Origin of the sequence: Mesorhizobium sp. M1217 (assembly GCF_040318275.1) — a bacterium.
GTDB lineage: Bacteria > Pseudomonadota > Alphaproteobacteria > Rhizobiales > Rhizobiaceae > Mesorhizobium.
The window spans coordinates 53,628-163,012 of sequence record NZ_JAMYMA010000011.1 but is presented as its reverse complement, the minus strand read 5'-3'; the positions used below and the strand labels follow the sequence as shown (position 1 = coordinate 163,012).

Below are 109,385 nucleotides of genomic sequence, written 5' to 3'. Positions count from 1 at the left end.
ACGACGACCAGCTTGGCCAGCGTGAAGGCGAGCCTGGCTGGCATCGGCGGCAGGAAGCTGACCTCGAGGCCGAGCTGATCTACCTTGGCGCGATAGCGCGGCAGGTCGTCGCCGTCGCCGACCATCAGCGCTTTCAATGGGCGACCGAGCCGTGTTGCGGCTCGCCCCAGCGCATCGATGAAGATGTCCGGGCCCTTGAGGTCGCGCATCATGCCGATATAGAGGAGGTCGACGGCATTGTGCTCGGTCTGCACCGGCTCGAACTCGGCGGCGCGCAGGCCGTTGTGTACGAGAGCGTTCGGAATGGGCGGCTCGCCGACCTTCCTGCGATAAGTCCGCCGCTCATAATCGGAAACAAATAGCAGGCAATCGGTGAAGCGAGCCATGAAGCGTTCGAGCGCGAAGAACAGCTTCCCCATCGCCGTGGTTTCGTCATAGTGCAGTGAGCCGCCATGCGGCGAATAAAGGCGGGCTACGCGAGACCTGGATACCCGCAACAATGAGCCGAACAGACGGGCATAGGCGCCACCTTTGGCGCCATGCCCGTGCAGCACGTCCGGCCGCAATTCTTTTATGATCCTATAGGTGCGTCGGGCCGAAGCGAGATCGCCTGGCCCGACATGCCGCTGCATCGGTGTGCGATGAATGCCGAGCGCCAGGCTGCCTTTCATCTGTTCGAACAGCCGTTCCTCGAAATCGCCGCCAGTCGTCGAATCGCAGACGATGCCGACGGCATGGCCGGCGGCGACCTGAGCCTCGGTCAGGTCGCGCACATGCCGGAAGATGCCTCCGACGGGTGAGCGAAAGCAGTGGACGATCCTGAGTGTGTCCGCCACTTGGTCAGCACATCAAAACAGGCGTTCGCGAACATAGACTGTGTCGCCGGGCAACAGCGGGTCGGAGGTCACCACGCGTCCGGTTATAACCTTGCCGTTGATGTCGCGGGTAATGTCGACGCTTTCCTGGTTGGCGCGTGGCGTGAAGCCGCCGGCGATGGCGATGGCTTTCTGCACGGTCAGGCCCGGAACGTAGGAATATTGGCCCGCCGCGCCCACTTCACCCATGACGAAGATCGGCCGGTAGCGATCGATTTCGACCGAAACGTCAGGATCGCGCAAATAGCCCTGGCGCAGTTTCTCGGCGATCTCGCCCTCGAGTTGCTGGGCGGTGTGGCCGCGCGCCGGCACGTTGCCGACGAGCGGCAGCGAGAGATAGCCGGATTGGTCGACGCTGTAGGTGTTGGTCAATCCTTCCTGCTCGAACACGGTGACGCGGACGCGGTCGCCGGCACCGAGGCGATAGGGCTGGTCGAGCACTTCATGGAAGGCGGCCGGCGTCGGCCGGTAGCTTGAGCAGCCCGAAAGCATCGATACGGCAAGCAGCGCGCGGAAAAGGGGAGCAGTGCTTTTCATGAGCGGACACGTACCTTTGAATAGCCGGCGACTCTGCGGCAAACCTTAACGATCGAGCTCGGTTATCATCCTGTTAGGGTTAATGGCCGGTAAAGGCGCGCGGCCGATGCGGGCCCGATCGACAAATGCAGATGGTTTTCAGCCTCTTGTTTGCGGCTTGTTAGCAGAGCCTAACAGGTGCTTACCGCGTTATTAACGGCTGAGTTACCATAGTTGTTTATGGTGCATGCTGACTCAGTACCGGAGCAGGGATGCATGTCCGTTCAATCCGCGGCCGCAGATGTCGACGTCGATCTCAGGCAGCTTTTCGCCAGCCTGGCGCGAAACTGGCTGCGCATCCTTGTCGTCGCGCTGGCTGTAACCGGCCTGGCCTTTGCGCTCGCCTGGCTTGCAACGCCCGAATACAAGGCGGCAGCCAAGCTGGAGATCGGGCCTCGAGAATCGGAGTTCACGCGGCCAGCCGGTGCCAACGGCAACGAGCGGTCGATTCCCGACGAAGAGGCTGTGGCCACCGAGGTCCAGATCATTTCGTCCCCTGACATCCTCAAACAGGTGGCGGCGAAGCTCAACCTCGCGAAATTGCCCGAATTCGACGAGGCGCTGAAGATGTCGGCGCTGAGCCGCACCCTTGTCCTCGTTGGCTTGAAAAGCGATCCCTTCGAGATTCCGCTGGAAGAGCGCGTGCTGGACGCAATGCATGACAAGCTCAACGTCTATGGCGTTGAAAAAACCCGCGCGATCGCTATCGAGTTCTCGTCAGAGGATCCACAGCTTGCCGCCGCAATCCCGAACGCCATCGCAAACGCCTATATCGCCTCCAAGGGCAACGCCAAGCTCGAATCGAATTCCGCCGCCACCGACTTTCTGGCGCCGGAAATCGCGGACCTGCAGAACCGGGTGAAGGAGGCGGAGGCCAAGGTTGCCGCATTCCGTGCGCAGTCCGATCTTTTGATGGGCGGCAACAATTCGGTGCTTGCCACCCAGCAGCTGTCCGAATTGTCGAGCGAACTGTCACGGGTACGCGCCAACCGCGCTTCGGCGGAAGCGACCGCCGACAGTGTGCGCAGGGCGTTGCGCAATGGCGGCTCGCTGGATGCCGTTCCAGAGGTGTTGTCTTCCGACCTGATCCAGCGCCTGCGCGAGCGGCAAGTCGAACTCAAGAACAACATCGCCGACCTTTCCACCACCTTGCTCGACAATCATCCGCGCATCCGTGCGCTGAAGTCGCAGCTCGCCGATCTCGACCACCAGATCCGCAACGAAGCGGAAAAGATCATGAAGGGTCTGATGGCGCAGGCCGAGACGGCGAAGGCACGAGAGGCTCAACTCGTGGCCGACGTCAACACCCTGAAGGCGGCGTCCGCCCGCGCCGGCGAAGAGCAGGTGGAACTCGATGCCCTGCAGCGCGATGCCGCGACCAAGCGCCAGCAACTCGATCTCTACTCGTCCAGCTATCTCCAGGCGGCCGCACGCAAGGATCGTAACTACCTGCCTGTCGACGCTCGCCTATTTTCGGAGGCCCGGGCGCCGACCGAACCCTATTTCCCCAAGATTGGTCCGATTGTCGGTGCGGCCTTTGTCGGCTCGTTGCTCCTCATGGCGATCGTCACGTTGCTGCAGGAACTGTTTTCCGGCCGCGCCATGCGTCCGGCCGCCGGTGCCCATTTCGAACGCATCGAGCAGGTTGCGATGCCGGCTGTCCAGGCCGAACGCGTAGTGGCCGAGCCCGGCCCGCCGGTTGCCCGGCCCGAACCGGCAGTCGCCGTGATCGACCGGCTCGGTGAGTCCGACAACAGTGTCACTGAAACCAAACTGGAGCCGGAACCCGTCGCGGTGGCGGAAGCGGCTGCCGAGAAAATCGAACCGGAGTACTCTGAGATGGCTGCTGCAGACATTGAACCGGCACGTTCCACCCTCGGTGAGGTCGACATCGACAAGGCCGCGGAAAAACTGATCGCCACCGGTGCCGCCCGCGCCATATTCGTGTCGCCGGAAGGCGATGAGGCGGCTGCCTCGGCGGTGCTGGTGGCGCGCGCAGTCTCTGACGCCGGGCTACGCGTGCTGCTGCTTGATCTCACCGCTTCGGGTGCTGCCTCGCGGCCGATGCTGGACAGCGGGCTGTTTCCGGGCATCACCGATCTGCTCGCCTCGCAAGCGCAGTTCAGCGATGTGATCCACCCCGATCTCTATTCGGACTGCCACGTGATTCCCGTCGGCACAGCCGATCCGGTCCGTGCCATGCGCGCCGCCGACCGGCTGCCGATCATCATGCAGTCGCTGACCACCGCCTATGACCTGGTCGTTGTCGAATGCGGGCCAGCGGACGCGCAAGGCATCAGCCGCCTAGTGGGCGAGGGCACCGAGGTGCTGCTCTCCATGCTGGAGCCGGACGACGAGGTGACGCAAGCCGCAGTCGCGCTCATCGAGAGCGGCTATCCCGACCTGACGCTGGTCACGCCAATCGGCCATGTGGCGCCGGGGCCAATGCCGGGGCGGCGCTCGGCCGCCTGAGGCAGTTTTCTCAAATCGAAATCAGCTGTCGTCTTCGCCTGCGGCCGGTGCTGTCTGTCCCACAGCCTTGCGGCGCAGCAGCTTGGTCAGCTTCCAGACCATTGGGCTGTGCTTGATGAATGCTTTCAGGCTTGCGCCGTGCCTGAGCGCAAGCGCCAGCGCGCGGCCCTTCAGCGTCAGCGGAACCAGCACCTCGAAATGCTGCGTTTCGACATCGCACCACAATCGCTTATAGGGTTCGTCGCCGACTGAGAAATCATAGATTTCAAAACCCGTCTCGCAGGCTTCCTGGATGTTCTCGAAGAACAGGAAGTCGCCGGGGCTGGTGTGTGCGAGGTCGTCCTCGGCGATCGCCCCGAATTCGCAGATCAGCCGCTTGCCCGAGCGGCTCGACCCGGTGACCGCACGAAGCTTGCCGGCGACTTCCAGCCCATGCAGCACGAAGCACGGGTTTTCCTCTTGAAGCGCTTCGGCAAACAGCGAGCGGAAAAAAGCGCGCACCTCCGCTTCACCGAAAACATTGACGATGCCCATCTTGCGGAAGCGGAATTCCTTCATCTCGAAAAAGGCGTCGAGCAGCCTGTTCACCTCGTCCGCAGTCCTCGCCTCGATGCGACGATAGCTGCCGACGGCCTCGAACTTGCGCGCCTGCGAGCGATGCTTCTTGCGCCTGCGCTTGCCGCTCACGCGGGTGAGCAGTGCATCAAACCCTCCGACAAGACCGGCGGCCAGCGACAGATTTGGGCTCGAAAAATGCGGCAAGGCGGAGAGCGGGTTGGCAACGCCGTCGAGATCAGGCAGCAGCCGCTCTAGCGCGACAAGATCGATGTCGCGCCGCGCCTTGGCAATCGCGGCCAGCATCGAACGGATCGCCGCGATATCGGCATTCGCCAGCCATTGCAGGTCGGCAGCGGCAAAATTGCCGTTGGCATGGCGCCCGCCCATGAAGCGCGCAACGCGGAATGCTCCGCTGCGGGTGACCTCCAGCGCCAGCGAGAAAACCGGCCTGTCGTCGGCGCGCAGCGTCGCAACGACAACGTCGGCGCCGGTATGTGCGGCCCAGTTCAGGATCCAGCCTGCGCTCTGCGCCGGGGCAAAAAGCGCCGAACGGCAGAATTCGGCGTACGCCGCCAGCGCCGCACTATCGGCAACCGAGGTCGACAGGCCGGCTTTGCCGGCCGGCAAGGCACACGGCGACGCCTCGCTGCTTGCCAGCCGATTGCCGTCAAATGACGCGGTGGCGTCAACCATACCTCAATCCTTAGGGCGTATTCGTCGCGATTGGGGGTCCGCGCAGGCGCATTCCATGCTTGATGAGCTTAGGCGCAAAAGGTGAATGAATGATCGACGGGGGCGAGGCAATCCGCAAACTGGCGCTCAATCTCGCCCGCTATTCCGGTCTTGCGCCGCTGGCCAAGCCGTTCATCGGCGGCCTTGGCGCCATCCTGATGCTGCATCGGGTCACCGCGACGCCGGAAAAGCCGAACGGCGTCAACCGCCACTTGAACATCGCGCCTGGGTTCCTCGACATCGTGATCGCCGACATGAAGGCGAACGGCTACACGTTCGTTACTCTGGACGAGGCAATCGAGCGCATCAAGGCTGGCGACAAGGACGGCCAGTTCGCGACGATCACCGCCGACGACGCCTATCGAGACAACATGACCGAGGCGCTGCCCGTGCTGGAGAAGCACGGCGCGCCGATCACCATCTACGTCGCGCCGGGACTGATTGATGGCGCTGCCGATTTGTGGTGGGACGTGGTCGAGGACATCGTCAATGCGCGCGATCGCCTGACGCTGACGACGCCGGACGGCCCGGTGACGATCGATTGCTCGAACCCAGGAAAAAAGGTCCAGGCCAATGCGCGCCTGCACGCTCATCTGACGCTGAAGGTGCGCGAGCAGGACCAGCGTGCGGTATTGCGCGATCTGGCGCGTTCGAACGGCATCGAGTTGGGCGGTTCGCGCCCGAACACGCTGATGAACTGGGACGAGCTCCGCACCATGGCCGCGCGCCCGCTGGTGACGATCGGAGCGCATAGCGTCAATCATTGCAATCTGAAGCGGCTTTCCGAGAGCGACGCGCGGCATGAGATCGGCGACGTCAAGCGCATATTGCAGGCCGAACTCGGCGAGGAGCCGCGCCATTTCGCCTATCCCTACGGTTATGCCAGCGCCGTCGGCCGTCGCGAAGTGGGCCTTGTCCGCGATGCCGGCTATGCCTCGGCCGTGACGACCCGCCACGGCATACTCCGCGCCGAGCATGCCGGGTTCCTGCATGCCCTGCCGCGCATTTCGGTCAATGGCCGCTATCAGAGCGTCGCCCACATCCGAACAATGTTGTCGGGCGTGACGACGCCGCTGGCCAATGCCGGCAAGACGGTGGTGACGATCTAACTGTTGCCTCGGCCCTTCGGCCGCGGCTCCAGGATCAGCCATTTGATGATGCCCATCGCCGGCAGCACCCACAAAAGCCCGCTCAGCAGGAAGAAGATGAAGTGCGCCAGCGGCCCGGACTGTGACAATTGGGCGACTGCCACGATCGAGGCGACCATCGCATAGACGACGACCAGCAGTACCAGCAGGAAGCTTCCGATCAGCTTTTTCAGGCGAATGGGCATAACGCGATCTCGTTGATCGCTATCGCTTAAGCCGAACAGCCAATACGCGCAACCCGCCAGAAACGGCGCGACGGCGTGCCGCGCTGTCCGGTCTTGCAAGCCGGGTTGCGATGGTTCACCAATCCGCGACTTCAACTGCCGGGACAAAGCCATGGCTGCTGCCATATCCGATGCTGTGCCTTTCGCAGCCCGCGATCGCGACCTTCGCAACCGCGCGCTGGTACGTGGTTGGCTCTATGTCGTCCTCCTCGTGCTGTTTGCGCTGGTGGTGGTCGGCGGCGCTACGAGGCTCACCGATTCGGGCCTGTCGATCACCGAATGGCAGCCGATTCACGGCGTCATCCCGCCACTCAATGATGCCGAGTGGCAGGAGGAGTTCCTGCGCTACCAGCAGATCCCGCAATATGCCGAACTCAACAAGGGCATGAGCATCGAGGCGTTCAAGTCGATCTTCTGGTGGGAGTGGGTGCACCGCATCCTGGCGCGTAGTGTCGGCGTGGTCTTCGCCCTGCCGTTGCTGTTCTTCTGGGCGACGCGCCGCATCGAGCGCGGCCTCGGCACGAAATTGTCGGGCATCCTCCTTCTCGGCGCCCTGCAGGGCGCGATAGGCTGGTGGATGGTGGCGTCCGGGTTGGCCGACCGGGTTTCGGTCAGCCAATACCGGCTGGCGACGCATCTGACGCTGGCGGCGCTGATCTTCACGGCGACCATGGTGGTCGCGCGCGGACTGGCCCCACACTCCGAACCGGCCGCCGACCGATCGACGCAACGTCTGGCCGGCTTTCTGGTGCTGCTGGCGCTGGTCCAGATCTATCTCGGCGGGCTGGTCGCAGGGCTCGATGCCGGCTTGAGCTACAACACCTGGCCGCTGATGGACGGCAAACTGGTCCCCGGCGACCTGCTGCTGCTCGAGCCGGCATGGCGCAATTTCTTCGAAAACCCGAAGACGGTGCAGTTCATCCACCGGGTCGGCGCCTACACGATCTTCGCGGTCGCGCTCTGGCACATGATTGCGACACGCCGGCGTCTGCCGGGCACGACGCATGCCCGACGCGCGACGCTGCTGTTCCTGATTGTCGTGGTGCAGGCGTCGATCGGCATCGGCACCCTATTGATGCATGTGCCGCTGCACATGGCCCTGACGCATCAGGCATTCGCGCTGTTCCTGCTGGGTTTTGCCGCCGCGCACGGGCGCGGCACCAAGGGCGCTTATCCGCTGCCCCACGAGATTGCTCTCAGAGGCTGAGCCGCACCGTCCGGATCGCCATGGCGATCGCCAGCTCGCGGTCCTCGTCGACCGCATTGCGATCTTCATGATGCCATGCAGCCGACAGGCAGCCATAGGCGATGGCGTGGTCCAGTATCGCGGGCGGCGACTGGCCGAGCGTTGCGGCAAAGACTTGCGCCATATGGCCGATCCGCCGCGTATCGAGGCAAAGATCGTCTCGGTCGAGTGGGTTGTAGAACATGTTGGCCGCGTCGAAGCCGGGGTCGCCGAGAACGCCCTTCGGGTCGATCGCCAGCCAGCCGCGCGGACCGTGCATGACGTTGTCGTGGTGCAGGTCGCCATGCAGCGGCCGCACGTCATGCGGATTGGACAGCAGCCGTTCCGCGATTTCGGCTGCTTCGACATACAGGCTCTTTTCGCCGGCGGCGCGATCGGCCTTGGCCTTTTTGAACAGGCTGGAGAACCGGGTCCGCAACGGCTGGAGATCCGGCGGGGCAGGGTGCTTCGACGGCGAGACCAGTCTTGCCATTACCTCGGCCGCGATCGCGGTGGCGGCATTGTCGCCTTGTTCGGCAAGATGGTGTGACAGCATCCTGTCGCCGGCGTATTCGAGCAGCATGCGGTGGCCGTCGCGGCCGAGCAGCCGCACCGCGCCTTCGCCGCGTCGCCAGGCGAGGAAATGCTCGCCACGCAACTCGTCCTCGACATCGTCGAAAGGCTTTAGATCCTTGACGATTGCCGGTGAGTCGTCCTCGCGAGCAACCTTCCAGATGCGGCTGCTGAAGGTTTCGGCGATGAGTTCGGGCGCGCCGACCTTCCAGCGCTTCGGAAATGCCGGCGCATCCATTCAGAGGCCGAGCATCAGATCCATGTTCTGCACGGCTGCACCCGAGGCACCCTTGCCGAGATTGTCGTAGACGGCAAGCAGCAGCGCCTGCGCCCTGTCGTCATTGGCAAAGACATAGAGCTTCATCCGGTTGGTGCCGTTGTAGATCTCCGGATCGATGTCAGGCATGCGTTCCTGATGCAGATACGGCGCCACCTCGACCACGCCACGATCAATGGAAGCAAAATGGTCGGCGATCGCCGCGTGAAGCTCAGCGCCGGTCGGTACATGGTCGAGACCGCCGAGTTGCAGCGGCACTACCGTGATCATGCCTTGCGCGAAATTGCCGACCGCCGGCTGCATGATCGGATCCTGCGAAAGCCTGGCATAGGTCCTGAGCTCCGGCACGTGCTTGTGCTGCAGCGTCAGCCCGTAGGGCAGGAATTCCGACGCATCCTCGCCCTTGGCGACATAATCCTCGATCATCGGCCGGCCGCCGCCGGAATAGCCAGAAATGCCGTTGACGGTGACCGGAAAATCGGCTGGCAACAGCCCCGCCGCAACCAGCGGCCGCAGCGTCGCGATCGGTCCTTGCGGCCAGCAGCCCGGATTGGCGACGCGCTTCGCCGAAGCGATCTTCTTCGCCTGGTCCTTGTCCATTTCGGCGAAACCATATTCCCAGCCCTCGGCGACGCGATGTGCCGTCGAGGCGTCGATCACCTTGGTGGTGTCATTGGCGATCAGCGAAACGCTTTCCTTGGCTGCCGCGTCCGGTAGGCAGAGGATCGCGACATCGGCGGCATTGAGGAACTCGGCGCGCGCTGCCGTTTCCTTGCGGCGCTCAGTCGGGATGGAGATGATTTCCAGGTCGCCGCGCTCGGCAAGCAGCGCCCTGATCTGCAGACCGGTGGTGCCGTGCTCGCCGTCGATGAAGATTTTCGGTTTCATTGCCTGCCAAAATTCCTGTTAGCTATATGCCGCTTGCCTGATTCAATCCGGCAACGCTGTGATTGCCCTGGTTCATTTCCTCGAGCCGGGCCTTTCGTTCCGCCAGCAGCCCGAGATAGTGCATGGCCACCATCGAGCCGGCAATTGCCGTTATATCGGCGTGATCATAGGCTGGCGCAACCTCGACGACGTCGGCGCCGACGATATCGACCTGGTTGATCTGGCGCAGCACCGACAGGATCTTTGCCGAAGACGGGCCTCCCGCTACCGGCGTTCCGGTGCCGGGCGCAAAAGCCGGATCCAGGCAATCGATGTCGAAAGTGACGTAGGTCTTCTTGCCGCCCGTACGGTCGACGATGGCATAGGCGATGTCGGACGCCCGCATTTCCTCCACTTCATGGCCATACAGGATCTTGATGCCGAACGTATCGGGCGCGTGGGTGCGGATGCCGATCTGGATCGACCGGTCGGGGTCGATGATGCCCTCCTTGACCGCACGGCCGACGAAGGAGCCGTGATCGATGCGCTTGCCGTCGTCGGGCCAGGTGTCCTGATGAGCGTCGAACTGCACCAGGGCCAGCGGGCCGTAGATGGCGGCATGCGCCTTGAGCAGCGGCCAGGTGACGAAATGGTCACCGCCGAGCGATAGCAGAAAGGCGCCGGATTTCAGGATCCTCGCCGCTTCGCGTTCGATCGTGGCAGGGGTCTTCTGGTGATTGCCGCTGTCGAGCAGGCAATCGCCAAAATCGACCACGGCAAGCTGTTCGAACAGGTCGCGCGAAAACGGATATTGCGGATCGTTGTCGAGGATGGCCGACGCGCGGCGAATCGCCTGCGGTCCGAAACGCGCGCCCGGCCGATTGGTGACCGCCGCGTCGAAGGGAATGCCCCACACCACCGCATCGGCGCCCTTCACGTCCTTCGAATATTTGCGCCGCATGAACGACAGCGCGCCGGCATAGGTCGGCTCGAACGACGCGCCCGTCCTGGAGCGGGTGGTGAAGGCGTGATCGATGGTCCTTGGCGGCATGAAGCGATCTCCTGTGCGTCGACGCGCAACCTTATTGGCCATAATTCTCAGAATTGCGACCCCTTCGGAAGAACATGGCTATTCGGCCCGGTCACAAATCCTTGCTTGCCAGGAGAGCCCCGCATGGCTGGCCCGGAGATTGCCTAGTTAGCAACCGAAAGTAGCCGCTACGGCCGTTTCGGCCGGCATTAACCTGATTTTCCAGCGTTTGCGAAGCCGGCTTCGTTCACTAGGCTGTCACGAGCGTCGCTTAACCGGGTGTCGATCCGGTACGGAGCGATTCTCATGCGAACGACCTGTCTCATGCGAACGACTTGGCTGAGCCTTCTGCTTTCCGCGGCGCTGGCGGCCTCCCTTGGCCATGCATCGGCAGGCGAAACGCGCGCCAGGCAGATTCTCGACCGGTTCGAGCACGCCAACCAATGGCGCGACCATGTGATGGTGGCCGCGCACCGCGCCGGCGGCATGCAGGCCGGCAAGACGCTCTATCCCGAAAATTCGATCGCCGCCGTCGAGGCGTCGATTGCAATGGGCGCCGAAATCGTCGAGGTCGATATCAGGCGCTCGAAGGACGGACAGTTCGTCGTCATGCATGACAGCTGGCTCGACCGCACCACGAACTGCAAGGGCGAGGTGGTCAAGCGCACGCTGGCCGAACTCAAGACGTGCCGGTTGGTGATCGAAGGCACCGGCGCCTTTACGGGCGAGACAGTCTCGACGTTGCGCGAAATGTTGATGGCGACCAGGGACAGGATCCTCATCAATCTCGACAATAAGCTCGATACCGAAAGCCTCGCCGGCATGGTCGCGGTCGCGCGCGACCTCGGCATGGCCGAACAGGTGATCGTCAAGGAGAACCTGTGGGATGCGGAGAGGATCGCCACGGTTGCGGCCGCCATGGACGCGATCGACGGCGGCTTCCAGTTCATGCCGATCATTGCCGACGATGCGGTTCACGACGCCATGTTTGCCGAAAAAGTCAGCCGGGCGTTCCCGGTGCGGGCGATCGAACTGATCAATTGGCGGGCTGGCGCCGAGACACTGACCGAGACCGGCGGCCCGCTGTTCAGCCCGCGCATGCGCGCGCTGGCGGTGAGGGGTGACTGGCACATCTGGGCCGACACCTATGCCATCGTCAACAAGCCGGGTGGCTTCCTCGCCGGTGGCCGCGGCGACGAGCTGGCGGTCGCGGCCAGCCTGCCGCGCGAGACTTATGGCTTCTGGGTCGAGCGCGGCGCCACCATCATCCAGACCGACGAACCGAAGGCCGCCATCGATTGGCTGGCGGCGAACGGTTTTCGCGTGCCCTATGCCGGCCCGGCCGAGCCGGCGAATACGGCCAGCATTAACTAGGAGCGGCGGTCGCGCTGCCGGACATCTCCCCCACGAGGGGGGAGATTGGCTCATCACCGCCTTCGCTAGTCTCCAACACCGGCTGGCGGCACCTCGCGCCTCGTGCGCAGGTCAAGCGGCCATCGCCACGCCCTCTAGCGCCTCGAGCGCATCCTCCGGCAGCGCGAGATCGCCTGCGGCGAGGTTCTCCCTGAGATGCGCAACTGAAGACGTGCCGGGGATCAGAAGAATGTTGGGCGCGCGGCGAAGCAGCCAGGCGAGCGCGACCTGCATGCGCGTGGCGCCGAGGCGTGCGGTGACCTTGGACAAGGTCGACGACTGCAGCGGGTTGAAGCCGCCAAGCGGGAAGAACGGCACATAGGCGATGCCGCCGTGGGCCAGATCGTCGATCAACGCATCGTCGCCCCGATGCGCCAGATTGTACTGGTTCTGCACGCAGACGATCTCGCAAATCCTGCGGCCTTCGGCGATTTGTGCAGCGGTGACGTTGCTCAGCCCGATGTGACGCACAAGGCCCTGTCGCTGAAGCTCGGTAAGCGTTGCAAGCGGGGCCTCGATCGACCCTTCGGCGGGGCCATGCGCGTCGAACATGACTCGAAGGTTGACCACCTCCAGCACGTCGAGCCCGAGATTGCGCAGATTGTCGTGCACCGCCTTGGTCAGCTCGTCGGCCGAGAAGGCCGGCAGCCATGCTCCGTCCCGGCCGCGCCGGGCGCCGATCTTGGTGACGATAACGAGGTCGTCGCGATAGGGTGCGAGCGCTTCGCGGATCAACAAATTGGTGACGTGTGGGCCATAGAAGTCGCTGGTGTCGATGTGATTGACGCCCTGCGCAACGGCTTCGCGCAGCACGGCCAATGCCGCATCGTGGTCCTTTGGTGGGCCGAAGACGCCGGACCCTGCGAGCTGCATGGCGCCGTAGCCGAGCCGTCTGACTTTGCGGTCGCCGAGGATGAATGTGCCGGACTGGTCGACGCTGGACATAGTCTTTCTCCTTCAGGGAATGGTGCACAGATAGACGGTGTCCGATCTCGCGATAATTGGGTACAATTCGCACGGGCTGTGCGGAATGACGAACAATGCAGATTGATCTCGGGGATCTGAACGCCTTCGTGGCCGTAGCGCGCGCCAAAGGTTTTCGGGATGCGGCACGCGCCAGCGGCGGCAGTGCGTCCGGCTTGAGCGAGGCGGTGCGCCGCCTGGAGACGCAGCTCGGTGTCAGGCTGCTCAACCGGACGACGCGCAGCGTCGTCCTGACGGAGGCCGGCCAAGGCTTGCTGGCGCGGCTCGGTCCAGCCTTGACCGAGGTGGAGTCGGCGCTGGACGTGGTGAACGGCTTTCGCGACAGGCCGGCCGGCTCGCTGCGCCTCAATGTGCCAGTCAGCGCGGCGCGACTGGTCCTGCCCAGCATCGTGCCGCGGTTCCTTGCCGCCTATCCCGGTATCCGGCTGGAGGTGATCGCCGAGGAGAGCTTTGTCGACGTGCTGGCGGCCGGCTGCGATGCCGGCATCCGTTACGACGAGCGGCTGGAACAGGACATGATCGCCGTGCCGATCGGGCCGCGCGTGCAGCGCTTCGCCACCGCCGCCAGCCCGGCCTACCTGGATCGTCATGGCCGGCCGCAACACCCGCGCGACCTGCTCGGCCACGCCTGCCTGCGCGGCCGCTTTCCCAGCGGTGCGATAACGCCATGGGAGTTCGAGCGCGACGACGAGGTGGTGCGGGTCGATCCGACGGGGCCACTGATTGTGGGGATCGGCGGAGCAGCCGATTTAGCCGTTGATGCAGCGATCGCCGGCACCGGAATCGTGAAGCTGTTCGAGGACTGGCTTCGCCCGCATTTCGAGAGCGGTGCACTCGAACCCGTCCTCGAACCCTGGTGGCAGAGCTTCTCCGGGCCGTTCCTCTACTATCCCGGCCGGCGCCTCGTACCGGCGCCGCTGCGGGCGTTCGTCGACTTCATCAAGGCATTGCCGATGAACTCTGACATCACGGGCACGGCACAAAGAAAAAGGCCACCCGAAGGCGGCCTTTGAACTCTGTGTAGCTTCGCAGCGCTTAGCGCTTGGAGAACTGGAAGCTCCGGCGGGCCTTCGCCTTGCCGTACTTCTTGCGCTCGACCACGCGGCTGTCACGGGTCAGGAAGCCGCCCTTCTTGAGCACGGCGCGCAGCGCCGGCTCGTAATAGGTCAGCGCCTTGGAGATGCCGTGGCGCACGGCACCGGCCTGGCCGGAGAGGCCGCCGCCGATGACGGTGGCAACGATGTCGTACTGGCCGGCGCGGTTGGCAGCGATGATCGGCTGGTTGAGGATCATCTGCAGAACCGGGCGCGCGAAATATTCGGCGAACACCTTGTCGTTGACGACGATCTTGCCGGAGCCGGGCTTCACCCAGACACGGGCGATGGCGTTCTTGCGCTTGCCGGTGGCATAGGCGCGGCCCGATTTGTCGAGCTTCTGGACATGGACGGGTGCAGCCGGCTGGGTGTTGGTGTTGCCGGTGGCAGTTCCGAGTTCTGCGAGCGAGGAAAGCTCAGCCATCTTACGAAACCTTCTTGTTCTTGGCGTTCAGCTTGGCCACGTCGAGGACGACGGGCTGCTGGGCGACATGCGGATGTTCCGTGCCTGCATAGACGCGGAGATTCTTCATCTGGCGACGGCCGAGCGGGCCGCGCGGGATCATGCGTTCGACGGCCTTCTCAACGACACGCTCGGGAAAGCGGCCCTCGAGCAGCTGCCGCGCGGTGCGTTCCTTGACGCCACCGGGGTGACCGGTGTGCCAGTAATAGACCTTGTCGGTGAACTTCTTGCCGGTGAACACCACCTTGTCGGCATTGATGACGATGACGTTGTCGCCGTCGTCGACATGCGGGGTGAAAGTGGGCTTGTGCTTGCCGCGAAGATGATTGGCGATGACAGTGGCGAGACGGCCGACGACGAGACCCTCGGCGTCGATCAGCACCCACTTCTTCACCACATCCGCAGGCTTCTGCGAAAAGGTTGTCATGGATTGTTGCTTTCGGTTCGGACCTTCAAAAGAAGGCGTTTCTTGTTGCTTGGATTGGCGAAAGGCACTTGCCCGCCGCCAATAACAAAACGGCGGCCTTTGCGGGCCGCTGTTCCGTGAGGGCTTATAGGAGAGAGCGGCGACTACGTCAAGGCGCGTGAAAAGCCATCTCTGGGGTAAAATCAAGCAAAAACAATGATTTGAGCACAAGGTATTATTTTACCACATCTCCAATCCGCTTTGGCGGGATCGAATAGGTGCCCGTTGCGTGCGCTACCGTGTGTCCCTCCGGGCCGGCGACGATGTCGATATCGAACACCATCAGGCTCTTGCCGAGCTTGAGGATGCGGCAATGGCCGTCGATCGGCCCGGCCTCGGCCTTGCGGACAAAATTGATGTTGAGACTGGTGGTGACCGAAAGTGCATCCGGTCCGGCATGCGAGAGCACGCAGACATAACCGCCTATGTCGGCCAGCGTGAACAGCGCCGAACCCGATACGGTGCCGCCGGGACGCAAATGGCGCTCGTCAGCATTGAGCCGCACAACACAGCCGCCTGGAAACACCTCCAACGCCTCGTAGAAGGTGAACTGGTCGTTGAGCTGCGGGAAAACAGTCGCCACAAGCGCGTTGACGTCAGCAGCCGTCAGCACCGGCTTGAGATTGCTTTGAGCAGGCATGGCGGTCTCTCGTTGTGCCTTCCTGTTTGAGCGCAGCGTGCCGTTTCTGGCAACAGCCATTCATTATGGCAGAGGCGGAGTGTTGGACGAAGCGAGACCCGCATACTAGATTAGTCCATCACCGATCCGGAATCGCGGAGGAATGACCCATGGCCGAAATCGTCGCCATCAAGCCTGCCGTTGCTGAAGGGCCGGTCGCCGCCCGGCTGGATAAGGGCGTGTTGCGCCTGACGCTCGCCAATCCGCCGGCCAATGCTCTTTCGCTTTCAGTGATGGCGGCGCTGATGGCGGAACTCGACCGCGCCAAGGCCGACAAGTCCGTCCGCGTCATCGTCCTTGGGGCGGCCGGCAAAGTGTTCTGCGCCGGGCACGACCTCAAGGAGTTAAGCACGCACCGCGCCGATGCCGATCACGGCAGGGCCTTCTTCGAAAAGACGTTTTCCGCCTGCGCTTCACTGATGCAGGCGATCGTTCGCCATCCCAAGCCGGTGATCGCCGAGATCGATGGCCTGGCGACGGCGGCCGGATTGCAGCTGGTCGCCAGCTGCGACCTCGCCATCGCTTCGCACGAGGCGACCTTCTGCACGCCTGGCGTCAATATCGGACTGTTCTGCTCGACGCCGATGGTGGCGCTGTCGCGCAATGTCTCGCGCAAGCACGCCATGGAGATGCTTTTGACCGGCGAAACGATCGAAGCGGCAACCGCCAAGGAATTCGGCTTGGTCAACCGCGTCGTGCCGCGCGAATATCTGAATCAGATTGTTACCAAATACGCGCAAACCATTGCTGCCAAATCCTCCCTGGTCGTCAAGATCGGCAAGGAAGCCTTTTATGAGCAGGCGGAAATGGGGCTGGCCGAGGCCTATGATTACACCGGGCGCGTCATGGTCGAGAACATGCTGGCGCGCGATGCGGAAGAGGGCATTGGCGCCTTCATCGGCAAGCGCAAGCCGGAATGGCCGGAGGAATAGGAGGCGGATATGGAACCGCGCATCTCCATCATCACCATCGCCACCGACGATCTCGAGCGCGCCACGCGCTTTTATGAGGCGATGGGCCTGACCCGCCATGCCGGGATCACCGAGGGCGTTGCTTTCTTCCAGATGGGTGGCGCCATCCTTGCCCTGTTTCCGCGCCCAAGCGCCGAGGAGGATTCAGGCGTGACCTTCGGCAACGCGCCGTCGGCCGTCTACCTCGCCTACAACACCCGCTCCGACGCCGAGGTCGATGCAGTGTTGGCGCTGGCCAAGAAGGCCGGCGGCCGTATCGTCAAGCCGGCGCAACGGGCCTTCTGGGGTGGCTGGTACGGCTATTTCGCCGATGCGGACGGCCATGTCTGGGAAGTGGCGCACAATCCGGCTTTTCCGATCGCGGAAGACGGATCGATTTCGCTGCCGGCCTGACGAGGTTCCCCTCTGGCTCATCGCAAGCAACTGACGCGGCTGTTGGCACCTCACTCCGAAGCGCTGTATGACGAGGCATGAACCACGACGCCTACGACAACGCCTATATCGCCGGCATCCTCAATTCGGTGAAGACCATCGCCATGGTCGGCGCGTCGGCCAACGATGTGCGGCCGAGCTATTTCGTGCTGAAATATCTGCTCGGCAAAGGGTTTTCGGTGTTCCCGATCAATCCCGGCCAGGCTGGCAAGGCGATTCTAGGCCAGATGACCTATGCCAGACTCGCCGACGTTCCAGGACCTGTCGATATGGTCGACGTGTTTCGCGCTTCCGCTGCCGTGCCGGGCATTGTCGACGAGGTGTTGCGGCTCGATTCGCTGCCGAAGGTCATCTGGATGCAGCTTGGCATACGCCATGACGAGGCGGCCGCACGCGCCGAAGCCGCCGGCATCAAGGTGGTGATGAACCGTTGCCCCAAGATCGAATATGGCAAGCTGTCCGGCGAGATCGGCTGGACCGGCGTCAATTCCGGCGTTTTGTCGTCGAAGAAGCCGCTGATGCGGCCGGGATTCCAGAGCTTCGGCGTTCGCCAGAAGTAGGTAGTGAATAGTGAATGGTGAATAGAAGGATTTTTCTGGAAGGCGGGCAAGGCGGCATATGAGCCGCTTGCAATCAGGGTGGGGCTGGCCGACTTTGCCATTCACCATTCACCATTCACCATTCACCATTCACCATTTACTATTGAGGGAGGTTTTCGATGGCCCGCACGCCCGGTTTCAACACGCTCGCCGTCCATGCCGGCGCCAAGCCGGATCCGGCGACTGGCGCGCGAGCGACGCCGATCTACCAGACGACCTCCTTCGTCTTCGACGATGCCGATCATGCCGCCTCGCTGTTCGGGCTGAAGGCGTTCGGCAACATCTACACCCGCATCATGAACCCGACCCAGGCAGTGCTGGAAGAGCGCATCGCGGCACTCGAAGGCGGCACGGCAGGCCTTGCGGTCGCCTCCGGCCATGCCGCGCAGGTGCTGGTCTTCCACAATCTGATGCAGCCGGGCGACAATTTCGTTTCAGCGACAAAGCTTTACGGCGGCTCGATCAACCAGTTCGGCCACGCCTTCAAGAATTTCGGCTGGCAGGTGCGCTGGGCCGATACCAACGAGATCTCGACCTTCGAGAGCCAGATCGACGACAGGACCAAGGCGATCTTCATCGAAAGCCTGGCCAATCCGGGCGGCGTCTTCGTCGATATCGAGAAGATCGGCGACATCGCCCGCAAGCACGGCCTGCCGCTGATCGTCGACAACACGCTGGCCTCGCCTTATCTGCTGCGGCCGATCGAGCATGGCGCCGACATCGTCGTGCATTCGCTGACCAAGTTCATCGGCGGCCACGGCAACTCGATCGGCGGCGCCATCGTCGACGGCGGCACCTTCGACTGGTCGAAGTCGGGCAAATATCCGATGCTGTCGGAGCCGCGCCCCGAATATGGCGGCCTCGTCCTGCACGAAACCTTCGGCAATTTCGCTTTCGCCATTGCCGCCCGAGTGCTCGGGCTGCGCGATATCGGCGCGGCGATTTCGCCGTTCAACGCATTCCTTATCCTGACCGGTCTGGAAACCTTGCCGCTCAGGATGCAGCGTCACTGCGACAATGCGGCGGCGGTCGCCGGATGGCTTTCCAACCATCCCAAGGTTGCCTGGGTGTCCTATCCCGGCCTGCCCGGCGACAAGAACAACGCGCTGCAGAAGAAGTACTCGCCGCTCGGCGCCGGCGCGGTGTTCACTTTCGGGCTGAAGGGCGGCTATGCCGCGGGCATCAAGTTCGTCGAGGCGCTCGAATTGTTCTCGCACCTGGCCAATGTCGGCGACACCAAGTCGCTGGTCATCCACCCGGCATCGACCACGCATCGCCAGCTTTCCGACGAGCAGAAGATCAACGCCGGGGCAGGGCCGGACACGGTCAGGCTTTCGGTCGGCATCGAGGACGTCAACGACATCGTCGCCGATCTGGAACAGGCTCTCGCCAAGGTTTGATCGCCATGACCACGCCGAAATTTCTTTCCGTCGGCGTCGACACCGTCGAACCGGAACTTGGCGCACCGGCGCCGGATCGCCTGATTTCGGGCGATCCGAAATTCCGCACTTGGAATGTCGAGGAACAGGACGGCGGCCTCTATGCCGGCGTCTGGGAAGCGACGCCAGGCAAATGGCGCATCGAATATGATGAGTGGGAGTTCTGCCACATCCTGTCAGGGGTTTCGGTGATCGCCGAAGACGGCGGCGATGCACGCACCGTCAGGGCAGGCGACAGCTTCGTGCTCAGGCCGGGCTTTAGAGGAAGCTGGGAAGTGCTTGAAACGACGCGCAAGGAGTATGCAATCAAGCTTTGATCTTGCATCGCGCCGGACTTTACAAAAGGCGATCGATGTCCGTGTCGGAAAAATCCGTATCGGCTCATCATGTCGCGGTGCCATGAAACTTCAGGGTGAATGTGACCGTCACGTTCGATCCGTTTCCGGCCGCGGGCCGGTGTAGCGGAGAATCCAGAGCCCCTGGTTCTTGTCAGTTATGTAAATGAAGCCGCGCCGGTCCACGACCACGTCCTCGGTCTGAACAACCAGCTTGTCTTCCGGCATAGGGCCGTAGCGTCGGACTGGCTCCGGCGGGATGAAGTAGCCGACCTCGCGCGGAAGCCGAGTATTCGAGACGTCATAGACCCTGAGCCCAGCGTTGAAGTGCGCGATATAGAACAGATCGCCTTGTTTCTGGACATCGGGATGATGCTGGTGGTGGTTGATGTTGTGCGGTCCGCGCCAGCCGCCACGAGTTGTGAAATCCGAATAGGGAGCGCCTTCGGGTGGCACTGGTTCGGGCAACAGCGACAGCAGAAAGGGTTCACTGGAATCGGAAATATCGACGATCGAAGCGTGATGCATCGGACCAAGTCCATAGGTGACGTTCTCCGAATTGGCGAAGGCAATGCCGCGCTCTGGAATCGGCAGCACGCTATGCACACCGAAGCGCGAGTGAAACGGAGGGCTGAAGCTCAGGCCGCCGACCTGCCTCGGCTGGGAGACGTCGCTAATATCGAGCACAACGATTCCGGCCGCACCATAAGGCAAATAGACAAGATCGCCAGTGACATAAGGCGGGCCGTGCAGCGAGACATCCTCGCCCGTGCTGGCGCAGAAGGCGCCGCACATGCATTGCGGCTTCAGTCGCAACCGGTAGCGATCGGCGGTCTCCTGGTCGGCGGCGGGCTTCGCAGCCGCAAAGCTCTCGCCGCCGGCCTCGTGCTGGCCCGGCACCCACCAGCGTCCGGCTTCGCGCGGATTCGAGCGATCCGAAATATCGAGGATGACGTAGATGTTGCCCCTGTAACCCGGCATGCCGGCGGCAAGGTGGACATAACGTCCACCGGGATAGAGGTTGCGATGCGTGCCGTTTCCGCCGGTGCGGTAGTGACTGAGTTGTTTCGGATTGATGGGGTCCGCGATATCCCAGATCAGAACGCCTTCGCCGAACGGTGCGTCGGGGTCACCGCCGAAATTAGCAAAGGGCTTTTCGAGGGCGGTCACCATCGTGTCGCCGGACAAATCTATTTGTAGAGTCCAAGTATTCGTGCCGAGATAGGGCACGAACTTGACCGTCTCGGGCTTGGCCGGGTCGGTCACGTCCACGATGCTCCAGCCGGAGTGCCAGAAGTGCCCAGTGTAGAGATACCAACGTTCGCCAACCTGCCTGATCGCCATTTTGAAGGCTGGGCGATGATCGAGATCGGTATAGCCCACTGCTTCGACATTGTGGGCGAAAGCGCCAGGGGGCGCTGGCGACGAAGCTGGAACGGGTTGGGCAAGGGCCTCGCAGACAAGACCGGATTGAGATGTCGCGGCGATCGTCGCGCCGATGAGCGGCACTTTCAGCATCTGGCGGCGTGAAATCTCGGAATTTTTCAAAGCGCGTCTCCCGGATTTTGCAGCTTTCCGGATTTTGCAGATTCCGATACTTTCCGTCCAATATCGTTTGAGCCATGGGTAATTCTATTTGGGAAATTAAAGGCTGAAGATGAACCACAAGCTGATGCAGTCCTTCATGGCCGTCGCCGAAGAGCTGCATTTCGGGCGCGCGGCAGCGCGCTTGCATATCTCACAGCCGCCCCTGACAAAGCAGATCCAGCAACTGGAACAGGCGATGGGTGTGCGCTTGCTGGAGCGCACCAAGCGCAAGGTCGAACTGACTGCGGCGGGGCGTGTGTTCCTTGATGAGGTTAGGGCCGTGCTTCAGCAGACAGAGCAGGCGGTGGAGCTTGCTCGCAAAGCCGATCGTGGCGAAACCGGCCATCTTGCTGTCGGATTCATCGACGCGGCTATCTACAGCGTGGTGCCTTCTGTCGTCCAACGCTTCACCAAGCGCTATCCCGAGGTCGAGTTGAGCCTGACCGACCTACGCATTCCCAATCAAGTCAGGGCTGTGGCCGAACGCCAGCTCGATATCGGTTTTGTTCATCCTCCCGTCGTTCACAACGCATTGAAGGTCGAAAGCATACTGGTCGAACCCCTGATCGTGGCCTTGCCGGAAACGCATCGACTGGCCTCGGAAGCAGAGGTCGCGCTAGCCGACTTGGCCTCCGAAGCGTTGATTCAGTTCCCGCGCAGCATCAATCCATCCCTCTATGACGAGATCGTGGGGTTGTGCCGTTCATCCGGGTTCAGCCCGAGGATCGTTCGAGAAGCAACGCCGAAGCAGACAATCATCGGACTTGTATCCGTCGGGCTGGGCGTCTCGCTGCTGCCCGCCTGTCTGCAAAATTTGCGCCGGAGCGGCGTCGTTTATCGCCCTATCCAGGGACGAACCTTGTCTATCGACACTTCAATCATCTACCGGCATGAACAACCCTCGCCGGTGCTGAAGGCCTTCCTCGACATCGTCCGCGAGACGACGCAAAAAGATTCAAATCCCGTCTCTCTTCAAGCTTCATGACCGAATTTCTATAGGCATCCGGGATTGTTAGTGTGAGGTCCTGCTTCCGGCAGCTTCATCGTTCGATCAGCGATTATTTGGCACTCGCGACCCTTGAGATGTTACCTATTTGACCGGAATTCGCCGGAGCCGGCTTTCAAAGCCTGTCGTCGGAAGCCGTCCTCAGATTCTGACGGCAAGCGTTTCCAGCCCGTGGAAATGATACGTGTCACGGAAGCGCGGCTGCTCGGCAAGATGCAACTGCGGTAGCCGGTCGAACAGGGTTTTCAGCGACACCTGCAGTTCGAGCCGGGCGAGCGGCGCGCCGATGCAGAAATGGATGCCGGCGCCGAACGATACGTTCTTCTGGTCGGCGCGGTTCGGCCTGAAGGCGAGGGGCTCGGCAAAGGCGACTGGATCGCGATTGGCCATGCCGAGCAGCAGACCGATCGTCTCGCCCAGCTGGACGATGATCCCCGGCCCGGCCTCGACCTCCTGATAGGCGTAGCGCGTGAACATGTGTAGCGGCGCGTCGAAGCGCAGGCACTCTTCGACCGTCGCGGCTGTTGCTTCCGGTGAGGCGAAGAAGCGGCGCGGGTCGCCGCCTTGCGCAAGGATCGAGCGCACCGCATTGCCGGTCTGGTGGACAGTTGCTTCATGGCCGGCATTGAGCAAAAGGATGGCCGAGGACACCAGTTCGTCCTCCGACAGTTTCTGGCCGTCCTCCTGTGCCGCAATCAGCAGCGACAGAAGATCCTCGCCCGGCCTCTTTCGCCGCTCGGCGACGTAGCCGCGCAGAAAATCGGAAAAGTCGCGCGCGGCGCGATTGGCCGTGTCCTCCGTCTCGCGGGTGCGGCCATGCATGTACATGGCGACCATCCGATGCGACCAGTCGAGCAGCTGCGGCCCCATGTCGACCGGCACGCCGAGCATCTCCGCAATGATGGTGATCGGCAAGGGAGCTGCGAATGCCGGCAGCAGGTCGACTCCTCCTGGTTCGAAACGGTCGATCAGTTCGTTGGCCAGCGCCTCGACACGTGGCCTGAGCCGCTCGACCTGGCGCGAGACGAAGGCGCGGTTGACCAGCGTTCTGAGCCGTGTGTGGACAGGCGGCTCCAGCTCCAGCATCGAATTGGCCTCGATGCCGTCGAACGCGCTGAGGTGCGTGCGGTCCTGACCGATGCCTCGGCTGTCCGGAATGCCGGCCGGGTTCTGCCGGCCGAAGCGGCGATCGCGCAGCAGCCGGTTGACGTCGTCGAAGCCGCCAAAGCACCAGAAACCAAACTCCTCCCAGAAGAAGGCGTTCGATGCGCCATGCAGGAAGGCGTAGGCTTCGTACGGATTCTGGAAGAACGCCGGCTCGTGCGGACCGAGCCGCAGGCGGCGGGTGGCTGGATCAAAGGCAAGGTAGGGCGGCTTCAATTCGGTCATGCCGGATCATTAGCGCGGCTTGCCAGTCTGGTGCCAGACCGTATGTTGGCCCTCCCGTGAGGTGAGCCGCCGAAGCGGTTGCGGAAGGACGGTTTCATGAATGTGATCGTGATCGGTGCGGGCATTGCCGGGCTTTCGACGGCGTGGTCGCTGGCCAAGGCCGGTCACCTCGTCTCGATCGTCGAGCAGGGACCGATCCCCAATCCGCTCGCCGCCTCCGGCGATCATCATCGCATCATCCGCCGCGCCTACCGGGCCGGAACGGGCTACGGCCGGCTGATCACCGAAGCCTACGAGGCATGGGATGAGATGTGGGCCGATCTCGGCGAAAGCCATCTCGATCCGCGCGGCTTCATCTGTATTTCGCGCCAGCCGGGAGATGAGGCGGAGGAATACCGCGAAGGCATGGAAGCCGGGAACTACCCGTTCGAATTGTTCGAGCCGGATGCCGCTGTCGAACGCTGGCCGTTCCTAGAACCTGGTTCATTCCGCTATGCGTATTTTTCGCCGGACGGCGGCGCGCTGCACTGCCGCGAGATCGCTGCCGGCCTCGCCAGGTGGCTGCGCGCGAACGGCGCCAATGTCTACGAAAACAGCAAGGTGGTCGAGATCGACGCCGAGGCCGGGCATGTCGTGCTGGCGGGCGGCGAAACGATGCAGGCCGACCGGATCGTCGTCGCTGCCGGCGCCTGGGTGCTAAAACTGTTCCCGGAGCTGGATGGCGAGCTGAAAACCTGGCGCACCGCGCTCGCCTATGTCGAACCGCCGACGGACCTGAAAGCGGTCTGGCAGGCAGCACCGGTCGTCCTCAACATCGGCGGCACTGTCGACGGCTACGCCATCCCGCCCTCGGGCGGGGCCGGCATGAAATTCGGCTCCGGCCTGCACAGGGTGCCGACCAGCGATGCCGACTGGAACCGTCAGCCGGTGCCGGGCGAAGGCGAGGCGATCCGCAACCTGTTTTCGCCGCCGATTGCCCGTATCGAGGAGTACAAGGTCACCGAAGTGGTCACCTGCGCCTACACCTTCACCGCCGACGAGAAATTCCTGGCTCACCAGAAAGGCAGATGCCTGGTCGTCTCGGCCTGCTCCGGCCACGGCTACAAGTTCGGCGCGGCAGTCGGCAGAAGGGTTGCGGCCTGCGTCGGCAACGGCGATGTCGACGGCCTGAAGAAATGGCTCAGGGCGGAGGTGGCCTGAGCGCTAATACTGGCAATGCCTCGGAATATGCGCGCGGCGCCAGCTGGATGAGCCCTCCCTGACCACCACGCGGCGGGCCACTGTCTGATAAGACGCCGGAATGTCGATGATGCGCCGTTGCTCCGGCCGCACCAGCACTTCTTCGGCGACGTCCTCGTACTCGGCGGGGAGGACAACGCGCCGCCGGCGTTCCGGCTCAACCACGACGATTTCGGCCACGCGTTCATAGCGCGCCCTGTGCCTGACCTTGCACAGCACCTTGCGGCCATCGATGATGCGCCATTCCCAGGAATAGCCGCCGTCATCGACCCTCACGGTGCGGTAGATAGTGCGGGTGATGGCGGGCACGATCTCGTAGCTGACGCGCGCCGGTGCGATCTGCACCACGCGCTCGCGCGTCCCGTAGATTGGCGCCTCGTATTCCACCTGCTGGCCGGCTGGGCTGACGAGCACGTCCTCGTAGACGGTGTCGTAGACGGCCGGCCGATTGACCTGCTCATAGCATTCGACCGCGCGTCCGCCGGCCGCCGTTTCGGACGCCATGCCGAATACGGCGATGCTGGTAAGGGCCAAGGATGCAACTTTCTTGATCATCGCACTCCCCCTGTTTGAACTGCGTGAAGCGAGTTCAACGTTGAATTGTAGGGTAAGCCGTGGCCGGAAAAAGCGGTTTCACCACTTTTCGTTAAGCGATGCGGTTAAGAAACTGCTAAACAACGGCCAAGCATGAGCGCCCCTTCCCACGGCAGAAGAGGGGCTGCCGGCACGGCGACAGGCGAAACTGGTTTGGAAACCTTGATTCGACTTAACCGGATGGCTAGGAGAGGCGGCCTTGCGCTAGGGTGAGCCGGCATCCTATTTACACAATAACGATCCAGAACCGATTCTGCCCGATTGCAAATCTCCGGCGCCGGAATCCCATCCTCAAAAAGGGATAGTCCATGAAGAACCCCGTCGAAACCTACATGAACCTCGTTCCGATGGTGGTCGAACAGACCAATCGCGGCGAGCGGGCCTACGACATTTTCTCGCGGCTCCTCAAGGAGCGCATCATTTTCATCACCGGCCCGGTCGAGGATGGCATGGCGACGCTGGTCTGCGCGCAGCTGCTGTTCCTCGAGGCGGAGAATCCGAAGAAGGAAATCAACCTCTATATCAACTCGCCCGGCGGCGTCGTCACCTCCGGCATGGCGATCTATGACACGATGCAGTTCATCAAGCCTCCCGTGTCGACGCTCTGCATCGGTCAGGCCGCCTCGATGGGCTCGCTGCTCTTGACGGCGGGCCACAAGGACATGCGCTTCGCCACGCCGAACGCCCGCATCATGGTCCACCAGCCTTCCGGCGGCTTCCAGGGCCAGGCTTCCGACATCGAGCGTCATGCCCAGGACATCATCAAGCTGAAGCGCCGCCTCAACGAGGTTTACGTCAAGCACACCGGCAAGAGCTACGATGAGATTGAAAAAACGCTCGACCGTGACCATTTCATGACTGCCGACGAGGCCAGGGATTTCGGCCTCATCGACAAGGTCATTTCGTCACGTGAGCCGGTCGAAGGTATTGCCTTATAGGCCCGCGGTGGCCCCGCGGTGGCAATGAGTGGCGGGATCACGCGCTTTTGGCGCAGCTTGCGGCATTTCGGCCACAATTGGCTGTTCCCTCGACGGGTGCAATTGCCTACGTTAAGGCTATGTTGATTTTCGACGGCTTAGCTTTGCGTGGGGTTGTTCGAATCATTGCCCCGTTTTCCGATTTGTGTTTCGTACGGAATGCGTTGCGGGAGCCGGGGCACTGGCGGCAGCGGATTCCCGCGATAGATTGAATATGCGCCCTTTCAACCAGACCATCGGCGGGCGGCCATGAAAGGACAGGAAAATGAGCAAGGTCGGCAACAACAGCGGTGATTCCAAGAACACGCTTTATTGCTCGTTTTGCGGCAAAAGCCAGCACGAAGTGCGCAAGCTGATCGCCGGGCCGACGGTGTTCATCTGCGACGAATGCGTCGAACTGTGCATGGACATCATCCGCGAGGAGAACAAGACCTCGATGGTGAAGTCGCGCGAGGGCGTGCCGACCCCGCAGGAAATCCTCAAGGTTCTCGACGACTACGTCATCGGTCAGCCCTACGCCAAGCGCGTGCTGTCGGTGGCCGTCCACAACCACTACAAGCGCCTCGCCCATGCCGGCAAGAACAACGACGTCGAGCTGGCGAAGTCGAACATCCTGCTGATCGGCCCGACCGGTTGCGGCAAGACGTTGCTGGCGCAGACGCTGGCCCGCATCATCGACGTTCCCTTCACCATGGCCGACGCGACGACGCTGACCGAGGCCGGCTATGTCGGCGAGGACGTCGAGAACATCATCCTGAAGCTGTTGCAGTCGGCCGACTACAATGTCGAGCGCGCCCAGCGCGGCATTGTCTATATCGACGAGATCGACAAGATCTCGCGCAAGTCGGACAACCCCTCGATCACCCGCGACGTCTCGGGCGAGGGCGTGCAGCAGGCACTTTTGAAGATCATGGAAGGCACCGTTGCCTCCGTGCCGCCGCAGGGCGGCAGGAAGCATCCGCAGCAGGAATTCCTGCAGGTCGACACCGCCAACATCCTGTTCATCTGCGGCGGCGCTTTTGCCGGCCTGGACAAGATCATCTCGGATCGCGGCAGGAAGACCTCGATCGGTTTCGGCGCCATCGTCGCTTCGCCCGAGGATCGCCGCACCGGCGATGTTTTCCGCCTGGTCGAGCCTGAGGATCTGTTGAAGTTCGGCCTCATTCCCGAGTTCGTAGGCCGTCTGCCTGTCTTGGCGACGCTGGAGGATCTCGACGAGCCGGCACTGATCCAGATCCTGACCGAACCGAAGAACGCGCTGGTCAAGCAGTATCAGCGGCTGTTCGAGATGGAGAATGTTGACCTGACCTTCCACGAGAACGCGCTGTCGGCGATCGCCAAGCGCGCCATCGAGCGCAAGACCGGCGCGCGCGGCCTGCGTTCGATCATGGAAGCGATTCTGCTCGACACCATGTTCGAGCTGCCGGCGCTCGAAGGCGTGCGCGAAGTGGTTATTTCGGAAGAGGTGGTGTCAGGCAACGCCAGGCCGCTCTACATCTATTCCGAGCAGAAGGAAAAGAAGGGCAACGTCAGCGCCTGACGTGAGCCGGCAATGGATTTTTCTGAAACGGCGCCGCGGGGCGCCGTTTTGCTGTCGCACACCGCGTACGGCGCCGCGTAATGGCTGCGGATTGGAGGGACGGACCGTGTTGACCCTTGATCTTTACCCGCCGTGCCTCCAACTAAAGGCAGAAGGCCGTGGTGCCGAATTCTGTGCTGTAAAACTCCCGTCACAAACGGTGGTAGGCGGAACGATCCCCGGTCGTTAATATGAGATTCGCGGTTGGCCGATTGGCGGCCGCGACATGAAAGGTTGGACAATGGCCAAATTATCCAAGGCTCCCAGCGACGGCGTCTTCGCAGTCCTCCCACTGCGCGACATCGTGGTGTTCCCGCACATGATCGTTCCGCTCTTCGTCGGGCGTGAAAAGTCGATCAAGGCGCTGGAAGAAGTGATGGGTCAGGAAAAGCAGATCCTGCTTGCGACCCAGATGAATGCCGCCGACGACGATCCGGAGCCCGATGCCATCTTTGACATCGGCACGCTCGCCAATGTGCTGCAATTGCTGAAACTGCCGGACGGCACCGTGAAGGTGCTGGTCGAAGGCGCCTCGCGCGCGAAAATCGTTGCGTTCACCGACCGTCCCGACTTCCATGAAGCCCGTGCTGCGGCGCTGGTCGAACCGGAGGAGGAAGAGGTCGAGGTCGAGGCGCTGGCCCGTTCCGTCGTCACCGACTTCGAGAACTACGTCAAGCTGAACAAGAAGATCTCGCCCGAAGTGGTGGGTGCCGCCAGCCAGATCGACGACTATTCCAAGCTCGCCGACACGGTCGCTTCGCATCTTGCCATCAAGATCCCCGAGAAGCAGGAGATGCTCGCCACGCTTTCCGTCAAGGAACGGCTGGAGAAGGCGATGGGCTTCATGGAAGCCGAAATCTCGGTGCTCCAGGTCGAGAAGCGCATCCGCTCGCGCGTCAAGCGCCAGATGGAGAAGACGCAGCGCGAATACTACCTCAACGAGCAGATGAAGGCGATCCAGAAGGAGCTCGGCGAAGGCGAGGACGGCCGCGACGAGGCCGCCGAGATCGAGGCGCGCATCAAGAAGACCAAGCTCTCCAAGGAGGCCCGCGAAAAGGCGGAAGCCGAACTGAAGAAGCTGCGGACGATGTCGCCGATGTCGGCTGAATCGACCGTCGTGCGCAACTATCTCGACTGGCTGCTGTCGATCCCGTGGGGCAGGAACTCCAAGGTCAAGCAGGATCTGGCCTTTGCCCAGAACGTGCTCGATACGGATCATTTCGGCCTCGACAAGGTCAAGGACCGCATCGTCGAATACCTCGCCGTGCAGAGCCGCCAGAAGAAGCTGAAGGGGCCGATCCTGTGCCTCGTCGGACCTCCCGGCGTCGGCAAGACCTCGCTCGGCAAGTCGATCGCCAAGGCGACCGGTCGTGAGTTCATCCGCATGGCGCTGGGCGGCGTGCGCGACGAGGCCGAGATCCGTGGTCACCGCCGCACCTATATCGGCTCGATGCCCGGCAAGGTCATCCAGTCGATGAAGAAGGCGAAGAAATCCAACCCGCTCTTCCTGCTCGACGAGATCGACAAGATGGGCCAGGATTTCCGCGGCGATCCGTCATCGGCTTTGCTCGAGGTGCTCGATCCCGAGCAGAACTCGACGTTCATGGACCATTACCTCGAGGTCGAATACGACCTGTCGAGCGTGATGTTCGTGACGACGGCGAACACGCTGAACATCCCTGCGCCCTTGATGGACCGCATGGAGATCATCCGTATCGCCGGTTACACCGAGGACGAGAAGATCGAAATCGCCAAGCGTCACCTGATGCCCAAGGTGATCCGCGACCACGCGTTGCAGCCGAAGGAGTTCTCCGTCGGCGAGGACGCGATCCGCGGCATCATCCAGACCTACACCCGTGAAGCGGGCGTCAGGAGCCTGGAGCGCGAGCTGATGAAGCTCGGGCGCAAGGCGGTGACCGAGATCCTGAAGACGAAGAAGAAGACGATCAACATCACGGCGGACAATCTTGCCGATTACCTTGGTGTTCCGCGCTTCCGCTTCGGCCAGGTCGAGAGCGACGATCAGGTCGGCGTGGTCACCGGGCTCGCCTGGACGGAAGTCGGCGGCGAGCTGTTGACGGTGGAAGGCGTCATGATGCCCGGCAAGGGCCGCATGACGGTGACCGGCAATCTGCGCGACGTGATGAAGGAATCGATCTCGGCGGCGGCCTCTTACGTCCGCTCGCGGGCCATCGATTTCGGCGTCGAGCCGCCGCTGTTCGACAAGCGCGATATCCACGTGCACGTGCCAGAAGGCGCAACGCCTAAGGACGGACCGTCGGCTGGCGTGGCGATGGCGACGGCGATCGTCTCGGTGTTGACCGGTATCCCGGTCAAGGCCGATGTGGCGATGACCGGCGAGATCACGCTGCGCGGCAGGGTGCTGCCGATCGGCGGCCTTAAGGAAAAGCTGCTTGCCGCACTGCGCGGCGGCATCAAGAAGGTGCTGATCCCGGAAGAGAACGCTAAGGATCTGGCGGAGATTCCGGAGAACGTGAAGAGCGGCATGGAAATCATTCCGGTCTCACGCGTTGGTGAAGTGTTGCGCCATGCGCTGGTGCGCATGCCGGAACCGATCCAGTGGGTCGAACCCGTCAATGCGCCGGCCGTGGTCGATGTCGGAGACGAGGCTGGTAAATCGCTGGCGCATTAGTTCTTGCTAAAGTTGCAATGCACAAAGAGAGAGCCGGGCCTTGAGCCCGGCTTTTTCATGTGAAGAACCCCGGATTTCCGGGCTTTTTTCGACTTTCTTGGCGCTTTTCGACTTGGTTGCCGGAGCGCTTCTTTCTAAAGTCCGTTTCCTGCCGGATGAGTCGAGTGTTCCGGTTTTCTCATGGAAGGGAATTTTTATGAACAAGAACGAACTGGTGTCCGCTGTCGCCGATGCCGCGAGTATTTCGAAGGGTGACGCGCAGTCGGCGGTTGATGCGGTGTTTTCCGTCATCACCGGCGAACTGAAAAAGGGCGGCGATGTCCGGCTTGTCGGCTTCGGAAATTTCACCGTGTCAAAACGCGCCGCGTCGACCGGCCGCAATCCGCAGACCGGTGCGGAAGTGAAGATCCCGGCGCGCACCGTGCCGAAGTTCTCGGCCGGCAAGGGCCTCAAGGACGCGGTCAACTAAGCGCCTCCTTAAGTCTTTCAGAGAAAAGAAAAGCCGGCATATCCGGTTTTTCTTTTCTGTGCCCGCGGTGTCGTTGGAAAAGGCGGCGCTATGCCGTCGGCGCATCCGTGCGCATCAAGCCTTCTGTCTTGAGATCGGCCCACAGCGCTGATGGCAGCTTCGCGTCGAGCAGCGAGCGATTGCTTTCGACTTCGCCCGGCCGCTGGCCACCCGGGATTACCGACACGACCGAAGGATGCAACAGCGGGAACTGCAGCGCCGCCTCGATCAGGCGCACGCCGTGGCGCTTGCAGACGGCCTCGATGCGGGTGACGCGGTCCATGATATCCTGCGGCGCTTCCGAATAATTGTAGTAGGCGCCGGGCTTCGGCCCGGTTGCCAGAATGCCGGAATTGTACGGCCCGCCGAGAACGATGCCGATGCCGCGTTGCTGGCATAGAGGCAGGAAAGACTGCAGCGCCTCCTGCTCCAGCAGCGTATAGCGCCCGGCAAGCAGAAACAGGTCGAAATCGCCGCGCTCGGCCAGCGTCTGGGCAACCGGCCACTCATTGATGCCGCCGCCGAACGCCTCGATTACGCCCTGGTCGCGCAGTGCCAGCAATCCATAGTAGCCGGAGCTCATGAATTCCTGGATGCGCTGGTCCGAGGCTTCCTTGCTGCCATGAGTGAAGATATCGACATCGTGCACGAAGAGGATGTCGATGCGGTCGACGCCGAGCCGTTCCAGCGAGGCTTCGAACGAGCGCATGACGCCGTCATAGCTGTAGTCGTAGACCTCGCGGCGCGACGGCGTGTCGAAGAACTTGCCGATGCCGGTGCGCTGTTCCGGCGGGCAGGCGCGCATGATGCGCCCGACCTTGCTCGACAGCACGTAGTCGTCGCGCCTCTTCGAACGCAGGAACGGATTAAGCCGCGTTTCTGCGAGGCCGAGCCCATAGAGCGGTGCTGTGTCGTAGTAGCGGCAGCCGACCCGCCATGCCGCCTCCAGCGTGGCATTGGCATCCTCATCGGACACGGCGCGATAGAGATTGCCGAGCGGCGCGGTGCCGAAGCCGAGCTCGGTGAAGTTGATGCCGCCATTGCCGATGCGGTCGAAATGCCGTGTCTTCATATGCTGTCGTTTCCTCATTTACGATTTGCCGTGACACTATCACGGCTGTAGCGCATCAAAAGCACTGCGTGTCGTTGGACACCAATTTTCGCGGTGATAGCATGAATGAAAACAAGCTGTTCGGGGCAAATGTGACTGAGATGTTCATGTGGTTCTCCGGTACCTGCAAGCTGGTGCAAATGTCATGACGGACGACGGCGAAAACCTGTTTGGGATTGCGCTGAGCGAGCTTGGCACCGTGCTGGAGCGTATCAACGAAAGCCGCATTGACGCGGCTTGCGCCATCTTGGCCGGCGCGAAAAAGATCGTCACCTATGGCTGCGGCCGCGAGGCGCTGCAGGTCCAGGGTTTTGCCATGCGGCTCTACCATCTCGGTCTGCCGGTGTCGGTCGTCGGCGACATGACCACGCCGCCGCTGGGCGCGGGCGATGTCTTCCTCGCCAGTTCCGGCCCGGGCGAGACATCGACGGTGCTGACCTTGATGCGGGTCGCGCGCGAGGCCGGTGCCGTCGTCCTGCTGCTCACCGCGCAAGCCGACAGCACTGCCGCGAAGCTGGCCGACTTCACGCTGCTTATCCCGGCTCAGACCATGGCCGACGACCAGGGTCCGGAAAAGACATCCGTCCTGCCGATGGGCTCGGTGTTCGAAGGCGCGCTGTTCGTCCTCTTCGAAGTGATGGTGCTGAAGCTCAGGGATCTGACCGGCGTCTCGCCGGAAGCGATGCGCGCCCGCCACACCAATATGGAGTAGGTGTCATGCGCTACGAACTGATGCTGCCGCACCATATCCGCAAGGCGATCGCCGAGAACCGGCCGGTCGTGTTGCCGCTCGGTGTGCTCGAATATCACGGCGAGCACATGGCCGTCGGCATGGACACGCTGGCCGTGGTCAAGAGCCTGGAACTGTTCGAAACGGAGGCCGAAATCGTCATTCTGCCGCCCTTCTATTACGGCGCGGCAAGCTATGCCGTTGCGGCGCCGGAAGGCAGCGGCTCGGTGCAGGTCGGCGGCAATGTGCTGGCGCCATTTGCGGAAGAATTGTTCTACAGCTTGCTGCGCATTGGCTTCCGCAACATCCACGCCATCATTCACCACCAAACCGAGAATTTTGCTGCCGGCATGCCAACCGATCTCGCCTTCAAGGCCGCCGGCCGACAAGCGATCTTCCGCTTCCTGGAGAAAGAACGCGGCGAAGGCTGGTGGGGCTCTGCGGCGATGGCTGACTATTATGCCGAGCACGCCGAGGGCAGCAATTTCTTCAACTGGGTACAGGTGCATCCGCTGATGCCGGCTTCAATGCACAGCCAGTACCCGTTCGACCATGCCGGCACCGGCGAGACGTCACTCATGCTGGCGCTGTGCCCGGAAGCGGTGGATGCGGGCCGCTTCGCCGACAACACCGGCTGGTACACGGCAAGTGCGCCCGAAGCCTCGGCGGAACTGGGGCAAAAAGGGGTTGCCATGATCCTCGATCATTTGCGGGCAACACTTTTGGGTTAGTGCGGTTTTTCCTTCTCCCGGCGCAGTTATTTCACCGCGCCCGCGGTCATGCCCATGATCAGGTAACGCTCGAGCGCGATCCCGATGACGGCGAGCGGTGTGATGGCCGCGGTGGCAAGCGCTGCCATCGACCACCAGTTGATGCCTTGTGAGCCGGTCTGGCTCGCCACCATGACAGGAATGGTCTTGGCATCGGTCGAGGTCAAAAGCGCGGCGAAGAAATACTCGTTCCAGCACAGCACCATCGCCAGGATGAAGGCGGCGACCATGCCCGGCAGCGCGATCGGCATGACAATGCGCAAGAAGGCGCCCCAGATCGACAGGCCATCGACGAGTGCTGCCTCCTCCAGCTCGACAGGGATCGAATTGAACTGGTCGCGCATGATCCAGATGACGATCGGCAGCACCATCAGCGTGTAGAGCAGGATCAGCCCGACGCGCGTGTCGAGCAGGCCGACTTCCCGGTAGAGCACGAGGAAGGGCAGGGCCAGTACCACCGGCGGCAGGATCAGCTGCGACAGGAAGAAGAAGGAAATGTCCTCGTTCCTGAACCAGGCGAACTTGTAACGATAGCGGGTCAGCCCATAGGCGGCGAGGCTGCCGATGACGATGGCCAGGGTCGACGCGCCGACCGAAGTGATGACCGAATTCATGAAGCGCTTGATGAATTCGTCGCGCACCGTCGACGTCCGAAAGATCGAGTCCGGCGACAGGCCAAGCGAACGCCAGCCCTTCCAGTCGGGTTTGAAATCGACGAACGGGATCAGATGGCCCTGGGTGACGTCGACCGCGGTCTTGAACGAGGTGGTTATCGTCCAATAGATTGGGAACAGGCAGATGAAGGCCCAGAAGATGAGGGCACCGTAGATGAAGACGCGGTTGGCGAAGAACGCCGCCGGCGAGCGGATTTCGGAGGCGGCAAAGTCGGTGGTTTGAACGCTCATCTTGCCGGCCCGATCAGTTGACGTTGCGCACGAAGCGGCTGGCGAATTTCAGCAGCCAGGTCACGAAGACAATGATGATGACCAAATAGGCCATCGCCAGCATCGTGCCGTAGCCGACATTCGAGCGGTCGCGATATTCGCGGTAGATGAAGCTCGACACCGAATCAGTCGCGCCGCCCGGGCCGCCGGAGGTGACAGTGATGATGATATCGGCGAGCTTCAGCTTGAAGATGATGCGCAGGATGACCGCCGTCACCGACACCGGCAGCATCAGCGGGAAGGTGACTTGCCAGAAAGTCTGCCAGGCGGTGGCGCCATCGACACGCGCCGCCTCGAGCACCTCGCGCGACATCGCCTGCAGGCCGGCGAGCAGCATGATCATCATGAACGGGATGAACGTCCAGGCATCGAGCACCATGATCGAAATGCGGGCGGTGATCGGATTGGAGAAGAAGGCCGGGTTTTCCCAGCCGAGATGCCGCGCCAGCGTTGCGGCGGGCCCGAAGCGGTATTCCATCAGCGACTTGCCGATCATCCACGACACAGCCACCGGCGACAGCATCAGGGGCATGAGGAAGACGACGCGGAAGAATTTTCGCGCCCGGATCTGCGCGTTGAGCAGCAGCGCCAGGCCAAAGGCGATGACATATTCGACGAACACGGCCAGCACGTAGAGCACCATGTTGAACAGGGCGTTGCGATAATAGGCGTCGTTCAGCATCTGCCAGAAATTGTCGAGCCCGTTGAACTGCCGGCCGCTGAAGGAACTGAGGTTCCAGTCGGTCAGCGCGATGTAGAAGCCGAACAATGTCGGGAAGATCACCATGGCAATGGTGAACAGCAGCGCCGGCAGCAGGAACAACGCGCGCTGGCCATTCTCGCCGCGCGTCAGCACCTGGCCGATGCCGAGCGCGACACCCCACAGCACATAGGCGTAGACCACCGGCCGCCACGTCTCGAAGCCGATAGTGTCGACATCGCTCTTGTAAAGGATCTGCAGCGCAATCACCGCCAGAAGGCCTAGCGTTGCAGCAGCCATCAGCGCCCAGCCAAGCCGTTTGCGGCTCCGCGGTATCAGGTCGGATGGCACGGCGCCTGCCGGCCATTCACTTGTCGACAGAGTCTGGTCAGCCAGGGTCCGGTCAGCCACGCGTCTTGCCCGTTCACAGGAGGCTCGATGACCGGCCGAGCCGGTCGAGGCCAAGTCGGTCAAGGGGAGGTCCGGCGGCTGTACGCCGCCGGACCAAGTTTCACTATCTCAACCTACATGCCGAGTGAGGCCTTGTAGAGCTTGATCTGGTTGTCGCGGCCGATCTGGTCGGTCAGCTTCTCCCAGGCGGCTGCGATGGCGTCGGCGCCTTCCTGCGCCTTCATCTTGCCGGCAAAGGTGTTGGCCAAAATGTCCTCGGCGGCGCTGTAATACTGGAAGATGCCGGGGATACGCGGCTCGATCGCCGCGTTCGGATGGTTGTAGCTGTCGGCTTCCGACTTCAGATACGAGGTGATGAACGCCTCGTCGTAGCCCGCCGCCACCCATTCCGGAATGTTGAAATGCGAGTTGCGATAGGGCTGGAAACCCGACGGATAGGCCGCGCACCAGAGCGACAGGTCCTTGCCGCCGAGATGGGCGGCGGCAGACCAGGCCGCCTTCTTCTTCTTTTCGTCGCCGTCGACGCGGGCCATGACATAGACGCCCCAGCCGAGATAGGCGCAGTTCGGCGCATGGTTCGGCCCGCTGGCGAGCTTGTCCCACTGGCCGGTCTTGGAGTTGTAGACATCGTCCGAGCCCGGCAGGATCGAGAAGCCGGTGATGTCGCCGACGACCGAGGAATCGTTGGTCTTGACGTTCGAACCGACGTCGCCCCACCAGGTGACCATCGAACCGGTGCCTGCCAGGAATTGCTGGAAGGCGGTGGTATTCGGGTCGGCGTTGATCTGGTCGGCAGGTTCGGAGGGCAGGGCATCGATGACGTCCTGGATCGCCCGCACCCATGCCGGATTGTTGACGCGCGGCTTCATCGTGTCGGCATCGAACAGCCATGCCTTGTCATCGGGATGCTTGGCGTAGGCGCTGGCGCGGCTGCCGAGGAAATAGAAGCCGAAACCGCCCCAGGGCTTGGGCGCATCGAGGTAGCCAAAGACATCCTGGCCGTTCACCTGCTTGCCCTTGAGGAATTTCGTCACCGCCTGCACCTGCTGCCAGGTCTTCGGCACGCCCCATTCGCCTTCTCCGCCGCCGTCCTTCCAGGCTTTGGCGAGGTCGGCATCGGCGAACACGTCGGTGCGGTAGTTGAAGTTATGCGCGTCGCCGTCAACGGTGACGCGATATTGCTTGCCGTCCCAGGTGCCGACCGGCGGCTGCAGATAGGCCACGACGTCCTTCATGTCGATCTGGTCCTTGACCCAGTCCGGCATCTCGGAGGTGAGACCCTTGCCGCAGACGTCGCCTTCGAACGGTGCTCCCATTTCGATGATGTCGAAATCGACGGTGCCGGTCGCAATCGACTGCTGCAGGCGGGCGTTGTAGTCAGCCTGCGCCAGGTCGATCCAGTTGATCTTGGCGCCGGTATAGGTCTCCCACGGCTTCAGGAAGCCGCGAAACAGCACATTGTGCAGGTTCTGATTGTTGAGGCCCATGAAGGTGAGTTCGACACCGGCGAATTCGCCTTCCTTGACATTGGCCTTGGTGGCGCCCAGGCAAAGCTCGCCGACCTGCTGGAAATCGGCATCGGTCGGCTGACCCTTGCCGACGCCCGGGATCTGCAGGATCTGCGCGCGCAGGTCATCGGCGGCCGCAGCCGGGCGCGTCAGGGCACCAAGTCCGGCGCTTGAGGCCGCGGCGAGGGCGGCCATGCTGGCCGCTCCCTTCAGCACGTCGCGGCGGGTGGCCCCGGCGCGGACAAGTTGGTTATAAAGGCTGACTTTCATCTCGTTCCTCCCAGAAGATCAATCGTGAATTGGTTCAGATGGTGGAGCGCCGATTATGTTCCCCAACGACAGCGACTCCCGTAAATAGCGGCCCGAATTCTCCCTCCCGCGACGCTTGGCATTCAGTGCCGGACAAGCGTACCGGTGCGCCCGGAACAGGGTCATAGGCCGGGCACTGTCACTATTCGCACAACGAAGTGCGGTGTCAACGTGAATGGGTTTTTTATCTATAAGAGACCGACTTGCCCTCGCCGTTTGCGTTGTTTAGCTTCACGGCAACTGAAGGGGGAATGATGGCTCAAGTCGCGATCCGCAATGTGGCCAAGGCGTTCGGAACCGTCAAGGTTCTGCACGATGTCAGCGTCGACATCGCCGACGGACAGTTCGTGGTGCTGGTCGGGCCTTCCGGCTGCGGCAAGTCCACGCTGCTGAGGATGGTGGCCGGGCTGGAAACGGTTTCCGGCGGCACCATCGCCATCGGCGAGCGCGTCGTCAACCATTTGCCGCCGGCCAAGCGCGACATCGCCATGGTGTTCCAGAACTACGCGCTCTATCCGCACAAGACGGTCGAGCAGAACATGGCCTTTGCTCTCAAGCTGCGCAAAACTGATCCGGCGGTGGTCACTGAGCGGGTCAAGCGCGCCGCCGACATCCTCGACCTCAACCCCTACCTCAAGCGCTATCCGCGCCAGCTCTCGGGTGGCCAGCGCCAGCGCGTCGCCATGGGTCGCGCCATCGTGCGCAACCCGCAGGTGTTCCTGTTCGACGAGCCGCTCTCCAATCTCGATGCCAAGCTGCGTGTCCAGATGCGCACCGAGATCAAGGAACTGCACCAACGACTGAAGACCACCACCATCTACGTCACCCACGACCAGATCGAGGCCATGACCATGGCCGACAAGATCGTGGTGATGCGCGACGGTCGCATCGAACAGGTCGGCGCGCCGCTGGAATTGTTCGACCGGCCGGCCAATCTGTTTGTCGCCGGCTTCATCGGCTCGCCCTCGATGAACCTGCTCAAGGGCGTCGTGCGCAAGGGCGACAAGCCCGTCGTCGAGATCGCCGGGACGCCGTTCCCGATCGCATCGAGCAATACCGTGGAAGATGGCCGCAATGTCGTCTACGGCGTGCGGCCCGAGCATCTCGAAATCCATCCAGATGGTGTCCCAGCGAAGATTTCGGTGGTCGAGCCGACCGGTTCCGAGACTCTCGTGTTCCTGCGCTTCGGCGAGGGCGAGATGGTGGCGCTGTTCCGTGAACGCCACGAGTTCAAGCCGGGCGACACACTGCACCTGAAACCGCGGCTCGACCAGGTGCATCTCTTCGACGCAGAGACCGGCAAGCGGCTCTGATTTCGCCCCAGCAAACCTCGCGAGGAATACCATGCTCAAAGGACTCAATCCCCTGCTCAATGCCGATGTGCTGCAGGCGCTGCGGGCGATGGGACACGGCGACGATCTGATTATCGCCGACACCAATTTCCCGTCCGATTCGGTGGCGCGCCAGACCGTGCTTGGCAAGCTGCTGCGCATCGACGCATCGGCAGCGGAGGTCGTCAAGGCGGTGCTGTCGCTTTATCCGCTGGACACCTTCGTCGACGATGCCGCCGCGCGCATGGAAATCGTCGGCAAGCCGGACGAGATTCCCGCCGTGCAGCAGGAAGTGCAAAAAGAGATCGATGCCGCCGAGGGCAAGGCCTGGCCGATGATCTCGGTCGAGCGCTACGCCTTCTACGAGCGCGCCAAGAAGGCTTATTGCGTCATCCAGACTGGCGAGCGCCGCTTCTATGGCTGCTTCGCATTCCGCAAGGGCGTGGTGCCGCCGGATGCGGAGTAGCGACATGCCGGGCAGACCGATCGTTATGAAGCCTGTTGTCATATTGGGTGTCTTCGTCGCCGACACGGCCTACCGCGCCGCCCGCCAGCCGCGCATGGGCGAGACTATCCTGGGCACGTCCTTCGCGCTCGGCCCCGGCGGCAAGGGCTCGAATCAGGCGGTAGCGGCCGGCCGGCTCGGCGCCGATGTCACCTTCCTGACCCGCCTCGGCGTCGATCCCTTTGCCGATATGGCGAGACAGACCTGGTCGCAGGCCGGCGTGACGAGCGCCGTCATCGACACGCCGGAAAGCTACACCGGCGCCGCCTATATCTTCATCGAGGAGACGAGCGGCAACAACGCCATTATCGTCAGTCCCGGTGCGGCCATGCTGATTTCGCCCGCCGATATCGAGGCCAATGCCGGCCTGATCCGCGCGGCCGGCGTCTTCGTCACCCAGCTCGAGCAGCCGATCGAGGCGGCGCTATGGGCGCTGGAGATCGCGCGCGGGGCAGGGGTGACCACCATCCTCAACCCGGCGCCGGCGGCAAAGCTTCCGGATCGCATCTATACGCTGTGCGACTATGTCACGCCGAACGAAACCGAGGCCGAGGAACTGACCGGCATCAAGGTGTCCTCGATCGACGATGCCCGCCGTGCCGCCGACAGCCTGCTGGAGAAGGGCGTTGGCGCGGTCATCGTGACGCTTGGTGAAAAGGGTGCGCTGCTGCACACGGCCGATCGGTCCGAGCATGTCGCGGCGTTCGCTGCCGGCCCGGTCATCGAGACCACCGGCGCGGGCGACGCCTTCAATGGCGGCCTGGCGGCGGCGCTGTCGAGAGGGATCGAACCCGTGCAGGCGGTGCGCTTCGCCTGCGCCGTCGCCGGCATCTCGGTGACGCGCCCGGGCACCGCGCCGTCCATGCCGACGCTGCAGGAAGTCGAGGCGCTGCTGGCGAGGGGGTGAGACCGTATGGATTACATCATGAACGAAGACGGTTTTTGACAAATCAACGTCGACATTTCTCCGACACCAAGGGCCGTGGCCCGAAGGAGAAATGGCGCGAGTGACGGGGCTCGAACCCGCGACCTCCGGCGTGACAGGCCGGCACTCTAACCAACTGAGCTACACCCGCGCATGGACGAGCACGTGTCAGCCGTGTTCGTCGTTGGGGCGGTGGATAAGGGGTAAGCCACCGGGTGTCAAGCGGACCCGGACAGCATAACAGCAAACAGCAGAAGGTTTTTTGACAAGCGGAACTTTGTCGCCGAAACCGGCTCCCGGCCAGGCCGCTGGCCGCTCATTTGGCCTTGCGAAGCCGGTCCTAACTGCTTAAAGGTCCGGCCCGGAGCGGGCGATTAGCTCAGTTGGTAGAGCGCTTCGTTTACACCGAAGATGTCGGCGGTTCGAGCCCGTCATCGCCCACCATTTTCCTCAATGTGTTCAATCAGGGGCTACACCGCCCAAGCTGACCCGCCCGGCGCAACCTCTGATCGCAACCAACGGCTTCGCTGTTGTGCCGTATTTCCGCCCGCAAATGCTTCGCGGCCCAGGTGAGACACATGTGACCGCCACGCCACTAGGACTTTGGTCTGATCAAAAACGCCTTTCCGTAGGGGCTTAAGTCTGATCTGCTGTTTCGCCATAAGGCAAACGATTGCCGAAAGCTAAAACATGCAGTAACTTAACGGAGCACAAAAGAAAGCTGAATCTTACTTGCACATGGGCATGGGCGGGAGCGAAAATATTCCTGGATGGCTTACGAGTCATCTTCCGGATGATGCCGTGATCGCAGGAGATCTCGCGGATAAGATATCGAAGGAAGCTGAAAAAAACCGGCTTCCAGGCGAATGGGTTGTGAAGACAACGCGTAGCGAAGAAGACATTAAGAAAGAAAAAGTTGAGCCTTATCGCAGCACCACTGTTGCAGGAATTTTTGCCAATGGCTCATTCCTCGCGCTATTGGTATTAGCTATCTATCTGCTCTATGTGTTCTCGATTGTGGCGGGGGAAACGGTTGCGCATGTTCCTCTGCCGCCCACACCGAACTAGTAGGCACTCCGCCAAGACTGGAACTAGCCCGCACTGTGTTGAAACCTCCCGGTTCTATGCAACTTGAGCGATTGCTTGCCGCAGCTCAGCCTGCAATCGCCGGAGCCTGAGCAAGCCGTTTCGCCACATAAACACAACGCTTCGGCACCTGCACCACCTCAAACCCGATCGCCTTGTAGAACCTTAGCGCATCATCATTCTGCGGCATGACCTCGAGGTGAATGCCGGTTGAGCCGCTCGCGGCAAGGAACTGCTCGAGAAATTCCATCGCGCGCCTGCCGATGCCTTTCCCGCGCGCTTGCGGCAACAGGTCGATGTGGCCGTGCGACGGATAGGCGGCCACTGCAGACGGAACAGCGAAATCGGGATGATGGATCCGGTGCCGCGCCCAGTCGCTGCCGCGCCAGCGTGAGCTGTCGGGTCCGGGGTCGGTCACGCGCCGCTGCAGGTCGGGATACCAGTTCGATGCCAGGCTGGCATTGAAAGCAGCTGTGTCGGCTGCGCCAAGCAGATAGCCGGCGGCGCCTGAGGGGCTGTCGACTATGAAGGCCAGTTCGGGTTCGAGCACCTGGTAAGGAACGGTGTAGAGGATACCGAGCAGTTCCGGATCGTCCTCGCGGCCGCTGGCGTCCTTGCCGGAGTCGCCGGTCTTGAGACAGATTGCGGCAAGCGCTGCACGATCGGCGGCGGTCGCCCGGCGCAGGAAGAAACCGCCGCCGAAATCGACGATCATGGTGGCAGCAGCCGGAAATCCTTGCCCTCGGGCAAAAGCTGCCCGCCGTCGACGATGATGGTCGTGCCGGTGATGTAGCTGGCGTCATCCGAGGCCAGGAACAGGAAGGCGTTGGCCACGTCGCGCGGGCTGCCGAGGCGGCCGAGCGGGATGGCGTCTTCCATGTTCTTGATGAAGGCCGCACCGCGATGCCGCTCTATGCCTTCGGTGAGGATGTTGCCGGGCTCGACGCCGTTGACGGTGATGCCGTAGCCGGAGAATTCGAGCGCAGCCGAACGGATCAGCCCGTTGATGCCGGCCTTGGTCGCCGAATAATGGCCGTGGCCGGGACTGGTGACATGCGGGCCGGTGATCGAGGAGGTGAACAGCATGCGGCCAAAGTGCTGTGCCCTCATCGGCACCAGCGCCGCGCGTGCGGCGACAAAGCTGCCGCGCAAATTCACCGCCATGACCCGGTCCCAATCGTCGGGACTGGTGTTTTCCAGCAATTGCCAGGGATAGATGCCGGCATTCTGGACCATGATGTCGAGCCGGCCATGACGCTCCAGCGCCAGCGCCACGGCGGCTTGCGCATCGGCCATCTGCGAGATGTCGGTGCGAATGAAGGCGGCGCCGAGCTCGTCCGCAGTCGCTTGCCCGGCCTCAACCTCGGTATCGGCCAGGACAAGCGTCGCGCCCTCTTCGGCAAAGCGTTGTGCGATCGCCTTGCCGATGCCGCGGGCCGCACCGATGATCAGCGCCACCTTACCGAAAAGTCTACCGGTTTGCGGTCGGCCGGTCATGCGAGCCTCTGGCGGATGGTTTGCTTGAAGGCGTCGAGCAGCACGGCGGCGAGGACGAGCAGGCCGTGGATCACCTGGGTGAAGTTGGCCGGCAGGCCCATCAAATTAATCGCCGTATTGATGGCCGAGAGCAGCAGCACGCCGGCATAGACGCCGGGCAAGGTGCCGACGCCGCCTTTCAGGCTGACGCCGCCGATGACGACCGCGGCGAAGGCGTTGAACAACAGGCCGACGCCGAGATTGGCGGTGGCGCCGGAGGTGCGGATTGCCAGCAGCCAGCCGGCAAGGCCGGCGATGGCGCCGGCCAGAACGAAGGCTATGACCAGGTTGCGGTTGACGCGGATGCCGGCGCGGAACGTCGCCGTCTCGTTGCCGCCGATCATGACCAGGTGCCTGCCGAAGGGCGTCTTGGCCATGATCAGCGAGAACACCACGAAGCACGCAATGGCGATCCAGGCAGTCAGCGGCAGGCCGCCCAGGCGCTGGATGCCGAACCAGCGGATTGCCGGCGCAAGGTCTTGTGCCGAGCGGCCACCGGAGATGACCAGCACCAGGCCGCGCACCCAGATGTAGGAGGCCAGCGTGATGATGAAGGCGCTCATCTTCACCCTGACCACCAGATAGCCGTTGAAGGCGCCGATGAGGCCGCCGACGGCAAGCGCGATGAGCAGCGAAACCGGAACCATCAGCCATTGCGGCTGCAACTGGATGCCAAGGCCGATGCCCGACGAGCAGAACAGGATGCCGACCGCCATGGCGCTGAGCGCCGCCACCGACTCGACCGATAGGTCCATATGGCCGGCGATGATGACCAGCGCCAGGCCGATCGACATGACGCCGAGCACGCTCGAGGCCTCGATGATGTTGGCGAAGATGCCGAGCTGAAAATAGTTCGGGATGAGGATGGAAAAGACCACCAGCACGAAGACCAGCATGAACCAGACAAGATTGTCGAGGACGAACTCGAGGGTTTGGCGCGTGCGGGGGTTCATCTGCGGATCCGGTTGGCGCATGACCCGAAGAACCACTCGGTCGTCGGAAAGATCAGGCGCGGTTGAAAATTGCTGCAACGTTCCCGTGGGCGTCCGTTTGAACGCACCGGGCTGCAGGGCTGGGCTCCGGGCCTGCGTGGCCCGGAGCTTCTGGCGAGTTCGCTATTCGACCGGCTTTATGGTTTCGGTCGGCGGCTTCATGTTGCCCCAGAAGGCCGGGTTATCGACATTTTCCTTGGTGATCGCAGCGCCGGGGATCTTGATGTTCGGCCCCCACGCTTCCTTGGTCAGGGTCGATTTCAGGCCAAGCACATCATATTCGCCGGGCTTGATCTCCTGCTTGTTGACCACCTTGTCCATGAACATGGCGACCGCCGCGGCCTGGGCGTAGAGCGGCTGCTCGACTTCGACATTAAGCCAGCCCTTGCGGATCAGGTCGAGGCCGACCGGAGCACCGTTCGAACTCATCAGCATGACGTCGCCCGGTTTCTTGCCGGCGGCCTCGAGCGAGGCGACGGCAGCGACCGAAAGATGCGCGGCGTGGCTGAAGATCAGATCGATGTCGGGGTTGGCGAGCAGCTGGTCGTTGACGATGGTCCCGGCTGCATCCGCCGCCCATTGCATGGCCGGCAGCGAGATGATCTTGACGTCCGGGAACGCCTTCATCTTCTCCTCGAAACCCTTCTGGATGTCGAGCGTGTAGGGGTCGCCCGGATCGCCGAGCACCTGCAGGATCTTGCCTTTCACCGAGCCGTTCTTCGCGGTCAGGAGTTTTTGCGCCTGATCGGCGGCGACGTAGCCGATCTCGACGGTTCCGGCCACCGAGGTGAAGTCGGAAGGCGTCGAGGTGATCTGGCGGTCGAACTCGACGACCGGGATGCCGGCGGCACGGGCGGCCTCGATCGACGGTTTCAACGCATTGAAATCGACGGCGGCAAGGATGATCGCCGACGGCTTCAGCGCGATGACGTCGTTCATCTGCGATTGCTGAGCGTCGGTCTTGTTGTCGGCGTTCAGCGTCTTCATCTCGTAGCCGACCTGCTTCAGGAACAATTCCAGCGCGCTCACCGAGCCGGTCTGGAACTCATCGAGCAGTGTCGGCACCATGTAGTAGACGGTGCCCTTGGACTGAGCGAATGCCGGCGTGAGCGTGGCAAAGGCCAGTGCCAGGATACCGAAGACGGAAAGAAGTATTTTCTTCATGTCGTTCGCTCCTCTTGCGCCGGACCCCTCATTTGTCCCTCAGCTCGCCGGTCCGGCACCGGCAAGCGTCTCTCCGGTGATCATGTTGATCACCGCGTCGGGACTTGTTTTGCTGCGTGCGACATCGCCAGCCACGACGCCTTGCCGGATCACCACGATCCGGTCGGCGACCTGGAAGGCCTGTTGCATGATATGGGTGATGATGACGACGCCGATACCCTGGCTCGCCACCTGGCGGATCATGTCGAGGCCGCGCCGCGTCTGCTCGACGCCGAGCGCTGCGAACGGCTCGTCGAGAAGCACCAACTTGCCGCCAAAATGCACGAATCGGTTGAGCTCGATGGCCTGCCGCTGACCGCCGGAGAGGTGCTCGACATTGGTGCGAAGCGAGGGAATGCGGGTGCCGGCGCTGGCCAACGCCTTTTGCACCACCTGCTCCATGGCGCGCTCGTCGAGCACCGGAATGCCGAGAACCTTCCTGGTGATCTCGCGGCCCATGAAGAAATTGGCGACCACGTCGACATTGGTGCAAAGCGACAGGTCCTGGTAGACGGTCTCGATCCCCGCGGCCTTGGCCTCGGCGGGGGATTTGGCGAGGAATTCCTTGCCTTCGAACAGCATGCGGCCGGAGGTCGGCTCGAGCCCGCCGGCAATGATCTTGACCAGCGTCGATTTGCCGGCGCCGTTGTCGCCGAGCAGCGCCACCACTTCGCCCTTGCCGATAGAAAAGCTGATGCCTTTCAGTGCTTCGATGGCACCGTAATTCTTGGCAACGTTATCGAGCACCAGCAGCGGTTCGCTCATGCCGCGATCCCCTTGTTATGCAAGAGATCCCGCCCGCGTTCGCGTTCGGCGGTGAAGATCTGGCCGAAGCGTGGCGAAAGCACCCCTGAGACGGCAAGCGCTGCGGCGCCGCGCAACACCGCATGCTGGCCGCCGCGCGCGACGCTGACGCGGGGCGTCGTGCGGTCGCTTCGCGCCGAGACCGAGTTGGGCAGGTGCGCAGCTGCGCCGGCCAGTCTTTCGAGCAGGTCGGTGGACGCCAGCCCGCCAAGGATGATGGTTTCGGGGTCGAACAGGTTTTCGATGATGGTGATGGCGTTGCGGAAGATCGGCGCGATCTCGCTCACCCAGTCGGCGTCGGCGACGTTGCGGCGCCGCAGCGCCTCGAGCGAAAGATACCGTTCGAGGCAGCCGCGATTGCCGCACGGGCAGGGCTCGCCGCCCGGCACCACGGGAATGTGGCCGATTTCGCCGGCATTGCCCCAGGCGCCGCGCAATGCGGCTCCGTCATGCACCATGACGCCGCCGAGGCCGACACCGAAATAGAGATAGTAATATTCGGAATAGGCCGTGCCGAGGCCATAGAGGCGCTCGCCGATGGCAGCCGCCGCCATGTCGGTTTCGAAAAAGGCCGGCAGCCCGGTCGAGGCGGCCAGCCGCTCGCGCAGCGCCACATCCTTCCAGCCGGTCATGGTGGTCGGACCGACAAAGCTCATGGACTCCACGCCAAACGGCCCGGGCAACGCCATGCCGATGCCGAGGACGCGGCCACCGGGCCGCAGTGCTGTCAATTCGAGTACCATGGCGCCGATCAGCTCGAAGGCGTGGTCGGGCGTTGCATTTGGGGCCTCGCGGTAGCTGCTCTCGATGACATCGCCGCTGAGGTTGATCAGCGCGGCATTGATGCCCAGCGGGGTGACGTGAATGCCGACGGCATAGCCGCCTTCCGGATTGATCCGCAGCGTTGCCGGGGGCAGGCCGCGCCCCTTGGGCTCTTCGCGCAGCGACAGCACGTAACCGTGCTCTTCCAGCTCGCGAACGATGGTCGACACCGTCTGCACGGTGAGCCCGACCCGCCTGGCAATGTCGCCGCGGGCGATCGGCCCGTGAAGGCGGATAGATTCGAGCACGATGCGCCGATTATACGGCCGCCCGAACTCCTGATTGGTTCCCCGCAGTGCCATGCCTTGCGCCCTCGAGAGAGGCCAGACTGTCACTGAAGATTTATTCAGTCAAATGGAATTCAAAAATAAATTTACAGCCCGCGCCTGGCGGATGGCCGCTCGACGGAATGGTCAATAGCGGATGGCACGGCGCTCCAGCAGAACCACGATTGCGAACATCGCGATCGACAAGGACGACGACAGCACGATCGCCGCATAGAGCCGGTCCGACTGATAGTTGAAGGTCGCCTGGATGATGAGCGCGCCGAGGCCCTTATCCGACCCGATCCACTCGCCGACAATGGCGCCGATCACGGCCGTGGCCGAAGCGATTCTCAGCGAGGAGAACAGCATCGGCAATGCTCTTGGCAGGCGCAGGCTCCAGAAGATCTCCCAGCGCGTAGCCGATAGCACCCGGAACAGTTCGTGCTCGTTGTCGCTGGCCGAGTCCAGCCCGCGAATCATGTTGACCAGCGTCGGGAAGAAGCAGATCACCGCCGCGATCACGATCTTCGGCGTCATGCCGAGCCCGAAGATCAGGATGATGATCGGCGACAGCGCCAGGATGGGGATGGTGTTGAAGAACAGCACGATCGGAAAATAGGCGGCCTGCAGAATGCGGCTGTGCACGAACAGCACCGCCAGCAGCACACCGGCAAAATTGCCGATGACAAATCCCGCCAGCGCCTCGATCAGCGTCGGCCAGAGATTGCTGAGTAGCAAAGCAAGACTCTTCCGGAACACGCCTGATATGGCCGTCGGCGTCGGTACGATATAGGCCGGCACGCCGAGCCATGGCAGCAGGAACTGCCAGGCGAGCAGGATCGAGGCCGCGCCAAAAACGGGCAGGGCGACGGCCAGCGCCGATGGCAAGGGCGCCTGCCTCATGAGGCCTGTTCCAGCGCGCCGCGCAGTTCGGCCATCGCGGCAACGATCGCCGGATCCTCGCGCGAACAGCGGTTGCCTGCCTGCTTGAACGGCCGCATGTCGAGGTCTCTGGCCAGGCGGCCCGGATTGGCGGCGAGAACGATGACCCGTTCTCCGAGATAGGCGGCTTCGGCGATCGAATGGGTAACGAAAAGGATGGTCGCGCCGGTGCGCCGCCACAACGACAAAAGCTCGTCGTTGAGGCGGTCGCGGGTGATCTCGTCCAGCGCACCGAAGGGCTCGTCCATCAAAAGCAGCCTGGGTTGCCCGAGCAGTGACCGGGCGATCGCCACGCGCTGGCGCTGGCCGCCGGACAATTGGTGCGGCAGACGCTCACCGAACCCGGCAAGCCCCATCAGATCAAGCAGCTCGTCGGTTCGATCGTCTATTGTCCGGGTAAGCCGGCCTTGTCCGACATCGAGCGGCAGGCGGACGTTGTCGCGCACGGTGCGCCAGGGCAGCAGGGTCGAGTCCTGGAAGACGAAACCGACATCGCGCCGCGAACGGACAGCATGCGGTGTGTCGCCAAGCACGGTGATCGAGCCGCCGAGCGGATCGAGCAAGTCGGCCACCACCCTGAGGAACGTCGACTTGCCGCATCCCGAAGGTCCAAGGATCGACAGGAAGGAGCCGGCCTCGACCGACAGGTCGAGACCGGAGAGCACTTTCACCACCGGCTGCCGGCCGCTATAGCCGACATCCAGCCTGCGGGCCTCGATCGCCTTCGCCATCAAGCGGCGGGCGCGTCGAGCTTGGGTCGGTCGGCGGCCGACAATTCGAGTATCTTGGTGGTGTAGACATCGGCTGCCGCGGGCCGGCCGTTCGGGTATTGGCCGACCTTGTCCAGCAGCGCCAGCTGCTCCTCGATCGAGGCGGGATCGAAGGTTCCCCATCCGTCCTTGGCGGTTGCACCGTCAAAGGAGAGTTTCAGCACCAGATTGATCGTCTTCTGCTCCCAGCCAAGGTCCATTTCTGGATAGGCTTCGACCATCTTCTTGACTGCTTCCTGCGGATTGGCGTGCACCCAGCCCCAGCCCTTGGCGACGGCGCCGATGAATTTCGCCAGCGTTTCCGCATCCTGTTCGATCGCTGTGTCGGTAGCGAAATAGACGTCGGCATAGGAGTTCAGCCCGAGGTCGCGCACCAGAAGATCGATCCTGTCGTCGCCGACGACGCTCAGCGCCTGGGTGTTGGTGATCCATCCGCCAATCGCGTCGACGTCGCCGCGCACCAGCGGCGCCTTGTCGAAGCCGACATTGACGACGGTGACCTCGGACGGATCAATGCCGTTCTTGGCCAGGATCTCATCGATGACGAAGCGCGCCGTCGGCTGGATGCCGATCTTTTTGCCCTTGAGGTCGGCCACGCCGCGGATCGGCTTGGCAGGCTTCGAGGTGAAGGCATAGGGACCGGTGCGGAAGCCACAGGCGATGATCTTCACCGGCACGCCGCTGGCGCGCGCCGCATAGAGCTGCGGCGTCTCGGAAAACTGGCCGAGTTGTGCTGCCCCCGAAATCACCGGCGGCACCGTTGCCGCATTGGGACCGCCCGGGCTGAATTCCACCTCGAGGCCCGCGTCCTTGAAATAGCCGGTGGCGACCGCGGCGATGTCGCCGATCTGTCCGTTGGACATCAGCCAATCATACTGGATGACGACCTTTCCGGCAGCCTTGGCGCCCGGCGTCAGCACGAGCTGCATTCCGGCCGAAGCTGCCGCGACGGCGGCGAAGCCGGCTTTCACGAAGCTGCGGCGGTTCATGTCGTAGTCTCTGTTCCCACTCATTTTTCGCTCCTGTTGCAAGACGTTCTCGTCTCTTCATTGCGCGCCGTTCCCGTGGCGCGGCGTCGTCTACGGCTGTTCGTCGTGATAGTCGCCGGGGCCGCCGTCGAGCCAGGCGTATAGTTCCCAAAGCGTGTCGTCGGGATCGGTGAAATATGCGCAGCGCGCGTTCCAGACATAATCCTCCGGCGGGCCGTAGAAGGGCACGCCCTTGGCTGCCAGTTCGCCATGGAGCCGGTCGATCTCGCCGGGCGCGCCTAGCCTGACCGCCACGCAGACCTTGTGCGCCTGGCGCGGCGACCTCAATTTCGAGACGCCGGTGTGCCGGTTGATGTGGTCGATCTCCCACGCCGCCAGCGTGACGCCCTCGCCATGAAAGTCGGCAAAGCCCTCGGCGCGGCGCCGCAGGCGAAAGCCGAGTTTCTCGACGTAGAACTCAACCGTCCGCTCGATATTTTCGACGAGCAGGCAGACGTCCGAAATCGCATATGCGCCTCCGACCGGCATGGCTACCTCCCTGTGCTGTGCGCGGCGCGCGATGCTGGCAGCTTGATGCCGACGCGGTCGGCGGCGCCGACGATGTGGGCGCGCATCGCCGCCTCGGCGGCCGTGGGATCGCCCGCGACCAGCGCCTCGTAGATGCGCACATGCTCCCCGACATTGACTTCGATCAGGTCGTGCAGCGGATTGGTGAGGCGCGCGTAGTGGATCGAACGGCGGATCTGCTCGCAAACGAAGGAGATAAAGGTGTGGATGTAATTGTTGCCGGTCGCCCGCGCGATCTCGCGATGGAACAAAAGGTCGGCGTCGATGCTGCCTTCTTCCCAGCGCTCCTCGCCGCTCATCCGGTCTAGCGCCGCCTTGATTGCGTCGAGGTGCTCCTGTCCGCGCCGTTCGGCGGCGAGCGCAGCTGACTCGGCTTCCAGTATGCAACGCAGCTCGAACAGCCGCTCCATATTCCCGGTCGCTTTCAGCGCCTCGCCATCGATGCGGATCGACGCGCGCTGCTCCGGCGCCAGCACGAAGGCGCCGACGCCTTGCCGGGCTTCGATCATGCCATCGGCCCTGAGTTGAGCGATCGCCTCGCGCACCACATTGCGACTGACGCCGAATTTTTCCGAGAGCTGCTGCTCGGTCGGCAGCCGCGTGCCCGGATTGAGCTCGCCGGATTCGATCTCGCGGCTGAGGAATGCGGCGACGCGATGCGGCAGCGCCTCGACCGTGCCGATAGCGGCCAGTCTTTGCTTCATGGAAAGGTCTCCGTCGATGGCAGAAGGCAGCCGGGATTCATCAATCCCTGAGGGTCGATCGTTGTTTTGAGCGCCGTGACGAGCCGGCGATGGGCAGGCGCCAGGCCGGCCCAGAAAGTGCGATGACGGGTGCGGCCGATGCCGTGCTCGGCGCTGATCGACCCGCCAAGCGCGCCGACGATCTGGTAGAGTCCGGCGGTGATCTCCGCGCCCTGGGCACGAGCTTCACCCTCGGCGAGCCCAAGCGGTGGCAGGACGTTGAAATGGACGTTGCCGTCGCCGGCATGGCCATAGGCCTGCGGCAGCCAACCAGGATGTTCCAGCGCCACGAATTGGCGGGCCTGATCGATGAGGGCAGGGATGTCCGATATCCTGACCGCAAGGTCGGTGCGCACATGGTAGCCGCGTCTTGCCTGGCCCTCGACCAGCCCTTCGCGGATCGCCCAGAAGGCCCTGGCCTGTGCGACGCTTTCAGCAAGGACGGCCTCGGCAACCAGACCGCTCTCAATCGCTCCGGCCAGGAAATCGACCAGCATGGAGCGCAGATCGACCGTAGCACTTGCGGAGAGTTCGATCAGCACGTGGACGGGAGCTTCGACCGGCGAAACGATGTTGGCATCGATCAAGCGCGCGAGCGCGATGCACTCCGATCCAATGATCTCGAAGGCCGAAATCAGATCGGATGAGGCCCGGCGAGCCTGCCGGAACAGGGTGATGGCCGCTTCGAACGAAACGAGACCGACATAAGCGGTCTCGACCCGGGCCGGTTTCGGAAACAGCTTGAGCTCGACGCCGGTGATGATGCCGAGCGTTCCTTCGCTGCCGATGAAGAGCTGCTTCAGGTCGTAGCCTCGATTGTCCTTGCGCAGGCCGGAAAAGCCGCTCCACAACTCGCCATCGGGCAGGACGACTTCGAGGCCGAGGATGATATCGCGCGCCATGCCATAGCGCAGCACGTTGGTGCCGCCGGCATTGCTGGCCGCATTGCCGCCGATCTGGCAGCTTCCCTGCGCGCCGAGCGCCAGCGGAAACAGGCAATCCTCTGCTTCTGCCGCATCCTTGATGTGCTGCAGGATGCAGCCGGCATCGGCCTGCAGGACGAAATTGTCGGCGTCGACGAGACGGATGCCGTTCAACCGCTCCAGACTGACGACCACCGCGCCACGGGAGTCGATGTCGATTGCACCCGCCACCAGCCCCGTGTTCCCGCCCTGTGGGATGATTCCGAGCCCGAGCGTGCCGCAGAGCCGCGCCACAGCCTGGACTTCGCTGACGGAAGCAGGCTTCAGCACCGCAAGGGCTCCGCCGCGATGATCCCCGGACCAGTCCAAAAGGTATTTCGCCATGCCGGCAGCGTCGGCGGTCACGCCGCTTTGTCCGACAGCGCCCTCCAGAGCATTCAGAATTTCAGGCGGGATACCATGAACGGTCATTACAAGCCTGCTGGACTGAGGCATAGGCTTATACATATCATCCTACAACTGCGTCGGAGTCAACGCTGTGGGGCAGAGGCCCTCAAGGGCTGGAGCCGAATGTTTGCTGGGGAGAATAGAGCGAAGGGCGATCGCCCGAGGATACTTAGGTGAGGCCGCCTTGGCCTGGCTGCGCCGGCCCGATGCCGCTCAATTGCTGGGTCGTCTGAGGAGCAGCCCGGCTCCTAGAGATACCGCTCGACCTTCTTGCCGACGGTCAAAAACCGCAGCGGGTCGATCGCCTCGCCATTGTGGCGAACCTCGTAGTGCAGATGCGGGCCGGTCGAGCGGCCGCTGTTGCCGGTCTTGCCGATGATGTCCCCGGCATCGAGCTTCTGGCCGACGGCGACGTCGATTTTGCTAAGATGTCCGTAACGCGTCACAAAACCGTTGCCGTGGTCGACCTCGACCATGCGGCCGTAGCCGCCGTTCCAGCCGGCCTTGACGACGACGCCGGCTGCCGTGACCTTGGCCGGCATGCCGACCGGCGCCCTGAAATCCATGCCGGAATGCAAGGCGGCCGTGCCGAGGATGGGGTCGGTGCGCACGCCGAACGGGCTGGTGACGCTATGGCCGGGGGCGGGGTTGGCGAGCGGCAGCCGGCGCGCCTCCTTTTTCAGATGATCCAGCGCGTCAAGCGCCTCGTCCAACTCCTTGACCTTGCTGTCAAAGACCAACGAACTGTCGAGCGGTATCAGCGGGCCGCCGACATCGCTCTTTTCGAATTCGCTGTCGACCGGCAGGCCGGCGGCCTCGAGCGCCTGCGAGATCGCGTCGGCGCTCTTGTAGGCATTGTCGGCAAGTGCCGCGATGCGGGTGAGCTGCTGGCTCTCGATGGTCTTCAGCGAGTTGTTGATCGAAACGAAGAGCTTGTCTGCCCGGTCGGCCGCGCTTTCACTCGGCAGCGGATTGGCGCGGGTCGACCACAGCGAGAACGGCCTCGTGTCGTTGCTGGGAAGGGGGGCAGCAAGGCTGGCGACGGAATAGGCCATCGGCTGGATGCTGCCGGTCGCGTCGGCATGTTCGTCCGGCTTTGCCGTCGGCACGGGCGGCGTTGCGACCTCATTTTCTGCTCGTTCGAGGATCGGGCCGAGGCGGCCGTGACGCAGGCTGAGCTGGCTCTGCCGTTCCAGCAATTCGCTGACCTTGGTTTCCATCAACTGCTGATCGAGAAGCTGGCGGCTGGTGATGCGGTCGACCTGGCCGCGCAATGCCGAGATGCGGTCTTCATAGGCCTGCTGCATGCGCGCCTGCCGCGCCGTCGTGGCGCCGATCAGGTCGTCGCGCAGCACCAGATAAGAGGTCGCCAGCAGGTAGCCAATGACGATCGCCGCCAGCGCCGAGCCGCAAAATGCGGCCAGCCACGGACGTATGGTGAAATGCCTTATCTGGTCGCCCCGGGCGATGATGACGGTGTGGGGCTCTCTGCGTCTGCCGAAGACCGCTGACTGACTGGCTACGTTCACGGGACCAAGCTTTCGTTACGACACCAACGACGAGCCTGATTACACATTATTAGGGTTAACAAAGTTTTGCCGGACCGAACGACGGGCAAAGGTATTCGCGCAAAACGGGCATCGAATTGTAGCGGCGTGCCGCAGCTCTCAAAGGGCGCGAACCGCCTCCAGCACCGCTTCGGCGTGGCCTTTGACGCGGACGTTACGCCAGATCCTGGCGATGCGTCCGTCCCGGCCGACCAGGAACGTCGCCCGCTCGACGCCCATATAAATGCGGCCGTAGAGCTTCTTTTCGACCCACAAATGGTAGGCCTCGATCACCTTGCGCTCTTCGTCGGCGACCAGGTCGATGCTCAGATCGTATTTCGCCTTGAACTTGTCGTGCTTCTTGACGCTGTCCGGCGACAGCCCGATGACGACAGCGCCGGCCTTTTCGAATTCCGGCTTCAACTGCGAAAAGCCGATCGCCTCGCTGGTGCAGCTTGTGGTGTCGTCCTGTGGGTAGAAATAGAGTACGATGGGTTTTCCCAGCAGTGCGGCGAGGCTGAGTGAACCGCCGCCGTCGCGCGGAAGATCGAATTGCGGCGCAACATCGCCCACGTCGAGGTCAGCCATACCGATGCCCTTGTTTGAGGTTACGCGCCAGGCTGCATCGATATAATGTCGAGCGGGGATTCGTCCACGATCGAATTCGTTTCAACGGAAGATTGCGTGGATCAGGAGCTACCGCAGCACGAGAAGATCAGGTTCAGGCGTGACGAGATCACCGACCTGGGAACCTTTCCGTCCGCGTGCCGCGTCCCGCCGCTCGGCCAGGCGTCGATCGGTCGCGGCGTTCGTTTGATGGCGCGGCTGTTTGCCGGCCTCGTCGCCCTTGTGCTGCTGGCTGCGGCCGGTGTCTATGCGATCGGCGTGTCCGGTTTCGGCTCGGAGCGGCTTCGCGCGGAAGCCGAGACGGCAATCGAGAAATTGGCCGGCTTCGATGTCGATGTTGCCGTCGGGCCGGCCCGGCTGACGCTTGACGGGTCGAGCTTCATTGCGCTGCAGGTCAGCGACGTCAGCCTCAAGACCGCCGACGGCAAACCGATGGCCGATGCCGGCCGGGTCCGCTTCGGCATCCGGCTCATCCCGCTGCTTTCGGGCGAGGTGCGGCTCACCAGCGCCCGGATTTCCGACGCGCACATCGTCATGGCGGCAATGCCGTCCGGCGGCGACTGGACGGCCGGGCTGCGCAACCAGGACGGTCTCATCGATCCGGAAAAACTTTCCGTCGCCGTCTTCGCCAACGTCAACCGCGCGCTCGATGCGGTGCGCGAGGATTCGGTGCGCCAGATCGATCTGCGCAACGTCGAGCTGGCACTGCCCGAGACCGGATCGGTCAAGTCGGTCACCATCGCCGACGCCTCCGTGTCGCAGTCAGGACCGGGAAGCATGGAGTTTTCATCCGACGCGGATGTCGACGGCAGGGCGCTCACCATCGCCGCTTCCGCCACCCGCGATCCGGCGACGCGACGCATCACCACGCTGGACGCCAGCATCCAGGCGGCCGACGCCGACACTGCGGCTGCAGGTGGCAAATTGGGCGCAATCGCCTTGAAGCTGGCGGGGTCGGAAGCGGCCGGCGACAACGGCTCGCGGCTGACCGCTGCCCTGTCGCTGACCGGATCGGTGCTCGATCTCGGTTCGCGCGGCCTGCTTCCGGCCGACGTCGATCTCGATGCAACGCTCGTCGCCGGTTCGAACAAGATCCAGGTCGATGGATTGCTGGTGAAGACCGGCCGCTCGACCTTCGATTTTGCCGGTTCGATCGGGCCGAAGCCGGCGACCGGCACAGCGGGCGAGGAGCCATCCTATCGCTACGACCTGACCAGCGACGGTTCGACCTTGGCGCCGTCGGATTCGCCGGAACCGGCGTTCAGCTTCATTGCCCGTATTGCCGGCATCTACCAGCCGACGAGCCAAAAGCTGGTCGCCGAGCAGATCGGCGTCCGGTCCGGACCGGGCAGCGAAGTGCTGGGCACGGCTTCGGTTTCATTCGTCGCCAACCAGGCGCCGGGCATTTCGGTGGCGCTCAATGTCCACGACATGCCGGTCTCGCACGTCAAGCAATTATGGCCGTGGTTTTCGGCGCGCAATGCCAGGCTGTGGGTGCTTAAGAACCTGTTCGGCGGCCGCGTCGTCGATGGCAGCCTGCAATTCCAGGTCGTACCCGGACGGCTCGGCAACGGCGTGCCGCTTTCCGCCGATGAAGTCTTCGGCCGATTCCAGGTTGAAGGATCGCGCTTCGACACGGCCGGCCGTATTCCGCCGATCCGCGATGCCGTCGGCGTTGTCGGCTTCCACGGCAACGACGTCGACGTCGCGCTGTCCTCGGGCAGCGTCTATATGCCGAGCGGCCGTACCGTGGCGGCAAGCAACGGCACGCTCACCGTCAAGGCGGCGAACCATCCGCCGGTGATCGGCGCGCTCGACATCGATGTCGCCGGCGAGGCGCCGGCGATCGCCGAACTGGCATCTTATGACCCGATCAACGCCATGCGCCATGTCGGCCTGCTGCCGGACGACCTGTCCGGCACGGTGACCGGCCACGTCAAGGCCGATATTCCGCTGCAGTCCGGCGTCGACTCCTCCAAACTCGATTGGCTGGTGGCGCTCGACTACAAGGACCTGTCGCTGGCCAAGCCGTTCGAGGGCCAGACGGTCAGCCATGCCGACGGCTCGATCACCGTCGCACCCGACCGGGCGGTGATCTCGGCCAAGGCGCTGCTCAACGGCATTCCGGCCGAGCTCGACCTGATCGAGCCGCTCAGGGATGGCGGCCCGCCGCGCAGTCGTAAAGTAGCGCTGGTGCTCGACGACAAGACCCGCGCCACCGCCATGCCTGGCCTGTCGACGCTGCTTTCCGGAACCATCAAGGTGGCGATCGACAAGAGCGGCACCGGCAACCAGAACGTGTCGGCCGACCTGACCAATGCCAGGCTGGACATTCCCTGGGCCGGCTGGAGCAAGGGCCCCGGCATTCCCGCCAAGGTCACCTTCGCCATGGCGAAGACCGGCGACACCACGACGCTGTCCAATTTCGAACTCGACGGCAAGACCTTCTCCATCGACGGCAGCGCGGTGCTGGTCAACGGCGCCTTGTCCTCGGCCCGGTTCAGCAAGGTCACGTTGAACAGGGGCGACGACGTCGCCGTCTCGGTGAAGCGGTCGGGCAAGGCCTATGCGGTCGAGGTTAGCGGCAGCGCGCTGGACGCACGCTCGCTGATCAAGCAATTCACGTCCGACGTCGACACCGCCACCAAGACCACCGGCGTCGATACGATCTCGGTCAGCGCCGACGTCAGTTCCCTGACCGGCTTCCATGACGAGGTGCTATCGAATCTGAAGCTCGACTACAGCGCCGCCGGCTCCAGGGTGAACGGGCTCAAGGTGAGCGCCACGGCAGATTCGGGAGCCGCGATCACCATCAGCAATACGACCGGCGGCGGCCTGCGCGCGCTCAACATGAAGTCGGCCGATGCCGGTGCCATACTGCGCTTCCTTAACATCTACGAGCACATGGAAGGCGGCTCGATCACGCTGGCACTCACCGGGGCCGGCGACGGGCCGATGAAAGGCCAAGTCGACGCCAAGAACTTCTTTATCGTCAACGAGCCGAAGCTCGCCTCGATCGTGTCGACGACGCCGGCTGGCGACAGCCGTAGCCTCAACGAGGCGGTCAAAGGCAATCTCGACACGTCGAGGGTGAAGTTCGAGCGCGGTTTCAGCGAAATCGAGAAGGGCAGCGGCTATCTGAAGCTGCGCAACGGCGTGCTGCGCGGCTCGCGCATCGGCACCACCTTCCAGGGCACGCTCTACGACCAGAACAACAATATGGACATCACCGGCACGTTCATGCCGGCCTACGGCGTAAACCGCATCTTCGGCGAACTGCCGCTGATCGGCGAGCTGCTCGGCAACGGCCGCGACCGCGGCCTGATCGGCGTCACCTACAGGCTCAAGGGCAACGCCAACAAGCCCAACCTGGAGGTCAATCCGCTATCGGTGATCGCGCCCGGGATATTCCGGTCGATCTTCGAGTATCGGTGAGGCGGCCAGGGTAGGCGGGCAGGGTAGGCGGGTGGACACCGACGCTCTGTAGTGATCCTTCGCGCCCCCCTCTGTCCTGCCGGACATCTCCCCCACAAGTGGGGAGATTGGCAGCTTCCACGCTGCGCTCTTCCTGCAACGTTGTAGATTGGCGAAAGCCGGCGCGAAAGCCGATCTCCCCCCTTGTGGGGGAGATGTCCGGCAGGACAGAGGGGGGCGCTGTCCCGCCGGCACCAACGGTTGCGCGTCAAACCGGCCGCACCAGAACGTGCTTCTTCTTGCCGAGCGACAGCTTTGCGACATTTTCCAGGCCCATATCCTGCAGCGTCACCATCCTGCGATCGTCGGCAACGAGCTGGTCGTTGAGGCGCACGGCGCCGCCCTGGATATGCCGCCGCGCCTCGCCGTTTGACCCAGCCAGCCCGGCGGTGACGAACAGCGACAATATTCCGACGCCGGCTTCGAGCTCGGCCCTGCCCACCTCGACGGTCGGCAGTGTTTCGGCGAGCGCGCCTTCCTCAAATGTCTTGCGCGCCGTTTCGCTGGCCTCCTCCGCCGCCTCGCGGCCATGCAGCATGGCGGTGATTTCGGTGGCGAGGATCTTCTTGGCCTCGTTGATCTCCGAGCCGCCGAGCCGTTCGAGGCGCGCGACCTCGGCGAGCGGCAAGGTCGTGTAGAGCTTCAGGAAACGGCCGACATCGGCATCCTCGGTATTGCGCCAATATTGCCAGAACTCGTACGGGCTCAACATCTCCGCATCGAGCCAGACCGCGCCCGAGGCCGACTTGCCCATCTTGGCGCCGGACGAAGTGGTGAGCAGCGGCGTCGTCAGCGCATAAAGCTGCGCGCCTTCCATGCGGTGGCCGAGATCGATGCCGTTGACGATGTTGCCCCACTGGTCGGAGCCGCCCATCTGCAGCCGGCAGCCGAGGCGCTTGTAGAGCTCCACGAAGTCGTAGGCCTGCAAGATCATGTAGTTGAATTCGAGGAACGACAGCGACTGCTCGCGGTCCAGCCGGAGCTTGACCGAATCGAAGGCCAGCATGCGGTTGACCGAAAAATGCCTGCCGACATCGCGCAGGAAATTGACGTAGTTGATATCCATCAGCCAGTCGGCATTGTTGATCATGACGGCGTCGTTGGGGCCGCTGCCGAATTTGAGGTAGGGAATGAAGTTGCGGCGGATGCCGGCCAGATTGTTCTCGATGTCCTGCGGCGTCAAAAGCTTGCGCGCCTCGTCCTTGAACGACGGATCGCCGATCATCGAGGTGCCGCCGCCCATCAGCGCGATCGGCCGGTGGCCGGTCTGCTGCAACCAGTAAAGCATCATGATCTGGATCAGCGACCCGGCATGCAGGCTCCTGGCGGTCGCGTCGAAGCCGATATAGGCGCTCACCGTTTCCGTGGCGAAAAGCTGGTCGAGGGCGGCATCGTCCGAGGTCTGGTGGATGAAACCGCGCTCGCTCATCGTGCGCAGGAAATCGGATTTGAAGGCGGACATTTTTCTTTCCTGAAAGGCTTCCGGCCGAACGTGGCTCGGCTATGCATGAAGGCGGGCGTTTAGCACTCAAGCGCGATCAGCAAAAGTGGAATCCGGTTTTGCGTCACCCTCTTGCCTTCTCCCCTTGTGGGAGAAGGTGGATTGGCGCGCAGCGCCAAGACGGTTGAGGGGTGTTGGACGGAGTGCCGTCGTTGCCAAGCTGGAACACCCCTCATCCGACCGCGCTTCGCGCGGCCACCTTCTCCCACAAGGGGAGAAGGGAGAACCCCAAGCGTGCGGCCTGCTTGCGTCATCGTTTCGGCTGGCGTAATGAGGCGCCGCCAACGGGTCTCATCCGCTGGACCGCACGGCATCGATCGAATGCCATATCCTATGACAGAGTCGAGATGCCGGAGATATCCATCGTCATTCCTTGCCGGAACGAGGCGGCGAACCTGCCGCTTCTGCTCGACGAGATCGGCGCCGCGATGGCCGGGCGCGACTTCGAGGTCATCGTCGTCGACGATGGCTCGACCGACGACACGCCTTCGGTGCTTGCCGCACAAGCAGCGCTTCGCCGGTTTCCGCTGCGCCATCTCAGGCATCAGAAATCCGCTGGCCAGTCGCTCTCGGTGCGTTCGGGCGCCTGGGCGGCGCGCGGCGATATCGTCGCCACCATCGACGGCGACGGCCAGAACGACCCCGGTTATATCCCAGTGTTGATCGACGCGCTGCGGCAGGCTGGTCCCGATGTCGGGGCCGCGCAGGGACAGCGTCTGAAGCGCCGCGACAGCAAGATCAAGCAGCTGGCGTCGCGTTTCGCCAACGGGCTGAGAAAGGCCATCCTGCACGACGAGACGCGGGATACCGGCTGCGGCCTCAAGGCGATCCATACCGACATTTTGAGGAAATTGCCGTTCTTCGACGGCACCCACCGCTTTGTTCCGGCGCTGGTCATCCAGGAGGGCTACCGCGTCGTCCATTGCGACGTCGTCGATCGCTCCCGCCGTCACGGCAAATCGAATTACGGCATCTTCGATCGCGGCCTGCAGGGCGTGCTTGATCTTGCCGGCGTCTGGTGGCTGCGCCGCAGGCGCCGCAGAATGCCCAAAGTAGAGGAAATCAGGCATGGGTAACGTGCTTCAGGAATTGGCGACCTGGCTTCACGATGTTTTCGTCAAGCAATTCGATGCCTGGGTTCTGCTCGGCTTCGTCGCCCAGTTCTTCTTCACCATGCGCTTTCTGGTGCAGTGGGTGGCGTCGGAAAAGGCGAAGCGCAGCGTCGTGCCGATCGCCTTCTGGTTCTTTTCGCTGTTCGGCGGCGGCCTGCTGCTGATCTACGCCATCCAGCGTCAGGATCCGGTGTTCATCGCCGGCCAGGCCATGGGCCTGTTGATCTATATCCGCAATCTCTGGCTGATCGCCAACGAGCGCAAGGCGGCGATGACGAAGGTCGATTGAGCCCTCGACCGGCCTGAAACCGGTCGAGCAAGCAATCCAGATTACTGGCCGTCCAGCCCGCCGTAGGACCTTACCAGCCGGACCATATCGGCCGAATCGGCAGTCTCGCTCTCGAGCCCCTCGGCGACACCGACGCGGTCGGCGGCCGGGCGGTTCTGGCTGACTTTCCATTTGCCGCTGATTTCGGTGATTTCGATCTCTAGGCCGACGATGCCTTTGATCTGCGACTGGATGAAGGGTGCCGGCGCGTCGGTCACCGCCCACGGCGCCGAGCGGCTGCCCTCCTGCGACATCGTCAGATCGGAAATCTGCTCGGCCAGCCAATCCTGGTCTTCGATCACCGTGACGATGCCGCGCACCTGGACGATGGCGTAGTTCCAGGTCGGTACCACCTTGCCGGTTTCACGCTTGGTCTCGTACCAGGACGGCGTCACATAGGCATCGGCGCCCTGGAAGACGACCAGCACCCGCGCCAGGGGATTGTCGGCCAAAAGCCGCCATTGCGGATTGGCCTTGGCCAAATGGGCGCGCAGCCTGCCGTTCGGTGGCACATCCGCGTCTAGAAGAAAGGGAATCGCGTTGGCGACCGGCCCCTCGACGCCGTTCGACACCAGCAGGCCAAGCGGATGCGCCCGGATCAGCCCGTGCAGGACGTCCTGCCGTGTTTCCTGGAAGTGAGGCGGTTGGTACATCGCCGATTATCTCAGCCGCTTCGGCCGTGGGTCGGACAATTCCCCGGCCAGCCGGCGATCGAGGTAGTCGGCGCATTCCTCGATCAGAAGCTCGGCATGGTTGGCAAAGAAATGGTTGGCGCCGGGCAAGGTCTTCTGGGTGATGGTAATGCCCTTTTGCGTGTGCAGCTTGTCGACCAGGCCCTGCACGTCCTTGGGCGGCGCGACCTTGTCGGCGTCACCGTGGATGATCAGGCCGGACGACGGGCAGGGTGCCAGGAACGAGAAATCATAGGTATTGGGCTGCGGCGCGATCGAGATGAAGCCTTCGATCTCGGGCCGGCGCATCAGAAGCTGCATGCCTATCCACGAGCCGAACGAATAGCCGGCGACCCAGCAGCTCTTGGAATCCGGATGCAGCGACTGCACCCAGTCGAGCGCCGCGGCGGCGTCGGACAACTCGCCGGTGCCGTGGTCGAATTCGCCCTGGCTGCGGCCGATGCCGCGGAAATTGAAGCGCAGCGTGGTGAAATTGCGCTTCTGGAACATGTAGAAGAGGTCGTAGACGATCTTGTTGTTCATCGTACCGCCGAACTGGGGGTGCGGGTGCAGGACGATGGCAATCGGCGCGCTCTTTTCCTTCGAGGGCTGATAGCGACCCTCCAGGCGGCCGGCCGGACCGGTAAAAATGACCTCAGGCATGAAATACTCCACTTGGCATAAACTGCGCGGCGCCCGGAACAACTCTTCCTCTGGCCCAGTCTTCCCTAGGCCCCAGTCTTCCCTAGGCCTTGACGCAGGGCGAGCGTCTTTCTAGAAGCTAGTTTAGAATTGTTCAAAACTGGGCGGCCAAAAAATTGTGGCTCGGCCACCCGCGCCGCAAGCCGCGTAAATAGGACGTCTTGCCTTGCAATTTCAAGGAAATAACGCGCTATCTTCGCGAAACGGCTTTTGAAGGGACCAGTTGGACGGAAATGGCCGGAGCACGCGCCTATCTCGACTACAACGCCAGCGCGCCGCTGCTTGCCTCGGCGCGCGCGGCCGTGGTCGCTGCGCTCGACGTCGCCGCCAACCCGTCCTCGGTCCATGCCGAGGGCCGCGCTGCACGGCGGCTGATCGAGGATGCTAGGCGCGACCTGGCACGACTGGTCAGCGCCAAAGCAGAGCATGTCGTGTTCACCTCCGGCGCTACGGAAGCGGCCTCGACGCTGCTGACGCCGGACTGGCATATGGGGCGCGGCGCCATCCGCATGAGCCGGCTTTACGTGTCCGAGGCCGATCATCCTTGCCTGCTGAATGGCGGGCGCTTCCCGGCCGCGCAGCTGACGCGGATCGGCGTCGACGCCGATGGCATCGTCAGGTTCGACGCCTTGGCGGCAGCGCTCGGTGCGCATGACAAGGCCGACGGCTTGCCGCTGGTAGCCATCCACGCCGCCAACAACGAGACCGGCGTGATCCAGCCGGTTGGCCGCATTGCTGAAATCGTCAAGGCGGCGGGTGGCATCCTGGTGGTCGATGCCGTGCAGGCGGTCGGCCGCATTCCGCTCGATATGTCAATGGGTTACGCCGATTATCTGATTCTCTCCTCGCACAAGATCGGCGGCCCCAAGGGCGTCGGCGCCATTGTCGCGGCGTCGGACTTGATGATGCCGAAGCCGCTGGTCAGCGGCGGCGGCCAGGAAAAGGGCCATCGCGGCGGCACCGAAAACCTGGCGGCGATTGCCGGGTTTGGCGCGGCGGCGCGTGAGGCGCTTGCCGGCTTGCAAACGATCGATGCGGTGCGGCAACGTCGCGACGAAATCGAGGCGATCGTGAAAACGCTGGTTCCGGATGCCGAATTCTTCGGGACCGGCGCGCCAAGGCTTGCCAACACCACATTCTTCGCTATTGCCGGCATCAAGGCCGAGACGGCGCAGATCGCCTTCGACCTGGCCGGTGTGGCGCTGTCGGCCGGATCGGCCTGTTCATCGGGCAAGGTCGGGCCTAGTCACGTGCTGAAGGCCATGGGTTATGGCGACAGCCTTGGCGCGTTGCGCGTGTCGATCGGTCACGCGACCGGCGCTGAAGACATCGAGCTGTTCCGTTCGGCGCTGGCGACGATCGTCGCGCGGCGGGCAAACAGGGAAAAGGCCGCCTGAGCGCGGCAACGTGACATTTGGGCCTTACGGCCTGGTAGAGCCGTCGTTCGCATTTGGCCGGGTGAATTTCCGGCATGAACGCACTATATGAAACTTACGCCACTTCGGGTGCCCAGGGGTGCTCGCTTGCGGTGCCATAGTTTGAAAACTGCCGGGCCTTGACCCCGGCGTGGATGGAGAACGCTGATGCCTGCTGTGCAGGAGACGATCGATCGAGTTCGAAAGATCGATGTCGACCAGTATAAATACGGATTCCAGACCGAAATCGCGATGGACAAGGCCCCCAAGGGCCTGAGCGAAGACATTATCCGCTTCATTTCGGCGAAGAAGGACGAGCCGTCCTGGATGCTGGAATGGCGCCTGGAAGCCTATCGCCGCTGGCTGACGCTGGACGAGCCGAAATGGGCGCGCGTCCACTATCCCAAGATCGATTTTCAGGACCTCTACTATTACGCGGCGCCCAAGAGCACGCCCGGACCGACCTCGCTCAGCGACGTCGATCCCGAACTGCTGAAGGTCTACGAGAAGCTCGGCATTCCGCTCAGGGAACAGGAGATCCTCGCCGGCGTGCAGAAGACCGATGCCTCGGAGCTCGAGGAAGCCAGCGACAATGTCTACAAGTCGGGCCGTGTCGCTGTCGACGCGGTGTTCGATTCGGTCTCCGTCGTCACCACCTTCAAGAAGGAGCTGGCGCAGGCCGGCGTCATCTTCTGCTCGATCTCGGAAGCGATCCGCGAGCATCCGGAGCTGGTGAAGAAATATCTCGGCTCGGTCGTGCCGACCTCCGACAATTTCTACGCAACGTTGAATTCGGCGGTGTTCACCGACGGCTCCTTCGTCTTCGTCCCCAAGGGCGTGCGCTGCCCGATGGAATTGTCGACCTATTTCCGCATGAACGAGAAGAACACCGGCCAGTTCGAGCGCACGCTGATCATCGCCGAGGAGGGTGCTTACGTCTCCTATCTCGAAGGCTGCACGGCACCGCAGCGCGACGAGAACCAGCTTCATGCCGCGGTGGTCGAACTGATCGCGCTCGACGATGCCGAGATCAAATATTCGACGGTGCAGAACTGGTATCCTGGCGACGCCGAGGGCAAGGGCGGCATCTATAATTTCGTCACCAAGCGCGGCGACTGCCGCGGCCATCGCTCGAAGATTTCGTGGACGCAAGTCGAGACCGGCTCGGCCATCACCTGGAAATATCCGAGTTGCATCCTGCGCGGCGACGATTCCAGCGGCGAGTTCTATTCGATCGCCGTGTCGAACGGCTACCAGCAGGTCGACAGCGGCACCAAGATGATCCATCTCGGCAAGAACACGTCGAGCCGCATCATCTCCAAGGGCATTGCCGCCGGTTTTTCGCAGAACACCTATCGCGGCCAGGTCTCGGCGCACCGCAAGGCGACCAACGCCCGCAACTTCACCAATTGCGATTCCCTGCTGATCGGCGACCAGTGCGGCGCACACACCGTGCCCTACATGGAAGCCAAGAATTCGACGGCGCAGTTCGAGCACGAGGCCACCACCTCGAAGATTTCCGAGGACCAGAAGTTCTACGTCATGCAGCGCGGCATCCCGGAAGAAGAGGCGATCGCGCTGATCGTTAACGGCTTCGTCAAGGACGTCATCCAGCAACTGCCGATGGAGTTCGCGGTCGAGGCGCAGAAGCTGATCGGCATCAGCCTCGAGGGCTCGGTCGGCTGACCGGATAAGAATTTTCAGGAAAAAGAAAAAATGCTTGAGATAAAAAACCTGCACGCCCGCATCGTCGATGACGGCACCGAGATCATCCGCGGCCTGAACCTGACGGTCAGGGCCGGCGAGGTTGCCGCCATCATGGGCCCCAACGGCTCGGGAAAGTCGACGCTGTCCTACATCCTCGCCGGCCGCAAGGACTATGAGGTCACCGAAGGCGACATCCTCTACAACGGCCAGTCGATCCTCGAAATGGATCCGGCCGAGCGCGCAACCGCCGGCATCTTCCTCGCCTTCCAGTATCCAATGGAGATACCGGGCGTGGCGACCATGGAATTCCTGAAAGTGGCGATGAACGAGCAGCGCAAGGCGCGCGGCGAGGAACCGCCGAAGATCCCGGAATTCCTCAAGCGCGTGAAGGAAGCGGCCGCCTCGCTCAACATGGATATGGCGATGCTGAAGCGGCCGCTCAATGTCGGTTTTTCCGGCGGCGAGAAGAAGCGCGCCGAGATCCTGCAGATGAAGCTGCTCGAGCCGAAACTGTGCGTCCTCGACGAGACCGATTCCGGCCTCGACATCGATGCTCTGAAGATCGTCGCGGATGGCGTCAACACGCTGCGCTCGCCGGACCGGGCCATCGTTGTCATCACCCACTACCAGCGCCTGCTCCAATACATCGTGCCGGATACGGTGCACGTGCTCTACAGAGGCCAGGTGATCAAGTCGGGCGACAAGTCGCTGGCGCTCGATCTCGAGGCCAATGGCTATGCCGGCGTGATCGGGCAAGCCGCGTGAGATGCCAGCAGGCCCGGAAGGCAAGCCAAACAAGGCGATACTGATGAACATGCACACGACACCCCAGCGAACATTGGCCGAAACGGCGCTGATCGACGCCTTTGGCGAGCGGCTGTCGCTGCTGCCCGGCGACGGCGCGGTGATGCTGAAGCGCGACGACGCCATCGAGGCGATCAAGGGCGGCCTGCCGACGCGGCGCATCGAATCCTGGCATTATACGGACCTGCGCCGGCTGCTGACCTCGGTGCCGGACTTCGATCCGGCAGCGGTCGCGAAAGCCATTGCGCCGATCGTCGAAGACTCCTCGGTTTTGCCGGTCCTGAACGGGGTTTCGAGCGCGAAACTGCCCGGTATCGATGGCGTCGCCGTACAGCGCCTGTCGGAGAAGCTGACCGACGGCAGCATCGCGCCGGGGTTGGATCCCTATGGCACCGATGACGCGATCGGCGCGCTGAACACCGCCTTTGTCGCCGACGGCTATTTCGTCGACATCGCCGACGGTGCCGAACTGGAAAAGCCGCTTGAGCTGCAGAATTTGCAGGCCGGTGGACAGACGCATGTACGCCTGGCCGTCCGCGTCGGTGCCGGCGCCAAGGCTGTCATCGTCGAGCGCCAGGCGGGCGAGGGGGCGGCGCTGGTCAGCTCGGTCAGCCAGCTTGTGCTTGGCGAGGGCGCCGAAGTGACATGGCTCATCGTGCAGGAGCAGCCGGATACGGCAACACATCTCGCCCAGTTCAAGGCGCATCTCGGCAAGAATTCGAAACTGACGCTGTTCGTCATGAATGCCGGCGGCAAGCTGGTGCGCCAGGAGGTCGTCGTGAGGACGACCGGCGAGGGCGCCGACTTCACGCTGCGCGGCATCAATCTTTTGGCCGGCGACACCCATACCGACGTCACCATGGTGCTCGACCATGCCGTGCCGCACACCGCCTCGACCGAAGTCATCCGCAACGTGGTGACCGGCAAGGCGCGCGGCGTCTTCCAGGGTCGTATCAACGTCCACCAATATGCGCAGAAGACCAACGCCAAGATGGCCTGCAACACGCTGCTGTTGTCGGACGACGGTGAGTTTTCGACCAAGCCGGAGCTTGAAATCTTCGCCGACGACGTCGTTTGCGGCCATGGCGCGACCGTCACCGAGATCGACCACAGCCATCTGTTCTACCTGATGGCGCGCGGCATCGACGAGAAGACCGCGCGCGGCCTGCTGGTCAAGGCCTTCGTCGCCGAAGTGATCGAGGAACTGGACGACGAGGCCATCGTCGAGGCGCTGGAACGACGGCTCGACGATTGGTTTTTGACGCACGGGTAGAATTGGCCGAGGGGTGCTGGACGGAATGAGGCGATGCCTCGAGAGAGCTTGTGATGGACCAGAAAGTCGAAAACATTCCCTACGACGTCGAGGCGATCCGCCGCGACTTCCCGATCCTGTCGCGGCAAGTCTACGGCAAACCGCTGGTCTATCTCGACAATGGCGCCTCGGCGCAGAAGCCGCAGGCTGTGCTCGACGCCATCCAGCACGCCTATTCCCAGGAATACGCCAACGTCCATCGCGGCCTGCATTTCCTGTCGAACGCCGCGACCGACGCCTATGAGAACGCGCGCAAGATAGTACAGAGATTTCTCAACGCGCCGAGCACCGACAACATCGTCTTCACCTCGAACACCACGGCGGCGATCAACACCGTCGCCTATGGCTTCGGCATGCCCAATATCGGCGAAGGCGACGAGATCGTGCTGTCGATCATGGAGCACCACTCCAACATCGTGCCGTGGCATTTCATCCGCGAGCGGCAGGGCGCAAAACTGGTCTGGGTGCCGGTCGACGATCTCGGCGTCTTCCACATCGAGGAATTCGAAAAACGGCTGACCGACCGCACAAAGCTGGTCGCTATCACCCATATGTCGAATGCGCTGGGCACGGTCACGCCGATCAAGGAGATCGTGCGCATTGCGCACGCCCGCGGCATTCCGGTGCTGGTCGACGGCAGCCAGAGCGCCGTGCATATGCCGATCGACGTGCAGGATCTCGACTGCGATTTCTTCGTCTTCACCGGCCACAAGGTCTATGGCCCGTCGGGCATCGGCGTGCTCTACGGCAAGAAGGATATTCTGGAGCGGATGCGCCCGTTCATGGGCGGCGGCGAAATGATCGAGGAGGTGACGCAAGACATCGTCACCTACAACGACCCGCCGCACCGTTTCGAGGCCGGCACGCCGCCGATCGTCCAGGCGATCGGGCTGGGTGCGGCGCTGGAATACATGGAAAAGATCGGACGCGAGCGCATCGCCGCCCATGAGGCCGATCTGAAGGACTATGCGCATGAAAAACTGCGCGCCATCAACTCGCTGCGCATCTTCGGCGATGCGCCTGGCAAGGGCGCCATCATCTCGTTCGAGCTGCAGGGCATCCACGCGCATGATGTGTCGATGGTCATCGACCGGCAGGGCGTGGCGGTGCGCGCCGGCACGCATTGCGCCCAGCCGCTGTTGAAACGCTTCGGCGTAACATCCACATGCAGGGCGTCGTTCGGCATGTATAATACCAGGGCCGAAGTCGATGCTTTGGCCGATGCGCTGGAAAAGGCGCGAAAGTTCTTCGGGTGACGACCATGGATGATGCCAGCCACACCGCCGAGACCAATTCGGAAACGACGACCAATGCGGCGGTTTCCGGATCGACAATCCCCGCCGACGAATTGGCGCGGCTGACAGACGACATCGTCTCGGCGCTGAAGACGGTCTATGACCCCGAAATCCCGGCCGACATCTACGAGCTCGGCCTCGTCTACAAGATCGACATCGAGGACGACCGCTCGGTCAAGATCGACATGACGCTGACCGCGCCGGGCTGCCCGGTGGCCGGTGAAATGCCGGGCTGGGTCGAAAACGCCGTCGGCGCCGTCGAAGGCGTTTCCGGCGTCGAGGTCAACATGACCTTCGACCCGCCTTGGTCGCCCGACCGCATGTCGGAAGAGGCACAGGTAGCGGTGGGGTGGTACTAGCATCCGACCAGCCAAAGGCTGGCGCACTTGCGCCGGGTACAAAACTTCACCATTTTAGGTGAGGAATCATTCGGCAGACCTTGAACCTGCGCGCAATGGAGAAGGAAAGAATGGGACGCTTTGCCGTCATCACGATGACCGAAAAGGCTGCCGACCGGGTGCGCGAGATCGTCGCGACCCGTGAGAATGCGCATGGCATTCGCCTCGGCATCAAGAAGGGCGGCTGCGCCGGCATGGAATATACGGTCGACCTGGTGACCGAGCCCAACACCAAAGACGACCACATCGAGCGTGACGGCGCCCATGTCTATGTCGCGCCAGAGGCAGCACTTTTCCTGTTCGGCACCGAGATGGACTTCGAGCAGACCACGCTGCGCACCGGCTTCACCTTCCGCAACCCGAACCAGAGCTCGGCCTGCGGCTGCGGCGAATCGGTCGAGTTGAAGCCCGCCGATTTGAAGGCACTGGCCGAAGCCCGCGCTTCGGCCTGAGGCTTTTCCTTCGGCGTCCCCGGCGGCAATCGCATATGGGAGCCCCCTCATCCGGCCCTTCGGGCCACCTTCTCCCCGATGGGGAGAAGAGGCTGGCGCCAGCGCTGGCGACTTCCTCTCCCCTCGGGGAGAGGTCGGATTGCCCCGAATTGCCCTTCGCAATTCGGTTGGCAATCCGGGTGAGGGGGCGCTTGCCCATACGCGATAGCGAACGGGGAGAAGAAACGCTAATCCACCCACATCCCGGTTCGTTTGTGCCAGTCGGCGATCGACTCTTCCGGGTAGACATCGAAGACCTTATCGCCCTTGCCGATATCGGGCTCGACCCAGTTCGCCTTGTATTTCAGCATCAGATGCACCTTCTCCGGCGGCTTCGGCAGGTTTGTGTCGATCGCCGAGGCAAACGGATGCACCAGCTCCGGCCAGGTTGGATCGTAGAGCCAGAGTGCCGTCCCGCATTTCGTGCAGAAATTCCGTTCGCCCGTCGAGATCTCGCGTTGCGGGTGCTCGTCGTCCTCGATCTCGGCCCGGTAGACGCCGAGATGGCGCTTGCCCTCGATTTTCAGCGTCTCGTAATCGGCGCCGAGATTGATGGCGAAACCGCCGCCGCCCTGCTGCTTGCGGCAGATCGAGCAGTAGCACAGCATGAACGGCACCGGCGTATGGCTTTCCACCTCGAAACGCACGGCATTGCACCGGCAGGACCCTTTGAGCAGAAGCGGCATGAAAAACTCCGATGAAACTGATTCTGAACTTGTCAGGATGGTGCCGGTAGCGGCGATGACAAGGGGAAATCCCGGTGACATGATCGCGCCATGGACAACGAGCGCATAGAAGAGCTTTTCGAAGGCCTCGGCCCGGTCAGCATCCGCAAGCTGTTCGGCGGCAAGGGCATCTATTTCGATGGCGTCATCGTCGCCATTGTCATCCGTGGCGAATTGATGCTGAAGGCCGACGCCGAAAGCGCCCCGGATTTCGAAGCGGCCGGCTGCCGGCAATGGACCTATACCGGCTCGCGCCACGGAAAGCTGGTGTCGATGCCCTATTGGAGCGTTCCCGACAGCGCGTTCGACGATCCCGACGAGATGGCGATCTGGGCGCGCCGCGCCTACGAGGCAGGACGGCGCGCCGGCAAATAGGCTGCACCATGCTTCGGCAATTCTGGGCCGCATTTCACGCCAGGTTCCGCGCCTCGGGCACGAGCGCCAGCGCTTCGGCAAAGCCGGCGCTGGTGAAAGCGGCGCTCTCGACGGTGAGCATAGCTGCGGCAACGCCTTCGCACAGTGCCGCGCGCAGCGTCAGGCCGCGCAGCCGGGCGGCGATCGTGGCACCTGCCAGCGCGTCGCCGGCGCCGCTCATATCCGCCCGCTTGTGTATCGGCGGTGGCAGGATCGAAAATGCGCCGGTTTCGTCGAAACCGAGCACTGGATCATCGCCGGCGGTCACCACGCCGCTTTTCAGACCGGCGCGTCTCAGGCCGTCGACGATGCCTTGATCATCAGCATCGATGTCGACGCCGGCGAGCACGCCGGCCTCGTGCCGGTTCATGAAGGCGAGTGCCAGAAGGTTAAGCACCGGCGTCAGCCGCGCCGCTTTGCTGGGCGAGACGGCAAGCGCAAACACCGGCTTGCCGGCGGCGAGAGCAGCCAGCCGCGCCACTGCGGAAGACGGCAGGTTGGCGTCGCACAACACCGCGTCGGCTGAATCGATCGCTTCGCGCACCTTGGCGCGGCGGATCTGCTTGGGAAGCGCCAGCTCGTAGAGCACCATGTCGGCAAGGCCGGCGATCAGCCCGCCGTCGCTATCGACCAGCATCGTATGGCTTGGCGTCGCGCGGTCGAGGAACACCGCCGACAAATCGGCAATGCCGGCGTCGGTGACGGCGCGTAAAACCGTGTCGCCCAGGGCATCGCCGCCGCGCACCGAAAGCAGCGAGGCCGAGACGCCGCGCCGCACCGCACAGCGCAAGGCGTTGAAGGCGGCGCCGCCGACATGCTCGCGCATCGTGCCGGGGTTGGAAGCGGCCGGCACGAAGGCGCCGGCAACCCGGCCGCGCCGCTCGATATAGGCGCCACCCACGGCCAGGATCGTCGGGGATTTCATCATGCCGGCAAAATGCCCTTTGCTGTTGCCCGGGAGGAGACTAGGTCGCCGGGCGGAACCCTGCAATCGCGGGTGCGATTCGGATGGTGACGGCAACGGCGCCGCATGCGAGGCGGGAGACGTCCGGAAGCAAAATTGTGAAACAAAAATAGAACAAATGTAGATATCCCTTATTTTTCAAACCCTTGGGGCTCATTGACAAATGAGAACAAACGAGGTACATTCTTTTAAGGATTGCGGGATTGTCCGGCCTCCATTGACGACCACGGGGTGATGTATCATGGCTCAGAATTCTTTGCGGCTTGTAGAGGACAAAGCGGTGGACAAATCAAAGGCTCTGGATGCGGCGCTGTCGCAAATCGAGCGTGCCTTCGGCAAGGGTTCGATCATGCGGCTCGGCGCGAACGAGCAGGTCGTCGAGATCGAAACGGTGCCGACCGGCTCGCTTGGGTTGGACATCGCGCTTGGCGTCGGCGGCCTGCCGCGCGGCCGCATCGTCGAGATCTACGGACCGGAAAGCTCGGGCAAGACGACGCTGGCGCTGCACACGGTGGCCGAAGCCCAGAAGAAGGGCGGCATCTGCGCCTTTGTCGATGCCGAGCATGCGCTCGATCCGGTCTATGCCCGCAAGCTCGGCGTCGATCTCGAAAACCTGCTGATCTCGCAGCCCGATACCGGCGAACAGGCGCTGGAGATCTGCGACACGCTGGTGCGCTCCGGCGCCATCGACGTGCTGGTGGTCGATTCGGTGGCGGCGCTGACGCCGCGGGCCGAAATCGAAGGCGAGATGGGCGATTCGCTGCCCGGCCTGCAGGCCCGCCTGATGAGCCAGGCACTGCGCAAGCTCACCGCCTCGATCTCGCGCTCCAACACCATGGTCATCTTCATCAACCAGATCCGCATGAAGATCGGCGTGATGTTTGGTTCGCCCGAGACGACGACCGGCGGCAACGCGCTGAAATTCTATGCCTCGGTCCGCCTCGACATCCGCCGCATCGGCTCGGTCAAGGATCGCGACGAGGTCGTCGGCAACCAGACCCGCGTCAAGGTCGTCAAGAACAAGCTGGCGCCGCCCTTCAAGGTGGTCGAGTTCGACATCATGTATGGCGAGGGCGTCTCCAAGACCGGCGAGCTGGTCGATCTCGGCGTCAAGGCTGGCGTGGTCGAAAAGTCGGGCGCCTGGTTCTCCTATAATTCGCAGCGTCTCGGCCAGGGCCGCGAAAACGCAAAACTGTTCCTGCGCGACAATCCCGACACGGCGCGCGAGATCGAATTGGCGCTGAGGCAGAATGCCGGATTGATCGCCGAGAAATTCCTTGAGAACGGCGGCTCCGAAAGCAGCGACGACGGTTTCGAGGACGACGCCGGGGCGATGTAGGAAAAGCGACGTCTCCCGGAGCGTCAGCCAGGTTTGGATTTGATGTTTTGATTTTGAGTTTGCGTAATCGGTACATTTTGAACCGCCGGCCCCGTGCCGGCGGTTGGCGTTTGACGGCGAGTCAGACGCATTTCAAAGCGCCGGTGAAAGCCGGGATTTGAGCCCATTTGGTGTTTCTGGACAGGCTGCGGTGCGACCGCTAAAAGGCCATGTCTATTTTCCGCCGGCAGCCGGCGGTTCTCTCGAAAAGGCAGTATTCATGAGTGGCGTCAACGAGATCCGGTCGGCATTTCTCGACTATTTTCGCAAGGAAGGTCACGAGGTCGTCGCGTCGAGCCCGCTGGTGCCGCGCAACGACCCGACGCTGATGTTCACCAATGCCGGCATGGTGCAGTTCAAGAACGTTTTCACCGGTCTGGAGAAGCGGCCCTATTCGCGTGCGACGACTGCCCAGAAGAGTGTTCGTGCCGGCGGCAAGCACAACGACCTCGACAATGTCGGCTACACCGCGCGACACCTGACTTTCTTCGAGATGCTCGGCAATTTCTCCTTCGGCGATTATTTCAAGGAGCGCGCCATAGAGCTTGCCTGGAACCTGATCACCAGGGAGTTCGGGCTGAAGAAGGACAAGCTGCTGGTCACCGTCTACCACACCGACGACGAGGCCGCCTCCTACTGGAAGAAGATCGCCGGTCTTTCCGACGATCGCATCATCCGCATCGCGACCTCGGACAATTTCTGGGCAATGGGCGACACCGGACCGTGCGGGCCGTGTTCGGAGATATTCATCGACCGTGGCGAGCACATCTGGGGTGGCCCTCCCGGCAGCCCCGAGGAGGATGGCGACCGTTTCCTCGAATTCTGGAACCTGGTGTTCATGCAGTATGAACAGGTGACGAAGGACGAGCGCGTCGACCTGCCGCGTCCGTCGATCGACACGGGCATGGGCCTCGAGCGCATGGCCTCCATCCTGCAAGGAGTTGATAGCGTCTTCGAAACCGACCTGTTCCGCCACCTGATCGACGCTGCGTCGTCGGCGCTTGGCCGCGGTCCGGATGCGGACACCGTCGCATCGTTCCGCGTCATCGCCGACCACTTGCGTTCGTCCTGCTTCCTGGTCGCCGACGGCGTGCTGCCGTCCAACGAAGGGCGGGGCTACGTGCTTCGTCGCATCATGCGCCGCGCCATGCGCCACGCGCAGTTGCTCGGCTCGAATGAGCCGCTGATGTGGAAGCTGGTGCCGGCGCTGGTCCGCGAGATGAGCCAAGCCTACCCGGAACTGGTGCGCGGCGAGCAGATGATCACCGAGACGCTGAAGCTTGAGGAAACTCGTTTCCGCAAGACGCTGGTGCGAGGCTTGGGCTTGCTTTCGGAGGCGACGGAAAAGTTGGTCTCCGGCGACATGCTGGATGGCGAGACAGCGTTCAAGCTCTACGACACCTATGGCTTTCCGCTCGATCTGACGCAGGACGCGCTGCGCCAGCGCAACATCTCGGTCAACCTTGCCGGCTTCACCGAGGCGATGGAGCGGCAGAAGGCGGAGGCGCGCAAAAGCTGGGCTGGTTCCGGTGAGGCCGCAACCGAAACGGTATGGTTCGCGGTGCGTGAGGAGAACGGCGCCACCGAATTCCTGGGCTATGAGACCGAGCAGGCGGAAGGCCTCGTCCAGGCGCTGGTCAGGGACGGCAAGACCGTCGACAGTGCCGGCAAAGGCGACGCCGTTGCCGTGGTTGTCAACCAGACGCCGTTCTATGGCGAGTCCGGTGGCCAGATGGGCGATACCGGCGTCATTTCAGGCGACGGGTTCTCGATCGAGATATCCGATACGCAGAAGAAGGCCGATGGGCTTTTCGTCCATGTCGGCAAGGTGGCCAACGGCACCGTCAAGACGGGCGCGACCGTCGAGCTGAGGGTGGACCACGCGCGCCGCTCCAGGCTGCGCGCGAACCATTCCGCCACGCATCTGATCCATGAGGCGCTGCGCGAGGTGCTGGGTACCCATGTGGCGCAGAAGGGCTCACTGGTCGCGCCCGAGCGTCTGCGCTTCGACATCTCCCACAACAAGCCGATCTCGCCGGACGAGCTCGAAGAGGTCGAGCGCATGGCAAACGAAATCGTCGTTCAGAATAGCCCTGTAACCACGCGCCTGATGTCGGTCGACGACGCCATTGCCGAAGGCGCCATGGCGCTGTTTGGCGAGAAATATGGCGATGAAGTGCGCGTCGTTTCGATGGGCACGGGCCTGCATGGCGCCAAGGCCAACCGGCCCTATTCGGTCGAGCTATGCGGCGGCACCCATGTCAGGGCGACCGGCGATATCGGCCTGGTGCGCATCGTGTCCGACAGCGCGGTCGCTGCCGGCGTGCGCCGCATCGAGGCGTTGACCGGCGAGGCGGCCAGAAAGCATCTCGACGAGCAGGACAAGCGGCTGAAGGCGGCCGCCGCCGCGCTGAAGATTTCGCCGGCCGATGTGCCGGCCCGCGTCGAGGCACTGCTCGACGAGCGCAAGAAGCTCGAAAAGGAGCTGACCGAGGCGCGCAAGAAACTGGCGCTCGGCGATCGCTCGCCAGCCGGTGTGCCTGCGGAAAACGAAACGATTGCCGGTGTCGGTTTTCTCGGCAAGGCGGTATCGGGCGTCTCGCCAAAGGATTTGAAGCCGCTGGCCGATGCCGGCAAGAAGTCGCTCGGCTCCGGCGTCGTCGTCTTTGTCGGCGCCGGCGAGGACAACAAGGCGAGCGTCGTCGTCGCGGTCACCGATGATCTGACCGGCCGCTTCAGCGCAATCGATCTGGTGCGCGTCGCGTCCGCGGCATTGGGCGGGCAGGGCGGCGGCGGTCGACCCGATATGGCCCAGGCCGGCGGCCCGGACGGCTCGAAGGCCGAAGACGCGATCGCTGCGGTGAAAGCGGCTCTCGAGACGGCGTGAACCTGCACCGGGGGCGGGCACGGCCGAAATGGCGCGCCGCCCAGCGGACATCCTTGAGGGCCTGATATGCCGACGCTGACGATGTATCAGGTCGACGCCTTTGCCGAACAGGCCTTCCAGGGCAACCCTGCCGCCGTTCTCCTTTTGGAGGAGTGGCTGCCGGAGCAGGTAATGCAGGCCATCGCCAACGAAAACAATCTTGCCGAAACGGCGTTTGTGCGGGCGAATGGCAAAGGTTGGGATTTGCGCTGGTTCACGCCGGTCCATGAAGTCGACTTCTGCGGCCATGCCACTCTTGCGGCCGCCCATGTGCTGACCACGGAATACAGTGGTCAGGGCGAAATGGCCTTCGCCACCCGGGTGGGCGAGTTGCGGGTTTCCCAGCGGGAAGGGGCCTATCAGCTCGATCTGCCGTGTTTTCCGCCGCAGCCCGTCGAGGAAGAGCTGAAGTCGGCGCTGCAAGCGATATTGTCTCAGCGGACGGTTGCGGGCTTCCGCAATTTCGAGAACCTGTTTGTCGAGCTTGCCGACGAGACAAGCGTGCGATCTTTCGTTCCCGATCTGCTCAGGATCGGACGTTTTCATCCTCTCGGCCTGGTCATTACCGCGCCTGGGCAGGCCCATGATTTCGTCTCGCGTTATTTCGTGCCCGGAGCAGGCATTCCCGAGGATCCGGTAACCGGCTCCATTCATGCGACGCTGGTGCCTTACTGGGCTGAAAAACTCGGCAAGACGCATCTGTCGGCATTCCAATACTCGCAACGCGGCGGGCACTTGCTATGCGAGCTGGCCGGAGATCGCGTGCTGATCACAGGCCGTGCGAAGACCTTTATGAAGGCGGAGATCTACCTTCCCGATTGAGCGGTATTTCGCAGTGGGTCGCCTTCGGCGAAGCTGCCGATCTCCCCCTTTGCGGGGGAGATGCCCGGCAGGGCAGAGGGGGGTGCTGTCCCTCCGACTGTCAGCCCAATCGGAGCCACGTTCTCAGGCCGTTCCCAATTGGAAAGGATCAGTCGAAGGTTAGCGATCCTTCACACCCCCCTCTGTCCTGCCGGACATCTCCCCCGCAAGGGGGAGATTGGATGTCACTTCGGCTTTCGCTAATCACCAGAAGGCCTATTGCCGAATGCTTGTCTCCTCACTCTGCCTTTTCGGTCTTCGCAAAACCCGCACGCGCCGCGATGCGCACATACCAATCCTGGATATCGGCAAACTCCGCCAGCAGTTTTCGCCCCTCGGCGACCTTGACGAAATAGCCGATGATCGGTGCGGCGTGCAGGTCGGCCAGCGTCAGTTCCGTCCCCAACAGCCAAGGCCCTTCGGCTTTCAGCGAAGACAGCGCCTGCAATGCCGTTCTCGCCTGCCTCAACCCGTTGGCGATCACGGCTTCGTCGGGCGGCGTTTTTTCCAGCCGCTCGACGGCGACATCCCAGACCATGGCCCTGTAGGCGTAGGCGTCGAGCAGGCCGGTGATCTGGTTCATGCGTGATCGAGGCCGGGCTTCGACCGGTTGCAGCGCCGGGCCGTCAAAGGCTTCGTCGACATAACGGGCAATCGCGCCGGTCTCGTAGAGGCGAAAGCCGTCATGCTCGAAGGCTGGGATGCGGCCGAACGGCTGGTGCTCGAAGTACCAGCCGGGAATGCCGTCCGCCGCAAAGATGTCGACGGGCACCAGCTCGTAGCCGACGCCCTTTTCCTCGAGCACCAGCCGCACGATGCGCACATAGACGCTGTAGTCCGCGCCGTAGACGACGGGCTTGTCCATGTCGGAGGAGCTCAGGCCATCGCCTTCTGCAAATTCTCGTCGATCTTGTCGAGGAAGCCGGTGGTCGAAAGCCATGGCTGGTCGGGACCGATCAGCAGCGACAGGTCCTTGGTCATGAAGCCGGACTCGACCGTCTGGATGCAGACCCGTTCCAGCGTCTCGGCAAAACGCTTCAGTTCGGCATTGTCGTCGAGCTTGGCGCGGTGGGCGAGGCCGCGCGTCCAGGCAAAGATCGAGGCGATCGAATTGGTCGAGGTCTCCTCGCCCTTCTGGTGCTGGCGATAGTGGCGGGTGACGGTGCCGTGCGCGGCCTCCGCCTCGACGGTCTTGCCGTCCGGCGTCATCAGCACCGAGGTCATCAGGCCGAGCGAGCCGAAGCCTTGCGCCACCGTGTCCGACTGCACGTCGCCATCATAATTCTTGCAAGCCCAGACATAGCCGCCCGACCATTTCAGGCTGGAGGCCACCATGTCGTCGATCAGCCGGTGCTCGTACCAGAGTTTCTTGGCCTTGAACTCGGCTTCGAACTCCGCCTCGTAGACCTCCTGGAAGATATCCTTGAAGCGGCCGTCATAGGCCTTGAGGATGGTGTTCTTGGTCGACAGGTAGACGGGGTAATTGCGCAGCAGGCCGTAATTCAGCGAGGCGCGGGCGAATTCGCGGATCGACTCGTCGAGATTGTACATGGCCATGGCGACACCGGCGCCGGGTGCGTCGAAGACGTCGTGCTCGATCACCTGGCCGTCCTCGCCGACGAACTTGATCGTCAGCTTGCCCTTACCGGGAAAGCGGAAGTCGGTGGCGCGGTACTGGTCGCCGAAGGCGTGGCGGCCGACGATGATCGGCTTGGTCCAGCCGGGCACCAGCCGCGGCACGTTCTTCATAATGATCGGCTCGCGAAAGATGGTGCCGCCGAGGATGTTGCGGATGGTGCCGTTCGGCGACTTCCACATCTTCTTCAGCTTGAATTCCTCGACGCGCTGCTCGTCGGGCGTGATCGTCGCGCATTTCACGCCGACGCCGTATTTCTTGATGGCATTGGCCGAATCGATGGTCACCTGGTCGTTGGTGGCGTCGCGGTGCTCGATACCGAGATCGTAATATTCGAGCTTGAGGTCGAGATAAGGGTGGATCAGCTTGTCCTTGATGAACTGCCAGATGATGCGGGTCATCTCGTCGCCGTCGAGTTCGACGACCGGGTTCGCCACCTTGATCTTCGCCATGGAAAGAATGCCTCGCTTTTGGAGAACGGAACGGCCTTGCCCGCACGGCTGCCGGCCCTGGGATGCGGCCCGTATATCAAAGGCTTTTTGGCCGCGCAAACGGCGAACCGCGCCGTAGTGCCGGCATTCTTTGCGAAAGCTTCATTTTCGCCGCCAAATGTGGCAGGGGACTGCGAAATGCCGCAAACAGCAGTTCATTGACAACCATGACCGCCACCCAGGATCCCGACAACCCTCTTGCCTCCGGAACGCCTGCGTCCGGACCGGCGATCATCCTGGTCGAGCCACAGCTCGGCGAGAACATCGGCATGGTTGCACGCGCCATGGCCAATTTCGGCCTTGCCGAACTGCGCCTCGTCAATCCGCGTGACGGCTGGCCGAGCGAGAAGGCGCGTGCCGCGGCAAGCCGCGCCGACCATGTCATCGATGCCGTCGAGGTGTTCGACGACCTGGCCTCGGCAGTCGCCGACTTGAACTTCGTCTTCGCCACCACGGCGCGCGCGCGCGACAATTTCAAACCGGTGCGCGGCCCGGTCGAGGCGGGCAGGGCGCTGCGCGCGCGGCAGCGGGCCGGCCAGCGCACCGGCATCCTGTTCGGCCGCGAGCGCTTCGGCCTCTATAATGACGAGGTCGGCCTTGCCGACGAGATCATCACCTTCCCCGTCGATCCAGCCTTCTCCTCGCTCAACATCGCCCAGGCGGCCCTGCTGATGTCCTATGAATGGATGAAGTCCGGCCTGGAAGACGAGACCAGGACCAACTTCTCCGGTCCCGAAATGCCGCCAGCTGCCAAGGAAGAATTGCACGCCCTGTTTGCGTATCTGGAAGGTGCACTGGAGGCGCGCGGCTATTTCCGCCCGGCACCGAAGAAGCCGAAGATGGTCGACAATTTGCGCGCAGTGCTGACCCGCCCCGGTTTTGCCGAGCCGGAGCTCAAGGTGCTACGCGGTATTATATCATCGCTGGACAGGTTCTCGCCGGCCATGCCACGCGGCGACGGATCGCCCGGCGACGATCCAAGGCGGCTCCCGGCGGCCGCGGCACGCGCCGGAAAGGCGAAGGACAAAGACTAGCCTTCGAGTTACCCATATCTCACCAGTAACCGAATGTTATTTGATGTGATCCATTGTCTGGAAAACGATGGATCCTCGGATGTTTAGCTCGGATATCGGTCGTCCTCGCTTTTTCTTCTATTCGGCGGCCTTGCTGGTTGCGGAAATCGTGACCTTTGTGCTGTGCGTCGTGCTGACCATCGGCATCGAGGGTTTGGCCAATTCGAAGCCCGGACCTTCCAGGGAAGGGCTGGCCGCGGCCGTTCTCGTCGCCTCGCTGGTGATTGTTCTGTTCCGCGCGAATTTCGCCTGGCGTCGAAGCCGCGATGCACAAGGGTCCGGTTGGATCCTTTGGTCGTATATCGTGTTCTCGACCCTGTTTGCGATTCTGCAGGCCGGCACTGTTCTTGTCGTAAAGTTCGACGGCGACGAGTCGCATTCCGGCCTTAACCTGCTGGGATTAGCTCTCGTCGGGCTGTGGGCGGTCATCTTGGCGGCCAAGCCGGCGGGCGGTAGCTCTTCGGATATGGCGTCATCCCTGAGTTTCGACGATTTCGACCCGCCCGGGCCGCTGCGCGGCGCCGCGGCGCCCCATTCAGAGTCGGCCGCCGGCGTGGCGGCCCTGGCTCCGGCCTATGCCATGCGGGCCGCACCGGTGCCGTCGAACCACCCTGCATCTCACCCTGCATCTCCGGCGAACGGCCGGCCGCGGGCCGGCGGCTTCGGCAAGCGGGGCCTTGTGTGACCGTCTCGCCGCATCAAGGCCATGATGGTTCCAGATAGAAGCGGCCGGGATAAAGCATCATTGGCCGAAGCAAAAAGCATGGGCCGAACCTTCTCTCGTGATCTCGTTTGTGATTCCCAGGCCTTAGTGACTCAATGATAATGACCAGTCCATCGAGCGCCCGTCCGATCCTGATGTTCGATTCCGGCATTGGCGGCCTCACTGTGCTGCGTGAGGCGCGCGTCCTGATGCCTGACCGCCGCTTCATCTATGTCGCCGACGACGCGGCGTTCCCCTTCGGCGCCTGGGAGGAGCCGGCGCTGAGAACACACATCCTAGAGTTGTTCGCCAGGCTGCTCGAACGGTTTTCGCCGGCTATTTCGGTCATCGCCTGCAACACCGCCTCGACGCTGGTCATCGATGCGTTGCGCGAGAGGTTTCCCGGCCACCCTTTCGTCGGCACCGTGCCGGCCATCAAGCCAGCGGCGGAACGCACGCGCTCAGGCCTAGTTTCGGTGCTGGCTACGCCCGGCACCGTCAAGCGCCAGTACACGCGCGACCTGATCAGCAAATGGGCGCAGAAATGCCATGTCCGCCTGGTCGGCAGCGACAAGCTGGCGGGATTGGCCGAAGCCTATATGCGCGATGGTTTTGTCGACGAGGACGCCGTGCGCGCCGAGATCGCGCCGTGCTTCGTCGAGCATGACGGGTTACGCACCGACATCGTCGTGCTTGCCTGCACCCATTATCCGTTTTTGGCCAACCGCATGCGCAAGACAGCACCTTGGCCGGTCGACTGGCTCGACCCGGCCGAGGCGATCGCACGCCGCGCGCTGTCGCTGCTCGCCGATACCGAGGCCCGTTATCGCAGAGAGGTACTGCCGGAAGGCGCCGATTTTGCCGTCTTCACCTCGAACGAGGCCGATTTTCCGACGCGCCGGCTGATGCAGGGATTTGGCCTGGCGGTATCCTGACCCCAGGCACTTTGGTGCTCCGGGAACATCAGCCCAGGGCGATGCGTTCTTTTCTCATTGAGGAACAGGAGAAACGATCATGCCAGCCACCTCGAAAGCCCAGCAGAAAGCCGCCGGTGCTGCACTGTCCGCCAAGCGTGGCGAGACCAAGAAGAGCGAGCTCAAAGGCGCGTCGAAGGGAATGTATAAATCCATGAGCGAAAAACAGCTCGAGGAATTCGCCGAGACCAAGCGCAAGGGCCTGCCGGAAAAGAAATCGAAACACTGATCGACTGACCATTCTGGCGGCGGATGCCGGTCGATAAAAAGCCCGCGGCTGAGCCGCGGGCCCTGAAGTCTCAACCGGCGAGGGCGAAAATTACCAGTTCCATCCCCAACCGCAGCGCCGCACTTTGTAGCGGATGACCTTGCGATGACCGTGCCGCCACACCACCTTCTTCTTGACCACGATGCGGCAGACCTGGTGATGCCTGTGGCCGTGCCAATGCCGGGCCTGCGCCGGCTCGGGCGCGACCGCCATCGTGCCGGCCATCACCGCGGCTCCTACCAACGTAAGGAAGAACTTCTTCATGCGAATTCCAGCTCCTCTGACTTCAGTCCCTTCCTGATGCCGCTGGCGCAACCTCCCGCCACATCCGGCACGTTCTACAACCGCAACACTATCCGGTTCGGCGATTCGCGCCAGCCGGAAGCTTGACAGCGGTTAAATCTCCGTTTAACCAGCCCACCAACACCGGGCCGCAATGCCCGGTGGTTTTCTTTATGTGTGCAAGACGTTTGGAAGCCGGTTTTAATTTCCTGATGTCCTGTTTGAAATGACGTGTCCCGTGGGTTTTCCGTCGCGTTGCGTGGAAAACCCTGTCAGGTCTCGAAAACGGGGGCCAGAGGAGGGCGCGTTTCCTTCACCCGGACCATGAGGTTCCGGGTGTGTTGTTTTGAAAGGGAATGCGATGAGCAAGCGCGAATCCGCGAAGTACAAGATCGACCGCCGTCTTGGCGAAAACATCTGGGGCCGCCCGAAGTCCCCGGTCAACAAGCGTGAATACGGCCCCGGCCAGCATGGCCAGCGCCGCAAGGGCAAGCTTTCCGATTTCGGCCTGCAGCTGCGCGCCAAGCAGAAGCTGAAGGGCCACTATGGCGACGTTTCGGAAAAGCAGTTCCGCAAGGTCTATGAAGAGGCGGACCGCCGCAAGGGCGACACCTCGGAGAACCTGATCGGCCTGCTCGAATCGCGCCTCGACGCAGTCGTCTACCGCGCCAAGTTCGTACCGACCATCTTTGCGGCGCGCCAGTTCGTCAATCACGGCCACGTCAACGTCAACGGCAAGCGCGTCAACATCGGCTCGTACCGCTGCAAGCCGGGCGACGTCATCGAAGTGCGCGAGAAGTCGAAGCAGCTGGTCATCGTGCTGGAATCGGTGGGCCTGGCCGAGCGCGACGTGCCCGATTACATCGAGGCCGACCACAACAAGATGACCGCCGCCTTCACGCGCATCCCCGGCCTGGCCGACGTTCCGTTTGCTGTGCAGATGGAACCGAATCTGGTCGTCGAATTCTATTCGCGCTGATCGGCGCGTTCGTACGCGATACAAGCGAAGGCCGCCCTATCGGGGCGGCCTTTTCTTTTTCGTTCCTTTTTCGCGGCGTGATTCCGAAATCGATTTCGATTTTCAGTTCGATGCGCTACTGCGGGCGGCAACAGGACTTTAGGGCCGACGCGCCGTGAACATGCAGCCAGACGCCGAAACGCTCGAACCGGTCGCCTACGCCGAAGGCGGCTTTCATCCGCTGTTTGCCGATGTGCCGTCCTCCGTCGAGTTCAACAAGCTGCGCAAGCGGCTGCTGCGGCTTGCCCGCCAGGCGATCGACGATTTCTCAATGGTGAGGCCCGGCGACCGCTGGCTGGTCGCTCTGTCGGGCGGCAAGGATTCCTACGGCCTGCTTGCCGTGCTGCTCGATCTCAAATGGCGCGGGCTGCTGCCGATCGAGCTGTTGGCCTGCAATCTCGACCAGGGCCAGCCGAACTTTCCCAAGCACATATTGCCCGACTATCTCGACAGCCATGCCATTCCGCATCGCATCGAATATCAGGACACCTATTCTGTGGTCATCGACAAGCTGGCCGAGGGCAGCACCTATTGCTCGCTGTGTTCGCGGCTGCGGCGCGGCCATCTCTATCGCATTGCCCGCGAGGAGGGCTGCTCGGCGCTGGTGCTCGGCCATCACCGCGAAGACATTCTGGAAACCTTCTTCATGAACCTGTTCCATGGCGGACGCCTCGCCGCCATGCCGCCGAAGCTGCTCAACGACGAAGGCGACGTCATGGTGCTGCGGCCGCTCGCCTATTGTGCGGAAGCCGATCTCGAGAAATTCGCCGGCGCCATGAAATTCCCGATAATTCCGTGCGATCTGTGCGGTAGCCAGGAAGGCCTGCAGCGCAACGCCATGAAAGCGATGCTCGACGACATCGAGAAGCGCATGCCCGGCCGCAAGGACACCATGATCCGTGCCATGGCCAATGTGCGGCGCTCGCATCTGCTCGACAGGACGCTGTTCGATTTCGCCGCCCTCAACGATGCTCTTAACGCAAAGCAAGACGGTCCCCATGACATTTGACGACAGCGCGATCGACTGGCTTGCCGACCTTCTGTCGGACGCTGCCGTCGCCGAGATCATGCCGCGCTTTCGCCGGTTGAGTGAGGGCGACGTGCGTCGCAAGACCTCGGCCGCCGATCTTGTGACCGAGGCCGACGTGAATGCCGAGCGGCTCATCGCCGCCAGGCTGCTTCAGCGGTATCCCAAGGCGATGATCGTCGGCGAGGAGGCCTGCTCCGACGACCCGACGCTGCTCGACGGTCTCGGCGATGCCGAACTCGCCTTCGTCGTAGACCCGGTCGACGGCACCTTCAACTTCGCCTCCGGCGTGCCGCTGTTCGGCGTCATGCTTGGCGTCGTGGTCAAGGGCGAGACGGTCGCCGGCATCATCCACGATCCCGTCGGCAAGGACTGGCTGGTCGGCGTCAGTGGCGCCGGCAGTCATATTCGGCACGCGCATGGCAATTTCGAAAAAGTCCATGTCGCCAAACCGGCGCCGATATCGGAAATGACTGGAGCGGTCTCGTGGCACTATCTACCCGAGCCGGACCGCTCACGCCTGGCGCGCAATCAGACCAAGTCGCTGTCGCAGTTCAACTATCGCTGCGCAGCCCACGAATACCGCCTGCTGGCCAGCGGCCACGGCCATTTCGTCGTCTATAACAAGCTGATGCCGTGGGACCATCTGGCCGGCGTACTGATCCATGCCGAGGCCGGCGGTTATGCCGCGCGCTTCGACGGCAGCGCCTATCTGCCGTCACATGTCGGAGGTGGCCTGCTGGTCGCGCCGGACAGGGAAAGCTGGCGGGAGCTGCGCCGCGAGCTTTGGGCGGAATAGTTTTATCCGCCAGCGCGTAAAACTAGACCGGCGGGTTTTGCGGCTGGAACAGCCTGCCGCGCTCGGCGATGAGAATCATCAGCAGCGCCGCCACCGACACGCTGCAGAACCCGGCGGCCAGCGGCGTTACCGTACCGTTGAAGGCCTGGCCGATCAGCGTGCCGAGGATGCCGCCAAGAAATGTCTGCATGAACCCGAGAATCGACGAGGCGGTGCCGGCCAGGTGACCGAGCGGCTCCATGGCGAGCGCGTTGAAGTTCGCGCCGAGCGCGCCGAACGGTACCATGGCGCAGGCAAAGAAAGTAATGAAGAGCCAGAGCGGCATCTTCATTTCGATGGAAACGACCAGCCAGGCAAGGCTGATGGCCAGAAACAGCAGCAGCGCGCTTTGCGACAGACGGCGCATGCCGATGCGGCCGACGAGGCGCGAGTTGAGGTAGTTCGAAAAAGCAAGCACGCCGGCAACCCCCGCGAAGATGACCGGGAACATCTCGCCGACATCGAACACGCTGACATAGATCTGCTGGGCCGAGGCGATGAAGCCGAACATGGCGCCGAAGATGAAGGTGCTGGCGAAGGCGTAGCAGAGCGCGATGCGGTTGGTGAGAACGATGCGGAAGCCGCCGATGATGGAGGACAGCGTCAGCGGCCGGCGATATTCTGGATGTAGTGTCTCGGGCAGGCGCAACAGCGACCAGGCGGACACGATCAGCGCGCCGGCCGCCATGGTGACGAAGATCACGTGCCAGGTCGCAAACAGCATGATGAATTGGCCGATACCGGGTGCCACCACCGGAATTGCCATGAACACCATGAAGATCAAGGACATGACTTCGGCCATGCGCCTTCCGTCGAACGTATCGCGCACGATCGAGACGGCAATGACGCGCGTCGCCGCCGCGCCGATGCCTTGCACGGCCCGGCATAGCAGAAGCGTGGCGAATGACGGGGCGACTGCAGCAGCGCCCGCCGCCGCAACATAGATCACCAGCCCGGCAACCAGCGGAGCGCGGCGCCCGAAGCGGTCCGAGACGGGCCCGAAGAACAGTTGCCCACCGCCGAAGCCCAGTATGTAGGCGGTGATCACATATTGCCGGTGGTTTTCATTTTCGACGCCGAGCGAGGCGCCGATCTGCTGCAGCGCCGGCAACATGATGTCGATGGCCAGCGAATTGAGCGCCATCAGCGCCGCGCATAGCGCGATGAATTCCCAGCGCGGAATAGGCAAGGTGCTTGCCTTTTGCTGCGCTTGTGCTTGCTGATCCACGGCCAGTCCGATCTTCAAACGAAAATGCGCCGGCGTGCCGACGCATCCATTCGTTCATTGCCCCGATAGCGGGCACAACTTTTTGCCAAGGTGCCCCGGCGCTAAGCGCATGACCCCGACAATCGCAGTCGATCTTCGGAGAGCCATACGCAAAACAGAAGTCAGGCGGCGCCTTTGACGCTGACGCCCTTTTCGACGAGGAAGGTCTGCAATTCGCCCGCCTGGAACATCTCGCGGATGATGTCGCAGCCGCCGACGAATTCGCCCTTGACGTAGAGCTGCGGGATGGTCGGCCAGTTGGAATAGTCCTTGATGCCTTGCCGTAGCTCGGCCGACGTCAGCACGTCGACACCCTTATAGTCGGCGCCGATATAGTCGAGGATCTGCACGACCTGACCGGAAAATCCGCATTGCGGGAAGCCGGGCGTGCCTTTCATGAAGAGAACAACGTCGTTGCCCTTCACTTCATTATCGATGTAGTCGTTGATGCCGCTCATGGAATACCCTTTCATGCCTGTGGGAGTCAGGCTCGAACATTACCCTTCAAATAAACCCATGGGTTGCGCGAAACAAGATGTTTGCCGCCTTGCCATGCAAATGGCGCAAAGGAACGTCTGATCTTGTGCCAAGCCGTTGGCCACCATCTTTCCCGAGGCGCGATGAAAAGACGATATCTCGCCGGGTTCCTCCTCGCCGTTCTGCTCGCCGCACTGGCCTTGATTTGGTGGGCCAGGTCGCCGAGACAGCCACCCCTCGTCGTCGGCGGTGAATTGCCGGCGCCGTGCCGCGACGCGAGCTTCGAGGCGGCCGCCTACGTCGTCTGCGAAATCGATCTGCGCCGCTATGACATCGGTGTGTTCCACGTAGGCCTCGACGGCAAGGCCTTCGGTTCCCTGGACAAATTCGACAAGGCGATGGCGGATCAGGGCCGGCCGGTGCTGCTCGCCATGAACGCCGGCATGTATCACCAAGATCTGACCCCAGTCGGCCTTCTCGTCGAAGACGGCCGGGAGAAGGCGCCGCTCAACGTCGCCGACAGCGAAGGCAATTTCTTCCTGAAACCGAATGGCGTATTCGTGGTCCGCAAGGACGGCAAGGCGGCGGTCATGGAGACAAGTGCCTATGCCGCGGCCGGGCCGGACGTGATGGTCGCCACGCAATCCGGCCCGATGCTGGTGATCGACGGCCGGCTTCATCCCCGTTTCGAGCAGGACGGCACATCGCGCTATATCCGCAACGGCGTCGGCGTGCTTGACGAAAACACCGTCGTGCTGGCGATCTCGCGCTCTCAAGTCAGCCTCGGCAGCTTCGCACGGCTGTTTCGAGATGCGCTCAATTGCCCCAATGCGCTTTTCTTCGACGGGGTCGTGTCGGCGCTGTCGAATGGCGAGCGGATGATTGTTGGTGGAAACTATCCGGCCGGGCCGATCATTGCCGTGACCGGCAAGGCGCTTGCGAGCCGGTAACTGGACGGGAGTTTAGTCCGGCACGCTGGTCTGCAGGGCAAGCGCGTGCAGCACGCCGCCCATGTTGCCCTTCAGCGCGTCATAGACCATCTGGTGCTGCTGGACGCGGCTTTTGCCGCGAAAGCTTTCGGCCACCACCTCCGCCGCATAATGGTCGCCATCGCCGGCCAGGTCGCGAATCGTCACCTTGGCGTCCGGAATGCCTTCCTTGATCAGCCGTTCGATGTCGTGGGCGTCCATTGCCATGCGAGGATTCCTTGTTCAGGTCGTGAACTCATAGATATGGTCGAAACGGCGGATGAACCACAGTGAAACGGCTCCACTCGATCACATCACGGGTCCACGACCTCATTTGCCATGAAGCGAGGGAACCAGGATTCGTGGGCAGCGGTCAATTCACTGACCGGTATCGCACGTGCCTCGCCCAGCTTCAGTTCGCTGCCGCCGGTCGAGCCGATCCACGGTGCAAAAATGCCGAGCTTGCTTTGCTGTTCGCGAATGGCATCCCACGCCTCGCTCTGCGGGTCGATCGACAGCGTCAGCAGATAGCGGCCCTGATCCTCGCCGAACCAGACCGGGATCGGATCGGTGCCGATCAGGCCGGGGATGGTCGCGCCGATGCCGGAGGCCATCGCCATCTCGGCCAACGCCACCGCGATGCCGCCATCGGAAACGTCATGCGCCGCGGTAACGACGCCCGACGCAATCAGCGCCCGCACATGGTCACCGACGCGCTTTTCGTGATCGAGATCGACGGGCGGCGGCGGGCCGTCGGCACGGCCATGGATGTCGCGCATATAGACCGATTGGCCAAGATGCGTGCCCCACATGGTCGGTGCGCCGACCAGCACGATCATCTGGCCTTCGGCGGCAAAGCCGATCCGCACCATTTTCGACCAATCGGCAATCAGCCCGACGCCGCCGATGGTTGGTGTCGGCAGTATGCCTTGGCCGTTGGTCTCATTGTAGAGCGAGACGTTGCCGGAGACGATCGGGAAGCCCAGCGCCCTGCAGGCATCGCCAATACCTTTCACCGCGCCGACCAACTGACCCATGATCTCCGGCCGTTCCGGATTGCCGAAATTAAGGTTGTCGGTGGCCGCGAGCGGCAAGGCACCGGTGGCGGTAAGATTGCGCCAGCATTCGGCCACCGCCTGCTTGCCTCCCTCGTAGGGGTCGGCCTCGCAATAGCGCGGCGTCACGTCGGAGGAGAAGGCGAGCGCCTTGGTCGGATGACCGTCGATCCGCACGACGCCGGCATCGCCGCCGGGAAGCTGCAACGAATTGCCTTGGATCAGCGTGTCGTACTGCTCCCACACCCAGCGGCGCGAGGACAGGTCCGGCCCGCCAAGCAGCTTCAGCAAAGCCTCGGCCACATCGGTTTGCGGTGCATCGCCGGCGCCCAATGGCGCCGGCTTCTTCGGCTCGACCCAGGGACGGTCATATTCCGGCGCCTGGTCGCCGAGATCCTTGATCGGCAGGTTGGCGACCTCGTCGCCCTGGTGCAGCACGCGGAAGCGCAGATCGTCGGTGGTCTTGCCGACGATGGCAAAGTCGAGGCCCCATTTGTGGAAGATCGCCTCGGCCTGTTTTTCCTTTTCGGGGCGCAGCACCATCAGCATGCGCTCCTGGCTCTCCGAAAGCATCATCTCATAAGCGCTCATGCGCTCTTCACGCACCGGCACCTTGTCGAGATCGAGCTCAATGCCGAGGTCGCCCTTGGCGCCCATTTCGACCGCCGAGCAGGTGAGACCAGCGGCACCCATGTCCTGGATGGCAATAACGGCGCCGGACGCCATCAGTTCGAGGCAGGCTTCGAGCAGGCATTTTTCGGTGAAGGGATCGCCAACCTGGACCGTGGGCCGCTTCTCGTCGATCTTGTCGTCGAATTCGGCCGAGGCCATGGTGGCGCCGCCGACGCCGTCGCGACCGGTCTTGGCGCCGAGATAGACGACCGGCAGGCCGACGCCCTTGGCCTCGGACAAAAAGATTGCGTCCGTCTTCGCGAGGCCCGCGGCAAACGCATTGACCAGGATATTGCCATTGTAGCGGGCGTCGAAATTGACCTCGCCGCCGACCGTCGGCACGCCGAAGGAATTGCCATAGCCACCGACGCCGGAAACGACGCCGGCAACGAGGTGCCTGGTTTTGGGATGATCCGGCGCACCGAAGCGCAGCGCGTTCATCGCCGCGATCGGCCGCGCGCCCATGGTGAAGACATCGCGCAGGATGCCGCCGACGCCGGTCGCCGCTCCCTGATAAGGCTCGATATATGAGGGATGGTTATGGCTCTCCATCTTGAAGACGACGCAGTCGCCGTCGCCGATGTCGACCACGCCGGCATTCTCGCCCGGGCCCTGGATGACTTGCGGCCCGGTGGTCGGCAGCGTACGCAGCCATTTTTTCGAGGATTTGTAGGAACAATGCTCGTTCCACATCGCGGAAAAAATACCGAGTTCGGTAAAGCTCGGCTCGCGCCCGACCAGGTCGAGGATGCGTTGGTACTCGTCGGGCTTCAGCCCGTGCGCGGCAATGAGTTCCGGAGTGATCGGCACGGAATTGGAAATGGTCATGATCGGCAATTTGTGTCCTTGGGATCGAGTCCCGTCTTATCGCAAGCTTTGCAGCCGATACACCCCGTCGGATGACTAAAACGACGGAAAGCAACAGCTTGCCGCAAGTAGCGGAAGATCGCCACTCGACCCGCCGGTTTCAAGCCGGTTCAGGAAAAGCTGTCGTAGCCGGCGCGGCCTTCGTCCAGAAGCCGCCGGATCACAGCGACGCCGTGCGCAATATCGTCCCGCTGTCGCGGCTGCGAGATGCCAAACCGCACGCCGTGAAAGGCCTGTTCGGAACGCCCCGCCTTGAACTCGTCCTCGTCGTCGATGAGCACGCCATGTTCGAGGCAAGCCTGTTTGAAAGTGCCGGAAAGCCATGGGTCCGGCAAAGTGAGCCAGACGAACGGCACATTATCCAGCGCCTTGAAGTCGAAGCCGTCGAGTGTCTCGCGCACGATCGCGATGCGCGCACCGATCTCGGCAATGCTGCGCTTGCGCATCTCGGCGGCCTGACCGGACAACACCAGCCGGCTGCCCACCTCCGCCAGCAGAAAGGGCAGGCCGCCCGTCATCATCTTATGGGCAACCCGGATGCGGTGACGATAGGCCGGCGGGCAAGCGAGCCAACCGCCGCGAACACCCGCCGCGACCGATTTCGACAGGCCGCCGGCAACGATGGTCCGTTCGGGAGCATATTCGGCCAGTAAAGGCGTCGGGTCGTCGGTCAGTCCGCCATAGAGATCGTCCTCGATCAAGACGACGTTATATTGACGGGCGACATGCGCGATTGCCTCGCGGCGCGATGCCGACAGCGTTGTCAGCGTCGGGTTCTTGGCCGTCGGCATCAAAAACATCATCTTCGGGTGCTTTTGTGCGCAGACGCGCTCGAAATCCTGGGGATCGATGCCCTCGTCGTCAGCCGCCACCAGTGCGGTCCGGCGACCGATCAGGCCGGCGCTGCGGGAGATCTGCGAATAGGTGAGGTGCTCGAAGACGACATAGTCGCCGGGGGCGGTGAGCCCCGCAATTGTTGCCATCACCGCGGCGTGGGTGCCGAGCGTGGGGACAATGGCATCCGCCGCCGGGCGATAGGAATTGCGCGACAGCCAGCGCCTGCCGGCCTCGAACCAGCGGTCCGGGAAATCACGCGTGTAGCTTGAAATCTCATGCGGATGGTCTTGCGCCGTGCGTGTCAACACATCGGCGACGATGGCACCCTGGCCGACATCCGGTGCGGCGGTGCTATCGAAGCGCATCTTGTCGCCGGGCGCATCCATATAGCGCGTGCCTTGTTCGACCGGCTCCAGGAAATCCGGCTTTGCGCTTTCCGACTGCTGAGCGAGAACATAGGTTCCGCGGCCCACCTCGCCGCTGACCAATCCCCGCTCGCGCAGCAATTGATAGGCCCTGCCGACGGTGCCGACGGTCGTGCCGATGTCGTATGCCAGATCGCGCTGCGGCGGCAGCTTTGCCCCTGCACCGATCAGGCCGCGGTCGATGTCCGTCTCGATGGAATCGGCAAGCCGCTGATAGAGCGGGCCGGTACCCGCGGTAAGATCTGGAAGCCAAGTTGTCATGGTGACAATTTTTTACATTGCACCAGGATGTGAGTCAATACATATCAGATCGGCGGCGAGAAGGGTACAATCCGAAGTTTTGGCAGAAAGAAAATGGCTACAATAGAGACAATCCGCCCCGTTAGGGCTGAATTGCAGATGCAGGTGGCGCCTCCGTTAGGCCGGCCAACCTATGTTAGTCGGCTGGTGCGTACGCTCGGATCCTTCGCGAGATGGATTGGCAGGCTAATGGATCGTCGGCGCAGCCGGCTGGTCCTGCTCGAGATGACCGACGACCAGCTCAAGGACATAGGCATTACGCGTTGTGATGCCCATCGTGAGGGCCTCAGGCCGTTCTGGGACTGAGGGTTGAGGCACCGCACTTTAGCGGACGCCCGCCGCCCTGAGCCTCGATACGCCGTGGTCCACAAGCACGGCCACGATACACAGAACCAGAAAAAGCCCGGTGATGGCCAGAGCCGAGACGGCGACGCTGGCCGCCCCGTGTTTGGAGACGTCGAGGAATGGATAGGGTACTTCGCCGACGATCGGCGCCCGCAGCAGCGCGTAGGCCAGATAGGCGATCGGATAGATCATCCACCACGAGATGTCACGCCATCGCGTCGAGCCGTCGGCGCCCGCCACAAGCCACCACAGCACGAACACCACCGGCGTCACATAGTGCAGGAGCACGTCGCAGAGCAGGAACAGCCCTTGCGGCTGCCAAAGCTGCGCCAGGACCGTGGCGTAGATAATGAGGACCAGGCTTATGGCGACGGCTACGCCCGCCCCTATCCGTGGCCCGGCAAAGGCCGGAAACCAGGCATAACCCGTCGACGACAGCAACGAGGCATGGACGAGCACCGCGCCGATGTTGGTCAGGATGGTGAAGAAGCTGAAATAGAAGACCAGCGAGCCGACAAAGCCGCGGCCGGCTTCCATTGATGCCGGGACGGTGATGCAGAGCTGCAGGACGAGCCCGGCCAGGCCGACGACCAGACCGGTGATCTGCAGCAAGCGACCCATTGGGCTAGGCAGCAGCGCCACAGGCCGGATTGCCGGCCTGCCAGCGGGCAATGTCCGAGCCGATGCGGCCGCCGAGCGGTTCCGCCATCAATGGGCCGAACACGTCGACGCGGCTCGAATTGCCTTGCGCCTGCACGACCAGCAACGGCTTTCCGCCATAATGTTTGGCCGGCACCAGCAGGAAGCGCGGCGTGCCGCTGAACGAATTCAGCTCGTTGGCCATCTGATAGGATTTGAAGGCAGGGTCCTTGCTGGCGATCCAGCATTTGTGGGCAGCTATTGCCACCTGCTCCATGGCAAGCAGTGACGCGCTCTTGCCCGCCGGCGCCGGCGTGCTCTTCGGGCTTGACTGGCATGAGGCGAGTACAAGCCCGGCGGCAGTAGCGACGGCGAGGCGGGCGAGTGTCAATCGCATGGTCAAGCGGCGCCCATCTCGAGTTCGGACAGAAAGATCTTCAGACCGTCTGTCATCTCACCCCAGACGCGCGACAGCGCCGGATGCTGCAAGGCGATTTGCTCATAGGCATCGAATTTCGGATAGGCGTCAAGCAGGTCGGGGCGGCCGATCGTCGCCCTGAAATTGTTGAAGACGAAGCGGGTCGGCGTCAGCCACGCATCGGCGAAGGAGATGTCGTCGCCGAGCGCGAACGGGCCATGCGCCATGCGGGCCTCGATTGCCGCAAGCCCGTGATGCAATCGGGCGAACTGTGCCTTGATGTCCGCCTCGTTGCGCTGCGGCACGAAATAGAGCTCGAACAGCTTCATCGTTGGGGCGAGCACGTCAAGGTCGGTGATGCGGGCGAACATGCGCACCAACGCCCGGTCTTTCGAATCCTTGGGCAGCAGCGCTGGCTCGGGAAAGCGCTCCTCCAGATATTCGGCAATGACCACGGATTCGACGATCGTTTCGCCCGAGCCGGTGATCAGCACTGGAATCCGATTGAGCGGGGAGATGGCACGGAATGCCTCGGGAATGGGAAACCCAGGCGGCGGTGCAATGACCTTGAGCGGCACGTTCTTGATGTAGGCCAGCGCCCGCACGATCGACGAATAGGGCGACAGCGGTCGCGAATAGAGTTTCATGACCGTCGCTCCAGGAGGAAGATTGAATGCATCAAGCGGCGATGCCCAGCGCGCTTTCGAACAGCGCCCGGCCGTCGCTGCCGCCATGCGCCGCTTCAATCAGGTTCTCGGGATGCGGCATCAGGCCGAGCACATTGCCACGGCCGTTGACAATGCCGGCAATGTCGTTGATCGAGCCGTTGGGATTGGTGCCTTCGGCATATCGGAACACCACCTGGCCTTCGCCTTCGAGGCGGGCCAGCGTTTCGGCATCAGCAAAATAATTGCCGTCATGATGCGCCACCGGCGCGCGGATGACCTGGCCCGGCTGATAGCGGCGGGTGAACATCGTGTTGGCATTGACGATCTGCAGCTTGACTTGCCGGCAGACGAATTTCAGCGAGGTGTTGCGCATCAATGCACCCGGCAACAGGCCGGCCTCGACCAGGATCTGGAAGCCGTTGCAGACGCCGATGACCGTGACGCCCTTGGCCGCCTTTTCGGCCACAGCCCGCATCACCGGCATGCGCGCGGCAATAGCGCCGCAGCGCAGATAATCGCCAAAGGAAAAGCCGCCGGGAATGGCGATCAGGTCGACATCGGGAATTTCAGTGTCGGTCTGCCAGACGGTGACCGGCGGCGTGCCGGAAATCTTGGTCAGCGCCGCGATCATGTCACGGTCGCGATTAAGGCCGGGGAGCAGGACGACGGCTGATTTCATGAGAATTCATGCTCGTTGAGTTGGAACAGATATCGCGGCAAAACATGGCTGGTCAGCCAGACGCCATTTTCGGAAAGAAAAAATAAGGCGCCGTTTTTGGCCATGTTTTCCGAGTCGATCCGCAGGATAACACTTCTCCCCTTGCGGCGCTGTGCGACGATCACAGCTGTTTCAATGTCTTTTGACAAATGAACGTGCTGCCGAGACTGGCTGATCAAGCCTTCTCGTAAGATGCTGGGGAGAAACTCTTCCTTGGTGCCGTGATATAAGACTGTTGGAGGAATTGATGGCGACAGGCCGAGATCAATCTCGACACTGTGGCCTTGAACCGCACGGACACGATCACCGTCGATTGCAAAGCGCTTTTTCGGGTTCTCGTCGATGATCCGAACAACCTCGGCGGCGGATGTGCCGAACTTCGCCTGAATCGCCGCGCAAAGTTTGTTGAAATCAGTCCAACCGTTCTCATCCAAAGTCAGCCCCGCTTCATGGGGAGCATGGCGTAAAACAAGACTCATGAACTTCGATATCTGGATGTCTTTCGACAAGCTCAGCCGATCTCCACCGCGTAATTCTCAATCACCGTATTCGCCAGAAGCTTGTCGCACATAGCTTTCAGATCGGCCTCGGCCTTGGCCTTGTCGCCCTCGGCAAGCTCGATATCGAAAACCTTGCCTTGCCGCACCTGGCCGACGCCGCCGAAACCCATTCCGGAAAGCGCATGCTCGATTGCCTTGCCTTGCGGGTCGAGCACGCCGTTCTTGAGGGTTACGGTAATGCGGGCCTTGATCACGCTGGACATGCTCCTGTTCACCTGTTGAGCGGGCAAGCCGTCAGTGCGGCTTGCCTTTGACACCGTCGGTCGATGCGACGAGCACCGGTCCGGCAGGGCGCGGCGGTTCGTTCTCGTTCATGATGCCGAGGCGGCGGGCAACTTCCTGATAGGCTTCGACGAGCCCGCCCATGTCGCGGCGGAAGCGGTCCTTGTCGAGCTTGTCCTGGGTCGCCACGTCCCACAGCCGGCAGGAATCCGGCGAGATCTCGTCGGCGACGACGATGCGCATCATATCGCCTTCGAACAGGCGGCCGCATTCGATTTTGAAATCGACGAGCTGGATCCCGACGCCCATGAACAGGCCGGAAAGGAAGTCGTTGACGCGAATGGCCAGCGCCATGACGTCGTCGATCTCCTGCGGGCTCGCCCAGCCGAAGGCGGTGATGTGCTCTTCCGATACCATCGGATCGTCGAGCGCATCGGCCTTGTAATAGAATTCGATGATCGAGCGCGGCAGCACGGTGCCTTCCTCGATGCCGAGGCGCTTGGCCAGCGAGCCGGCGGCGACGTTGCGCACCACCACTTCGAGCGGGATGATCTCGACTTCCTTGATCAGCTGCTCGCGCATGTTGAGCCGGCGGATGAAGTGGGTCGGAATGCCCATCCGGTTGAGATGGTTGAAGATGTGCTCGGAAATGCGGTTGTTGAGCACGCCTTTGCCATCGACGATTTCATGCTTCTTCTTGTTGAAAGCGGTGGCGTCGTCCTTGAAGAACTGGATCAGCGTGCCAGGCTCCGGTCCCTCATAAAGGATCTTGGCCTTGCCTTCATAAATGCGGCGGCGATTTTTCATCTGATTTTTCTCTGGATTTGCGGGCAGGCGGCAAGCGACCAGTTCCTGTCCGTCTGCCTAAAATAAGATGGCGACGGTGGGGTTCAATGCCGGTGTCTATCCCAATCGCACTGTTTGCTCAATCGGCAAATCCTTTCAATCAACCGCTTTCGGGACCGAAATGCCGCAGCGCAGCAGGCAATGTAGCATATTGACCGGCCGGCGCCCTTTTGGTTTGTGCTCCGGCAACACATATTGACCCAACGAATCGGATTTCACGGAGGGATGCCATGAGCAGCATGAAAGACCGCGAAGAGGGCTTCGAGCGCAAATTCGCATTCGACGAGGAACTTCGGTTCAAGGCTGCGGCACGCCGCAATAGAGCGCTCGGCCTGTGGGCTGCCGAAAAGCTCGGCAAATCCGGCGCCGATGCCGACGCTTATGCCAGGGAAGTGGTCGTCAGCGACATCGAGGAAGCCGGCGATCACGACGTCTTCCGCAAGATACGCAAGGATTTCGATGCAGCCGGCATCGATCAGTCGGACCATCAGATCCGCCGCACCATGGATGAATTGATGGCGCAGGCGATTGAGCAGATCAAGAACACCTGATCCTTCCACCGACATCGATCGAATGCTGGACCAATCGACCGCCCGGCCTAACCGGGCGGTTTTTCTTTGCCTTTGCGGTCATTTCCGGCTGAATTGCTGCAAGCAAAGAGGAAATCACCAATGTCCCTGAAGTCACGCCTGGCGGCCGACGAGACGCTGTTCACCGCATGGTCCGGCGTGCCGGATGCCCTGACTGTCGAGATATTGGCCAGACAAGGGTTCGACGCGGTTACGCTCGACATGCAGCATGGTGGCCATCACGAGGACAGCGTGCTGCGCGGGCTTGTGCCGGTGCTGGCGGCCAACAAGCCGGCGCTGGTGCGCATCCCGGTCGGCCGCTTCGACATGGCCAGCCGCGCGCTCGACTTCGGCGCCGAGGCTGTGATCGCCCCGATGGTGAATTCGGTGGCGGACGCAAAGCTGTTTGCCGCCGCCATGAAATACCCGCCACTCGGCGAGCGCTCCTGGGGGCCGACCTATGCCTTTCCGCGCCATGGCAAGGGCGATTATGCCGACTGGCTGCGCGACAGTAACCAGCGCACCATGGCGTTCGCCATGGTCGAAACGCGCGCCGCGCTTGATGCACTCGACGGCATTCTCGACACGCCGGGTATCGACGGGATCTTCCTCGGCCCGTCGGATTTCTCGATCGCCTGGTCGAAGGGAACCACCGTCAGTTCGACGCTGGAGAGCATGATGGAGACCGTCGCCTCGATCGCCGAGCGCACCCGCAAAGCCGGCAAGCATGCGGCGATCTATGTGATGGAACCGGCCATCGCCGGTCGCGTGGTGTCGATGGGTTACCGGCTGCTGGCGATGGGTTCCGAGCATTCGCTGATTTCGCTTGGGGCAAAGACCCTGCTGAGCAGCGTCAGGGGTTCAATCGCTTCCTAGAGATCCGTCAGGAATTTCGCGAACGTCATCGACCCTTCGGGCCAGGGGCCAAAGCCGGAATCCGCGTTGAGATGGCCGGCATCGCCGGCGTCGATGAACAGCGAGCCCCAAGCCGCGGCAATGTCCTCGGCGACGCCGAAGGCGCAGAACGGGTCGTTGCGGCTGGCGATCACCACCGACGGAAACGGCAGCGGGTCACGCGGATAGGGACCGAAGGTCATCAGGTGCCTCGGCTTTATCTTTGGATTGGCGACATCGGGCGGCGCCACGAAAAAAGCGCCGGCGACCGGCCGCTCGAACCGAGACAAGGCCTGGATGACCGCGGCGACGCCAAGCGAATGGGCGACGATGACGACCGGCCGCTCGGCCTCGTTAACCGCCTTGGCGACACCGGCCGTCCAATCCTCGCGCACCGGCTTCGACCATTCCGCCTGTTCGACGCGGCGCGCTGTCGATAGTTTCGACTGCCAGCGGCTCTGCCAATGATCGGGGCCGGAATTGGTGTAGCCCGGCACGATGAGAATATCTGCTTCCCTGACTTTCATGGCGCGCATGTAGCGAGAGGCGCTGTCGGGTGCAACCGGGTATAAACTCAACAGCGACACGCAAACGGCCTCTCACGAGCCCGGTTCTGCTCGCTATTGTGAACACCATGTTCGCTTCTTGCGCTCTTGTGTGAACGATCGCGATCGACGATCTGTCGCCAGGAAAGAATGGCTGTTCCGAGATTTTGGCACGGACACGGCGTAGAATGATTGATGGCGCCGGGTTCCTCTGTTGGAAGCTTGTCGAGCGCCGCCTGAACGGAGCACTTTGATGAGCGAACTGCCTTTTGCCGCGACGACCCCGGTCAGCGTTGCCCGCGTCGGCTTGCGGGCGCGCCATGCAGAAAATCTCGCTGCTTACTATCGCAAGGTCGTCGGCCTGCAGGAACTGAGCCGCGCCGGCGGCACGATCACGCTCGGCGCAGTCAATCGTCCTTTGCTAGACATCGAAGCGGATCCGGCTGCGAAACCCGATGACCCGCGCAGCGCCGGTCTTTTCCACACCGCCTTCCTGCTGCCCAGCCGGGCCGATCTCGGCCGCTGGATCAATCACGCCATCGCCGGCAAGATTGGCATCGAGGGCGCGTCCGATCATCTGGTCAGCGAGGCGCTTTATCTGACCGACCCGGAAGGCAACGGCATCGAGATCTATGCCGACCGCCGTCCGCAGGACTGGAAATGGAACGGCGACAAGATCGCGATGGCGACGGAGCGGCTGAACATCCCTTCGGTGGTTGCCGAAGTGCCGGCCGGCGACACCGGCTGGCAGGGCGCGCCGGAAAACAGCATTATCGGCCACGTCCATTTGCGGGTCGGCAGGCCGGAAGAAGCCGAAGCATGGTGGCACCAGGAGTTCGGTTTCGACACGGTGGCAAAATATGGTGGCGCGGCGGTGTTCCTGTCGTCCGGCGGCTATCATCACCACATTGGCGCAAATGCGTGGCAGAGCCCGGGTGCCGGTCGCCGAGATCCCTCCCGCTCCGGCCTGGCCTGGGTCGAGATGCGTTCGGACAATGCCGCGAGCGACACTACCCGCGAGGATCCGTGGGGCACAGTGATAAGGACGGTTCCCGGTAAGGCGTAGGCTAGAGGTTAGCCTTCTCGAGTAAGCGTCCTAGCATCAGCAGGCCCGCTGGCCATACGCCCAGGCGGGCCTCGTTTCCCATATGGCCGAGATCGCCGGCATCGGCGATATCCGCGCCCCAGGCTGCGGCAAAAGCGGTCGCCTTGTCGAAGGTGACGCGCGGGTCGCTGCGGCTCGCCACCACCAATGCCGGGAAGGGCAGGCGCTTCAGCGGCATCGGCGCGAACGGGCGCACCGCGTCGAATGAGGGATCGGTATCCTCGACATTGGTCGCGGCGACCAGGAACGCCGCCGCGACCTTGTCGAGCTGGCTTTGACTGGCCCCGGAAGCCCACTTCACCGCCGTCGCCACTGCCAGCGAATGTGCAAGCAGCACGATGCGGCGCGGTGCGGCGGCCACCGCAGCATCCACCTGGCCGATCCAGTCTTCAGGCTTCGGCCGGTCCCACTCTGCCTGCAGCACGCGGCTCGAATTGGGGAGCACCCTGCACCAATGCGACATCCAATGATCCGGTCCGGAATTGCCGCGGCCGGGCAGGGCAAGAAAATCGAAATCTCCGGCCGCCGAAATCATCAGGCTTCTCCGAACACTCGGCTGAAGATCGTGTCGACATGCTTGGTATGATAGCCCAAGTCGAATTTCTCGCGGATCTCGGCCTCAGGCAGGGCTGCAACAACGTCCTTGTCGGCCAAAAGTTCCTCAAGGAAATCAGCGCCTTGCTCCCACACCTTCATGGCATTGCGCTGCACCAGCCGGTAGGCTTCCTCACGCGAAATGCCGGCTTGCGTCAGCGCCAGCAGCACGCGCTGCGAATGCACGAGGCCGCGGAACTTGTTCATGTTCTTCAGCATGTTGTCGGGGTAGACCAGCAGTTTGTCGATGACGCTGGTCAGCCGTGACAGCGCGAAATCGAGCGTCACCGTCGCGTCGGGCCCGATCATGCGCTCGACCGACGAGTGCGAGATGTCGCGCTCGTGCCACAGCGCCACATTCTCCATTGCCGGCAGCGCGAAGGAGCGCACCATGCGAGCAAGGCCGGTGAGGTTCTCGGTCAGCACCGGGTTGCGCTTGTGCGGCATCGCCGACGAGCCCTTTTGTCCGGGCGAAAAATACTCCTCCGCCTCCAGTACCTCGGTGCGCTGCAGATGGCGCATCTCGATCGCCAGCCGCTCGATCGACGAGGCGATGACGCCGAGCGTGGCGAAGAACATCGCATGGCGGTCGCGCGGGATCACCTGCGTCGACACCGGCTCGGGCTTCAGCCCAAGTTTCTTGGCCACGTATTCTTCGACATAGGGGTCGATATTGGCGAAGGTGCCGACCGCACCCGAGATGGCGCAGGTGGCGATGTCCTCGCGTGCGTGCACCAGCCTCTCGCGGCAACGCGAGAATTCGGCATAGGCCTGCGCCAGCTTGATGCCGAAAGTGGTCGGCTCGGCATGGATGCCGTGGCTGCGGCCGATGGTAATCGTGTCCTTGTGCTCGAAGGCGCGGCGCTTGAGCGCCGCAAGCAGCCCGTCAATGTCGGCCAGGAGGATGTCGCTGGCCCGGGTGAGCTGCACGGCAAAACAGGTGTCGAGAACGTCGGAGGATGTCATGCCCTGATGGATGAAGCGGGCATCCGGCCCGACGAATTCGGCAAGATGGGTGAGAAAGGCGATGACGTCGTGCTTGGTGACGCGTTCGATCTCGTCGATGGCTTCGACATCGAATTTCGCCGCCCCGCCTTTCTCCCAAATGGTCTTGGCGGCCTCCTTCGGGATGACGCCGAGCTCGGCCAATGCGTCGCAGGCGTAGGCCTCGATCTCGAACCAGATGCGGAACCGGGTTTCGGGCGACCAGATGGCCACCATTTCCGGCCGGGAGTAGCGAGGGATCATCAGTCGGTCCTGACTTGCAAGAGCATTTGCCCGCGTCCTAACAGAGGCAAGCAAAATGCTCAACGTTGCTGGCGCGCAAACCAGACACTGGCGACAGCCAGCGCAATGAAACCGAGCGGAAAATACAGCCGGATGCCGAGGACGACGAACTGGTAGAGCGCCGTCAACATCGTGAACACGAACTGGAAAACCCAGGTGATGGTGAGCGCGGGCGCATGCCATTGGACATAGTAGGAGCGGTATTGCAGCCCAAAGAGGCCGCCGGTGAAGGCGATAGTCACGGTGAGAAGGCAGACGAAGGCGGCAGCGAGGGCGATCTCCCAGTTGCGTCCGAGGGAGACGAGTCGCGCCAGAAACAGCCCAACCGGGAAGGCCAGCGCGCCGCCGGCAGCATAAAGCAGCGAGACGAAGCGGACCTTCGCCGGGGTCTCCCAATCGTACAGCTGCAGATTGAGCAGCGCGCTGGCGCCCATCGCCATGGCCCACAACAAGGCACCGACAAAAGCGGTGCGCAGCGGCGGCAAGGAGCGGCGGAGACGGCGCAGAGCGCGATAGCGCATGGCGGGGAACGTCACAGGCGACCGGTTACCGCGATCCAGCGATAGTCCGGCCCTTCGAAGCCGTATTGGCGCACCGCGATCAGCACGGCATAGGCGCTGAGGCTATCCAGTGAAAATGTCTGGACCGCGCCGATCTGGTACCCATTCGGACAGCCGCGGCTTTGCGGGATTGATTTGTCCTCGTGAATAATCCTCGTCTGGCCGCCGTCCTTCGCCTCGATGCGCAGCAGGCGAAAGCCGTTGATCTCGCCCTGGCTCTGGCAGCGTTCGGTGTCATTCATGCCGATCTGGTCGAGCCGGAACTCGAGCGGATCGTCGACCGGCGAAAAGATCGGGCGCGGATTGACCACCATGCGGAAGGGATCGGCAGAAAGCTCGGTCACCGGGTTGAAGCCGGCGGTGATGCCGCGATTTGCCGTGAGTTCCGCCTGACTGACGATCGCTTCGCCCTTTTGCCGAGCCTGCAGCCGCGCTACGTCCACCATGGCATTCTCGTCTTCGAGCCGGACTCGGATCGGCGATCCCTTGAGAAAACTGTCGTCGGCCGTGTCGATGTAATAGCGGTTGGCATACGGGAATCCCGATCCGTCCTGGACGCCATATTCTTCGAAGGCGAAGATGCCGCCGTCACGGCTGAAGCCGAGGATCTCAAGCTCGGCGACATCGCCTGCGTAGGCGGCGACCAAAGTTGCAAGCTGGGCGAACAGGCAGACGGCAAACAGGGCAAGATTTCGCATGGGGCTTTCCGTTCAGGCAGTCGACGTCGTTAAATTCCCTATCACGATGCTGTCAAAAGATCGTGCTAACTGAAACACGAAGTCGATGCATCCAATCCGGCTGTCGTTTGTTATTGTCGGCAGCTTCACCGCATCGTGCCTTCCGAAAATCAGAATCGATTTTCGGAAGGGCACGATGCATTGATTCAAAATGTTTAGAGCATCCTTTGCGCGTCCAAAGGACGCGCGGCGCCCTAAGGGAGACCCCCATGACCGATGCAGCCAAGATCCGCGAACGTATGGAAGTGATCGGCGCCGACGGCGTCCATGTCGGCACCGTCGACAAGGTCGACGGGGATCGCATCAAGCTGACCAAGCGCGACAGCGGCGAGGGCGCTCACAGGGGCCATCACCACTTCATTCCTCTCAGCCTCGTCGCCGAGGTCGAGGGCCAGAAGGTGCGCCTGTCGGCAAACTCGGATGTTGCGGTCACGTTCGAGGAAGAAAAATCCGACCCCACCTGATCATAGTCCAGTCTGACTGCTGCTCACCGAATGAGCGTCGGCGCGTTCAGCGCGACGACCAGACCGGGAAGAGATCGCCCTCGGCCGGCGTCGCGGCAAAGACGCCGCGGCTGATGGCGCGCGCCATCGTCGCGCCGGCAGCTGCGTAGAGATCGATTGCATCGTTGGGCCCGAGCTCGATGCCGCTCTTGCCCGTTGCCAGCGCGAAGACCAGATCGCCGTCGGCGGGCGTGTGCGTCGGCCAAATGGCACGGACAAAGCCGTCATGCGCTGATATCGCCAGGCGTTTGGCGGCGGCCTTGGTGAGGACCGCATCAGTGGCGATCACGGCGATGGTCGTGTTGGCGCCGGTTTCCGCCTGCTCTGCGGCATGCTTGTCACGGAACTTCAGCAGGATCTTTCTGGCACCGTCAGGCATCGGGTGGGGATAGCCTAAGCCGCCGAACTCGTCGCCGATCTCGAACGGTGCCGCCCAGAAATGGCGGGTCCCGGCGACCGTCACCGAGCCGGTCGGGTTGACGGCGGCGAGCGCGCCGATGGTGACGCCGCTGTCCAGCATTGTCGAGGCCGAGCCGAGCCCGCCCTTCAGACCGGAGCTCAGCGCGCCGGCACCCGCGCCGGCGGTGCCGAGCGCAAAGTCTATCGCGGCGGCTTGCGCGGCTTCGTAGCCGAGGTCGCGGTAAGGCGGATACCGGCCCCAATGCTTGTCGCCGCCATTGCGCAGGTCGAACAGGATCGCCGCCGGCACGATCGGCACGCGAAAGCCGCCGACCTCGACGCCCATGCCTCTTTCGCGCAATGCCGCCTGTACCCCCGACGCGGCGTCGAGGCCAAAGGCCGAACCGCCCGAAAGCACCACGGCGTGGATGGCATGGATTGAATTGTGCGGCTCGAGCAGGTCGGTTTCGCGGGTGCCCGGCGCACCGCCCAGGATTTGCACGCCGGCCACGGCCGGTTCGTCGCAGATGACGGTGGTCACACCGGATTTCAGCTTGGCATTCGCCGCATTGCCAACCCGCAAGCCGGCAACGTCGGTGATGAGATTGCGCGGACCGGTATGGAACATTATTGGCTCTCCGCCCGCACGAAACGGCCGCCGTCGAAACGGTAGGCGCGATAAGGATTTTGCGTCAGGTCGCCTTTCTCGTCAAAGCGGATCGGCCCGATCGCCGTAGTGAAGTCATGTCCAGTAAGCAGGTCAGCCAGGCTTTTGCCGGAGGTTTCGGAAGCCGCAAAGGCCTCGCGGGCGATCTCGACCGCGGCATAGGCGGGAAGCGTATAACCATCCGGCACGATGTTTTGTGCGACAAAGCTTTGCAGCACCTTGGGGTCGGCGACGTCAACCCATTCGGGCGGCGCGATCATTAGCGTGCCGACGGCGTAAGGCACGTCGCCGAGCGGCGCGCGCAGCGCTTCACCGCCGGCAAACACCATGCCGGTATCGAGCTGGCCGGCGTCGCGGCCCATAATGGCGACATCATCGCCGTCACCACCGGCAAAGACATGCGATGCGCCGGCTTTCTTCAGTCGGCCGATCAGGCCGATCTGGTTGTCGAGCTGCGGCCGGAACGTGTCGACGAACACTGGCTTCAATGCCGCCTGCTCGGCGGCAGACCGAAACGTCTCGGCCATTTCGCGGCCATAGATCGTGCCATCGTCGACGATAGCGAACAGCTCGTTCTGCCATAGGCGGGTGAGGGTGGCGGCGACGGCATTGCGCTCGTCGTCGCCGCGCGGCCCGAGACGATAGATCGGCCATCCCGTCTTGGCGCGCCGGTCGGTCAGGCTTTCCGTGCGCACGCCGACGGTGATCACCGGGATGTCGGCATCCTTGAGGATCGGCAGAGCCGCCTCGATTGCGTCGGTGCACAGAAAACCGATGACGACCTTGACCTTGGCCGCGGCGAATTCCCGCGCGGCGGCAACGCCGCCAGCGGCCGTGCAGGCGTCATCGATCGTCCTGATCTCGGTATCACTCGCTTCAGCCGCCATTGTCGCGCCTGCCTCGATCTGCTTGCCGAGGATCGCCGACGGCCCCGACAAAGGCGCCGCGACACCGATCAGCAGCGTCTCGGCACTCGCACTACCGGCGAGCGAGAGCCAGGCCAGCACCGCTATCGTGGTTGTCCAAGGTCGCATGCGAGCGAAGAATTCCTCCGCGCCGGTCGCGTGTTTTGCCGGCGCCAATGCCGTCAAGACCTAAAGGCTGGCCAGCTTTGGCGCAACACGCGAATTCGGGATATAGCTCAAGCACTTCGCTTGTGGCATGCAATATGCGGTCATATATAACGGCTGGTTCTGACTAACGGAAAATCATCGGTGCTGAAGAAGAATGAAATCGGGCCGCAGGCCTACCGCGACGCTATGGCCCATTTTGCCGGCCATGTGCATGTGGTCACCACTGATGGCCCGGCGGGCAAGCGTGGCGCGACGGTGATCGCGGCCTGCTCGGTGTCGGACACGCCGCCGACCATCCTGGTCTGCCTCAATCGTGAAAATCCCAAGAACGAGCCGTTTGTGAAAAACGGCAAATTTGCCCTGAACACGCTGGCTTCGGATCAGGAGCCGCTGTCGATCGGCTTTTCCGGCATCACCGGCCTGCCGGTCGAGGAGCGTTTCGCATTGGCCGAATGGGACGTCATCTCGACCGGTGCGCCGACGTTGAAGGGCGCGCTTGCCGTCTTCGACTGCGAGCTGATCGACACCAAGGATTTGGCCACTCATCGTGTGCTTTTTGGCAAGGTGACAGGCCTGCGCACCGGCGATAATTTGCGGCCGCTGATCTATCACGACCGCAGCTACCACGCTCTGTAGAGGCTTTGATGGCCGCGTCCATGGAGATCAAATGACCGAGCTGAAATCGCGCCCCGTGCCGCGGACCATCGACGAGACGCTCGATCTGTTGACCGGTGCGGATTATGTGGCGGACCGGTCGCTGGCGACTGTGCTGTTTTTGTCGCTGCGCATGAAGCGTCCGCTGTTCCTTGAGGGTGAGGCCGGCGTCGGCAAGACCGAGATCGCCAAGGTGGTGGCCGAGGCCCTTGGCCGTAGGCTGATCCGCCTGCAATGCTATGAAGGGCTCGATGTCTCGTCTGCCGTCTACGAGTGGAACTACGCCGCGCAGATGATCGAAATCCGCATGGAGGAGGCGGCCGGCAAGGTCGACCGCTCCGACATGGAACGCAACGTCTTTTCCGAAAAGTATCTGATCCGCCGCCCGGTGCTCGATGCGCTGACTGGCAAGGCGGGCGCCGCACCGGTGTTCCTGATCGACGAACTCGACCGCACCGACGAGGCCTTCGAGGCATTCCTGCTCGAAATCCTTTCCGATTTCCAGGTGACGGTGCCCGAACTCGGCACCATCAAGGCGGAGGAGCCGCCGATCGTCATCATCACCACCAACCGCACGCGCGAAATCCACGACGCGCTGAAGCGGCGCTGCCTTTATCACTGGGTCGATTATCCCAATGCCGAGCGCGAGCTTGAGATCGTCCGCCGAAAGGTGCCGCAGGCCAACAGCCGGCTTTCGGCCGAGGTCGTTTCATTCATCCAGAAGCTGCGTCAGATCGAGCTGTTCAAGGTGCCCGGCGTCGCCGAGACCATCGACTGGGCCGGCGCGCTGACCGAACTCGACAAGGTGGCGTTGGACCCTGAGACGGTTTCCGACACGATTGGCGTGCTGCTGAAATACCAGGACGATATTGCCCGCATCGGTGAGGGCGAAGGCCGGCGCATCCTCAACGAGGTCAAGGCCGAGCTGTCGGCGGCGGAGTAGGGCGATGCCGCGTGCGGAACCCAAAGAGGCAACGGCGGACGGGCGGATCGCCGACAACGTCGTCTATTTCTCCCGCACCTTGCGCAAGGCCGGTATGCGTGTCGGACCGGCCTCGGTCAAAGACGCCATCGAGGCAGTGCTCGCTGCCGGCATCGGCTCGCGTGACGATTTCTACTGGACGCTGCACGCCGTGCTGGTCTCGAGGCACGAAGATCACGCCACCTTCGACGAGACCTTCCGGCTGTTCTGGAAGTCGCACGAGCTGATCGAAAAGATGCTGGCGATCTTTTCGCCGATCGCTCCCGACAACAAAGGGAAGCAAAAACCCCGCGCGGCCGAGAACCGCGTCAGCCAGGCGATGTTCGAGGGTCACCAGAAGAACCAGCCGGCGCAGGAAGTTCCCGAGATCGAGGTCGACGCGCGCTTCACCTTCTCCGGCAACGAGGTGCTGAGAGGCAAGGATTTTGCCCAGATGAACGCCGCCGAGATGGCCGACGCCAAGATAGCGATCGCCCAGTTGCGGCTGCCCTTCGACATGGTTCGGACGCGGCGTTTCAAAGCCGATGCGCATGGCCGCCGTATCGATCCGCGCGCCATGATGCGCTCGGCTGCGCGCACCGGCGGCGAGTTGATCCTGCCTAAATTCCGCTCGCCCCGCGAAGTCCATCCGCCGCTGGTGGTGCTTGCCGACATTTCCGGTTCTATGAGCCAGTACACGCGGATCTTCCTGCATTTCCTGCATGCGCTGACGGAAAAGCGCCGGCGCGTGCACGCCTTCGTCTTCGGCACCAGGCTTACCAATCTGACCCGTCAGATGCGGCATCGCGATCCCGATGCCGCACTCGCCGACTGTTCTGCCGCGGTAAAGGACTGGTCGGGCGGCACGCGCATCGGCGATACGCTGGCAGAATTCAACCGTTTTTGGTCGCGCCGCGTGCTGGGGCAAGGCGCGGTGGTACTGCTGATCACCGATGGGCTGGAGCGCGACGAGGTCGCCGGCCTGTCGGAGGAAATGGAACGGCTGCATAAATCCTGCCGGCGGCTGATCTGGCTGAACCCGCTGCTGCGCTTCGACGGCTTCGAGGCGCGCGCCCGCGGCGTCAGGGCGATGCTGCCGCATGTCGACGAATTCCGTTCGGTGCACAATCTCGACGCGCTCGCCGATCTCTGTGCGTCGCTGGACAAGAATTCGGTGCGTTCGGTCGACCCGCGCCGGTGGATCCAGGCTGGCGCGAAGCGCGTCGCATAACCACATGTCTCCCAGGGAGAAAATCATGGAACACAGTGTCTATCTCGATGAAGCCCGCGACCCGCTGATCATCGCGGAGGGCTGGATGAAGGACGGCAAGGACGTCGCCATTGCCACCGTGGTCGAAACCTGGGGTTCGGCACCGCGGCCGGTCGGTAGCCATCTGGTCATCGACACCGAAGGCAATTTCCATGGCTCCGTTTCGGGCGGCTGCGTCGAAGGCGCAGTGGTGACCGAAGCAATCGACGTCATCGATAGCGGCAAGGCGAAGATGCTGGAGTTCGGGGTCGCCGATGAGACTGCGTGGCAGGTCGGCCTGTCCTGTGGCGGCCGCATCAAGGTCTATGTCGAAAGATTGGGCTGATTGTCGATGGATCCTTACGCGCTGAAGACACTCAACGCCGAACGTCGTGCCCGCCGCGCGGCGATTTTGGTAACCGATCTTGGTGACGGCCGGGACCGTATCGTGCGCGAGGGCGACCAGGTTGCCGGCGAACTCGGGGCAGCCATCGCCAAGGCATTCCGCACCGGCAATTCCGGGTCGGTCGAAGCTGAGGGACGGGCCTTCTTCCTCAACGCACATCTGCCGCAGCCACGCCTGGTGGTGATCGGCGCCGTCCACATCAGCCAGGCGCTTGCACCGATGGCCAGGATCGCCGGCTATCCCGTCGAGATCATCGATCCGCGCACGGCGTTTGCCACGTCCGACCGCTTTCCCGACATCGCGCTGCATGCCGAATGGCCGGAGGATGTCCTGAAGCGTCAGCCGCTCGACGGCTATACCGCGCTGGCTGCCCTCACTCATGATCCGAAGATCGACGATTTCGCGCTGAAGGCGGCGCTCGACGCCAACTGCTTCTATGTCGGGGCGCTTGGCAGTCGCAAGACCCATGCGAAACGCGTCGAACGCTTGCTGGCCTTGGGCGCGACCGCCGACCAGATCGCCCGCATTCATGCACCGATCGGCCTCGACATTGGGGCTGCCAGCCCGGCCGAGATCGCCGTCGCGGTGTTGGCGCAAGCGATCCACGCCTTTCGCTCTCGCGGCCTCGAATCCAAAGG

At 62.7% G+C, this 109,385-nt stretch carries 113 protein-coding genes and 2 tRNA genes (2 of these 115 cut by a window edge); 55 read left to right on the top strand and 60 right to left on the bottom strand.

Translation table 11 applies throughout. The features are described 5' to 3' along the window. Both NKH37_RS20020 and NKH37_RS20015 read right to left on the bottom strand, forming a co-directional pair. Nucleotides 1-836 carry the 5' portion of a glycosyltransferase family 4 protein gene (locus NKH37_RS20020; RefSeq protein ID WP_352640066.1) on the bottom strand. It extends 289 nt beyond the left edge of the window, so 836 of the gene's 1,125 nt are visible here — the first part of the coding sequence; it begins with the start codon at nucleotides 834-836; its stop codon lies off the left edge, out of view. Nucleotides 837-848: 12 nt separating this feature from the next. After that, the gene (locus NKH37_RS20015; protein ID WP_023717305.1) at nucleotides 849-1,412 is read right to left on the bottom strand and encodes a polysaccharide biosynthesis/export family protein; all 564 of its coding nucleotides are present in this window, start codon (nucleotides 1,410-1,412) and stop codon (nucleotides 849-851) included. Between the two features lie 255 nt (nucleotides 1,413-1,667). On the opposite strand from NKH37_RS20015, the gene NKH37_RS20010 reads away from it, so the two are divergent. Continuing rightward, nucleotides 1,668-3,923: a GumC family protein gene (locus NKH37_RS20010; protein ID WP_353005517.1), complete on the top strand. Its 2,256-nt coding sequence runs from the start codon at nucleotides 1,668-1,670 to the stop codon at nucleotides 3,921-3,923. Nucleotides 3,924-3,944: 21 nt separating this feature from the next. Here NKH37_RS20010 and NKH37_RS20005 read toward each other — a convergent pair whose 3' ends face one another. Next, entirely contained in the window at nucleotides 3,945-5,174 is a 1,230-nt protein-coding gene (locus tag NKH37_RS20005) for a GNAT family N-acetyltransferase (protein ID WP_352481216.1), read from the bottom strand. An 89-nt stretch (nucleotides 5,175-5,263) separates the two neighbouring features. Here NKH37_RS20005 and NKH37_RS20000 point away from each other — a divergent pair, with 89 nt between their 5' ends. Further along, a complete protein-coding gene (locus NKH37_RS20000; RefSeq protein WP_353005516.1) occupies nucleotides 5,264-6,322 on the top strand; it encodes a polysaccharide deacetylase family protein in 1,059 nt (352 codons plus the stop codon). Here the strand turns inward: NKH37_RS20000 and NKH37_RS19995 are convergent. Continuing rightward, nucleotides 6,319-6,546: a DUF2842 domain-containing protein gene (locus NKH37_RS19995; protein WP_023717309.1), complete on the bottom strand. Its 228-nt coding sequence runs from the start codon at nucleotides 6,544-6,546 to the stop codon at nucleotides 6,319-6,321. The two genes, NKH37_RS20000 and NKH37_RS19995, sit on opposite strands and share 4 nt — an antisense overlap. A 151-nt stretch (nucleotides 6,547-6,697) precedes the next feature. Between NKH37_RS19995 and NKH37_RS19990 the strand changes: the two genes are divergently transcribed. Further along, nucleotides 6,698-7,792, top strand: a complete 1,095-nt coding sequence (locus tag NKH37_RS19990; RefSeq protein WP_353005514.1) for a COX15/CtaA family protein — start codon at nucleotides 6,698-6,700, stop codon at nucleotides 7,790-7,792. On the opposite strand, the gene NKH37_RS19985 is transcribed toward NKH37_RS19990, so the two are convergent. From NKH37_RS19985 to speB, 3 genes are read right to left on the bottom strand one after another with little or no spacing between them, the layout of a single operon-like run. After that, nucleotides 7,782-8,621: an aminoglycoside phosphotransferase family protein gene (locus NKH37_RS19985; protein ID WP_023717310.1), complete on the bottom strand. Its 840-nt coding sequence runs from the start codon at nucleotides 8,619-8,621 to the stop codon at nucleotides 7,782-7,784. The two genes, NKH37_RS19990 and NKH37_RS19985, sit on opposite strands and share 11 nt — an antisense overlap. Then, nucleotides 8,622-9,548, bottom strand: coding sequence for an N-acetyl-gamma-glutamyl-phosphate reductase (gene argC / locus NKH37_RS19980; protein ID WP_023717311.1), 927 nt, complete (start codon nucleotides 9,546-9,548; stop codon nucleotides 8,622-8,624). Nucleotides 9,549-9,570: 22 nt separating this feature from the next. Next, nucleotides 9,571-10,578 (bottom strand): agmatinase, encoded by a 1,008-nt coding sequence (gene speB / locus NKH37_RS19975; protein WP_352481211.1) that lies wholly within the window; start codon nucleotides 10,576-10,578, stop codon nucleotides 9,571-9,573. A gap of 303 nt (nucleotides 10,579-10,881) precedes the next feature. Here speB and NKH37_RS19970 point away from each other — a divergent pair, with 303 nt between their 5' ends. Continuing rightward, entirely contained in the window at nucleotides 10,882-11,931 is a 1,050-nt protein-coding gene (locus tag NKH37_RS19970) for a glycerophosphodiester phosphodiesterase family protein (protein WP_023717313.1), read from the top strand. A gap of 111 nt (nucleotides 11,932-12,042) precedes the next feature. On the opposite strand, the gene NKH37_RS19965 is transcribed toward NKH37_RS19970, so the two are convergent. Beyond that, nucleotides 12,043-12,915, bottom strand: a complete 873-nt coding sequence (locus NKH37_RS19965; protein ID WP_353005512.1) for an aldo/keto reductase family oxidoreductase — start codon at nucleotides 12,913-12,915, stop codon at nucleotides 12,043-12,045. Between the two features lie 95 nt (nucleotides 12,916-13,010). Between NKH37_RS19965 and NKH37_RS19960 the strand changes: the two genes are divergently transcribed. Then, nucleotides 13,011-13,967 (top strand): LysR family transcriptional regulator, encoded by a 957-nt coding sequence (locus tag NKH37_RS19960; protein ID WP_023717315.1) that lies wholly within the window; start codon nucleotides 13,011-13,013, stop codon nucleotides 13,965-13,967. A 22-nt stretch (nucleotides 13,968-13,989) separates the two neighbouring features. Here the strand turns inward: NKH37_RS19960 and rpsI are convergent, their stop codons facing one another. The 3 genes from rpsI to NKH37_RS19945 form a co-directional block, all read right to left on the bottom strand. Next, nucleotides 13,990-14,472, bottom strand: coding sequence for a 30S ribosomal protein S9 (gene rpsI, locus NKH37_RS19955; protein ID WP_023717316.1), 483 nt, complete (start codon nucleotides 14,470-14,472; stop codon nucleotides 13,990-13,992). A 1-nt stretch (nucleotide 14,473) separates the two neighbouring features. Beyond that, nucleotides 14,474-14,938, bottom strand: coding sequence for a 50S ribosomal protein L13 (gene rplM / locus NKH37_RS19950; RefSeq protein WP_023717317.1), 465 nt, complete (start codon nucleotides 14,936-14,938; stop codon nucleotides 14,474-14,476). 214 nt (nucleotides 14,939-15,152) lie between these two features. After that, a complete protein-coding gene (locus tag NKH37_RS19945) occupies nucleotides 15,153-15,617 on the bottom strand; it encodes a PaaI family thioesterase (RefSeq protein ID WP_023717318.1) in 465 nt (154 codons plus the stop codon). A 149-nt stretch (nucleotides 15,618-15,766) separates the two neighbouring features. Between NKH37_RS19945 and NKH37_RS19940 the strand changes: the two genes are divergently transcribed. The 5 genes from NKH37_RS19940 (at nucleotide 15,767) to NKH37_RS19920 (ending at nucleotide 19,414) form a co-directional block, all read left to right on the top strand. Further along, a complete protein-coding gene (locus NKH37_RS19940; protein ID WP_353005511.1) occupies nucleotides 15,767-16,588 on the top strand; it encodes an enoyl-CoA hydratase in 822 nt (273 codons plus the stop codon). A 9-nt stretch (nucleotides 16,589-16,597) separates the two neighbouring features. After that, complete coding sequence (locus tag NKH37_RS19935) at nucleotides 16,598-17,020, top strand: VOC family protein (protein ID WP_353005510.1); 423 nt, start codon at nucleotides 16,598-16,600, stop codon at nucleotides 17,018-17,020. A gap of 77 nt (nucleotides 17,021-17,097) precedes the next feature. Then, nucleotides 17,098-17,619 carry a CoA-binding protein gene (locus NKH37_RS19930; RefSeq protein WP_353005509.1) on the top strand — a complete coding sequence of 174 codons (522 nt, stop codon included), beginning with the start codon at nucleotides 17,098-17,100 and terminating at the stop codon, nucleotides 17,617-17,619. A gap of 158 nt (nucleotides 17,620-17,777) precedes the next feature. Beyond that, nucleotides 17,778-19,058 carry an O-acetylhomoserine aminocarboxypropyltransferase gene (locus NKH37_RS19925; RefSeq protein WP_353005508.1) on the top strand — a complete coding sequence of 427 codons (1,281 nt, stop codon included), beginning with the start codon at nucleotides 17,778-17,780 and terminating at the stop codon, nucleotides 19,056-19,058. Nucleotides 19,059-19,063: 5 nt separating this feature from the next. Then, nucleotides 19,064-19,414 (top strand): cupin domain-containing protein, encoded by a 351-nt coding sequence (locus tag NKH37_RS19920; protein WP_353005507.1) that lies wholly within the window; start codon nucleotides 19,064-19,066, stop codon nucleotides 19,412-19,414. Between the two features lie 108 nt (nucleotides 19,415-19,522). Here NKH37_RS19920 and NKH37_RS19915 read toward each other — a convergent pair whose 3' ends face one another. After that, nucleotides 19,523-20,980 (bottom strand): LVIVD repeat-containing protein, encoded by a 1,458-nt coding sequence (locus tag NKH37_RS19915; RefSeq protein WP_352449344.1) that lies wholly within the window; start codon nucleotides 20,978-20,980, stop codon nucleotides 19,523-19,525. Between the two features lie 109 nt (nucleotides 20,981-21,089). Between NKH37_RS19915 and NKH37_RS19910 the strand changes: the two genes are divergently transcribed. Then, entirely contained in the window at nucleotides 21,090-22,004 is a 915-nt protein-coding gene (locus tag NKH37_RS19910; protein ID WP_352682001.1) for a LysR family transcriptional regulator, read from the top strand. Nucleotides 22,005-22,166: 162 nt separating this feature from the next. Here NKH37_RS19910 and NKH37_RS19905 read toward each other — a convergent pair whose 3' ends face one another. Then, complete coding sequence (locus NKH37_RS19905) at nucleotides 22,167-23,414, bottom strand: cytochrome P450 (protein ID WP_353005506.1); 1,248 nt, start codon at nucleotides 23,412-23,414, stop codon at nucleotides 22,167-22,169. 96 nt (nucleotides 23,415-23,510) lie between these two features. Between NKH37_RS19905 and NKH37_RS19900 the strand changes: the two genes are divergently transcribed. Then, nucleotides 23,511-24,614, top strand: a complete 1,104-nt coding sequence (locus tag NKH37_RS19900) for an NAD(P)/FAD-dependent oxidoreductase (RefSeq protein ID WP_353005505.1) — start codon at nucleotides 23,511-23,513, stop codon at nucleotides 24,612-24,614. A gap of 3 nt (nucleotides 24,615-24,617) precedes the next feature. Here the strand turns inward: NKH37_RS19900 and NKH37_RS19895 are convergent, their stop codons facing one another. Beyond that, nucleotides 24,618-25,208 (bottom strand): hypothetical protein, encoded by a 591-nt coding sequence (locus tag NKH37_RS19895; RefSeq protein ID WP_352724743.1) that lies wholly within the window; start codon nucleotides 25,206-25,208, stop codon nucleotides 24,618-24,620. Nucleotides 25,209-25,555: 347 nt separating this feature from the next. Here NKH37_RS19895 and NKH37_RS19890 point away from each other — a divergent pair, with 347 nt between their 5' ends. The 4 genes from NKH37_RS19890 (at nucleotide 25,556) to NKH37_RS19875 (ending at nucleotide 30,925) form a co-directional block, all read left to right on the top strand. Further along, entirely contained in the window at nucleotides 25,556-26,185 is a 630-nt protein-coding gene (locus NKH37_RS19890) for an ATP-dependent Clp protease proteolytic subunit (protein ID WP_353041296.1), read from the top strand. A 304-nt stretch (nucleotides 26,186-26,489) separates the two neighbouring features. Continuing rightward, nucleotides 26,490-27,764: an ATP-dependent Clp protease ATP-binding subunit ClpX gene (clpX, locus tag NKH37_RS19885; protein ID WP_006332719.1), complete on the top strand. Its 1,275-nt coding sequence runs from the start codon at nucleotides 26,490-26,492 to the stop codon at nucleotides 27,762-27,764. Nucleotides 27,765-28,044: 280 nt separating this feature from the next. Next, a complete protein-coding gene (lon, locus tag NKH37_RS19880; RefSeq protein WP_023674656.1) occupies nucleotides 28,045-30,456 on the top strand; it encodes an endopeptidase La in 2,412 nt (803 codons plus the stop codon). 196 nt (nucleotides 30,457-30,652) lie between these two features. Further along, nucleotides 30,653-30,925, top strand: a complete 273-nt coding sequence (locus tag NKH37_RS19875) for an HU family DNA-binding protein (RefSeq protein ID WP_006201846.1) — start codon at nucleotides 30,653-30,655, stop codon at nucleotides 30,923-30,925. A gap of 88 nt (nucleotides 30,926-31,013) precedes the next feature. Here NKH37_RS19875 and NKH37_RS19870 read toward each other — a convergent pair whose 3' ends face one another. Then, nucleotides 31,014-32,036 carry an aldo/keto reductase gene (locus tag NKH37_RS19870; RefSeq protein WP_352789589.1) on the bottom strand — a complete coding sequence of 341 codons (1,023 nt, stop codon included), beginning with the start codon at nucleotides 32,034-32,036 and terminating at the stop codon, nucleotides 31,014-31,016. A 184-nt stretch (nucleotides 32,037-32,220) separates the two neighbouring features. Here NKH37_RS19870 and NKH37_RS19865 point away from each other — a divergent pair, with 184 nt between their 5' ends. Beyond that, nucleotides 32,221-32,787 (top strand): SIS domain-containing protein, encoded by a 567-nt coding sequence (locus NKH37_RS19865; protein ID WP_023717330.1) that lies wholly within the window; start codon nucleotides 32,221-32,223, stop codon nucleotides 32,785-32,787. 5 nt (nucleotides 32,788-32,792) lie between these two features. Continuing rightward, nucleotides 32,793-33,536 carry a creatininase family protein gene (locus tag NKH37_RS19860; protein ID WP_352857142.1) on the top strand — a complete coding sequence of 248 codons (744 nt, stop codon included), beginning with the start codon at nucleotides 32,793-32,795 and terminating at the stop codon, nucleotides 33,534-33,536. A gap of 26 nt (nucleotides 33,537-33,562) precedes the next feature. Here NKH37_RS19860 and NKH37_RS19855 read toward each other — a convergent pair whose 3' ends face one another. The 3 genes from NKH37_RS19855 to NKH37_RS19845 all read right to left on the bottom strand — a co-directional run bounded on the left by NKH37_RS19855 (nucleotide 33,563) and on the right by NKH37_RS19845 (nucleotide 37,408). Then, a complete protein-coding gene (locus NKH37_RS19855; protein ID WP_352456619.1) occupies nucleotides 33,563-34,480 on the bottom strand; it encodes a carbohydrate ABC transporter permease in 918 nt (305 codons plus the stop codon). A 13-nt stretch (nucleotides 34,481-34,493) separates the two neighbouring features. Next, nucleotides 34,494-35,615 (bottom strand): carbohydrate ABC transporter permease, encoded by a 1,122-nt coding sequence (locus tag NKH37_RS19850; protein WP_352640092.1) that lies wholly within the window; start codon nucleotides 35,613-35,615, stop codon nucleotides 34,494-34,496. A gap of 128 nt (nucleotides 35,616-35,743) precedes the next feature. Further along, nucleotides 35,744-37,408, bottom strand: coding sequence for an ABC transporter substrate-binding protein (locus tag NKH37_RS19845; protein ID WP_023717335.1), 1,665 nt, complete (start codon nucleotides 37,406-37,408; stop codon nucleotides 35,744-35,746). 293 nt (nucleotides 37,409-37,701) lie between these two features. Here NKH37_RS19845 and NKH37_RS19840 point away from each other — a divergent pair, with 293 nt between their 5' ends. From NKH37_RS19840 to rbsK, 3 genes are read left to right on the top strand one after another with little or no spacing between them, the layout of a single operon-like run. Then, nucleotides 37,702-38,760: an ABC transporter ATP-binding protein gene (locus NKH37_RS19840; RefSeq protein WP_352640079.1), complete on the top strand. Its 1,059-nt coding sequence runs from the start codon at nucleotides 37,702-37,704 to the stop codon at nucleotides 38,758-38,760. Between the two features lie 31 nt (nucleotides 38,761-38,791). Continuing rightward, a complete protein-coding gene (locus NKH37_RS19835) occupies nucleotides 38,792-39,244 on the top strand; it encodes an RbsD/FucU family protein (RefSeq protein ID WP_352640080.1) in 453 nt (150 codons plus the stop codon). 4 nt (nucleotides 39,245-39,248) lie between these two features. Next, nucleotides 39,249-40,190 carry a ribokinase gene (rbsK, locus tag NKH37_RS19830; RefSeq protein ID WP_353005503.1) on the top strand — a complete coding sequence of 314 codons (942 nt, stop codon included), beginning with the start codon at nucleotides 39,249-39,251 and terminating at the stop codon, nucleotides 40,188-40,190. A 92-nt stretch (nucleotides 40,191-40,282) separates the two neighbouring features. Here the strand turns inward: rbsK and NKH37_RS19825 are convergent. Next, a tRNA-Asp gene (locus tag NKH37_RS19825) sits at nucleotides 40,283-40,359 on the bottom strand. Nucleotides 40,360-40,576: 217 nt separating this feature from the next. Between NKH37_RS19825 and NKH37_RS19820 the strand changes: the two genes are divergently transcribed. Continuing rightward, a tRNA-Val gene (locus tag NKH37_RS19820) sits at nucleotides 40,577-40,652 on the top strand. 300 nt (nucleotides 40,653-40,952) lie between these two features. Beyond that, entirely contained in the window at nucleotides 40,953-41,276 is a 324-nt protein-coding gene (locus tag NKH37_RS19815; protein ID WP_353005502.1) for a hypothetical protein, read from the top strand. Between the two features lie 85 nt (nucleotides 41,277-41,361). Here NKH37_RS19815 and NKH37_RS19810 read toward each other — a convergent pair whose 3' ends face one another. The 14 genes from NKH37_RS19810 to NKH37_RS19745 form a co-directional block, all read right to left on the bottom strand. Beyond that, nucleotides 41,362-42,009, bottom strand: coding sequence for a GNAT family N-acetyltransferase (locus NKH37_RS19810; RefSeq protein WP_353005501.1), 648 nt, complete (start codon nucleotides 42,007-42,009; stop codon nucleotides 41,362-41,364). After that, complete coding sequence (locus NKH37_RS19805; protein WP_353005500.1) at nucleotides 42,006-42,791, bottom strand: SDR family oxidoreductase; 786 nt, start codon at nucleotides 42,789-42,791, stop codon at nucleotides 42,006-42,008. Before NKH37_RS19805 ends, NKH37_RS19810 begins: the two co-directional genes overlap by 4 nt. Further along, a complete protein-coding gene (locus NKH37_RS19800) occupies nucleotides 42,788-43,783 on the bottom strand; it encodes an ABC transporter permease (RefSeq protein ID WP_353005499.1) in 996 nt (331 codons plus the stop codon). Before NKH37_RS19800 ends, NKH37_RS19805 begins: the two co-directional genes overlap by 4 nt. Nucleotides 43,784-43,945: 162 nt before the next feature. Further along, entirely contained in the window at nucleotides 43,946-44,986 is a 1,041-nt protein-coding gene (locus tag NKH37_RS19795; RefSeq protein WP_352571438.1) for a sugar ABC transporter substrate-binding protein, read from the bottom strand. 39 nt (nucleotides 44,987-45,025) lie between these two features. Next, nucleotides 45,026-45,790 (bottom strand): ATP-binding cassette domain-containing protein, encoded by a 765-nt coding sequence (locus tag NKH37_RS19790; protein ID WP_352857132.1) that lies wholly within the window; start codon nucleotides 45,788-45,790, stop codon nucleotides 45,026-45,028. Next, on the bottom strand, nucleotides 45,787-46,953 hold the full coding sequence (locus tag NKH37_RS19785; RefSeq protein ID WP_352495338.1) for an ROK family transcriptional regulator: 1,167 nt from the start codon (nucleotides 46,951-46,953) through the stop codon (nucleotides 45,787-45,789). Before NKH37_RS19785 ends, NKH37_RS19790 begins: the two co-directional genes overlap by 4 nt. 111 nt (nucleotides 46,954-47,064) lie before the next feature. Continuing rightward, a complete protein-coding gene (locus NKH37_RS19780; RefSeq protein ID WP_023717344.1) occupies nucleotides 47,065-47,820 on the bottom strand; it encodes an ABC transporter permease in 756 nt (251 codons plus the stop codon). Further along, on the bottom strand, nucleotides 47,817-48,590 hold the full coding sequence (locus NKH37_RS19775; protein ID WP_352481188.1) for an ABC transporter ATP-binding protein: 774 nt from the start codon (nucleotides 48,588-48,590) through the stop codon (nucleotides 47,817-47,819). Before NKH37_RS19775 ends, NKH37_RS19780 begins: the two co-directional genes overlap by 4 nt. Then, entirely contained in the window at nucleotides 48,590-49,618 is a 1,029-nt protein-coding gene (locus tag NKH37_RS19770; RefSeq protein ID WP_353005562.1) for an ABC transporter substrate-binding protein, read from the bottom strand. Before NKH37_RS19770 ends, NKH37_RS19775 begins: the two co-directional genes overlap by 1 nt. 90 nt (nucleotides 49,619-49,708) lie before the next feature. Continuing rightward, the gene (locus tag NKH37_RS19765) at nucleotides 49,709-50,146 is read right to left on the bottom strand and encodes a VOC family protein (RefSeq protein ID WP_353005498.1); all 438 of its coding nucleotides are present in this window, start codon (nucleotides 50,144-50,146) and stop codon (nucleotides 49,709-49,711) included. Nucleotides 50,147-50,148: 2 nt separating this feature from the next. After that, complete coding sequence (locus NKH37_RS19760; RefSeq protein ID WP_353005497.1) at nucleotides 50,149-50,889, bottom strand: FadR/GntR family transcriptional regulator; 741 nt, start codon at nucleotides 50,887-50,889, stop codon at nucleotides 50,149-50,151. Beyond that, nucleotides 50,886-52,322 carry an FAD-binding oxidoreductase gene (locus tag NKH37_RS19755; RefSeq protein WP_353005496.1) on the bottom strand — a complete coding sequence of 479 codons (1,437 nt, stop codon included), beginning with the start codon at nucleotides 52,320-52,322 and terminating at the stop codon, nucleotides 50,886-50,888. Before NKH37_RS19755 ends, NKH37_RS19760 begins: the two co-directional genes overlap by 4 nt. A 224-nt stretch (nucleotides 52,323-52,546) precedes the next feature. Then, on the bottom strand, nucleotides 52,547-53,827 hold the full coding sequence (locus tag NKH37_RS19750; RefSeq protein ID WP_353005494.1) for a M23 family metallopeptidase: 1,281 nt from the start codon (nucleotides 53,825-53,827) through the stop codon (nucleotides 52,547-52,549). A gap of 138 nt (nucleotides 53,828-53,965) precedes the next feature. Next, complete coding sequence (locus NKH37_RS19745) at nucleotides 53,966-54,433, bottom strand: peroxiredoxin (RefSeq protein ID WP_023717351.1); 468 nt, start codon at nucleotides 54,431-54,433, stop codon at nucleotides 53,966-53,968. Between the two features lie 96 nt (nucleotides 54,434-54,529). On the opposite strand from NKH37_RS19745, the gene NKH37_RS19740 reads away from it, so the two are divergent. Further along, nucleotides 54,530-57,907, top strand: a complete 3,378-nt coding sequence (locus NKH37_RS19740; protein WP_353005493.1) for a hypothetical protein — start codon at nucleotides 54,530-54,532, stop codon at nucleotides 57,905-57,907. A 247-nt stretch (nucleotides 57,908-58,154) separates the two neighbouring features. Here NKH37_RS19740 and tyrS read toward each other — a convergent pair whose 3' ends face one another. After that, on the bottom strand, nucleotides 58,155-59,408 hold the full coding sequence (gene tyrS / locus NKH37_RS19735; RefSeq protein WP_352495789.1) for a tyrosine--tRNA ligase: 1,254 nt from the start codon (nucleotides 59,406-59,408) through the stop codon (nucleotides 58,155-58,157). Between the two features lie 386 nt (nucleotides 59,409-59,794). Here tyrS and NKH37_RS19730 point away from each other — a divergent pair, with 386 nt between their 5' ends. Both NKH37_RS19730 and NKH37_RS19725 read left to right on the top strand, forming a co-directional pair. Beyond that, nucleotides 59,795-60,523 carry a glycosyltransferase family 2 protein gene (locus tag NKH37_RS19730; RefSeq protein ID WP_031211231.1) on the top strand — a complete coding sequence of 243 codons (729 nt, stop codon included), beginning with the start codon at nucleotides 59,795-59,797 and terminating at the stop codon, nucleotides 60,521-60,523. Further along, the gene (locus NKH37_RS19725; protein ID WP_023674681.1) at nucleotides 60,516-60,848 is read left to right on the top strand and encodes a lipid-A-disaccharide synthase N-terminal domain-containing protein; all 333 of its coding nucleotides are present in this window, start codon (nucleotides 60,516-60,518) and stop codon (nucleotides 60,846-60,848) included. Before NKH37_RS19730 ends, NKH37_RS19725 begins: the two co-directional genes overlap by 8 nt. A gap of 41 nt (nucleotides 60,849-60,889) precedes the next feature. Here the strand turns inward: NKH37_RS19725 and NKH37_RS19720 are convergent, their stop codons facing one another. Further along, nucleotides 60,890-61,540, bottom strand: coding sequence for an FMN-binding negative transcriptional regulator (locus NKH37_RS19720; protein WP_023674682.1), 651 nt, complete (start codon nucleotides 61,538-61,540; stop codon nucleotides 60,890-60,892). Between the two features lie 6 nt (nucleotides 61,541-61,546). Further along, a complete protein-coding gene (locus tag NKH37_RS19715; protein WP_023717356.1) occupies nucleotides 61,547-62,221 on the bottom strand; it encodes an alpha/beta hydrolase in 675 nt (224 codons plus the stop codon). Between the two features lie 272 nt (nucleotides 62,222-62,493). Here NKH37_RS19715 and NKH37_RS19710 point away from each other — a divergent pair, with 272 nt between their 5' ends. From NKH37_RS19710 to sufA, 7 genes are all read left to right on the top strand, one after another. Beyond that, nucleotides 62,494-63,657, top strand: coding sequence for a cysteine desulfurase family protein (locus NKH37_RS19710; protein ID WP_353005492.1), 1,164 nt, complete (start codon nucleotides 62,494-62,496; stop codon nucleotides 63,655-63,657). Between the two features lie 186 nt (nucleotides 63,658-63,843). Continuing rightward, nucleotides 63,844-65,361, top strand: a complete 1,518-nt coding sequence (gene sufB, locus NKH37_RS19705; RefSeq protein WP_352857116.1) for a Fe-S cluster assembly protein SufB — start codon at nucleotides 63,844-63,846, stop codon at nucleotides 65,359-65,361. 30 nt (nucleotides 65,362-65,391) lie between these two features. After that, nucleotides 65,392-66,147, top strand: coding sequence for a Fe-S cluster assembly ATPase SufC (gene sufC, locus NKH37_RS19700; RefSeq protein ID WP_353005491.1), 756 nt, complete (start codon nucleotides 65,392-65,394; stop codon nucleotides 66,145-66,147). Between the two features lie 43 nt (nucleotides 66,148-66,190). Further along, nucleotides 66,191-67,459, top strand: a complete 1,269-nt coding sequence (sufD, locus tag NKH37_RS19695) for a Fe-S cluster assembly protein SufD (protein WP_353041294.1) — start codon at nucleotides 66,191-66,193, stop codon at nucleotides 67,457-67,459. Nucleotides 67,460-67,512: 53 nt separating this feature from the next. Further along, the gene (locus NKH37_RS19690) at nucleotides 67,513-68,754 is read left to right on the top strand and encodes a cysteine desulfurase (protein ID WP_352495793.1); all 1,242 of its coding nucleotides are present in this window, start codon (nucleotides 67,513-67,515) and stop codon (nucleotides 68,752-68,754) included. A gap of 5 nt (nucleotides 68,755-68,759) precedes the next feature. After that, a complete protein-coding gene (locus tag NKH37_RS19685; protein WP_023717362.1) occupies nucleotides 68,760-69,152 on the top strand; it encodes an SUF system Fe-S cluster assembly protein in 393 nt (130 codons plus the stop codon). 110 nt (nucleotides 69,153-69,262) lie between these two features. Then, nucleotides 69,263-69,643, top strand: coding sequence for a Fe-S cluster assembly scaffold SufA (gene sufA / locus NKH37_RS19680; RefSeq protein WP_006206001.1), 381 nt, complete (start codon nucleotides 69,263-69,265; stop codon nucleotides 69,641-69,643). A 227-nt stretch (nucleotides 69,644-69,870) separates the two neighbouring features. Here the strand turns inward: sufA and NKH37_RS19675 are convergent, their stop codons facing one another. Beyond that, nucleotides 69,871-70,368 carry a GFA family protein gene (locus NKH37_RS19675; protein ID WP_023717363.1) on the bottom strand — a complete coding sequence of 166 codons (498 nt, stop codon included), beginning with the start codon at nucleotides 70,366-70,368 and terminating at the stop codon, nucleotides 69,871-69,873. A 90-nt stretch (nucleotides 70,369-70,458) separates the two neighbouring features. Here NKH37_RS19675 and NKH37_RS19670 point away from each other — a divergent pair, with 90 nt between their 5' ends. Then, nucleotides 70,459-70,782, top strand: a complete 324-nt coding sequence (locus NKH37_RS19670; protein ID WP_023717364.1) for a TfoX/Sxy family protein — start codon at nucleotides 70,459-70,461, stop codon at nucleotides 70,780-70,782. 34 nt (nucleotides 70,783-70,816) lie between these two features. On the opposite strand, the gene NKH37_RS19665 is transcribed toward NKH37_RS19670, so the two are convergent. Continuing rightward, the gene (locus tag NKH37_RS19665; protein WP_352587726.1) at nucleotides 70,817-71,749 is read right to left on the bottom strand and encodes a carbohydrate kinase family protein; all 933 of its coding nucleotides are present in this window, start codon (nucleotides 71,747-71,749) and stop codon (nucleotides 70,817-70,819) included. Nucleotides 71,750-72,026: 277 nt separating this feature from the next. Between NKH37_RS19665 and recA the strand changes: the two genes are divergently transcribed. The 3 genes from recA (at nucleotide 72,027) to NKH37_RS19650 (ending at nucleotide 76,911) form a co-directional block, all read left to right on the top strand. Next, nucleotides 72,027-73,124: a recombinase RecA gene (gene recA / locus NKH37_RS19660; RefSeq protein WP_023717366.1), complete on the top strand. Its 1,098-nt coding sequence runs from the start codon at nucleotides 72,027-72,029 to the stop codon at nucleotides 73,122-73,124. A 259-nt stretch (nucleotides 73,125-73,383) separates the two neighbouring features. Further along, the gene (gene alaS / locus NKH37_RS19655; RefSeq protein WP_352855828.1) at nucleotides 73,384-76,050 is read left to right on the top strand and encodes an alanine--tRNA ligase; all 2,667 of its coding nucleotides are present in this window, start codon (nucleotides 73,384-73,386) and stop codon (nucleotides 76,048-76,050) included. Nucleotides 76,051-76,116: 66 nt separating this feature from the next. Further along, the gene (locus tag NKH37_RS19650; RefSeq protein ID WP_023717368.1) at nucleotides 76,117-76,911 is read left to right on the top strand and encodes a PhzF family phenazine biosynthesis protein; all 795 of its coding nucleotides are present in this window, start codon (nucleotides 76,117-76,119) and stop codon (nucleotides 76,909-76,911) included. 277 nt (nucleotides 76,912-77,188) lie between these two features. Here NKH37_RS19650 and NKH37_RS19645 read toward each other — a convergent pair whose 3' ends face one another. Next, entirely contained in the window at nucleotides 77,189-77,815 is a 627-nt protein-coding gene (locus NKH37_RS19645; protein ID WP_023717369.1) for a glutathione S-transferase family protein, read from the bottom strand. An 11-nt stretch (nucleotides 77,816-77,826) separates the two neighbouring features. Then, on the bottom strand, nucleotides 77,827-79,038 hold the full coding sequence (locus NKH37_RS19640) for an NADP-dependent isocitrate dehydrogenase (protein ID WP_023717370.1): 1,212 nt from the start codon (nucleotides 79,036-79,038) through the stop codon (nucleotides 77,827-77,829). Between the two features lie 206 nt (nucleotides 79,039-79,244). Between NKH37_RS19640 and NKH37_RS19635 the strand changes: the two genes are divergently transcribed. The 4 genes from NKH37_RS19635 to NKH37_RS19620 all read left to right on the top strand — a co-directional run bounded on the left by NKH37_RS19635 (nucleotide 79,245) and on the right by NKH37_RS19620 (nucleotide 82,056). Next, on the top strand, nucleotides 79,245-80,111 hold the full coding sequence (locus NKH37_RS19635; protein WP_023717371.1) for an RNA methyltransferase: 867 nt from the start codon (nucleotides 79,245-79,247) through the stop codon (nucleotides 80,109-80,111). 79 nt (nucleotides 80,112-80,190) lie between these two features. Further along, on the top strand, nucleotides 80,191-80,835 hold the full coding sequence (locus tag NKH37_RS19630) for a DUF805 domain-containing protein (RefSeq protein ID WP_023717372.1): 645 nt from the start codon (nucleotides 80,191-80,193) through the stop codon (nucleotides 80,833-80,835). 140 nt (nucleotides 80,836-80,975) lie between these two features. Next, nucleotides 80,976-81,788: a glutamate racemase gene (murI, locus tag NKH37_RS19625; RefSeq protein ID WP_023717373.1), complete on the top strand. Its 813-nt coding sequence runs from the start codon at nucleotides 80,976-80,978 to the stop codon at nucleotides 81,786-81,788. A gap of 79 nt (nucleotides 81,789-81,867) precedes the next feature. Next, nucleotides 81,868-82,056 carry a DUF3008 family protein gene (locus tag NKH37_RS19620; protein ID WP_023717374.1) on the top strand — a complete coding sequence of 63 codons (189 nt, stop codon included), beginning with the start codon at nucleotides 81,868-81,870 and terminating at the stop codon, nucleotides 82,054-82,056. A 90-nt stretch (nucleotides 82,057-82,146) separates the two neighbouring features. Here the strand turns inward: NKH37_RS19620 and NKH37_RS19615 are convergent, their stop codons facing one another. After that, entirely contained in the window at nucleotides 82,147-82,359 is a 213-nt protein-coding gene (locus NKH37_RS19615) for a hypothetical protein (RefSeq protein ID WP_023674706.1), read from the bottom strand. Nucleotides 82,360-82,738: 379 nt separating this feature from the next. Between NKH37_RS19615 and rpsD the strand changes: the two genes are divergently transcribed. From rpsD to NKH37_RS19600, 3 genes are all read left to right on the top strand, one after another. Beyond that, a complete protein-coding gene (gene rpsD, locus NKH37_RS19610; protein ID WP_023717376.1) occupies nucleotides 82,739-83,356 on the top strand; it encodes a 30S ribosomal protein S4 in 618 nt (205 codons plus the stop codon). Nucleotides 83,357-83,516: 160 nt separating this feature from the next. Next, nucleotides 83,517-84,404 carry a tRNA 2-thiocytidine(32) synthetase TtcA gene (ttcA, locus tag NKH37_RS19605; RefSeq protein WP_352481309.1) on the top strand — a complete coding sequence of 296 codons (888 nt, stop codon included), beginning with the start codon at nucleotides 83,517-83,519 and terminating at the stop codon, nucleotides 84,402-84,404. Beyond that, nucleotides 84,394-85,221 carry an inositol monophosphatase family protein gene (locus NKH37_RS19600; RefSeq protein WP_352481171.1) on the top strand — a complete coding sequence of 276 codons (828 nt, stop codon included), beginning with the start codon at nucleotides 84,394-84,396 and terminating at the stop codon, nucleotides 85,219-85,221. Before ttcA ends, NKH37_RS19600 begins: the two co-directional genes overlap by 11 nt. 22 nt (nucleotides 85,222-85,243) lie before the next feature. On the opposite strand, the gene NKH37_RS19595 is transcribed toward NKH37_RS19600, so the two are convergent. Next, entirely contained in the window at nucleotides 85,244-86,443 is a 1,200-nt protein-coding gene (locus NKH37_RS19595) for a multidrug effflux MFS transporter (protein WP_031193515.1), read from the bottom strand. A gap of 206 nt (nucleotides 86,444-86,649) precedes the next feature. Then, nucleotides 86,650-86,985, bottom strand: a complete 336-nt coding sequence (gene grxD / locus NKH37_RS19590) for a Grx4 family monothiol glutaredoxin (RefSeq protein WP_023674712.1) — start codon at nucleotides 86,983-86,985, stop codon at nucleotides 86,650-86,652. Between the two features lie 162 nt (nucleotides 86,986-87,147). Here grxD and NKH37_RS19585 point away from each other — a divergent pair, with 162 nt between their 5' ends. After that, nucleotides 87,148-87,954, top strand: coding sequence for a phosphodiester glycosidase family protein (locus tag NKH37_RS19585; RefSeq protein WP_352495801.1), 807 nt, complete (start codon nucleotides 87,148-87,150; stop codon nucleotides 87,952-87,954). 12 nt (nucleotides 87,955-87,966) lie between these two features. On the opposite strand, the gene NKH37_RS19580 is transcribed toward NKH37_RS19585, so the two are convergent. The 3 genes from NKH37_RS19580 to NKH37_RS19570 all read right to left on the bottom strand — a co-directional run bounded on the left by NKH37_RS19580 (nucleotide 87,967) and on the right by NKH37_RS19570 (nucleotide 92,089). Next, the gene (locus tag NKH37_RS19580; RefSeq protein ID WP_023674714.1) at nucleotides 87,967-88,200 is read right to left on the bottom strand and encodes a BolA/IbaG family iron-sulfur metabolism protein; all 234 of its coding nucleotides are present in this window, start codon (nucleotides 88,198-88,200) and stop codon (nucleotides 87,967-87,969) included. Nucleotides 88,201-88,286: 86 nt separating this feature from the next. Continuing rightward, entirely contained in the window at nucleotides 88,287-90,527 is a 2,241-nt protein-coding gene (gene purL / locus NKH37_RS19575; RefSeq protein WP_023717381.1) for a phosphoribosylformylglycinamidine synthase subunit PurL, read from the bottom strand. Nucleotides 90,528-90,676: 149 nt separating this feature from the next. Next, a complete protein-coding gene (locus NKH37_RS19570; protein ID WP_023717382.1) occupies nucleotides 90,677-92,089 on the bottom strand; it encodes an aminotransferase-like domain-containing protein in 1,413 nt (470 codons plus the stop codon). 93 nt (nucleotides 92,090-92,182) lie between these two features. On the opposite strand from NKH37_RS19570, the gene NKH37_RS19565 reads away from it, so the two are divergent. Then, nucleotides 92,183-92,434, top strand: coding sequence for a DUF1127 domain-containing protein (locus tag NKH37_RS19565; protein ID WP_023717383.1), 252 nt, complete (start codon nucleotides 92,183-92,185; stop codon nucleotides 92,432-92,434). An 18-nt stretch (nucleotides 92,435-92,452) separates the two neighbouring features. Here NKH37_RS19565 and NKH37_RS19560 read toward each other — a convergent pair whose 3' ends face one another. From NKH37_RS19560 to purC, 7 genes are read right to left on the bottom strand one after another with little or no spacing between them, the layout of a single operon-like run. Continuing rightward, the gene (locus tag NKH37_RS19560) at nucleotides 92,453-93,094 is read right to left on the bottom strand and encodes a Pr6Pr family membrane protein (protein WP_023717384.1); all 642 of its coding nucleotides are present in this window, start codon (nucleotides 93,092-93,094) and stop codon (nucleotides 92,453-92,455) included. A 4-nt stretch (nucleotides 93,095-93,098) separates the two neighbouring features. After that, the gene (locus tag NKH37_RS19555; protein ID WP_023717385.1) at nucleotides 93,099-93,509 is read right to left on the bottom strand and encodes a hypothetical protein; all 411 of its coding nucleotides are present in this window, start codon (nucleotides 93,507-93,509) and stop codon (nucleotides 93,099-93,101) included. A 2-nt stretch (nucleotides 93,510-93,511) separates the two neighbouring features. Continuing rightward, a complete protein-coding gene (locus NKH37_RS19550) occupies nucleotides 93,512-94,177 on the bottom strand; it encodes a glutathione S-transferase family protein (RefSeq protein ID WP_023717386.1) in 666 nt (221 codons plus the stop codon). Nucleotides 94,178-94,208: 31 nt separating this feature from the next. Next, nucleotides 94,209-94,877, bottom strand: a complete 669-nt coding sequence (gene purQ / locus NKH37_RS19545) for a phosphoribosylformylglycinamidine synthase subunit PurQ (protein WP_352495802.1) — start codon at nucleotides 94,875-94,877, stop codon at nucleotides 94,209-94,211. Next, the gene (locus NKH37_RS19540) at nucleotides 94,874-95,431 is read right to left on the bottom strand and encodes an RNA 2'-phosphotransferase (protein WP_352481308.1); all 558 of its coding nucleotides are present in this window, start codon (nucleotides 95,429-95,431) and stop codon (nucleotides 94,874-94,876) included. The genes purQ and NKH37_RS19540 overlap by 4 nt, the downstream gene beginning before the upstream one ends. Then, nucleotides 95,428-95,670: a phosphoribosylformylglycinamidine synthase subunit PurS gene (gene purS / locus NKH37_RS19535; protein ID WP_023717389.1), complete on the bottom strand. Its 243-nt coding sequence runs from the start codon at nucleotides 95,668-95,670 to the stop codon at nucleotides 95,428-95,430. The genes NKH37_RS19540 and purS overlap by 4 nt, the downstream gene beginning before the upstream one ends. Nucleotides 95,671-95,710: 40 nt before the next feature. Beyond that, nucleotides 95,711-96,505 (bottom strand): phosphoribosylaminoimidazolesuccinocarboxamide synthase, encoded by a 795-nt coding sequence (gene purC, locus NKH37_RS19530; RefSeq protein WP_023674725.1) that lies wholly within the window; start codon nucleotides 96,503-96,505, stop codon nucleotides 95,711-95,713. Nucleotides 96,506-96,774: 269 nt separating this feature from the next. Here purC and NKH37_RS19525 point away from each other — a divergent pair, with 269 nt between their 5' ends. Together NKH37_RS19525 and NKH37_RS19520 are read left to right on the top strand one after the other, a co-directional pair. Beyond that, on the top strand, nucleotides 96,775-97,095 hold the full coding sequence (locus NKH37_RS19525; RefSeq protein WP_023674726.1) for a DUF1476 domain-containing protein: 321 nt from the start codon (nucleotides 96,775-96,777) through the stop codon (nucleotides 97,093-97,095). Between the two features lie 120 nt (nucleotides 97,096-97,215). Further along, a complete protein-coding gene (locus tag NKH37_RS19520; protein ID WP_023717391.1) occupies nucleotides 97,216-97,989 on the top strand; it encodes an HpcH/HpaI aldolase family protein in 774 nt (257 codons plus the stop codon). On the opposite strand, the gene NKH37_RS19515 is transcribed toward NKH37_RS19520, so the two are convergent. Further along, nucleotides 97,986-98,534, bottom strand: coding sequence for an RBBP9/YdeN family alpha/beta hydrolase (locus NKH37_RS19515; RefSeq protein WP_023717392.1), 549 nt, complete (start codon nucleotides 98,532-98,534; stop codon nucleotides 97,986-97,988). The genes NKH37_RS19520 and NKH37_RS19515 overlap by 4 nt on opposite strands. A 271-nt stretch (nucleotides 98,535-98,805) precedes the next feature. Between NKH37_RS19515 and NKH37_RS19510 the strand changes: the two genes are divergently transcribed. After that, entirely contained in the window at nucleotides 98,806-99,618 is an 813-nt protein-coding gene (locus tag NKH37_RS19510; RefSeq protein ID WP_353005488.1) for a VOC family protein, read from the top strand. A 1-nt stretch (nucleotide 99,619) separates the two neighbouring features. On the opposite strand, the gene NKH37_RS19505 is transcribed toward NKH37_RS19510, so the two are convergent. The 4 genes from NKH37_RS19505 to NKH37_RS19490 are packed head-to-tail and all read right to left on the bottom strand — an operon-like array spanning nucleotide 99,620 to nucleotide 102,796. After that, entirely contained in the window at nucleotides 99,620-100,192 is a 573-nt protein-coding gene (locus NKH37_RS19505; RefSeq protein ID WP_023717394.1) for an RBBP9/YdeN family alpha/beta hydrolase, read from the bottom strand. Beyond that, a complete protein-coding gene (purB, locus tag NKH37_RS19500) occupies nucleotides 100,192-101,499 on the bottom strand; it encodes an adenylosuccinate lyase (RefSeq protein ID WP_353005487.1) in 1,308 nt (435 codons plus the stop codon). Before purB ends, NKH37_RS19505 begins: the two co-directional genes overlap by 1 nt. A gap of 59 nt (nucleotides 101,500-101,558) precedes the next feature. Continuing rightward, nucleotides 101,559-102,059: a hypothetical protein gene (locus NKH37_RS19495; RefSeq protein WP_031193518.1), complete on the bottom strand. Its 501-nt coding sequence runs from the start codon at nucleotides 102,057-102,059 to the stop codon at nucleotides 101,559-101,561. 11 nt (nucleotides 102,060-102,070) lie between these two features. Next, nucleotides 102,071-102,796 (bottom strand): DUF2259 domain-containing protein, encoded by a 726-nt coding sequence (locus NKH37_RS19490; RefSeq protein WP_353005486.1) that lies wholly within the window; start codon nucleotides 102,794-102,796, stop codon nucleotides 102,071-102,073. Between the two features lie 248 nt (nucleotides 102,797-103,044). On the opposite strand from NKH37_RS19490, the gene NKH37_RS19485 reads away from it, so the two are divergent. After that, complete coding sequence (locus NKH37_RS19485; protein ID WP_254817658.1) at nucleotides 103,045-103,299, top strand: DUF2171 domain-containing protein; 255 nt, start codon at nucleotides 103,045-103,047, stop codon at nucleotides 103,297-103,299. Nucleotides 103,300-103,345: 46 nt separating this feature from the next. Here NKH37_RS19485 and NKH37_RS19480 read toward each other — a convergent pair whose 3' ends face one another. Then, on the bottom strand, nucleotides 103,346-104,365 hold the full coding sequence (locus tag NKH37_RS19480; RefSeq protein ID WP_353005485.1) for a P1 family peptidase: 1,020 nt from the start codon (nucleotides 104,363-104,365) through the stop codon (nucleotides 103,346-103,348). Beyond that, the gene (locus NKH37_RS19475; RefSeq protein WP_352495808.1) at nucleotides 104,365-105,438 is read right to left on the bottom strand and encodes a branched-chain amino acid ABC transporter substrate-binding protein; all 1,074 of its coding nucleotides are present in this window, start codon (nucleotides 105,436-105,438) and stop codon (nucleotides 104,365-104,367) included. Before NKH37_RS19475 ends, NKH37_RS19480 begins: the two co-directional genes overlap by 1 nt. A gap of 180 nt (nucleotides 105,439-105,618) precedes the next feature. Here NKH37_RS19475 and NKH37_RS19470 point away from each other — a divergent pair, with 180 nt between their 5' ends. The 5 genes in view from NKH37_RS19470 to NKH37_RS19450 are tightly spaced (at most 31 nt apart) and all read left to right on the top strand, a layout consistent with a single transcriptional unit that may run on beyond the window. Next, on the top strand, nucleotides 105,619-106,113 hold the full coding sequence (locus NKH37_RS19470) for a flavin reductase (protein ID WP_023717402.1): 495 nt from the start codon (nucleotides 105,619-105,621) through the stop codon (nucleotides 106,111-106,113). Between the two features lie 31 nt (nucleotides 106,114-106,144). Then, nucleotides 106,145-107,074 carry an AAA family ATPase gene (locus NKH37_RS19465; protein WP_353005483.1) on the top strand — a complete coding sequence of 310 codons (930 nt, stop codon included), beginning with the start codon at nucleotides 106,145-106,147 and terminating at the stop codon, nucleotides 107,072-107,074. Between the two features lie 4 nt (nucleotides 107,075-107,078). Continuing rightward, entirely contained in the window at nucleotides 107,079-108,323 is a 1,245-nt protein-coding gene (locus NKH37_RS19460; RefSeq protein ID WP_352481164.1) for a vWA domain-containing protein, read from the top strand. 25 nt (nucleotides 108,324-108,348) lie between these two features. After that, a complete protein-coding gene (locus NKH37_RS19455) occupies nucleotides 108,349-108,687 on the top strand; it encodes an XdhC family protein (RefSeq protein WP_023717405.1) in 339 nt (112 codons plus the stop codon). A 6-nt stretch (nucleotides 108,688-108,693) separates the two neighbouring features. Continuing rightward, on the top strand, nucleotides 108,694-109,385 hold the 5' portion of the coding sequence (locus NKH37_RS19450; protein WP_352481162.1) for an XdhC family protein. 13 nt of this gene lie beyond the right edge of the window; only the first 692 of its 705 coding nucleotides appear in the window; it begins with the start codon at nucleotides 108,694-108,696; its stop codon lies beyond the right edge, outside the window.

What these genes read in the sequence shown, in the direction of transcription:
- NKH37_RS20015 (WP_023717305.1), bottom strand. Translation starts at nt 1,412, where the DNA reads ATGAAAAGCACTGCTCCCCTTTTCCGCGCGCTGCTTGCCGTATCGATG.
- NKH37_RS20010 (WP_353005517.1), top strand. Translation starts at nt 1,668, where the DNA reads ATGTCCGTTCAATCCGCGGCCGCAGATGTCGACGTCGATCTCAGGCAG.
- NKH37_RS20005 (WP_352481216.1), bottom strand. Translation starts at nt 5,174, where the DNA reads ATGGTTGACGCCACCGCGTCATTTGACGGCAATCGGCTGGCAAGCAGC.
- NKH37_RS20000 (WP_353005516.1), top strand. Translation starts at nt 5,264, where the DNA reads ATGATCGACGGGGGCGAGGCAATCCGCAAACTGGCGCTCAATCTCGCC.
- NKH37_RS19995 (WP_023717309.1), bottom strand. Translation starts at nt 6,546, where the DNA reads ATGCCCATTCGCCTGAAAAAGCTGATCGGAAGCTTCCTGCTGGTACTG.
- NKH37_RS19990 (WP_353005514.1), top strand. Translation starts at nt 6,698, where the DNA reads ATGGCTGCTGCCATATCCGATGCTGTGCCTTTCGCAGCCCGCGATCGC.
- NKH37_RS19985 (WP_023717310.1), bottom strand. Translation starts at nt 8,621, where the DNA reads ATGGATGCGCCGGCATTTCCGAAGCGCTGGAAGGTCGGCGCGCCCGAA.
- argC (WP_023717311.1), bottom strand. Translation starts at nt 9,548, where the DNA reads ATGAAACCGAAAATCTTCATCGACGGCGAGCACGGCACCACCGGTCTG.
- speB (WP_352481211.1), bottom strand. Translation starts at nt 10,578, where the DNA reads ATGCCGCCAAGGACCATCGATCACGCCTTCACCACCCGCTCCAGGACG.
- NKH37_RS19970 (WP_023717313.1), top strand. Translation starts at nt 10,882, where the DNA reads ATGCGAACGACTTGGCTGAGCCTTCTGCTTTCCGCGGCGCTGGCGGCC.
- NKH37_RS19965 (WP_353005512.1), bottom strand. Translation starts at nt 12,915, where the DNA reads ATGTCCAGCGTCGACCAGTCCGGCACATTCATCCTCGGCGACCGCAAA.
- NKH37_RS19960 (WP_023717315.1), top strand. Translation starts at nt 13,011, where the DNA reads ATGCAGATTGATCTCGGGGATCTGAACGCCTTCGTGGCCGTAGCGCGC.
- rpsI (WP_023717316.1), bottom strand. Translation starts at nt 14,472, where the DNA reads ATGGCTGAGCTTTCCTCGCTCGCAGAACTCGGAACTGCCACCGGCAAC.
- rplM (WP_023717317.1), bottom strand. Translation starts at nt 14,938, where the DNA reads ATGACAACCTTTTCGCAGAAGCCTGCGGATGTGGTGAAGAAGTGGGTG.
- NKH37_RS19945 (WP_023717318.1), bottom strand. Translation starts at nt 15,617, where the DNA reads ATGCCTGCTCAAAGCAATCTCAAGCCGGTGCTGACGGCTGCTGACGTC.
- NKH37_RS19940 (WP_353005511.1), top strand. Translation starts at nt 15,767, where the DNA reads ATGGCCGAAATCGTCGCCATCAAGCCTGCCGTTGCTGAAGGGCCGGTC.
- NKH37_RS19935 (WP_353005510.1), top strand. Translation starts at nt 16,598, where the DNA reads ATGGAACCGCGCATCTCCATCATCACCATCGCCACCGACGATCTCGAG.
- NKH37_RS19930 (WP_353005509.1), top strand. Translation starts at nt 17,098, where the DNA reads ATGAACCACGACGCCTACGACAACGCCTATATCGCCGGCATCCTCAAT.
- NKH37_RS19925 (WP_353005508.1), top strand. Translation starts at nt 17,778, where the DNA reads ATGGCCCGCACGCCCGGTTTCAACACGCTCGCCGTCCATGCCGGCGCC.
- NKH37_RS19920 (WP_353005507.1), top strand. Translation starts at nt 19,064, where the DNA reads ATGACCACGCCGAAATTTCTTTCCGTCGGCGTCGACACCGTCGAACCG.
- NKH37_RS19910 (WP_352682001.1), top strand. Translation starts at nt 21,090, where the DNA reads ATGAACCACAAGCTGATGCAGTCCTTCATGGCCGTCGCCGAAGAGCTG.
- NKH37_RS19905 (WP_353005506.1), bottom strand. Translation starts at nt 23,414, where the DNA reads ATGACCGAATTGAAGCCGCCCTACCTTGCCTTTGATCCAGCCACCCGC.
- NKH37_RS19900 (WP_353005505.1), top strand. Translation starts at nt 23,511, where the DNA reads ATGAATGTGATCGTGATCGGTGCGGGCATTGCCGGGCTTTCGACGGCG.
- NKH37_RS19895 (WP_352724743.1), bottom strand. Translation starts at nt 25,208, where the DNA reads ATGATCAAGAAAGTTGCATCCTTGGCCCTTACCAGCATCGCCGTATTC.
- NKH37_RS19890 (WP_353041296.1), top strand. Translation starts at nt 25,556, where the DNA reads ATGAAGAACCCCGTCGAAACCTACATGAACCTCGTTCCGATGGTGGTC.
- clpX (WP_006332719.1), top strand. Translation starts at nt 26,490, where the DNA reads ATGAGCAAGGTCGGCAACAACAGCGGTGATTCCAAGAACACGCTTTAT.
- lon (WP_023674656.1), top strand. Translation starts at nt 28,045, where the DNA reads ATGGCCAAATTATCCAAGGCTCCCAGCGACGGCGTCTTCGCAGTCCTC.
- NKH37_RS19875 (WP_006201846.1), top strand. Translation starts at nt 30,653, where the DNA reads ATGAACAAGAACGAACTGGTGTCCGCTGTCGCCGATGCCGCGAGTATT.
- NKH37_RS19870 (WP_352789589.1), bottom strand. Translation starts at nt 32,036, where the DNA reads ATGAAGACACGGCATTTCGACCGCATCGGCAATGGCGGCATCAACTTC.
- NKH37_RS19865 (WP_023717330.1), top strand. Translation starts at nt 32,221, where the DNA reads ATGACGGACGACGGCGAAAACCTGTTTGGGATTGCGCTGAGCGAGCTT.
- NKH37_RS19860 (WP_352857142.1), top strand. Translation starts at nt 32,793, where the DNA reads ATGCGCTACGAACTGATGCTGCCGCACCATATCCGCAAGGCGATCGCC.
- NKH37_RS19855 (WP_352456619.1), bottom strand. Translation starts at nt 34,480, where the DNA reads ATGAGCGTTCAAACCACCGACTTTGCCGCCTCCGAAATCCGCTCGCCG.
- NKH37_RS19845 (WP_023717335.1), bottom strand. Translation starts at nt 37,408, where the DNA reads ATGAAAGTCAGCCTTTATAACCAACTTGTCCGCGCCGGGGCCACCCGC.
- NKH37_RS19840 (WP_352640079.1), top strand. Translation starts at nt 37,702, where the DNA reads ATGGCTCAAGTCGCGATCCGCAATGTGGCCAAGGCGTTCGGAACCGTC.
- NKH37_RS19835 (WP_352640080.1), top strand. Translation starts at nt 38,792, where the DNA reads ATGCTCAAAGGACTCAATCCCCTGCTCAATGCCGATGTGCTGCAGGCG.
- rbsK (WP_353005503.1), top strand. Translation starts at nt 39,249, where the DNA reads ATGCCGGGCAGACCGATCGTTATGAAGCCTGTTGTCATATTGGGTGTC.
- NKH37_RS19815 (WP_353005502.1), top strand. Translation starts at nt 40,953, where the DNA reads ATGGGCGGGAGCGAAAATATTCCTGGATGGCTTACGAGTCATCTTCCG.
- NKH37_RS19810 (WP_353005501.1), bottom strand. Translation starts at nt 42,009, where the DNA reads ATGATCGTCGATTTCGGCGGCGGTTTCTTCCTGCGCCGGGCGACCGCC.
- NKH37_RS19805 (WP_353005500.1), bottom strand. Translation starts at nt 42,791, where the DNA reads ATGACCGGCCGACCGCAAACCGGTAGACTTTTCGGTAAGGTGGCGCTG.
- NKH37_RS19800 (WP_353005499.1), bottom strand. Translation starts at nt 43,783, where the DNA reads ATGAACCCCCGCACGCGCCAAACCCTCGAGTTCGTCCTCGACAATCTT.
- NKH37_RS19795 (WP_352571438.1), bottom strand. Translation starts at nt 44,986, where the DNA reads ATGAAGAAAATACTTCTTTCCGTCTTCGGTATCCTGGCACTGGCCTTT.
- NKH37_RS19790 (WP_352857132.1), bottom strand. Translation starts at nt 45,790, where the DNA reads ATGAGCGAACCGCTGCTGGTGCTCGATAACGTTGCCAAGAATTACGGT.
- NKH37_RS19785 (WP_352495338.1), bottom strand. Translation starts at nt 46,953, where the DNA reads ATGGCACTGCGGGGAACCAATCAGGAGTTCGGGCGGCCGTATAATCGG.
- NKH37_RS19780 (WP_023717344.1), bottom strand. Translation starts at nt 47,820, where the DNA reads ATGAGGCAGGCGCCCTTGCCATCGGCGCTGGCCGTCGCCCTGCCCGTT.
- NKH37_RS19775 (WP_352481188.1), bottom strand. Translation starts at nt 48,590, where the DNA reads ATGGCGAAGGCGATCGAGGCCCGCAGGCTGGATGTCGGCTATAGCGGC.
- NKH37_RS19770 (WP_353005562.1), bottom strand. Translation starts at nt 49,618, where the DNA reads ATGAACCGCCGCAGCTTCGTGAAAGCCGGCTTCGCCGCCGTCGCGGCA.
- NKH37_RS19765 (WP_353005498.1), bottom strand. Translation starts at nt 50,146, where the DNA reads ATGCCGGTCGGAGGCGCATATGCGATTTCGGACGTCTGCCTGCTCGTC.
- NKH37_RS19760 (WP_353005497.1), bottom strand. Translation starts at nt 50,889, where the DNA reads ATGAAGCAAAGACTGGCCGCTATCGGCACGGTCGAGGCGCTGCCGCAT.
- NKH37_RS19755 (WP_353005496.1), bottom strand. Translation starts at nt 52,322, where the DNA reads ATGACCGTTCATGGTATCCCGCCTGAAATTCTGAATGCTCTGGAGGGC.
- NKH37_RS19745 (WP_023717351.1), bottom strand. Translation starts at nt 54,433, where the DNA reads ATGGCTGACCTCGACGTGGGCGATGTTGCGCCGCAATTCGATCTTCCG.
- tyrS (WP_352495789.1), bottom strand. Translation starts at nt 59,408, where the DNA reads ATGTCCGCCTTCAAATCCGATTTCCTGCGCACGATGAGCGAGCGCGGT.
- NKH37_RS19730 (WP_031211231.1), top strand. Translation starts at nt 59,795, where the DNA reads ATGCCGGAGATATCCATCGTCATTCCTTGCCGGAACGAGGCGGCGAAC.
- NKH37_RS19725 (WP_023674681.1), top strand. Translation starts at nt 60,516, where the DNA reads ATGGGTAACGTGCTTCAGGAATTGGCGACCTGGCTTCACGATGTTTTC.
- NKH37_RS19720 (WP_023674682.1), bottom strand. Translation starts at nt 61,540, where the DNA reads ATGTACCAACCGCCTCACTTCCAGGAAACACGGCAGGACGTCCTGCAC.
- NKH37_RS19715 (WP_023717356.1), bottom strand. Translation starts at nt 62,221, where the DNA reads ATGCCTGAGGTCATTTTTACCGGTCCGGCCGGCCGCCTGGAGGGTCGC.
- NKH37_RS19710 (WP_353005492.1), top strand. Translation starts at nt 62,494, where the DNA reads ATGGCCGGAGCACGCGCCTATCTCGACTACAACGCCAGCGCGCCGCTG.
- sufB (WP_352857116.1), top strand. Translation starts at nt 63,844, where the DNA reads ATGCCTGCTGTGCAGGAGACGATCGATCGAGTTCGAAAGATCGATGTC.
- sufC (WP_353005491.1), top strand. Translation starts at nt 65,392, where the DNA reads ATGCTTGAGATAAAAAACCTGCACGCCCGCATCGTCGATGACGGCACC.
- sufD (WP_353041294.1), top strand. Translation starts at nt 66,191, where the DNA reads ATGAACATGCACACGACACCCCAGCGAACATTGGCCGAAACGGCGCTG.
- NKH37_RS19690 (WP_352495793.1), top strand. Translation starts at nt 67,513, where the DNA reads ATGGACCAGAAAGTCGAAAACATTCCCTACGACGTCGAGGCGATCCGC.
- NKH37_RS19685 (WP_023717362.1), top strand. Translation starts at nt 68,760, where the DNA reads ATGGATGATGCCAGCCACACCGCCGAGACCAATTCGGAAACGACGACC.
- sufA (WP_006206001.1), top strand. Translation starts at nt 69,263, where the DNA reads ATGGGACGCTTTGCCGTCATCACGATGACCGAAAAGGCTGCCGACCGG.
- NKH37_RS19675 (WP_023717363.1), bottom strand. Translation starts at nt 70,368, where the DNA reads ATGCCGCTTCTGCTCAAAGGGTCCTGCCGGTGCAATGCCGTGCGTTTC.
- NKH37_RS19670 (WP_023717364.1), top strand. Translation starts at nt 70,459, where the DNA reads ATGGACAACGAGCGCATAGAAGAGCTTTTCGAAGGCCTCGGCCCGGTC.
- NKH37_RS19665 (WP_352587726.1), bottom strand. Translation starts at nt 71,749, where the DNA reads ATGATGAAATCCCCGACGATCCTGGCCGTGGGTGGCGCCTATATCGAG.
- recA (WP_023717366.1), top strand. Translation starts at nt 72,027, where the DNA reads ATGGCTCAGAATTCTTTGCGGCTTGTAGAGGACAAAGCGGTGGACAAA.
- alaS (WP_352855828.1), top strand. Translation starts at nt 73,384, where the DNA reads ATGAGTGGCGTCAACGAGATCCGGTCGGCATTTCTCGACTATTTTCGC.
- NKH37_RS19650 (WP_023717368.1), top strand. Translation starts at nt 76,117, where the DNA reads ATGCCGACGCTGACGATGTATCAGGTCGACGCCTTTGCCGAACAGGCC.
- NKH37_RS19645 (WP_023717369.1), bottom strand. Translation starts at nt 77,815, where the DNA reads ATGGACAAGCCCGTCGTCTACGGCGCGGACTACAGCGTCTATGTGCGC.
- NKH37_RS19640 (WP_023717370.1), bottom strand. Translation starts at nt 79,038, where the DNA reads ATGGCGAAGATCAAGGTGGCGAACCCGGTCGTCGAACTCGACGGCGAC.
- NKH37_RS19635 (WP_023717371.1), top strand. Translation starts at nt 79,245, where the DNA reads ATGACCGCCACCCAGGATCCCGACAACCCTCTTGCCTCCGGAACGCCT.
- NKH37_RS19630 (WP_023717372.1), top strand. Translation starts at nt 80,191, where the DNA reads ATGTTTAGCTCGGATATCGGTCGTCCTCGCTTTTTCTTCTATTCGGCG.
- murI (WP_023717373.1), top strand. Translation starts at nt 80,976, where the DNA reads ATGACCAGTCCATCGAGCGCCCGTCCGATCCTGATGTTCGATTCCGGC.
- NKH37_RS19620 (WP_023717374.1), top strand. Translation starts at nt 81,868, where the DNA reads ATGCCAGCCACCTCGAAAGCCCAGCAGAAAGCCGCCGGTGCTGCACTG.
- NKH37_RS19615 (WP_023674706.1), bottom strand. Translation starts at nt 82,359, where the DNA reads ATGAAGAAGTTCTTCCTTACGTTGGTAGGAGCCGCGGTGATGGCCGGC.
- rpsD (WP_023717376.1), top strand. Translation starts at nt 82,739, where the DNA reads ATGAGCAAGCGCGAATCCGCGAAGTACAAGATCGACCGCCGTCTTGGC.
- ttcA (WP_352481309.1), top strand. Translation starts at nt 83,517, where the DNA reads ATGCAGCCAGACGCCGAAACGCTCGAACCGGTCGCCTACGCCGAAGGC.
- NKH37_RS19600 (WP_352481171.1), top strand. Translation starts at nt 84,394, where the DNA reads ATGACATTTGACGACAGCGCGATCGACTGGCTTGCCGACCTTCTGTCG.
- grxD (WP_023674712.1), bottom strand. Translation starts at nt 86,985, where the DNA reads ATGAGCGGCATCAACGACTACATCGATAATGAAGTGAAGGGCAACGAC.
- NKH37_RS19585 (WP_352495801.1), top strand. Translation starts at nt 87,148, where the DNA reads ATGAAAAGACGATATCTCGCCGGGTTCCTCCTCGCCGTTCTGCTCGCC.
- NKH37_RS19580 (WP_023674714.1), bottom strand. Translation starts at nt 88,200, where the DNA reads ATGGCAATGGACGCCCACGACATCGAACGGCTGATCAAGGAAGGCATT.
- purL (WP_023717381.1), bottom strand. Translation starts at nt 90,527, where the DNA reads ATGACCATTTCCAATTCCGTGCCGATCACTCCGGAACTCATTGCCGCG.
- NKH37_RS19570 (WP_023717382.1), bottom strand. Translation starts at nt 92,089, where the DNA reads ATGACAACTTGGCTTCCAGATCTTACCGCGGGTACCGGCCCGCTCTAT.
- NKH37_RS19565 (WP_023717383.1), top strand. Translation starts at nt 92,183, where the DNA reads ATGGCTACAATAGAGACAATCCGCCCCGTTAGGGCTGAATTGCAGATG.
- NKH37_RS19560 (WP_023717384.1), bottom strand. Translation starts at nt 93,094, where the DNA reads ATGGGTCGCTTGCTGCAGATCACCGGTCTGGTCGTCGGCCTGGCCGGG.
- NKH37_RS19555 (WP_023717385.1), bottom strand. Translation starts at nt 93,509, where the DNA reads ATGCGATTGACACTCGCCCGCCTCGCCGTCGCTACTGCCGCCGGGCTT.
- NKH37_RS19550 (WP_023717386.1), bottom strand. Translation starts at nt 94,177, where the DNA reads ATGAAACTCTATTCGCGACCGCTGTCGCCCTATTCGTCGATCGTGCGG.
- purQ (WP_352495802.1), bottom strand. Translation starts at nt 94,877, where the DNA reads ATGAAATCAGCCGTCGTCCTGCTCCCCGGCCTTAATCGCGACCGTGAC.
- purC (WP_023674725.1), bottom strand. Translation starts at nt 96,505, where the DNA reads ATGAAAAATCGCCGCCGCATTTATGAAGGCAAGGCCAAGATCCTTTAT.
- NKH37_RS19525 (WP_023674726.1), top strand. Translation starts at nt 96,775, where the DNA reads ATGAGCAGCATGAAAGACCGCGAAGAGGGCTTCGAGCGCAAATTCGCA.
- NKH37_RS19520 (WP_023717391.1), top strand. Translation starts at nt 97,216, where the DNA reads ATGTCCCTGAAGTCACGCCTGGCGGCCGACGAGACGCTGTTCACCGCA.
- NKH37_RS19515 (WP_023717392.1), bottom strand. Translation starts at nt 98,534, where the DNA reads ATGAAAGTCAGGGAAGCAGATATTCTCATCGTGCCGGGCTACACCAAT.
- NKH37_RS19510 (WP_353005488.1), top strand. Translation starts at nt 98,806, where the DNA reads ATGAGCGAACTGCCTTTTGCCGCGACGACCCCGGTCAGCGTTGCCCGC.
- NKH37_RS19505 (WP_023717394.1), bottom strand. Translation starts at nt 100,192, where the DNA reads ATGATTTCGGCGGCCGGAGATTTCGATTTTCTTGCCCTGCCCGGCCGC.
- purB (WP_353005487.1), bottom strand. Translation starts at nt 101,499, where the DNA reads ATGATCCCTCGCTACTCCCGGCCGGAAATGGTGGCCATCTGGTCGCCC.
- NKH37_RS19495 (WP_031193518.1), bottom strand. Translation starts at nt 102,059, where the DNA reads ATGCGCTATCGCGCTCTGCGCCGTCTCCGCCGCTCCTTGCCGCCGCTG.
- NKH37_RS19490 (WP_353005486.1), bottom strand. Translation starts at nt 102,796, where the DNA reads ATGCGAAATCTTGCCCTGTTTGCCGTCTGCCTGTTCGCCCAGCTTGCA.
- NKH37_RS19485 (WP_254817658.1), top strand. Translation starts at nt 103,045, where the DNA reads ATGACCGATGCAGCCAAGATCCGCGAACGTATGGAAGTGATCGGCGCC.
- NKH37_RS19480 (WP_353005485.1), bottom strand. Translation starts at nt 104,365, where the DNA reads ATGTTCCATACCGGTCCGCGCAATCTCATCACCGACGTTGCCGGCTTG.
- NKH37_RS19475 (WP_352495808.1), bottom strand. Translation starts at nt 105,438, where the DNA reads ATGCGACCTTGGACAACCACGATAGCGGTGCTGGCCTGGCTCTCGCTC.
- NKH37_RS19465 (WP_353005483.1), top strand. Translation starts at nt 106,145, where the DNA reads ATGACCGAGCTGAAATCGCGCCCCGTGCCGCGGACCATCGACGAGACG.
- NKH37_RS19460 (WP_352481164.1), top strand. Translation starts at nt 107,079, where the DNA reads ATGCCGCGTGCGGAACCCAAAGAGGCAACGGCGGACGGGCGGATCGCC.
- NKH37_RS19455 (WP_023717405.1), top strand. Translation starts at nt 108,349, where the DNA reads ATGGAACACAGTGTCTATCTCGATGAAGCCCGCGACCCGCTGATCATC.